Origin of the sequence: Nocardia sp. NPDC004068, from assembly GCF_042874315.1 — a bacterium.
Taxonomy (GTDB): domain Bacteria; phylum Actinomycetota; class Actinomycetes; order Mycobacteriales; family Mycobacteriaceae; genus Nocardia.
Genome location: NZ_JBIAMW010000003.1, coordinates 343,368 through 458,710 on the forward strand (window position 1 = coordinate 343,368; position 115,343 = coordinate 458,710).

Sequence of the window (115,343 nt, forward strand, 5' to 3'; positions counted from 1 at the left end):
CTCCGCCGCCGACCCTGATCGCGGCGCGGCCGCAGCGCTCCCCGTGGCCTCGGACGTGGACGGTGGGATACCCGCTCGATCCGCGGCCGCGGGCTGGGGTCGGGGCCCGGGGTTCTCGGGTGATGTCATCGGGTCGGCCCTCCCTGGGGAAGGACGATGTCCCAGGCCTCGCGGCGGCAGCGACGGTCCACGTAGGCGACCAGGCGGGTGGTGGAGTCGACCAGTTCGGCGAAGGTGGCCAGGGTCAGGACGACGGTGACGGTCAGGGTGATCATCGCCCAGCGGTGGGTGCCGGAGAAGTCGGAGAGGAACAGGGGGATGCCGAGCAGCGGGACCACCAGCACCGCCAGCAGGCCGCGGTGGTAGAGCCAGATGCCCGCGAGCTGCCATTCGCCCCCGGCGGCAAGGACTTTCGCGCGGGTCGCGGCGATTCGGTACGGGGCGTTCTCGGCGAACAGGACGGGCACCGTCGTGCAGCGGGTCGCGCGCAGGCGGCCCAGCCACACCACCGCGGGCAGCAGGGTGATGAGCAGCGGCGCGCCCAGCAGGAGCACGCCGACACCGGTCAGGGTGTATCCGGCCTGGAAGCTCAACAGGGGCCGGACGCGAGAGGTGAACTCCCGCAGTGCCGCCCGCCAGCCGAGCGCGCCCCCGGTGATCCGGGCCCACGCCACCGGCGTCGCCACCCCGCGCACGTAGAACCGCAGCAGCAAGACGCACACGGCGGTGGAAAGGATTGCCGCCCAAGCGGTTCCGGCGTCGGAACCGGCCGTGGCCGCCGAACCCGCCGCGGTGATCGCCACGACCGCGCCCACCGCCCCCGCGAGGACCGGCGCGATCAGCCCCGCGAACACCCGGATATCGGCCTGGATCACCGCGAACGGCAGGTCCAGCAGTTCCCGCGAGCCGAGCGGGCGGATGGGCACGGCCTCCCCGGCCGGCGCCGACGACAGCCCGGCCCGACCCGGAGCGGCTGGACACACGGGGCCGAGTCTATCCGCCGGAACGCCGGTTTCAGCGGTCGAGCAGGCGCGCCACGACGGCCCGGTAGCGGTCGGGGGGAATCGCCGGCAGGCCGAGCAGGGCGCGCAGGTAAACGCCGTCGCCGACCAGGCGGATGAGGTCGGCCCGCACCGGATCGTCCAGTTCGTCGGTGAGCCCGTCGTTCCAGGAGGACATGACCTCGGTCAGGGCGCCGCGCACCTCGTCGTCCTCGTCGTCCTGCGGGCCCTCGACCGTGCGCATGGCCGCGACCATCGAACGGTAGAGCGCGAGTTCGAGGGCGTCGGAGTCGTTGTCGAGGTCGGGAGTCTGGAGATACCACTCGGCGACCGAACGGCCCTGGGCGCGGGCCTGCGCGAGCTGTTCGGCGGTGCGGTCGCCGAGGCGGCGCACCAGCCCGGCGAGCAGGGCGTCCTTGCTCTTGAAGTGGTAGAGCAGCCCGCCCTTGGAGATCCCGGCGGTGGCCGCCACGTTCTCCAGGGTCACCTGGGACATGCCGCGCTCCACCAGCAGCGTCTCGAGCGCGTCGAGGATCCGGTCACGGGTCGTGGTCACGGGAATCACTGTACCGTCCGGACGGTTATCCTGTTACTGTACCGTCTGGACGGTAAAACTACGGAAAGTCGAGGAAGTCATGAACACCGCTCGCGCCCTCCCGAACCGGGCCACCGCCCGTACCTGGGCGGGCCTCGGCGTGCTGGTGCTCGCGCTGCTGCTCATCTCCGTGGACGCGACCGTGCTGGATATCGCGGTCCCGGCCATCAGCGCCGAACTCGCGCCCACGACGCCGCAGCTGCTGTGGATCATCGACGTCTACTCGTTCGTGCTCGCCGGTCTGCTGGTGACCATGGGCGCGCTGGGCGATCGCATCGGCCGCCGGAAACTGCTGTTGCTCGGCGCCGCCGGATTCGGTCTGGCCTCGGCGGTGGCGGCCTGGTCGGTGTCGCCGGAGATGCTGATCGCCGCACGCGTCCTCCAGGGCGTCGCGGGCGCCACCCTCATGCCCGCCACGCTCGGCTTGATCCGGGCCATGTTCACCGATCCGCGGCAGCGCACGATCGCGATCGCGGTGTGGAGCGCGATGGCCGGTGGTGGCGCCGCGCTGGGTCCGCTGCTCGGCGGCTGGCTGCTCGAGCACTTCTGGTGGGGTTCGGTGTTCCTGATCAACCTGCCGGTGATGCTCGTGCTCGTCGTGCTCGGCCCGGTGCTGGTGCCGGAGTCGCGCGACCCGAATCCGGGCCGCCTCGACTGGGTCAGCGCCGGACTGTCGATGCTGGCGCTGGTGCCGGTGGTGTACGCGGTCAAGGAGACCGCCGCCCACGGCCCGGACGCGGTGACGCTGAGTATCGCCGCGGTCGGTGTGGTCGCCGGGGTGCTGTTCGTGCGGCGGCAGCGGACGCTGGCCGATCCGATGCTGGATCTGAACCTGTTCGCGCTGCCGCGGTTCCGCACGGCGGTGCTGACCAATCTGCTGTCGGTGTTCGCGCTGGCCGGGGTGCTGTTCTTCGGTTCGCAGTATCTCCAGCTGGTGCTGGGGCGTTCGCCGCTCGGCGCGGGGGTGCTGCTGCTGCCCGGAATGCTGGCGAGCATGGTCGCCGCGCTGGTGTCGGCGTGGCTGGTGCGGCGGTGGCGGCCGACCCGGGTGCTCGGCGCGGCCCTCGCGGTGGCGGCGGTCGGCGCGGCGCTGTTCGTCACGCTGAGCGCCGGGCCGGACGCCGGGGTGCTGTGGTTCGTCACCGGCTTCGTGCTGGTGGGCACGGGCGTCGGTGTCGCCCTGACGGTTTCGGCGGATCTCGTGGTGGGTTCCGCGCCCGCCGAACGGGCCGGGGCCGCGGCCGCGGTCTCCGAGACCGCCTACGAGGCCGGTGTCGCGCTGGGCGTGGCCGTGCTCGGCAGCGTCGTCATGGCCGTGTTCCGGCACGGCCTGGACGTGGGCGGACTGCCCGAAGCGCGGTGGGCCGCCGCCCGCGAATCCCTCGGCGGCGCGGTCGAAACCGCCCACACCCTGCCCGAACACCTGGCGACGACCCTGCTGACCTCGGCCCGGGAGGCGTTCGTCTCCGGCGTGCACATCGCGGCCCTGATCACCGCCGCGATCCTGCTCATCGCCGGAATCGCCGCCGCCCGCTCGGATCGGTCGAAAGACCGTGCGGCCGAGGACGATTCGGGCCGCCCGAGTGTCAGCGCAGGCGGCGGCAGTCGAGTAGGAGGAACAGCGGCCGGGTGAAGTTCCGGTCCCACCAGGGATCGGAGCGCCGCTGTTCCGGCGTCGGACGGGGTTCGCGCAGGCCGGTGATCGCGAACCCCGCGTCCGTGACCATGCCGACGTAGGTTTCGAGGGAGTAGAAGGTCTGATGGGAGGGGCACGGTGAGACGCGCCCCGCCACCGTGAACCGCTGCTCGACCGTGCGCACGCCGAAGTAGGCGTCGAGCGGGAGATCGGTGTCGGTGTTCCGTTCGGCGCGGGCGCGGTAGAAGCAGGGGTGCATGCCGAGCAGCAGCAGACGGCCGTTCGGCGACAGCACCCGGTGGAATTCGTGAAATCGGCGTTCCGGCTGGGCGATTCCGTTCGGGAGCCGATTGGCCACCACCAGATCGACGGATCCGTCGGGAAGCGGCAGATCCGCGACATCGGCGTGCAGGAATGTCGAACGCGCCGCGTCCACCTCCGGATGCGCGCGGGCGGCCGCGATGAATTCGGCGCAGGTGTCCACGCCGTACACGTGCCCGGCCCCGCGGCGGATCAACTCCCGCGCGAAAGCGCCCTCGCCGCAACCGGCGTCGAGTACGCGCAGGTCCGCGGCGGAACCGATGGCCTCGAGCAGGGCCGGATCGGTGAGTTCGGTCTGGAACGGGTCGAGGCGTTCGCGGACGATCTCGATCCAGAATTCGGCATTGCGCGCGTAGGCCGCGGTGACCTGTTCATCGCCCAGCATGCGGCCAGGGTAGATGCTTCACGTGAAACATCCTGGGAAGCAATCCGATTCGCCGGTGGCGCGGATCACTCCGGGCGCTGGAGTTCGCGGCCGGGCACGTCCACGTCGACCACCTGGGCGGTGACCGGGCGGGCCGCGGCGGACGGCCGGGGTTCGTCGGATTCGACGGTGACCTTGCGGGTGCGGCGCAGCGTGAAGGTGATCTCCTCGGTCTCCTCGAACGCGTGCCGGACCGTGCGCAACGGATGGGTCGCGGTGTCGAGGGCGTTGGCGACGAACGAGGGGACCAAGGGCCGGATCCAGCGCGCGGCGGTATCGGTGAACGGCACCGTGCCGATCACCGGAAGTTCCAGGCCGCCACCGGTTTTCGCGGGTATTGCGGGCAGGTTGTCGTGGTCGGACGCGGGCACGGGGCCGTCCTTTCGATCCTCGCTGATGCCTATCTCGAGATTGCCGACGGCGGCGACGACCCGTCTGCGCTGCTGTTCGCGCTCGATGAGCGCGTCGGCGTCGGCGGCCAGCCGGGCGGAGGCCAATTCCTGTTCGGCGCGCAGGTTCTCGGTCTCGGCGTGCACCTCGGCGCGTTTCACCGCGACGGCCGCGGCCGCCTCCTGTTCGGCCCGCTCGGTGACCGTGCGCGCGGCCACCCGGCGATCGAACGAGGTCTCCCCGCGCCACCAGCGCAGCAGCAGCGGCAGCAGGGCCAGCAGCACGCCGGTGATCAGCAGCGCGAGCCGCAGCAGCAGCGCGCCGCCGTGGCCGAGGGTGTAGTCGTGCGCGGCCAGCCAGCGGGCGCCCAGGCCGCGGTCGCCGGTGCGCGTCGCGGCGTCGCGGGCGTCGTCGAGCGCGTGCTGTCGTTCGGTGACGGCCTCGTCCAGCGGCTGGATCCGGTCGCGCGCGGCGGTGAGTCGCGTGCGCGCGTCGTCGAGCATGGCGTTGTCGGCGCTGGTCTCGGGGCCGGTGCCGGGCACGCCGGTGATCTTGGTCTGCGGGCATTCCGGGGTCGGGTTGTATTCGCAGCGCGCGATGACGAGCGCCTGTTCGACCTCGCCCTGGGCCTGGGCGATCGTCCGGTCCAGCGCGGCCCGGTCGGCGCGGGCCTGGTCGAGCCGGGTGTGCGCGGTGACCACGGCGGGCGCGGAATCGGCGTCGCGCCTTGCCCTTTCGTCGAGGGCCCGGTCCACGGTGCCGCCGAGCAGGACGGTGCCCGCGAGTTCGGCGACGATCGCCCCCGCCAGCGCGGCGACCGCCACCCGGGCCAGCAGATCCAGCCGCCGCCGCGCGCGCGATTCCATCCGGCCCGACAGCGAGGCCGTCGCGAGCGCACGGGAGAGCGCGCCGAACACGAGCGCCGCGAGCAGCGCCGCCACCGCGACGACCGCGAACGGCCACCGCGCGCTCGCGCCCGCGAGCGCCACCACCACGGCCGAGACCACGGCGAACAGCGCCACCAGCGCACCGCCGACGGCGTAACCGGCGCGTTCGTGCCGGTCGTCGACCCCGGGTCCGGCTCCGCCGAGCCAGGTGAGGAGGCCCGTCATGGGGTTTCACATCCTCTGTGTCACGGTCGTTTTCGCAAGCCGGGTCCCAGGGTGACAGGGGAATCCGCGTTCCACCGAGCGCCGCGGGGCGGTTGTGGTCAGGCTCACAGATCAACAGTTCCTATCCTCGGGAGAAGGGGAACGGCGAACAGGAGGGGCGCGGATGCGTGCGTACGGGTGGATGCTGGTGGGCGCGTTGATCTTCGGTGCGAGCGCGGGCGCGGGGGTTCCGGCGTCGCCCGCGCACGCCGAGCCGGTGGCCGAGCGGCCGCTGGACCGACTGGTCGACCTGACCCTCGAACGCCTCGAGACCGCGGACGCGGTCGCGGCGGCCAAGTGGGTGGCCGCGCACGGCGGCGACCCCGGGATCGATGATCCCGCCCGGGAGGCCGAGGTCTACGACGCCATGGCCCGCGCCGGGGCGGGCCTGCGCCTCGACGCCGAGCGGGTGCGTCGGGTGTTCGGCGGGCAGATCGAGGCCAACAAGCTGGTACAACGCGGACTCGTCACCCGGTGGCGGGTCGATCCGGCCGCGGCGCCCACGGCGGCACCGGAGTTGAGCGCGGTGCGGCCGGTCATCGATCGGGTCAATGGGGAACTGCTGGCGCAGCTGGCCGAGCACCGCGCCGATCTGGCCGGGCCGGACTGTGTGGAACGCCTGTCCACCAGCGTGTTTCCCGCGCTGACCGGTGGGCGGGCCGACGCGCTGCACCAGGCCGCGCTGGTCCGGGCGAGCGCGGCCCTGTGTGCCCCTATGTGATGTGACATATTGCACAACATTTGTTTGCTGCTCGTGTGCTGAAGGTCACGAACCAAAAGCAGGCCGTACGGTCGGAACATTGGTGTGGCTTGTCCGGTCCGTATCCGGAATGTCTCGCCCGGGTGTCCGGGAAGTTAGCCGTCCGACAATGCGGTTTGTCCGGCATCCGTGCGGGGAATCCTGCTGCGGTGCAGGTGAGAGGTGTTCCGGAACTCACGGCCCGGTTTCGGACGCGATACCGCGCGGGCGACGGGTGTAGTGGCGAATGTGACTCAGAGATCCGCTTCGCCTGCTTTACACTGGACAACGCGCAGGTAGTGGAGGACCGATGAAGACGTGCAGCTAGACGCCCTAATTAGCGCAACCTAAGTTGGTTGCGCTCAGGTCCTGACTTATCGTTTGCTCTTGGTGCCGGGCACGAAATGCCCGGTTACACCGCCCGATTCGGCCACGAGCCAGTGGCACACAGCCCGACGGGCGATACCGGCGCGGCGTACAAGGAACCGCGAGGATCCGCAAACGCCGAGCACCCGACGAAGACATCCGAAGCGGGTGGACAACTGGAGAGGTGACTGCACGGAAGACCATCAGCGCCGCTGGTCTCCAATACGTCCGGGCGCAGTCTAGACGGAGGCGTTCGACGAAGGCCGCATTCTTCGAAGGCCTGATTTTTTTGAAGGCAGAGGGCATGACGCAACTTCCTGGCCACAGGTCCCCCACCGGCGGTGCCGGCTATGGGCACGCACCTCGAGGTCTCTACGACCCAGCCAACGAGCACGACGCCTGTGGCGTCGCGTTCGTGGTCGACATGCACGGCCGTCGCAGCCGCGACATCGTCGACAAGGCTATTACGGCGTTGCTGAATCTGGAGCACCGCGGTGCGGCCGGCGCAGAGCCCAACTCGGGTGACGGCGCGGGCATCCTCATCCAGGTTCCGGACAAGTTCTTCCGGGCGGTCGTCGACTTCGAGCTGCCGCCCGAGGGCTCCTACGCCACGGGCATCGCCTTCCTGCCGCAGGCCCGCCGGGAGGCGGCCCGCGCCGCGTACCACGTCGAGAAGATCGTCCGCGAAGAGGGCCTCGAGGTGCTCGGCTGGCGCGACGTGCCGATCGACGAGTCCTCGCTGGGCGCGCTCTCGCGCGACGCCATGCCGACCTTCCGGCAGATCTTCCTGGCCTCCCCGCAGGGGTCGGCCGAGCGGCTCACCGGCATGGACCTCGAGCGGCGGGTCTACGTCGTGCGCAAGCGGGTCGAGCACGAGCTCGGCAAGCTGGGCGCGGGCGAGGGCACGGTCGGCCGCGAGACCGTCTACTTCCCGAGCCTGTCCGGGCAGACCTTCGTCTACAAGGGCATGTTCACCACGCCGCAGCTGCGCGCGTTCTACCTGGACCTCCAGGACGATCGGGTGGAGTCGGCGCTGGGCATCGTGCATTCGCGCTTCTCCACCAACACCTTCCCGTCCTGGCCGCTGGCCCATCCGTTCCGCCGCGTCGCGCACAACGGTGAGATCAACACCGTCACCGGCAACGAGAACTGGATGCGGGCGCGCGAGGCGCTGCTGAACTCCGACGTGTTCGGCACCGACAGCGCGGGCAACAACCGGCTGGAGAAGATCTTCCCGGTCTGCACCCCGGGTGCCTCGGACACCGCGCGCTTCGACGAGGTGCTGGAACTGCTGCACCTGGGCGGGCGCAGCCTGCCGCACGCCGTGCTGATGATGATCCCCGAGGCCTGGGAGCGGGCCGAGTCGATGGATCCGGCGCAGCGCGCGTTCTACCGCTACCACTCCTTCCTGATGGAACCGTGGGACGGCCCGGCCTCGGTGTGCTTCTCCGACGGCACGGTCGTCGGCGCGGTGCTCGACCGCAACGGCCTGCGTCCCTCGCGCATCTGGGTCACCGACGACGGTCTGGTCGTGATGGCCTCCGAGGTCGGCGTGCTCGACATCGATCCGGCCAAGGTCGTGAAGAAGGCCCGGTTGCAGCCCGGCCGCATGTTCCTGGTCGACACCTCGCAGGGCCGGATCGTCGGCGACGACGAGATCAAGACGCAGCTGGCCACGGAGTTCCCGTACCAGGAGTGGTTGGACAACGGGCCCACCAAGCTGGGCGACCTGCCCGACCGCCCGCACGTGCACATGGCCCACGACCGGGTGAAGATCCGGCAGCAGATCTTCGGGTACACCACCGAGGAACTGAGCCTGCTCATCTCGCCGATGGCCCTCACCGGCGGTGAGGCGCTGGGCTCGATGGGCACCGACACCCCGATCGCGGTGCTCTCGGCGCGGCCGCGGCTGCTGTTCGACTACTTCTCACAGCTGTTCGCGCAGGTCACCAATCCGCCGCTGGACGCCATCCGCGAGGAGGTCGTCACCAGCCTGCGCAGCATGATCGGCCCGGAGGCCGACCTGCTGCACCCGACGCCGGAGTCGTGTCGGCAGATCACGCTGACCCAGCCGATCCTGGACAACGACGAGCTGGCCAAGCTCGTCCACATCAACGACGACGGCTCGCATCCGGGCCTGCGCTCGGTGGTCGTGCACGGCCTGTACCCGGTCAAGAAGGGCGGCAAGGGGCTGCGCAAGGCCCTCGACGCCATCAACGAGCAGGTCTCCGCCGCGATCGACGGCGGCGCGCGGATCATCATCCTGTCCGACCGCGAGTCGAACGAGAAGCTGGCCCCGATCCCGTCGCTGCTGCTGACCTCCTCGGTGCATCACCACCTGGTCCGCGAGCGCACCCGCACCAAGGTGGGCCTGGTCGTGGAGGCCGGGGACGCCCGCGAGGTGCACCACATGGCCATGCTGGTCGGCTTCGGCGCGGCCGCGATCAACCCGTACATGGCCTTCGAGTCGATCGAGGACATGCTCGAGCGCGGCGCGCTGAGGATGCCGGGCAGCACCGGCGATCTGGCCGCCGACTTCCGCAAGGCGGTCGCCAACTACAACAAGGCGGCCGGTAAGGGCGTGCTCAAGGTGATGTCCAAGATGGGCATCTCCACCATCGCCTCCTACCGCGGCGCGCAGCTGTTCCAGGTCGTGGGCCTGTCGCAGGAGCTGTGCGATCGGTACTTCACGGGCCTGACCTCGCCGCTGGACGGCATCGGCCTCGACGACATCGCCGCCGAGGTCGCCGCGCGGCACCGGCTGGCGTTCCTGGAGAACCACAACGAGCGCGCGCACCGCGAACTCGAGGTGGGCGGCGAGTACCAGTGGCGGCGCGAGGGCGAGTACCACCTGTTCAACCCGGACACGGTGTTCAAGCTCCAGCACGCCACCCGCACGGGCCAGTACAAGATCTTCAAGGAGTACACCCGCCTGGTCGACGACCAGTCCGAGCGGCTGGCCTCGCTGCGCGGGCTGTTCAAGTTCAAATCCCATGGGCGGCACGCGATTCCGATCGACGAGGTGGAGCCCGCCAGCGAGATCGTGAAGCGGTTCTCCACCGGCGCGATGAGCTACGGCTCGATCTCCGCCGAGGCGCACGAGACCCTCGCGATCGCGATGAACCGGCTCGGCGGCCGCTCGAATTCCGGTGAGGGCGGCGAACATCCGGCCCGCTTCGAGGTCGAGGAGAACGGCGACTGGCGGCGCAGCGCGATCAAGCAGGTGGCCTCCGGCCGCTTCGGCGTGACCGCGCACTACCTGACCAACTGCACCGACATCCAGATCAAGATGGCCCAGGGCGCGAAACCCGGTGAGGGCGGCCAGCTTCCGGCCCACAAGGTGTACCCGTGGGTGGCCGAGGTGCGGCACTCGACGCCGGGCGTCGGCCTGATCTCGCCGCCGCCGCATCACGACATCTACTCGATCGAGGATCTGGCCCAGCTGATCCACGACCTGAAGAACGCGAATCCGCAGGCGCGCATTCACGTCAAGCTGGTCGCGGAGCCCGGCGTGGGCACGGTCGCGGCCGGTGTGTCGAAGGCGCACGCGGACGTGGTGCTGATCTCCGGCCACGACGGCGGCACCGGCGCCTCGCCGCTGACCTCGCTCAAGCACGCGGGCGGCCCGTGGGAGCTCGGCCTGGCCGAGACCCAGCAGACCCTGCTGCTCAACGGCCTGCGCGACCGGATCGTGGTGCAGGTGGACGGTCAGATGAAGACCGGCCGCGACGTCATGATCGCCGCGCTGCTCGGCGCGGAGGAGTACGGTTTCGCGACCGCGCCGCTGGTGGTCTCGGGCTGCATCATGATGCGGGTCTGCCACCTCGACACCTGCCCGGTGGGTGTGGCCACGCAGAATCCCGTGCTGCGGCAACGGTTCACGGGTAAGCCGGAGTTCGTCGAGAACTTCATGCTGTTCATCGCCGAGGAGGTGCGCGAGCTGCTGGCCTCGCTGGGCCTGCGCTCGCTCGACGAGGCGATCGGCCGGGTGGATCTGCTCGACACCACCCAGGCCAAGGAGCACTGGAAGGCCGCCAAGCTGGACCTGTCGCCGATCCTCGACGATGTCGAGACGGCGTTCATGTACCAGGACCGCCGCCGCACCAAGAGCCAGGACCACGGGCTGGACAAGGCGCTGGACAAGCAGCTCATCGCCCAGGCCGCGGACGCGCTCGAGCGCGGCAAGCCGGTGAAGCTGGAAACCAAGATCACCAACGTGAACCGGACCGTGGGCACCATGCTCGGCCACGAGGTGACCAAGCTCTACGGCGGCGCGGGCCTGCCCGACGACACCATCGACATCACCTTCACCGGTTCGGCGGGCAACAGCTTCGGCGCGTTCGTCCCGGCGGGCATCACGCTGCGGGTGTTCGGTGACGCCAACGACTATGTGGGCAAGGGTCTTTCGGGCGGTCGCCTGATCGTGCGGCCCTCGCTGAACGCGCCCGCCGAGTTCACCGCCGAGGAGAACATCATCGCGGGCAACGTGATCCTGTTCGGCGCCACCAACGGTCAGGCGTTCATCCGGGGTGTGGTCGGCGAGCGCTTCGCCGTGCGCAACTCGGGCGCGACCGCGGTGGTCGAGGGCGTGGGCGACCACGGCTGCGAGTACATGACCGGCGGCCGGGTGGTGATCCTGGGCGAGACCGGGCGCAACTTCGGCGCGGGCATGTCGGGCGGCATCGCCTACATCTACGACCCGAACGGCGTGTTCGGGTCCCGGATCTCGGCCGAGCAGGCCGACGCCGTCGAGCCGCTGTCCGGTGACGACTTCACCTGGCTGCGCGACATCGTGGCCCAGCACCGCGACGAGACGGGTTCGGTTGTCGCCGAACGGATCCTGAGCGACTGGTCGCAGCAGGTCAACCACTTCGTGAAGGTCATGCCGCGCGATTACAAGAAGGTTTTGCTCGCCATCTCCGAGGCTGAGAAGGCGGGCCGGGATGTGGACGAGGCGATCATGGAGGCCGCACGTGGCTGACCCGCAGGGATTTTTGAAGCACACCAGCCGCGAACTGCCGGCGCGGCGGCCGGTGCCGCTGCGCCTGATGGACTGGAAAGAGGTCTACGAGGAGGGTTTCTCGCACGACACCCTCCGCACCCAGGCCAGCCGCTGCATGGACTGCGGAATCCCGTTCTGCCACAACGGTTGTCCGCTGGGGAACCTGATCCCCGAGTGGAACGACCTGGTGTACAAGGACCGCTGGCGCGAGGGCATCGACCGGCTGCACGCGACCAACAACTTCCCGGAGTTCACCGGGCGGCTGTGCCCGGCGCCGTGCGAGGCGTCCTGCGTGCTGGGGATCAACCAGGATCCGGTGACCATCAAGCAGGTCGAGGTCGAGATCATCGAGAACGCCTTCGACGAGGGCTGGGTGGTCCCGGTCTATCCGACGCGGCTGACCGGGAAGAAGGTCGCCGTGGTGGGTTCGGGTCCGGCCGGTCTGGCCGCGGCCCAGCAGCTCACCCGGGCGGGGCACACGGTCACGGTGTTCGAGCGCGACGACCGCATCGGCGGTCTGCTGCGCTACGGCATCCCCGAGTTCAAGATGGAGAAGCGCTTCATCGACCGCCGGATCGCGCAGATGGAGGCCGAGGGCACCATCTTCAAGACCGGCGTGAACGTGGGCGTGGACATCACGGCCGCGGAGCTGCGCGAGCGGTTCCACGCCGTGGTGCTGGCCGGTGGTTCCACCATCGCCCGCGATCTGCCGGTGCCCGGCCGTGACCTCGACGGCGTGCACCAGGCGATGGAGTACCTGCCGCTGTCCAACCGGGTGCAGCTCGGCGATCCGATCACCGACGAGAACGGCCTGCCGCCGATCAACGCGCGCGGCAAGAAGGTCGTCATCATCGGCGGCGGCGACACCGGCGCGGACTGCCTGGGCACCGCGCACCGCCAGGGCGCGGCCAGCGTGCACCAGTTCGAGATCATGCCGCGCCCGCCGGAGGCGCGCGCCGACTCCACCCCGTGGCCGACCTACCCGCTCATGTACCGGGTGTCCTCGGCGCACGAGGAGGGCGGCGAGCGGGTGTACTCGGTCAACACCGAGCGCTTCGTCGGGGAGGACGGCAAGGTCACCGCGTTGCAGGCGCACGAGGTGACGATGGTCAACGGCCGCTTCGAGAAGGTCGAGGGCACCGACTTCACCCTCGAGGCCGATCTGGTGCTGCTCGCCATGGGCTTCACCGGACCGCAGAAGAACGGCCTGCTCGAGGATCTCGGCGTGGGCTACGACCAGCGCGGAAACGTCAAGCGCGACAACGATTGGCAGACCACCGTGCCCGGCGTCTTCGTCGCCGGTGACATGGGCCGCGGTCAGTCCCTCATCGTGTGGGCCATCGCCGAGGGCCGGTCCGCGGCCGCGGCGGCGGACCGCTACCTCGAGGGGGACAGCGCGCTGCCGACGCCGATCGCGCCGACCACGGTCGCCCAGCGCTGATCGCCGATCGATCCCGGGGCGCTCACGATCCTTCCGATCGTGAGCGCCCCTTTTCGGTGCCGCCACAACGAAAATCGGACTTTCTCGCGGCGTCGAATGGCCTCGCGGGCAAGGGGCCTTTATTCTGAGCTCCGGTGTTGCGCCGCCGTGGGGTCGGTGTGTGCTCGGGTCGATGGTGACAGCCGGGGTTCGCCGCGGGTTTACCGAACCGCAAGACGGCCGCTTCACCATGTCAGCTGAAACGACGGGGTGCCCTGTTGCCCGGGGCGGGCTTGGACTGGAGCGGTATGCGGTTGAGGAAGTTTGTCGCGGCTGCGGGTTCGGCCGCGGCGGTGTTGTCCGGATTGGTGTTCGGAACCGGTGCCGCGGCGGCGGATCCCGGCTGCCCCGGCCTGTACGTCGTCGCGATCCCCGGCACCTGGGAGACCGGCGATCATCGGCCGGAGGACATGGTCGGGCACGGCATGCTGGGTGGCGTCACCCGCGGCCTGCCGGGCAATACCGAGGTCGACTACGTCAGCTACGCGGCGACCGCCTTCCCCTGGGAGGGCGATGTCTACGGCGCCTCGAAGAAGCAGGCCATGGACAACGGCCGCGGCCTGATCCAGGCGATGGCCTCCCGGTGCGGCGCGACGCGTTACGCGATCGTGGGCTACAGCCAGGGCGCGGACGCGGCCGGTGATCTGGCCGCCGAGATCGGCACCGGGCTCAGCGTCGTGCCGCCGGACCGGGTCGCGGGCGTGGGCCTGATCTCCGACCCGCGCCGGTCGCCGACCGACGTCCAGGTCGGTCCGGTGGTCGGCGGCGCGGGCGCGGGCGGACCGCGGCCGGGCGGCTTCGGCTTCCTCAGCGACCGGGTGCGCACGATCTGCGCCGAGGGCGACCTGTACTGCTCGACCGCCGACCAGGACTACGTCACCCGCTTCGCGGGCTTCCTGGCCCAGGCGTCCGGCGCGACCCCGGCCAACCTGTGGCGCTACCAGCTCGAGGCCGGCTCCATCATCGGCGACCTGATGTCCAACGGCGGCGTCGCGACGCTCGGCGCCCAGCTCACCGACGACGCCAACCAGGCGCGGGTCAAGCAGCTGGAGCAGTTCTACGGCACCGGCACGCACACCTCGTACGGCAACTACTCCGTCGGCGGCGGCCAGACCGCCATCACCTGGATGCACAACTGGATCGCCGGAATGGCATGAGAGTTCCGTTCGCACGGACGAATTCGCGACGGGCCGCTCCCTCGGGAGCGGCCCGTTTCGCGTTTCCTACAGCGCGGAGCCGGTGGGCGGCAGCTGCGGGGCGGGCGCGGGCGCGTTGTCGTCCGGGCCCGGCCGGTCGCGATCGCGGTCGCCGCGGTGATCGTCGCGGTCGTGGTTCCAGTCGTGGTGGTCCCCGGGCCCGCCGTGGTCGTCGCGGTCCAGCGCGATCGAGCTCGCCGGGGCGTCGGTGGTCGCGGCCATCGCCGGTACCGCCACGGCGGACAGGGGAACCAGGGCCAGGGCTCCGACGGCGACGACGCGGGTGGCCAGCTTGCGGGAACGAATCGACTTGGTGCGCAATGGATTGCCTTTCTCTCGACCGTGAACCGCTCGGTCAGCGCCTCACTGCCCTCCATCGAAGCGGCCGACGCTGGGACGGGGATGCAAGCGGCCTGGCAATCGGCTGGGACGCGCCCAACCCCGTACAGCACAAGGCCGCTCCCTCGAAAGAGGAAGCGGCCCTTGCCGATTCGGTCTCAGCCCGCGGAACCGGTGGGCGGCAGCGGGCGATCGGGACCGTGGTGATGGTGATGGTGGTGGTGCTCACCGTCACCGCGGTGCGGTCCGCCCGGGTGCGGCCCCGGGGGGAACGGCGGCTGCCAGGGGCCGTCGATCTGGGTGGCGTCCGGGGTGGCGTCGGCCAGGGCGGGTCCGGCCACGGCGGCCAGCGGCAGCGCCACCAGCGCCGCCGCGACGGCGACCCGCGCCGCGATGCGCGAATTCTTCTTCACAGAGAGCACGGAAATTGCCTTTCGTCCGAGAACGTGAGCCGAACCGACACCGGCTCACGGGGACTCATCGAACGACGCGGCGCTGAGACGGGGGTGCGACGAGCCTCATAATCGGCTGGGAATCTCAGTGCCCGCCTTGACACGCGGCCAGATTGCGCGGGAGCAGGTCCCAGACGTGCCCGTTCTCGTTGATCGTGGCGGCCGTGCGGGCGCCGGTGCGCGAGTAGAGCACCCGGGTGATCGAGCAGTAGTCGATCGGGAAGGTGAGCGGGCGGGCCAAGCCGAGCACGTCCTGCATCAGCACGTTGATCACCCCGCCGTGCGCGAAGACGACCACGGTGTCGGAAGGCGCCGCCGCCGAGACGGTTTCGCCGATTCCGGCCAGCACCCGGCGCACGAACGCCGGGCCGTCGATCTGTTCGGGCAGCTGCCCGGCCTTGATGCGGCGGTAGGTCGCGCGGAACTCCTCGATCAGTTCGGCGGGCGGCGCGCTCGCGTCGGCGGGCACGGCGCCGCCCGCCCAGCCGCGCGCGGCCTCGATGGGCACGTAGGCGGGCAGTTCCCGGTCGTATTCGGCCAGGCCGTCGTGCACCTCGACCGGCAGGCCGAGTTTGTCGGCGGTCGGGGCGGCCGTCTCGCGGGCGCGGCGCTGCGGACTGCTCACCACGCGGGTGATGCGGTGCTCGCCGACCTCGAGCCGGGCCAGCACGGCCGGGACGCGCGCGGCCTGTTCGACGCCGAGTGCGGTGAGGCCGGGATCGGCGGGGCCGTCGGCGGAGCGGGCCCCCTCGGGCTGGGCGTGACGCACGAGTACCAACTGCACGTCTCCACTCTGCCGTACGCGCGGGCCGCCGATGAATTCGCCCGGCCGGCCGCGTCTGGATAGGTGAGCACGCCGGAAATCGGTTGATCCACCGAATTTTCGACCGGTAGCGTGCGGCGACTCGATCGGCGGAGGTGCGTTGTGGAGAAATCGACCAAGGGCAGATGGGCGGCGTTGTATCTGCTGTGCGGCGGGGCGCTGATGATCGTGCTGGACGCGACCATCGTCAATGTCGCGCTGCCCGCGATCGAGCACGATCTGGGTTTCACCCAGGCCGGATTGGCGTGGGTGGTGAACGCGTATCTGATCGCGTTCGGCGGACTGCTGTTGCTGGTCGGTCGGCTCGGCGATCTGATCGGGCGCCGGCGGATGTTCCTGGCCGGGCTGATCGTGTTCACCGCGGCGTCGGCGCTGTGCGGGGTCGCGCAGAGCCAGGCCATGCTGATCGGGGCGCGGTTCCTACAGGGCGCGGGCGGGGCCATGACGATCGCGGTGGTGCTGGGCATGATCGTGTCGCTGTTCCCCGAACCGCGCGAACAGGCCAAGGCGATCGGCGTGTACGCGTTCGTCGCGTCGGCGGGCGGCGCGGTCGGCCTGCTGGCCGGTGGCGTGCTGACCGAGGTGAACTGGCATTTGATCTTCGCGATCAACATCCCGATCGGGATCGCGATCGGGGTGGCCGCCCTGCGGGTGCTCGACGACGATCGCGGGCTGGGCCTGCGCGAGGGCACCGACGTGCTGGGCGCGATCCTGATCACGGCCGCGCTCATGCTGGGCGTCTACACGATCGTCAAGCCCGCCGCCGAGCTGGGCTGGACCGCGGGCCGCACGCTGCTGCTGGGCGCGGCGGCGCTGGCGTTGCTCGCCGCGTTCATCGGCTGGGAGGCGTGGACGAGACATCCGCTGATGCCGCTGCGCATCTTCGGATCGCGAAACGTGTCCGGCGCCAACCTGATCCAGGTGTTGGTGGTGGCGGGCATGTTCGGGGTGTTCTTCCTGGGCACGCTGTACATGGAGAAGGTGCTGGCGTTCTCGCCGATGCGGGTCGGGCTGGGCTTCCTGCCGGTGACCGTGCTCATGGGCACGCTGTCGGTGCGCTACTCCGAACGGCTGATCATGCGGTTCGGACCGCGGGCCACGCTGACCCCCGGGCTGGTGCTCATCCTGAGCGGGCTGCTGCTGTTCACCCGCGCGCCCGTCGACGGGAACTACTGGCTGCACGTCTTCCCGGTGATGGTGCTGTTCGGCGTCGGCGCGGGCCTGGCGTTCCCGGCCCTGATGAATCTCGCCATGGCGGGCGTGGCGCCCGCCGACGCGGGCATGGCCTCCGGCCTGGCCAACACCACCATGCAGGTCGGCGGCGCGGTCGGCCTGGCCGTGCTGGCCACCCTGTCCGGCAGCCGCGCCAAGGATCTCGCCGCCGCCGGGGCCACCCAGGCCGAGGCGCTGACCGGCGGTTTCCACATCGCCTTCGCGGTCGGCGCGGGTTCGGTGGTGGCGGCGCTGGCGGTGGCCGTGCTGGTGCTGCGGTCGCGGCCCGCGAACGATCCGGACGCCGAACTGGACGAGCTGGCCGAGGAGATCCGGCCGGTGCACGTGCTCTAGGTCAGCGCGGTTTCACCAACGGGAAGGGCAGGGTTTCGCGGATGCTGCGGCCGGTGATGAGCATGACGACCCGGTCCACGCCCATACCCAGCCCGCCCGTGGGGGGCATGGCGAATTCGAGGGATTGCAGGAAGTCCTCGTCGAGTTCCATGGCCTCCGGGTCGCCGCCCGCGGCGAGCAGGGACTGTTCGGTGAGGCGCTGGCGTTGCTCGACCGGATTGGTGAGTTCGCTGTAGGCGGTGCCCAATTCGACGCCCCAGGCGACCAGATCCCAGCGTTCGGCCACGCCCGGCACGGCGCGGTGGGCCCGGGTGAGGGGGGAGACCGAGGTGGGGAAGTCGATGTAGAAGGTGGGCGCCTCGGTGCGGGCCTCGACCAGATGCTCGTACATCTCGAGCACGATCTGGCCCGCGTCCCAATTGAATTGGTGCGGGACGCCCGCCTTGTCGCACAGCACCCGCAGCCGCTCGATATCGGTCTCGGGTGTGACCGTCTCGCCGAGCGCCTCGGAGATCGCGCCGTGCACGGTCTTCACCGGCCACTCGCCGGAGATGTCGACCTCCACCGGGACGCCCCGCTCGTCGGGGCGGATGGCGACGCAGCGGCCGTTGGCGGCGACCGCCGCCTCCTGGATCAGCTGGCGGCAGGCGTGCATCATCCGCTCGTAATCGCTGTGCGCCTCATAGGCTTCCAGGATCGTGAACTCCGGATTGTGGCTGAAGTCCACACCCTCGTTGCGGAACACCCGGCCCAGTTCGAACACCTTCTCCATGCCGCCCACGCACAGCCGCTTCAGATACAGCTCGGGCGCGATGCGCAGATACAGGTCCAGATCGTAGGCGTTGATGTGGGTGGTGAAGGGGGTCGCGTTGGCGCCGCCGTGCACCCGTTGCAGCACCGGCGTCTCGACCTCGAGGAAACCCCAGCCGCTCAACGTGTCCCGCAGCGAGCGCACCACCGCGCTGCGCTTGGCGAGGATCTCGCGGGCCTCGGGATTGATCGTCATGTCGACGTAGCGCTGCCGCACCCGGGCCTCCGGATCGGCCAGGCCGCGCCACTTGTCCGGCAGCGGGTGCAGGCATTTGCCGATCATCCGCCAGTCCTGGGCCAGCAGCGACAGCTCGCCGCGGCGGCTGTGCCCGATCCGGCCGCTCACCTCGATCAGATCGCCGAGGTCGAAGAACTCGTCGAAGGCCGCGATCCGCTCGGCGCCGACCCGGCCGCGGTCGATCATCAACTGGATGTCGCCGGACCAGTCCCGCAGCACCGCGAAGATCACCCCGCCGTAGTCGCGAATCCGCAACAGCCGCCCGCAGACTCGCACGGTCGTGCCCAGGGGCGAACGCCGCGCGGCGGCCACGGTGTGGGTCGGGGGATAGGCGACCGGGTAGGCGTCCACCCCGGCCGCGGTGAGGCGCTCGAGTTTGTCCATCCGCACCCGCACCTGTTCGGGGCGGCGCGGCCGGGCCGCGTCCAGCTCCTCCTCCGGCGGTTCGGGCGGGCTGCCGTCGGCGTGCAGGCCGGTCAGGGTCGCCGGGACGGCCGAATGAATGCCGGTGTGCGCCAAGGCGTCCGGCTGTTTGCCGAAGCGCGGCAGGAATCCCTCGGCGAGCGCGCTGGCCGTCGCCACCCGGACCAGCTGGCGGCGATCCTCGAAGATGAAGAACCGCGGCACCCACTGCGGCTGGTATTTCACGTTCGACCGGTACAGCGCCTCGAGCTGCCACCAGCGCGAGAAGAACATCAGGACGCTGCGCCACAGCCGCAGCACCGGACCCGCCCCGATCCGGCTGCCCTCCTCGAACACCGAACGGAACACCGCGAAGTTCAGCGAGACCCGGGTGATCCCGTACTGGTCGGAGGTGAGCGCCAGCTGCGAGATCATCAACTCCATGATCCCGTTGGGGCCCTTGGGATCTCGTCGCATCAGATCCAGCGACACCCCGGTCCGGCCCCACGGCACCAACGACAGCATGCCCAGCACGCGCTCGCCCTCGACCGCCTCGACCAGCAGGCAGTCCCCGTCCAGCGGATCGCCCAACCGGCCCAAGGCCATCGAGAAGCCGCGTTCGGTCTCGGTGTCGCGCCAGGCGTCGGCGCGCTCGATGACCTGGGCCATCTCCTCGGCGGTGAGCTCGCTGTGGCGGCGGATCCGCACGGTCACACCCTGTTTGCGCAGCCGGTTGGCGGCCTGGCGGACCTGTTTCATCTCCGGGCCCGCCAGCGAGAACGCGCGGGTCTCCAGGATCGCCTCGTCGCCCAGTCGCAGCGCCGACAGCCCGGCCCGGCGGTAGGCCGTCGCGCCGATCTCGCTGGCGCCCATCACCGCCGGGGCCCAGCCGTACTGGTCGGCCAGCCGCAGCCAGGCGTCGATGGCCTGCGGCCACGCCTGGGTGGGGCCGATCGGGTCGCCGGAGGCCAGGCACACGCCGAGTTCGACGCGGTAGGTGACCGCGGCCTTGCCGTTGGGCGCGAACACCACCGCCTTGTCGCGGCGGGTGGCGAAGTAGCCGAGCGAGTCCTCGACGTCGGCGCGTTCGAGCAGGCCGCGCAGCGCCGATTCGTCCAGGCCGGTCAGCGCGTTGGAGGCGCGCTGCGACCGGAACAGCACCATCGCCGCGGTCAGCAGCGCCACCGCGCCGAGCAGGCCGAGCAGCAGGTTCACCGGATGCGGCGGGCGGCCGTCGAAGTTGTCGGTGCCGAACAGGATCGCCGGGATCACCCGGGCCGCCGCCCACAGCGGGCGCTGCGGACCGCGCGGCAGCGTGCCGGGGAACAGTTCGACCAGCCCCCAGCCCAGCAGCCAGCCCACGGCCAGGCCGCCGACCAGCACGCCCAGCGCCTTCCACAGCGCGCCCGGCCGGACCTGGGTGTAGAACTCCGGCCACGCGGCGATCAGCAGCACGATCACCGCGACGTGCACGATCAGCGCGACCATCGAGTTCGGGTCGTGGTCGGTGCTCACGTCCAGGGCGTTGGCCACCGCGAACATCGCCAGATAGACCACGAGCAGCCACCAGGCGATCCGCTTGCGGGTCGCGATCGCGCCCGCGAGCAGTCCGACCATGAGGGCGGTGACCAGGCTGGTGTCGGGTGCGTCGAAGTAATAGTTGTCGATGTAGCGCCGCGGCACCGCGGTGATGTAGCGCAGCCCCGGCGAGATGCTCCACAGCGCGCACAGCACCGAGAACACGCCCAGCACGAGGCCCACCAGATGCGGCACGTCGCTCAGGCGGCCGTGGCCGCGGTGGGGCACTTCCGGGGAAGTCATCCGACCAGTGTGCGGCCCGCCGCGGCCCGAGTGTGGCACGTCGGCGGGTGAGTCCGCGGGGGTGGCGTGCGCCCCGCGGACGGTGGAAGTAAAGATGTACCCCATGTCGGATCCAGTCGATGTGCCGATCGATGACGATGTCATTCGGCTCGGTCAGTTCTTGAAGCTGGCCAACCTCATCGAATCCGGTTCGGAGGCCAAGACTGTTATCGCCGCCGGCCTGGTTCGCGTGAACGACGAGGTCGAACTGCGGCGCGGTCGGCAGTTGCACGGTGGGGACGTGGTGGCCCTGGCGGGCCATCGCGTCCGGGTCGTCAGCGCCGGGTGATCATTCGGCGCGGACGACGATGCCGTCGTGATCGCTGTAGAGCATCTCGCCCGGGACGAAGGTCACGCCGCCGAACTCGACCGGCACATCGCGTTCCCCGGACCCGGTCTGGGTGCTCTTGCGCGGGTTGGTGCCCAGCGCCTTGAGGCCGATATCGAGCGTGCGCAGGATCGCCGAATCGCGGACCGCGCCGTGCACGATCACGCCCGCCCAGCCGTTGTCCACCCCGCGTCCGGCGATGACGTCGCCGACGAGCGCGGTGTGCACGCTGCCGCCGCCGTCGACGACCAGCACCCGGCCCTCGCCCGGTTCGCCGAGCGTCTGTTTGACCAGGAGGTTGTCCTGGAAACAGCGGATGGTGACGATCCGGCCCGCGAACGCCGCGCGGCCGCCGAATTGCGTGAACTGGATGTCGCAGCTGCGAATTCCGGGGCCGATCTCGTCGGCGAGGTCGGCCGTGGCAACGGTGTCTGCTGAATCGGTCACGTCAGCCAGCTTGCCATGCGGCGAATCGGATCACGCTGTGACCGCCAGTGTCGCCGCCAGGCCGAACACCACCGCCATCGCCACCACCTCGCCGACCGCCCGGCGCAGCGACGATTCGGCGGTGAGCCGGTGGTCGGCCGCGCGCGGCACCCAGGTGCGCCGCCACCACCAGCCGAGCAGCAGCAGCGCGAGCACGAGCGCGGACTTGGCGAGCAGGATCCGGCCGTACCCGGTGTCGACCAGCGGGGTGAGGCCGCGCACGCGGACCAGGCCGTTGCACACCCCGGTGACCGCGACCGTCGCGGCGGCGGGCAGCGCCCACGCCGAGTAGCGGGGCAGCACCGCCGCCCACTCGCCGCGGGTGCGCACCACCAGGGTCAGCGCCACCAGCAGCCCGAACCAGGCGGCCGCCGCCAGCGCGTGCAGCGCGCCCAGCACCGAACCGAGCGGCTGCTGCGACATGTGCCCGGTGATCGGCCGCAGCACCAGCGCGACGGCCGCGAAGACCACCACCGGATCGGCGGACGCGCGCTCGGGCCGCCGGTACGCCAGCGCGGCGTAACCGGTGACCACGAGCGTGCCGACCCCGATCGCGATGCCGATCTGCCCGCCGCTGACCCGGGTCAGGTAGGTGCCGAAGTCGGCCGCCCGCAGCTCGGTGACGCGCACGCCCACCACCTGAGCGGCCTCGTAGGCGAGCACCACGAATTCGGTCGCGGCCCACAGCCCGCCGAGCGCGGCGAGCGGCCGCCAGGGCGGGGTCAGCCGGTCGTGCAGCCGCGGCAGCGCGGCCAGCCCGAGCACCACCGCGCCCGCGCAGTCGGCCAGCGCCCGCACCGGCGCCTCGGCCTGCACCGGGTCCGGGACGGCCAGGGCCCAGGCGATCGCCACGCCCAACAGGGCGGCCGGGACGACCAGCAGCAGGGTGGACCGCGGGGCGGTCGGGCTGCCGCCGGTCGCCGCCCGGTTCACGACCGTCCGCGTCCTTTCCGGCCGCCGAGCAGGGCCACGGCCAGTCCGCCCGCGAACAGCACCACCGCGCCGAGGATGAACACCCAGACCGGCACACCGCCCGAACCGCCGTCCCCGCCGGAGTCGGCCGCGCCCGCCTTGGGACCCGGCGTGCCGTGCCCGGCGGTGGTGAGGGTGAAGGTGCGGGTGCCGCTGACCGGATGACCGTCCGCGGAGGTCACCCGGTAGGCGATGGTGTACTTGCCCGCCGGGCCGAGATCGCCGACCGCGACGCTGACCGTCGGGCCGTCGATGGTGGGTTGTCCCTTGTCCCAACGGTTTCCGTCGGGGCCGACGACGGTCAGCGACGGGAACTCGGTCTGGAGGTTCTCGTTGAAGGTGACGCTGGCGCGGGCCGGGCCGGTGTCGATCGACGCGTTCTCGGCCGGATCGCTGGCCACCGGCGTGGAGTGCGCGGCGGCCGGACCGGCCGCCGCCACCGCCAGGCCGCCCGCGAGCAGCGCCGCGCACAGCCCGGCGAGCAACCGGCGCGTCACGAGCGCCGGGCCCGGATCAGGCTGCCCAGACCCAGCGCCGCGCCGAGCGCGCCGAGGACCAGGCCGACGCCGCCGAGCCAGCGGGCGGTGTCGTCGTTACCGCTGTCGTCGTGCGCGGCTTCGGGTTCGGTGGCGGCCGAATCGTGGTGGTGCTCGCCGCCCTTCGCCGCCGCGAGGGTGAGGGTGGGCGCGGGATGTTCGGGTTCGGCCTGGCCCTCGGTCATCGGCTGATCCCAGGCGACCACCTTGCCGTCGCTGTAGGTCTGGGTGGCGGGCAGGCGCACGGTGTCCTGCTTGGGCAGCGGCCCGACCGACAGCGCGAACCGCTGGAACTGCCCGGGGGCCACGCCCGGGTTGCCCGGATCCGCGGTCCAGGTGACGGCCGTGACCTCGTTCTTGTCGTTCTTATCGATCTTGGCCGACCAGCCGGGCATGGGTTCGGTGCGGGCCGAGGACACGCCGGGCAGCTGGACCGACAGTTTGGTGGTGGCGGCCGTCTCCGATTCGGTCGGCACCCGGAAGGTGACGACGGCATAGCCGCCCTGGGCCGCGCCCGGGGCATCGGCGGTGACATGGGCCGCGGCGGTGCCGGCGGCCAGCACGGCCAGGGTCGCGGTGGTGCCCGCGGTCATGAGGGCACGCGAAAATACGCTGTACATAAGGGGTTTCGCCTTCTGTTCGGGTGAGAGGTGGATCGAGAACTCACACCCGGACCGGCGGTCCCCGCGAGCCGAGGGCACCGCTGCCCGCGCGGCCGCGGGCAGGTGTCGGATCGGTGGGCAGGCATGCCGCGTCGCGCGCGGGCACGAGGGCGCCCGGTCGTTCGACGGCGGCCCGGAACGCCTGGGCCACCAGGGCGTACAGCCGTTCGGCCAGCACGATCAGCAGGGCACAGCCGAGGGTGGCGAGCGCGTGGGCGCCGATCATCGCGGCCCCGGGCAGCGCCTGCCCACCGAAAGTCGTTGCCGCCGAATCGGATCCGTGCTCGTGTGCCAGTCCGGTCAACGCCTCGTGCCCGGCGAGCTGCCCGGCCGCCAGGGCGCCGAGCAGCTTCAGCCGCCCGCCGGGGCCCGCGACCGACCGCACCTGCCCGGCCAGTGCCCCGATGCCCGCTGCGGCCGCCAGCAACAGGCCCACCCCCGCCGAACTGGGCACGCCCCCGCCTCCGGCACCGTGCGCGGCCACGGCCAAGCCCGCGACCATCGCCCCCACCACCTGCCCCCGCAGGGCGGCGAGCCCGGCGATCGGCCCGGATGCCCGGCCGCGCGCCGAAACGCCCCCGCCGAGCGGCGCCGCGACCGGGTCGCGGCGGGCCGGGGCGGGGGCGGGTGGCATGGGTCGGGTCAGCGGACGCCGAGGCGGGCGAGGAGGTCGGCCTCGATGCCGGACAGTTCGCTCGAGATGGAGGTGTGCACGGCGCGGCGACGCTGGGCGGGCATCTGCTCGGCGGTGCGCACCGCGGCGGCCAGGCTGTCGAGGCGGTCGCGGGTGGCGGCGGTGAACTTCTTCAGTTCCGCGTCGCCGCCCTGGCGGTTCTCGAGTTCGGCGAGGGTGGCCTCGGTGTTGGCGATGCGGGCCTGCAACCGGCCGCCGTGACCGGCGAAGTCGCCGAGCTGGTCGATGCCGATGCCCAGCCGCTGCGCGCGGCGGGTGTCGAGCTGCCCGCGCACGAAGGTGGCGGCCCGGTAGGCCAGCGGGGCGAGCACGGGAACCAGGACGCGGGCCACGCCCAGGTACTTCTTGACCTGGCCGGCGCTGATCAGCTCCCGATCGGCGCGCTCGGCCGCCTTGAGCGCGGCCTTCTCCTCGGCCTTGAGGGTGGCGACCTGCTGCTTGGCCACCTCACGCTGATTGCGCGCCTCGGCGCGGTCGCGCTTGCGCTCGTTGCGCGCGCTGAGCTTGGCCTCCAGCTTCGCCTTGTGCTTGAGGGCTTTCGCCTCGGCTTTGCGGTCCGGGCGCCGCTTGCGCTTGGTGAACAACCCCATCGAAGGCCTCCGTCATGCTGTTGTGTACCCACGAGCCACACGGTTTGCGCCAACCTTAACGGTTCGTCCCGACGCGCCGCGAGGCACGTTCGGTGGGCTCGGATCACCATGTGGTTGGCGAGCTTGTCGGGGGTCCGCGCCATACTGCAGAGGTGTATTCGGGCAGTGGCGACCGGAGCGGTCGCGAGCGGGACGGTGGCGGAGACGAGCGGCGGGCGGTCGCGGTCTCCACGGCCGCAACGCCCGAGCCGGATCCGGCCGGGCGCGCGCAGGGCCCCGGAATCGCCTCTCCCACAGGCGAATTCGAGCCGGTGGCCTATGTCGACGCGCGGGCGCTGATCGGCTGCCGACATCGGCTGCATCTCGAGGCCACCCATCCCGAGGTGCTCACCGGCGTGTCCGAGGACGCGGGCGTCAAACAGCGCCGGGAGGCCGCAGCCGCGCATCGCGAGCGGGTGCGCGCGACGCTCGTGGCCCACGACCCCGACGCGTGGGTGATCATCGACCCCACCCGCCCGGCCGCCGAACGGGCCGCCGCCACGCTGCGCGCGTGCGAGGCCGGGGCGCAACGGGTCTGGGGCGCGCTGCTGCCGCAGGAGCCCGACACCGGGCGCCGCGGCGGCGCGGAGATCCTGCTGCGCGACGCCGACCGCGGCGGCTACATCCCGATCATCGTGGTCAACCACAAGGTCACCGATCCGCGGCAGCCCGATCCGGCCGACTTCCACCCGCTCACCTCGCCGCTGCACGAGTGGCGTCCGCGCCCGGACCGGGGCGTGCGCGTGCGCACCCAGCCGCGCGACCAGCAGCGCCTCGCCCACCTCTACCGCATGTTGCAGCGGCACGGCCTGGCCAGCCCGGCGCTGGTCGGCGGGGCGATCGGCTTCCACTTCGACCGCGTCCTGGTGCACGATCTCGCCCCGCTGCTCGACGACTACGACCGCCGCTACGCCGACCGCATCGCCGTGGTCCGGGGCGAACTGCCGACCGTGCCGTCCAAGGTGCCCGAATGCCGTCAGTGCCCGTGGTGGTCGCGGCAGGCCACACCCGAGACGCCCAGCTGTGAGCGCTGGCTGATCGAGCATCGCGACGTCAGCCTGGTCGCCCCGGGGTCGCGGGCGGAGCTGCTGCGCCGCCACGGCGTGGAGACCGTGGAGGAACTCGCGGGCTGGACCGGCGACGAACCCGACGACTGGCAGTACGAGCCGTTCGCCGAGACGGTGGTGACCGCGCGGGCCTGGATCTCGGGCGCGCCGCTGGTCCGCCGGGTGGACCGGGTGTGGGTGCGGCGCGCCGACGTGGAGGTCGACGTCGATCTGGAGAGCTTCCAGGAGTTCGGCGCCTACCTGTGGGGCACGCTGCTCGACGGCGTCTACCGCCCGTTCGTCACCTGGGATCCGCTGCCCACCCCCGACGAGGCGCGCTCGTTCGCCGAGTTCTGGCGCTGGCTCATGGGTGTGCGCGCCGAGGCCGCCGCGGCCGGGAAAACCTTTGCGGCGTACTGCTATTCGCGCACCGCCGAGGACAAGTGGCTGTACGAGTCGGCGCGCCGCTTCGCCGGGATGCCGGGCGTGCCGACCGAGGCCGAGATCCGCGAGTTCGTCGACGGGCCGCAGTGGGTGGACATGTTCCAGGCCGTCTCCGAACAGTTCATCTGCCCCGGCGGCAAGGGGCTGAAGAAGATCGCCCCGGTGGCCGGGTTCGCCTGGCGCGATCCCGAGGCGGGCGGCGAGGCGTCGATGAGCTGGTACCGCCACGCGGTCGGCTACGACGGCGAGATCGACCCCGGCCAGCGCGTGCGGCTGCTGGAATACAACGAGGACGACGTGCGCGCGACCAAGGCGTTGCGCGAGTGGATGTACCCCGCCGAGCCCGGCGCGCGCGGCGCGGACACCGAGGTGCCGGGTATGGCGGACTTCCGCGGCCCGGATTTCGTAATATCTGGACGTGACTGAGCACGTCGAACACCTCGAGTTTCAGGCCGAGACCCATCAGCTCCTGGAACTGATGATCCACTCGGTCTATTCGAACAAGGACATCTTCCTGCGCGAGTTGATCTCGAACGCCTCCGATGCGCTGGACAAACTACGACTGGAGTCGTTCCGGGACAAGGACCTCGACGTCGACACCTCCGATCTGCACATCGAGCTGGAGGTCGACAAGGACGCCCGGATCGTCACCGTGCGCGACAACGGCATCGGCATGGCCCGCGAGGAGGTCGTGGACCTCATCGGCACGCTGGCCAAATCCGGCACCGCGCAGCTGCGCAAGCAGCTGACCGAGGCCAGATCCGACGCCGCCGCCGAGGAGCTGATCGGCCAGTTCGGCATCGGCTTCTACTCGACGTTCATGGTGGGGGACAAGGTCACGCTGACCACCCGCAAGGCGGGCGAGACCACCGGCACCCGCTGGGAGTCCACCGCGGGCAGCGCGACCTACACCATCGAGACCGTCGAGGACGCCCCGCAGGGCACGTCGGTGTCGGTGCACCTCAAGCCCGCCGACGAGGAGGATCACCTCTTCGACTACACCCAGGAGTGGAAGCTCCGCGAGATCGTCAAGAAGTACTCCGACTTCATCGCCTGGCCCATCCGCATGCCGGTGGAGCGCACGATCACCGAGGGCGAGGGCGAGGACAAGCAGGAGAAGACGATCCTCGAGGAGCAGACCCTCAACTCGCAGAAGGCGCTGTGGACGCGCCCGCGCGGTGAGGTCTCCGACGAGGAGTACAAGGAGTTCTACAAGCACATCGGCCACGCCTGGGACGATCCGCTCGAGATCATCCAGCTCAAGGCCGAGGGCACCTTCGAATACCAGGCGCTGCTGTTCATCCCCACGCACGCGCCCTTCGACCTGTTCATGCGCGAGCACAAGCGCGGCGTGCAGCTGTACGTGCGGCGGGTGTTCATCATGGACAACTGCGAGGAACTCATGCCCGAGTACCTGCGCTTCGTCAAGGGCGTGGTGGACGCGCAGGACCTCTCGCTCAATGTCTCGCGCGAGATCCTCCAGCAGGACCGGCAGATCCAGATGATCCGCAAGCGGCTGGTGCGCAAGGTGCTCTCGACGGTCAAGGATCTGCAGGCCGCCGAGGACAAGTCCAAGTACGAGACGTTCTGGAACGAGTTCGGCCGCGTCCTCAAGGAGGGTCTGCTGTCGGACTTCGACAACCGCGAGACCATCCTGCAGGTGTCCTCGTTCGCGTCGACCCATGCCGCGGACAAGCCCACCACGCTGGCCGAATACGTCGAGCGGATGCGCGACGGCCAGGACAAGATCTACTACATGACCGGCGAGTCCCGGCAGCAGATCGAGAACTCGCCGCATCTCGAGGCGTTCCGGGCCAAGGATCTGGAGGTGCTGATCCTCACCGATCCGGTCGACGAGATGTGGGTCGGCTCGGTGCCGGAGTTCGACGGCAAGCAGTTCCAGTCCATCGCCAAGGGCGAGGTCGACCTGGAGTCCGAGGACGAGAAGAAGGCGTCCGAGCAGCTGCGCGAGCAGCAGAACAAGGACTTCGGCGAGGTGCTGAAGTGGCTGGAGACCACGCTGTCCGACAGCGTCAAGGAGGTGCGGTTGAGTTCTCGGCTGACCACCTCCCCGGCGTGCGTGGTCGGCGACGTGTTCGACTTCACGCCGCAGCTGGAGCGGATGTACCGAGCCTCGGGTCAGGCGGTGCCGCAGACCAAGCGCATCCTCGAGCTCAATCCGGACCACGCGCTGGTGACCGGCCTGCGCGACGCCTACGCCGCGAACAAGGAGGCCGCCGAGGCGGGCACCGCCGAGGACCTGCGCGCGACGGCCGAATTGCTGTACGGCACGGCCATTCTCGCCGAGGGCGGGGAGCTGAAGGATCCGGCGCACTTCGCCAGGATCCTGACCGACCGGCTGACCGCGACTGTGAGATAAGTCTCCAACAAGGCCCCCCGGGGGAACTCTCCCGGGGGGCTTACGTTAGACATGTCGGGTCGCAATTTTCAGCATGTTCGTGTTACCACTCGGGCTCGCGCGGAACATTGTGCGGGCGTCGGTTTCTCCTTGCGAGGCAAGTTGCAAGTCGCCGTCTGATGCGACCCGGTCCCACGACCGTGGGGTCGAAGTAACAACTCGTCAGGAGACGACAAATGGTTCAGGGAACCGTCAAGTGGTTCAACTCGGAAAAGGGCTACGGCTTCATCGCGCATGAGGGCGGCCCCGACGTGTTCGTGCACTACTCGGAGATCGAGGGCTCGGGCTACCGCGGTCTGGAAGAGGGCCAGCAGGTCAGCTTCGAGATCACCCAGGGCAAGAAGGGCCCGCAGGCCTCCAGCGTCCGCGGCCTCTGATCGGTCGAAATCCGAAGGCCCGCACCGGTTCGGTGCGGGCCTTCGGCCTGTTTTCGGGACCGTCAGCGCGGGGCCATGCGCAGCGCGCCGTCCATGCGGATGGTCTCGCCGTTGAGGTAGTCGTGCCCGACGATGTACTCCGCGAGCTGGGCGTACTCGTCCGGGCGGCCGAGGCGCGACGGGAACGGGACGCCCGCCTCGAGGCCCTTGCGGTACTCCTCGGTGACGCCCGCGAGCATCGGGGTGTCGATGATGCCGGGGGCGATGGTGTTGACGCGGATGCCGAACTGGGCCAGGTCGCGCGCGGCGGGGATGGTCATGCCCGCGACGCCGCCCTTGGAGGCCGAGTAGGCGATCTGGCCGATCTGGCCCTCGAACGCGGCCACCGACGCGGTGTTGATCACCACGCCGCGCTGGCCGTACTCGTCGACCGGTTCGGTCTTGGCGATCGCGTCCGCGGCCAGCCGCATGACGTTGAACGTGCCCAGCAGGTTCACGGTGATGACCGTCCGGAACAGTTCGAGGTCGTGCGGCCCGTTCTTGGACAGGATGCGGCCCGCCCAGCCCACGCCCGCGCAGTTGACCACGATGCGCGGCGGCACGCCGGACTCGACGACCTTCGCGACCGCGGCGGCCACCTCGTCGTTGCTGGTCACGTCGGTGGGGATCAGGGTGACCCCGGCGGGCACGTTGTCACCCGCCCGCTCGATCGACTGCTCCAGGTCCAGACCGAACACGGTCGCGCCCTGGTCGGCGAAGCGCTTGGCGGTCGCGGCGCCCAGACCCGACGCGGCGCCGGTGATGATTGCGGCGGAGCCCGAAATCTCCACGGTGTATGGTCCTCTCGTTCGTGACGGCCCTTCGCTGGCCTTCCGTCAACAGGCACCCTAACCGGCGTTCCGGGCAGATCGGCCGGGGGAGGGGCGGTTCGGCGAGAATGGAGCGACGTCCATCGAATCCCTCGATCGCAACGCACACGGAGTCGCCCATGCCGGAGCCGGCCCTCACCGTCCGCCAACTGCCCCGCGGCCGTCACGGCCTGCCCCGCGAGACCGTGGTGCGGTCCCAGCGCGAACGCATCCTCACCGCCATGGCCGAGGTGATGGCCGAACACGGCTATGTGAAGACCTCGGTGGCGATGATCATCAAACGGGCCCGGGTCTCGCGGGAGACCTTCTACGAGCAGTTCCGGTCCAAGGAGGACTGTTTCCAGGCCGCCTACGAGCGCGCGGTGGAACTGCTCATCGCGCGGATCGAACAGGCCACCGCGGATTCCGGAGTGGGTATCGCGCGGCTCGACGGCATCCTGGACGCCTATTTCGAGGGCCTGGCCGTCGAACCCGCCTACGCGCGGCTGTATCTGGTGGAGGTGTACGCGGCGGGCCCGGAGGCGATCGCCCGGCGCATGGTGTTGCAGGAGTCGTTCGCGGGCCTGCTGTGGGAGGCGCTCGGCGCGACCACCGAGGATCAGCGCTTCGCGTGTCAGACCCTGGTCGCGGCGATCAGCGCGCTGGTCACCGCCCGGATCTCCGCCGACGATCCGGCGGGCCTGCGGGCGTTGCGCGAGCCGCTGGTGGCTATGGTCCGTCGCGGTGGGAATCTGTACGGCTCGCTCGCCTGAGCCTCAGCGCGGCGTCTCGACCGGTTCGGGCGTGTCGGCCGTCCGGCCGCGCAGCGCGAACAGGATGAGCGCGGCGGCGATCGGGGCGAGCGCTGCCAGTCCCATCTCGGTCGCGCGGCCGATGTCGAGGACCGACAGCAGGGTGGCCGCGCCGATGTAGAGGAACAGCAGCCCGGAGCCGACGGCGATGGCCCGCTCGGGAATGTGCTTGCCCACGGTGATCCCCACCGCGATGGCCAGCCCGCCCGCGGCGACCATGCCCAGCACCGAGCCCAGCCACACCGCCAGCCAGCCGCGCTGGGAGGCCAGCGCGATGGTGGCGAACATGGTCCGGTCGCCCAGTTCGGCGAGCAGGAAGGCCGAGATCACCACGAACAGCGCGCGGCCCGCACCCGGCGCGGCGGGCTCGGCGGGGGTCTCGTCCGCGTCCCGCGGGGCGCGCGCCTCGCGCAGCGTCCAGCCGCCGACGCCGAGCAGGATGAGCGCGGTGACGATCGCGATGAGGTGGGTGGGCAGCGCCGCGCCCAGGAAGTGGCCGACCGCGACGGCGATCAGATTGACCGCGACGCTCGCGATCGCGATGCCGGACAACACGATCCACCAGCGGTGCCGCAGCGCGAAGGTCAGGGCCATGAGCTGCGATTTGTCGCCCAGTTCGGCGACGAACAGCACGCCGAAACCCAGCAGGATCGTGGCGATCATGAAAAACGGCTCCCAGTCCTCGGCCCGCTGGCCGAAGACGGTAGCCTCCGGCCGACGATGCACCCGAAACGATCGGTTGAATCTGTCCTCGGCCGAAGGTCTCGCCCACCGGAACATCGCCGGTTCGTGGGGCCGGACCCGGATACCGGATCAGTATGTCGACACCCACGATTGGGGGCTACTCCCCTTCGCTCAGCGACCACCCTACCGCGCGGAATCGGACATCGCAACGACCCCATCGTCGAAATCGCAATGGGCGCAATAAGTTTGGGCTCCCACGGCGAAGACTTCGGGTACCCTCACTACCGCGTCGGGGAGCCCGTCACGCGGCGAGCAGCATGGCCAGCACCGCGGTGTCGGGATCGCTGATCGGATCCACCCCCACCCGGCTGACCATCGAGGTCACCGTGCCGTCCACCTCGGCCTCCACCCAGGCCGCGCGGTGCGCGAGACCCAGATGCGGCACCCCCGGCAGCAGCACGCAGCCCGAGGCCGCGCCCACGCATTCGGGCAGCGTCGGCCGGGTCTCCGAGGGCGGATGCAGCATCATCAGCGCGGGCGGCACATGTTCGGCGAACCGGCCGGGTTCCAGCGCCTCCTCGCCGAGCACCGGACCCTCGGCCACCACCAGGCCGACCGTGCCGGGCAGCGGTTCGTCGGGCAGTTCCTCGCGCGCGCCGAACACCGTGGTCGTGGACAGCAGACCCGGCAGGCTGGCCACCCGCACGGCCAGGGCGAGCAACTGGGCCCATTCCTTGGTGGTGTCGGGCCAGCGGCCGGAGATGACGAATCCGCGTAAGGTGCCGCGCGCCTGGAAGGGGGTGACGCCGACGTTTTCGTTGCTGCGCATTGTGCCTCCCACGAGCCAGAGCTGTGCTCCGAGTACCCGAGAATGACGCAAACAATGTCTGGCACACAAGTACCAGAGAGTGCCAATCCCCAGGTAACAGCCCTGAAACACGCAACAGGCCCGCGAACCACCCGGGTTCGCGGGCCTACCGACCGAGGGGAGGCTCAGCCGAAGACGAGACCCTTGCCCTGCGAGACGGCGCGGCCGAAGCGCTCCTGCACGTCGGCCCAGTTGACCACGTTCCAGAACGCCTTGACGTAGTCCGCCTTGACGTTCTTGTACTGCAGGTAGAACGCGTGCTCCCACATGTCGACCTGCAACAGCGGGATGATGCCCAGCGGCACGTTGGCCTGCTGGTCGTAGAGCTGGAAGGTCAGCAGCTTCTGACCCAGGGTGTCGTAGCCCAGCACGGCCCAGCCCGAGCCCTGCAGGCCGTTGGCGGCCGCGGTGAACTGCGCGCGGAACTTGTCGAACGAGCCGAACTGATCGTCGATCGCGGCGGCCAGCTCGCCGGTCGGCTTGTCGCCGCCGTTGGGGGACAGGTTCTTCCACCAGATCGAGTGGTTGACGTGTCCGCCCAGGTGGAAGGCCAGGTTCTTCTCGTGCAGGAAGATCGCGCCGTGATCGCCGGACTCGCGGGCCGCCTCGAGCTTCTCGAGCGCGGTGTTGGCCCCGGCGACGTAGGCGGCGTGGTGCTTGGAGTGGTGGAGCTCGTTGATCTGCCCGGAGATGTGCGGCTCCAGGGCGCCGTAGTCGTAATCCAGATCTGGCAGCGTGTACTCAGCCACGATGTCCCTTCCTCATGATGTCGGCCGTGTGCGCCCGAGTCGCCGAGCGCACCCAACCATCATTCGTACACCCGCTCGTTTGCAACCGGGTTGCATGCCCCCGGATTCCAACATCCGGCGAATTCCCCGCGTCGGAAGGATCGACCGCCCCTACATGGGCGGGGCCACATCGGGCAGCATCGTGCGCGGATCGCACGAGTCGTGCGCCTTCCACCAGCGCTTTCCGCCCGCGACGAAGTCGGCCGCGGCGATCGGGCGGCCGTCGGCGGTCTCGATCTCGAGGTTCTCGAACCAGACCCGAACGTCGAGTTCGCGCGGATCGACGCCCTCCTGCTGGGAGAACTCCAGGACGTGCGCGGCGGGCCGATCGCTCAGCGCGGTGTCGAAGCTGAGCAGTTCGCGCCACAGCGACCAGCTGCTGTCGTCGACGTCGATGAAGTCCCAGCCGTGCAGCGCGCTGCCGCCGAAGCTCGCGATGGCCTCGCCCAGCCCCTCGAGGGTGAGCGGGAAGACCTTCGGCTCGATGTCGTCCCAGTTCTGCATGCGCAGCGAGGCGGCCACCCGGCTCACCCCGGTCAGCGTGAGGTGTATGTGCCGGTCGTCGAGCTGCCCGCCCTGCCCGTCCGTGGGCAGCGTGAGCACCTCGAGTTCCAGGCGAATGCGCGCGGCCGCCGGATCGGCCGTCACGCCGAGGCATGTGGCCTCGGCCAGCGCCGTGTTCAGGCCCGTCGTATCCAATGTGGCTGTCGTATCCATCGCGTCCACCGACCCCCTGCTCGCGTCCATGCCTCTCAGGCTACCCATCGGCCCTGCAAGACCCCGGGATTTCGGTTTCTCGGCAAGGTTTGTCGGCTTTTTCGGATCGGGGTGGAACCGGAGGCGGCCCACCCGCGTCCAAGTAGATGTCGGGGCCTCGCGGTCTCGCGTCCGGCCGGCGGCGATCGCTCCGGGATGAGGAGGGGAGTCTCGGATCGATCGCCGTCCGGCCTTCGGCCCCGATCGCCCCGTGATTCGCGGATGACCGATCGGTCCGTGTTGCCCGGCCTGTGGATCAGGTTGTGGATTATGTGGATAACTGGGCTGGGCATATGCACAGGTCGGGGCCATAACCGGCATGTGATATGCGAATCGCGCCCGAAACAGACCGTAGGTCGGTCAGGGAACTGCCCGCCCGCCCGGCGCCCGTGGCAGGATCGAAACCGTGACGAGCCCCGAATTTCCGTCGGTGCCGGTGACGGAGGTGCCTTCGGCGGCGCTGCTGCTCGACGTCCGCGAGGACGACGAGTGGCGGCTCGGCCACGCTCCCGGCGCGGTGCACATCCCCATGGCCGACATCCCGGCCCGCGCCGACGAGCTGGACTACGACCGCGAGGTCTACGTGGTGTGCCGCCAGGGCGGCCGCTCCCCCCAGGTCGCGCAGTACCTGGCCCGCATCGGCTACGACGTGGTCCAGGTGACCGGCGGGATGGTGGCCTGGCAGAAGGCGGGCCTGCCGCTGACCGCCGAGGGCGACCACGAGGCCGAGATCTACTGAGCGGGATCGAGTCGATGGAACGCGGAGGTGCCAGGTGAGCACGGTCGTTCAGCCCTGCGCCCGCTGCGGCGCCCGGTGGACGGTGCGCGGCGCGCCCATGCACTGGTGCCCGCGCTGCCGGGGCGTCCTGCTGTCCCCGGCCCCGGTCGACGCGCCCCCCGAGCGCCGCAACTACCGCTGGGTGGCCCGGGTGCCCGGCCGCCGCCCGCGCGAGGGGCGGGCCGCGCGCCCGGCCGCCCGCGCGGCGACGGGCACCCCGCGCTACGCCGAGATGCCGCGCTGGGGGCTGCGCGACGTGCCGCGCCCGGCGCCGGCGGGGCCGCGAAACCCGTTGGCGCGCTTCACCGATCGACTCCCCGGACTGCTGACCGCGACCGCGGTGCTGTTCGGCGTGGCCGCCCTCGCCGAACTGGGCCGCTACGTCATCGTGTTGCGCAATCAGAGCAAGCTCATCCCTCCCGCGCTGCTGTTCTTCTCCGACGCGACGGTGTACCTGTCGGCCGGGCTGGCAGCGCTGTGCGCGCTGGGCGGCGCGGTGGGCGCGGCGGGCTGGCTGGTCCGGGCCCGCGCGGCGGCCTACGGGCAAGCGGGCCGGGCGGATCCGCGCTCGGTGCGAACGCTGTTGTGCGGCAGCCTGATTCCGGTGGTGAATCTGCTCTGGCCGGGGGTGTTCCTGACCGAACTGGTGCGCCGGCTCGGCGGGGACGCCCGGGTGCTGCGCGCGGTGCGGATCTGGTGGGGGGTGTGGATCCTCAACGGCGCGATGGTGTTCGCCGCGCTCTGCTTCCGGTTCGCCGATTCGCTGCAGGCCCAGGCCGACGGTGTGATCTTCACCTGCTACACCGATCTGGTCGCGGCCGTGGTCGCGGTGCTCACGCTCGGGGTGGTCCGGCTGTGCGAGGGCCGTGACCTGCGCGGCCGGGTGCGGGCGCCGAAGCGGTGGTTGCCCGCCACGGGTCCGGTGGAACCCGTGATCGAACCCGTGCACCCGGTGGGCGAGTCCGCCGAGCGCGCAGCCGATTCCGCCGTCGGGAATGATGTCGGGACGGAACCGGCGTCCGCGCCGAGCGCCGAGCGGCAGCAGGAGGAGGTCATGGCGAAGTGAGCCGGGATAGTCGCGCGCCGTTCGTGGTCGCGCACCGAGGCGCGTCGGGAACGCGTCCGGAACACACACTGGCCGCCTACGAACTGGCGTTGGAGGAGGGTGCCGACGGCGTCGAATGCGATGTCCGGCTGACCCGGGACGGCCATCTGGTGTGCGTGCACGACCGCACGGTGGACCGGACCTCCTCGGGCACCGGCCTGGTCAGCGAGATGTCGCTGGAGGAGTTGCGGCAGTTGGACTTCGGCGTCGACGGCGCGCCCGCCGCGGTGCTCACGCTCAGCGAGCTGATCTCGCTGGTGCTCGATTGGCGCAGCCGCCCGACCAAACTGTTCATCGAGACCAAACATCCCGTGCGCTACGGCGCGCTGGTGGAGGCGAAGGTGCTGGCGGAGTTGCAGCGCTTCGGCATCGCGACCCCCGCCTCGGCCGATCACGCCCGCGCGGTGGTGATGTCGTTCGCGGCGACCGCGGTGTGGCGGATCCGCCGGGCCGCGCCGATGCTGCCGACTGTGCTGCTCGGCGAGTCGTCGCGGTACCTCGGCGGCAGCGCGGCCACCACGGTGGGCGCCACCGCGGTCGGTCCGTCGGTGAAGACGCTGCGCGAACATCCCGATCTGGTGGACAAGGCCGCCGCCGCGGGCCGGGCCACCTACTGCTGGACCGTGGACGATCCCGAGGACGTCAAGCTGTGCGCGGATCTCGGGGTCAGCTGGGTCGCCACCAACCATCCCGGCCGCACCAAGGCGGTGCTGGCGAGCGCGTGAATCCGCCTGGCGCGCCCCTGCGTTCGCGGGCCGGGGCGACACTGTAGGTTCTGCGTTCGTGGGTAAGTCGAAGCGAAATACGCCCAAGCCCGACAGCAACCGGGCCCAGCGGCTGGCCGCGCGCCGCGCCGCGCACGAGGAGTCGGCGCGGGCGGTCACCCGGCCGTTCGCCGGATTGGCCGCCGAATGCGATCTGGTCGCGCTGCGCGAGTTCGTCCCGTCGGCGACCGCGACGCTGAAACTCGCCGCGGGCGCGCAGCGGCCGGTCACGCTGGCGACCGTGCTGCCCGGCGCGGTGGCCGCACTGGTGCGCGCGGGCGAGGAGCCGATCGGATTCGTCGCGGCGCAAACGCAATTCGCCTCCGACGATCCGGCCGCCGATCTGGCGGCGGCCATCCGCTGGACGCAGACCGCGGAGCCCGGCGAATCCCTGTCGGCCGCAACGGCTTCCGCGACGTCGGGGGAGGGGGCGGTGGCGCTCGGCGAGGTGATCGACGCGGGCGCGGGCCTGGATCTGACCGTGCACCAGAACTTCGACTGGTGGGTGCCGGCGGACGTGCAGCCCGATCCGCAGGTGGCCGCCACCATCGAACAGGCCAACCGGGCCATCATGCCCTCGGCGCGGCTGGAACTGGGCGGCGACGCGATCGGCGCGGCCTGGTGGGTCGACGCCGGGGAGCGCGCGCATCTGCGCTGGGTGCGGCCCGAGGACGAGGACGCGCTCATGCTGGCGCTGGCGCGCGTGCACGCCGCGGGCGGCCTGCATCTGGGCGAGGGCTCCCGGTTCGCGGGTTCGTTCCGCACGCACGGTCTGCTGGTCCCGGTGTTCGATCTGGACCGCGAGCGGCACGCCACCGAATGGACCACGCCCGCAACGGAATTCGGCGCACGGCTGGCCGCGGCCCTGGCCTCGGACGCCCCGCTGACCGCCGACGAACGCCGCTCCCGCGACGGCCTGCGGTCCCGGCAGATCACCCTGCGCTGAGCCGGTCGGTACACCCACCGCGACCCCGGCCCGCTCACTTGGTGAGCAGATCCTCCGGGACGGGCCGGTCCGCGGCCAGCGCCTCGAAGAACTTGCCCGCCTTGGCCTTGTCCCAGAGCAGCACATTGCCGCTGCCGGAGACGTCCTGGAATCCGGCCACCGGCACGGTCGTGGCGACGGTGTCGGCGTGCAGCGCCCAGCCCAGCCGGGCCAGATCCCAGATGTGGTCGCCGTTGTCGACCTGGAGGGAGGCGGCCAGGCCCTTGGCGAGGGGCCAGAGCGTGAACGGGTTGGCCAGGGTGCCCGCGCTGGTCGCCTTCTTCAGCAGGGCCGACAGGAACAATCGCTGATTGTTCATCCGGTCCAGGTCCGCGCGCGGGGTGGCGCGGGTGCGAACGAAACCGAGCGCCTGCGGTCCGCTCAGATGCTGGCAGCCCGCGGGCAGATTGATGCCGGCCAGCGGATCGTCGATCGCCTCGGGCAGGCACATATCGATGCCGCCCAGCGCGTCCACCATTCCGGCGAAGCCGCCGAACCCGATCTTGGCGAAGTGATCGATGTGCAGGCCGGTCGCCGTCTCCACGGTCTGCACCAGCAGTTTCGGGCCGCCGACGGAGAAGGCGGCGTTGAGCTTGTCGCGGCCGACGCCCGGGATCGGGACATACGAGTCGCGGGGCAGGCTGACGATCGTGGTGGGCCCCGACTTCGCGATGTGCACGAGCATCATCGTGTCGCTGCGCTCGCCGCCCGCGTCGGATTGATCGCCCGTCGAGAGTTCGGCCTCCTGATCCGCGCTCAGACCCACCCGGCTGTCGGATCCGGTCAGCAGCCAGTTCGTTCCGGCGGTCTGCCCGACCCGGCCCGAGTAGTCGGCGAGGACGGGGATGCGGTCGAGCGAGCGGTCCAGATAGATCACCGCGCCGACCGGCAGGGCGATGAGGATCACCAGGATCACCAACAGCCAACGCCCCCAAAGGCGTTTGCGGCGACGCGGGGGACGCTGCTCGGCCGGGGCCCGGCCGGATCCGCCGCGCGGACCGCGCGGGGGAACGTCGCCCCGGCGCGGGGGCGGCGGGGGATCCTCGCGATAGGGGACCGGGCGCTGGGTGGGCGCGTGGGTGGGCGGACCGGACCGCGCGCGGGGCGGCGGCAGCGGCCGGGCCGGGGGCGCCTGCGACCAGGCCAGCGGTCCGTCGGCCGGGCCGTCGCGCCGCATCACCTGGGTGGGTTCGATCCGGTCCGGTCCGTCGCCCGGGGGGCGCTGCGGGGGCGGTGGGCGGCGCGGTCCGGGGCCGTGCGGCGGCGGCACCCGGCGCGTCCGCGGGTACTGCCGGGGGTCGTCGCCGTTCATCATCGTGATGCTACTGTCCGGAACGCGTTCGGGTTCATCTCGTTTCGACAGCGGTCACGGCAGCCACGACACGTGCCCGTGCAACACGGTGTAGCCGAGGTAGGCGACGGTATCGATGGCGGCGTGCGCGAGCACCAGCGGCCACAGCCGGGTGGTCCGCTGCCAGTACCCGCCGAAGATCACGCCCATCACCAGATTCCCCAGTCCGCCGCCCAGGCCCTGGTAGAGGTGATAACTGCCGCGCAGCACCGCCGAGGCGAGCAGTGATCGACGCTCCGACCAGCCCAGGGCCCGCAGCCGGGTGAGCAGGTAGGCCACCACGAGGATCTCCTCGGCCACCGCGTTCGCCACGGCCGCGAGAATCAAGGCGGGTAGACGCCACCAGTGGTCGCCGAGCGAACTCGGCACGATGGTCACGCTCAGCCCGAGCGCGTGCGCGATCAGGTACAGCCCCAGCCCCGGCAGCCCGATGAGCGCGGCCAGCGCGAGCCCGGGAAGCACGTCCCCGCGCAGCCGAATTCGGGCCAACCCGATCAGCCGCGGCCCGAAACCGCTGCGCCACAACAGGTACAGGCCCAGCGCGCCCCAGCCCAGCAGGCGCAGCACGGACAGCAGCTGATACAGCAGGTCGATGGTCGATCGCGTGGCCCGCGAGGGATTGAGCGCCACGGTCTGCCCACCCACCCCGCCGGGCGCGAGCGCGCTCTCCACCAGCGACAGCAGCGCGCTGGCGCCGCTGAGCCCGAAGGTGACGACCAGGACGACCGCGAGTTCGAGCCGGATCGCCGTGCGTTCGCGTCCGGTCGCCGGGGCGGGCCAGGGCGGCGCGGATTCGGCGGGGGAGATCATGCCGCCAATCTAGGTGGCGGCGCTCAACTTCGGCGCAGGCCGTGCAGGAACGGGCACCCCGCGAGGATGCGCACCGCGCGGCTGAGCGACTGCACGTCGTCGACCGGGCCCTCGAAGGGCAACCGGACGTCGTGATCCCCGCCGTCGCCCTCCACCCGCAGTGTCACCCCGTAGCGATCGATGGCGAGCGGGCGAATCGTGCCGCCGCGCAGGCGAACCGGCAGATGCCGGGCGAGATCGGCGATGACGTCCGCGTGATCGGCGTCCATATGCCGCAGCCACGCCGATTCCAGCTCCCAGAACGGATCCGGGCGCGCCTCCCGCAATTCGCGCCGGCACACCGAGGCCGCCCCGCCGGAATCGGCGACCACCGCCGAATCGAGCACCAGCCGCAGCAGGACGGTGGTGTGCCCGACGTCGAGCAGGGCCGGATGCGGATGCTCCGCGGCCACCTCGGTCGCCAGCGCCCGCTGTGCGTGCTCGGGCACCGCGTACAGGCGCCCGCGCAGCCAGACCAGCGCGCGGACGGGTTCGCGCAGGGCCAGCGGGGCGTGATCGGTCAGCTCCAGGACGGCGGGCGAACCGAATTCGGTGGCGGCCGCGCGCGTCGCGGGGGAGGCGGCCGCGACCGTCAGCACGGCGTCACCGCACGCCCGCAGGTGATGCATGGCGGTGGGAACCGGATCGGTACCTGGCAGGGCGAGCATCGCCTGATCCGCGTGGGCGCAGGCGCTGCGCACCCGCTCGGCGGTCGACGGCGCGACGATCGTGGACGGGCGGCGCATGCATACCTCCGAGAAACAACCGATCCGGTCTAATTAGGTAAACCTAAGCTAACCCGGGTGTCCCGGTCGCGCAAGCATTCCGATCGCTACGGTGGAAACCGTGCCGCACGACTCCGCCCCGGTCCCGCTCACGCTGGGCATGCCGCCAAGCCAGCCCGCCGACCTCGTCGCCGGGCTGGTGCGACCCGTGTCGGCGGATCCGGGCGTGCCCGTGCTGGACGCCGCGGCCCCCGACGCCGAGATCGCCGCCTTCCTCGCCCGCATCGCGCACGCCGACACCGGTTTCGTGGCCCGCGCCGACTCGGGCGAGCGGGCCTTGGCGGTCGTCGCGGCCACCGTGGCGGCGCTGTGCGGGGAGGATATCCGCGCCGCGCTGACCGGCCCGGACCTCGACTTCCTGCGCTCGCTGCACCCGGAGGCGAGGGCCGCGACCCGGACCGTCCTGCTGGCCGTGGAGACCGGCGAACCCCAGGCCGTGGCCGCCGGACTGGCCGTGCTGGCGACCGCGGGGCCCCGGCAAACCCCCGGCCTACCGCCGACCGACCAGTAATGTCGTATCCGTGCCGCGTATCGCCTATTTCGGGCCGTCGGGAACCTTCACCGAGATGGCCCTCGCCCGACTCGAGTCCGCCGACGTCTTCGACGGTCCGGTGGACCGCATCGCCGCGCCCAGCCAGGGCGAGGCGCTCGAACTGATCCGCACCGGCGCGGCCGACGGCGCGGTGGTGCCGATCGAGAGTTCGATCGAGGGTTCCATCTCGGCGACCCTGGACGCGCTGGCGGTCGGGCCCCGCCTGCAGATCGTCGCCGAGACCGAACTGGACGTGGCCTTCACCATCGTCGGGCGGCCGGGCGTCGAACTCGCCGAGGTGGAGACCGTCGCGGCCTATCCCGTCGCGGCCGCGCAGGTGCGAATGTGGTTGGCGCGCAAGCTGCCTCGCGCCCGGCTGCACACCTCCGCGTCCAATGCCGCCGCCGCCGAGGACGTGGCCGCCGGGCTCGCCGACGCGGCCGTGTCCACCACGCTGGCCGGGCAGCGGCTCGGGCTGGACGTGCTGGCCACCGGCGTGGCCGACCACGATCAGGCGATCACGCGCTTCGTGCTGGTCACCCGGCCCCGCCCGGCGCCGCCGCGCACCGGGGCCGACCGCACCTCGCTGGTGATCCTGGAACTGACCAACGAACCCGGTTCGCTCATGCGCGCGTTCGCCGAATTCGCCGCGCGCGGAGTCGATCTCACCCGCATCGAATCGCGGCCCACGCGCACCGGCATGGGTACCTATCGGTTCTACCTGGACTGCGTCGGCCACATCGACGACCCCGCGGTCGCCGAGGCCCTCAAGGCGCTGCACCGCACCGCGGGCCGCATCCGTTATCTGGGCTCCTGGCCCGCGAGCTCACCGAGTGGTTCCGCGCCGCCGCCGGACGCACCGGCCGCGGCGTGGCTGAACGATCTGAAGAAGGGGGTGGCCGACCTGTGAGCAGCCTGATCCTGGTCCGGCACGGCGAGACCGAGGGCAACGTCGCGAAGCTCCTCGACACCCGGGTGCCGGGCCTGCCGCTCACCGAACGCGGTGTGGCGCAAGCGAAGTCGTTCGCGGCCAATCTGGCCGAACCGCCGCGCCGGCTGTTCAGCTCGGCGGCCCTGCGGGCCTGGCAGACCGCGGCCCACATCGAGGCGGTCACCGGGGTGCCCGCGCAGGTGCTCGACGGCGTGTACGAGGTGCAGGCGGGTGACCTCGAGGGCCTGAGTTCCGAGGCGGCGCATCAGCGGTTCCAGCGGATCTACCGGGCCTGGCATCTGGGCGAGCTGGACGTGCGGGTGCCCGGCGGCGAATCCGGGCAGGAGGTGCTCGACCGGTACCTCCCGGTGCTCGAGGAGCTGCGCGACACCTATCTGCGCGACGGCGAGGCGGGGGACATCCTGCTGGTCAGCCACGGCGCCGCCATGCGGCTGGCCGCGCGCGTGCTGAGCGGGGTGGCCCCGCCGTTCACGACCAACAACCACCTCGACAACACCGAGACGATCGAACTCGCGCCGCGCGCCGACGGCGGCTGGGACTGCCTGCGCTGGGGGAGCTACACCCCGCCGTTCGCCTACCAGGTCGAGCCCACCGCCGACGATCCGATGGGCTGACCGGTCAGGCCGGGCCCGGATCCGGCTTGAAATCCGCGCGCAGCGGGAGCTTCTCGATGAGGTCTTTCAACGCCGTCCGCAGCCGGGCCGTGGTGCCGCTGGCGATCGAGGTCCACAGCACGTCGTCCTCGGAGCGGGTGGTGACGGCGAGGAAGCGGCCGTGGCGGGTGTTGTAGACCGAGACCATGCCGTCGGCCAGATCGCGGGTGCCGTCGCCGTAGACGACGCCCACCACCGAGGCGTGCGAATGGATCTCGACCATCGCCGAGGCCAGCACCTGCGCGTCCCGGGCGGGCTTGCCCACCTTCGCGAGGCGTTCGGCGGTGGCCGCCGCGTCCCCGGCGTCGGCGAAGATCGGCTTGAGCTCCTCGGTGAGGGCGTTCATCCCGCTCAGTTCGAGCGGTTCGCCCGCGCCGAGGGCGGCCATGACCGTGCCGGGCAGATCGTGCCCGGCCTCGTCGACGACGTAGGAGTCCGGCCCGCGCAGGACGACGACCTCGAGGTCGTCGCCCTTGGCGAGACAGAAGCGGTTCACCCGGTCGGCGATGTACCAGCGCAGCGCCACCACCCAGTGCGGGCGGTACAGCGCCCGCAGCCGGTCCGCGAGCTCGCGGTGCACCTCGCCGTCCACCAGAAGCCCACGCGCCGTGAGGGATTCGGCCGCGGCCGCCATCGCCGCGTCGTGGTCCGCGACATTGTCGTAGCGGCCCATCGCGTCGAGCACGACCGGCACCTCATCGATGCCGAGCGTCTCGAGCAGGAACTGCATCTCGTCGAGGGCCAGCGGCACCGCCTCGAGCATGGACGGGCCGCGGCCCGCACCGAGGACCGTCAACTCAGCGATCTCCGCCGATGACCCCGGGCGCGATGACCCGGCCGTCGGCGAAGTGCTCGCCGCGCAGGTAGTCGTTGCCCCTGTGCTCGCCGTCCTCCTCCTCGTCCTCGCGGACCTGGTGGCCGAGCAGCGGATTGCCGCCGGTCGCGGTCGAGCGCGCGGGCGCCGGGCCGCCGACCTGCACCGTCGGCGCCTCGGGCGCGGCGGTGGCCGCGGCCGCGTTGCCGCCGCCGAGCACATTGCCCGCGCCCCAGCCCTCGGGCAGTTTGAGCGTGCCCGCGCCGTTGCCGATGCCGACCGCGCCGCCGAAGGAGACCGCCCGGGTCGCCACCGCGGCCCCGCCGACCGCACCCGCGCCCACACCCGCCATCATCGGCGTCACACCGGTCGAGGCGGGCGCCGCGGCGCTGGTGGCGGCGGCGATCGCGCTGGAGGCGGCGTGCCCGGCGGTCGTCACGCCGGTGCTGGCCACCGAACCGGCGACCTGCGCGGCCTGGGTCGCCGCGCTCGCGACGCCCGGATTGGTCAGGAACGCCTGCGCGGCTGCGGCGGCCGCCTGCACCGGATCGCCGGATCCGTCGGCGAAGGCGGCGTCGCCGTTCTGGCTCGCCTCGGCGTTGCCCGCGCCGTTGGCGATGGCCGGGGGCATGGCGAACTGATTGGGCGTGGTGACCACGGCGGTGGTGGCGGCCTCGTAGGTCTCCATCACCAGCGCGGCGCGCAGATCGAGCGCGGCCTTGGCCGCCTCGGCGAGTTCGGCGCTGCCGTCCAGATCGCCGCCGTGCGCGTGCGCGGCCACGCGGGCCGCGTCCACGGCCGCGATCTCGGGCAGGCTGGGCATGGCCAGCGAGGCCACGGTGTAGGCGGTGGCGTTGGCCGCGGCCTTGGCGCCCATCGCGGCGGCGAGCACGCCCTGCTGTTCGGCCCAGCCGGTGAAGCCGGTGAGCCGGGCCAGCGCGGCGATGCCGTTGACGCCCTGCATGCCCACGCCGAGTTCGGCCATCACGCGCGCGACGGTCGCGGTCGCGTCCACCCAGGCGGCGGTCAGCGCGCCCCACGCGGTCGCGGCGGCCGAGATCGGCACCGCGTGCGCCCCGGCGTTGAGCGAGATCGAGTTGGCCTCGGCCATGCGGGGCAGCCAGAACACCCCGGTGATTCCTGCGGTCACGATGTTCCCCTTTACAGAACCGCGGCGACGCCGGAGGCGTTCCCGAGATCGTCGGCGATGAACTGGGCCAGCTGCTGCCGCAACGTCATCGCGGCGTGGTGCAGTTCGAGGATGCCCTGGGCCACCGCTCGGTCGTGGCTGAGCGCGGCGTCGTTGAAGTGGCCGGCCGCCAGGAACGACACCTCCTCGGCGCCCGACGGCACGACATGGGTCGCCGGACCGCTGAGCCCCGCGACGGCGGCCAGTCGTTCGGCCAGTAGATCGAGTTCCGCCGCGGCCGCGAGGACGACCGCCGGCTCCAATTTCACGAGGCCAACCATTACCCGAACTCCTTCTAGTGGCGGCTGAAGCTCTGTCGGGCCGACATACGCCTGCCCGTCGGTGGAACCACGAGAATTCCCCCTACGAGTTCTTGGACGCGACGACCCCGGCCCCGGTTCCCTCGCGCCCACACCTACTTTCGGCTCGACCCACTCCGCGGGTCAAGATTAGCCCCATCCCAGCTCATGCAGGCGGTGTTCGTCAATGCCGAAATAGTGTCCCACTTCGTGGATCACAGTGATCGCGACCTCCTCGACCACCTCCTCGGCGCTGTCGCACACGTCGAGGATCGCGTCGCGGTAGATCGTGACCGTGTCGGGAAGCGCTCCGCCGTAATGGCTGTCGATTCGCTCGGTGAGCGCGATGCCGTGATAAAGGCCGAGCAGCCCCGGATTCTCGGGGTTGCGGGCCTCGATCAACACCACGACGTTGTCGATCGCGCGGGCGAGTTCCGGCGGGATCAGGTCCAGCGCGTCGGCGACCAACTCCTCGAACCGGTCCTCCGACATCCGCACGGCCACAGCGACTACCGCGGCTGGGGGACCGGGGCGGGGGCCGCGCCGGGTAGGGGGGCGGGGGTGGAGCGGCCGGAGCTCGGCGGCGGCACCGGCGCCTGACCGTCGATCATGATGTCGCCCTTGGCCGATCCGGTGATGGTCGAGAAACCCTGCTGGGAACCCTTGCCCACCAGGCAGTTCAGCTTGTGGCTGCCGACCAGCCAGCTGCGCGCGTCGAGGTTGTCCCAGAAGATGGTCAGCGTCTTGTTGATCAGGGCGTCCTGCCCGCCGAGATAGTCGCCCGCCACGCGCGCGCACTCGTCCTGCATGAACTTGTCCTGATCGTCGTTGCCGGGCGGCCCGCCGGTGAAGTGCGCGCCCAGGTCGACCACCGACATGACCTCGTAGGCATGGGGTTTCGCGCAGTCCACCGGTTCGTTGGTGGGCAGGCTCTGATTGATGCCGATGCAGGTGCCCGGTTCGAACACGCGCGACTGATCGCTGTCGCGGACCCGGCCGACGGTCTGCTGGGTCGGATTCCCGGTCGCGCTCACCAGTTGCAGGCCGCAGCGGATCGTCCGATCGCCGTTGCGCCAGCCGGGTTCGCCGGGATTGATCATGCCGATCACGTAGCGTCCGCGCGGATCGAAGCGGCCGCCGAGATAGGCCGCGGCGGCGGGGGCGCAGTGCTCGTCGCGCAGCTCGCCGAAGCGCAGCGTGTCGGGAAACCGTGAGCCCGGCCCGAATTCGCGGCCGGGGTAGGCGCTCAGGTCGATGTCCGCGGTGACCTCGAACAGGTGCTTGTCCGCGCAGTTGACCTTGGTCAGGTCGACCGTCTTGGGATTGCTCCAGGTGAGGCAGTCGCCCGAGCGCGCGGTGCCGAAGGCGGTATTGGCCCGGCCGGGCGGCGGCGGGCCGCCCGGATCGTGTGCCTCCAACCCGTGCTTGCTGCGGAAACCGGAGATGGACAAGGTCACCAGCGCCGCGACCACCGCGCCGATGGCGATGGCCAGCAGACCCCAGCGCAGCTTGTGCGCGGGCAGATGGATCCGCCCCGACGTACGTCGGCGGGACGTCGCGGCTCCGGGACCGGTCCGCGGCGCGGCGCCGGGTGCGGGCTCCTGGGACGGCACATCGTGGGAGGACATCGGGGTCCATGATGGCAGCGCGCGGTCACCCCCGCCACGATCGGATCCCGTTCGGCGCGCGCCGTGTCCGGGTAATAGGCTGGCTGCTCGTGATCGACCTGCGATTCCTGCGCGAGAACCCGGACGTCGTACGCGCCTCCCAGCGCGCCCGCGGCGAGGACCCGGCGCTGGTGGACGCCCTGCTCGCGGCGGACGCGGCGCGCCGGGCCGCCGTGGCGACCGCCGACAACCTGCGCGCCGAGCAGAAGGCGCTGGGCAAGAAGGTCGGCAAGGCGTCCCCGGAGGAACGGCCCGCGCTGCTCGCGCACGGTCAGGAACTCTCGGCGAAGGTCAAGGAGGCCGAGGCCGCCGAGTCGGCCGCCGACGCGGACCTCGAGGCGGCCCATCGCGCCATCTCCAACGTCGTGCAGGAGGGCGCGCCCGCGGGCGGCGAGGACGATTACGTCGTGCTCGAAACCGTCGGCGCGCCAACGGAATTCGACTTCGAGCCGAAGGACCACCTGGAACTCGGCGAGGCGCTGGGCCTGGTCGACATGGAACGCGGGGCCAAGGTCTCGGGCTCCCGGTTCTACTTCCTCACCGGTTACGGCGCGCTGCTGCAACTGGGGCTGCTGCAACTGGCCGCGCAGCGGGCCGTCGCCAACGGATTCACCATGGTCATCCCGCCGGTGCTGGTGCGGCCGGAGATCATGGCGGGCACCGGGTTCCTGGGCCAGCACGCCGCCGAGATCTATCACCTGGAGGAGGACGACCTGTACCTGGTCGGCACCTCCGAGGTGCCGATGGCCGGGTACCACTCCGACGAGATCCTCGATCTGAGCGCCGGACCCAAGCGCTACGCGGGCTGGTCGTCGTGCTTCCGCCGCGAGGCGGGCAGCTACGGCAAGGACACCCGCGGCATCATCCGGGTGCACCAGTTCGACAAGGTCGAGATGTTCGTGTTCTGCCGCCCCGAGGACGCCGACGCCGAACATCGACGCCTGCTGGGCTGGGAGAAGGACATGCTGGCCGCGATCGAGGTGCCGTACCGGGTCATCGATACCGCCGCCGGGGACCTCGGCTCCTCGGCCGCGCGCAAATTCGACTGCGAGGCCTGGGTGCCCAGCCAGGGCACCTACCGCGAGCTGACCTCCACCTCGAACTGCACCACCTTCCAGGCCCGGCGGCTGTCCGTGCGCTACCGCGACGACAAGGGCAAACCGCAGATCGCGGCCACCCTCAACGGCACGCTGGCCACTACGCGCTGGCTGGTGGCGCTGTGGGAGAACCACCAGCGCGCCGACGGTTCGGTGCGGGTTCCGGCCGCGCTCGTCCCGTTCGTGGGCCGCGAGGTGCTCGAACCCCTGCGGTAGCGGGGCGTTCGCGCGCGACTTTGCCCGGCGATTCCCCCGGATGTGACTACTGCTCAGGTCAGTTGGCTCTAGGCTATGCACCGTGCGAGGAATCGGGTCGCGCGGCGATACCCGCACGCGAGTGCGGGCCGCATCGGCGCTGGCGACGGCAATGGTCATGGCGCGAACCACCGGCGCGTTCTATGTCATGGGTGGCGTGCTGGGCCTGCTCATCACCGCGATCGCCCCCGGCTCGGACGGTAACCGGCCGTTGGTGGGCGCCGCGGCGGCGACCGCGCTGTTGCTCGGCGTCAGCCTGCTGATCTGGGGTCCGCGGCTGCCGCATTCGATCCACCACGGGTATGTGGCGGTGGCGACCGTGCTGGTGACCATCGCCGTGCACTGGTTCCCCAACACCGTCGGGGCGATCAGCCTGGCGGCGTTCTACGTGTTCATCGCCTGCGACGCCGCGATCTTCTTCGCCTGGCAGTGGGTCGCGGCGCATGTGGCGTTCGCGGTGCTGCTGTGCCTGTGGGTGGTGCCCTCGCGCGAATTGCCGTGGTGGTCGGGCATGATCCCGGCCGGGGTCACGGTGGGGGTGGGCATCGTGGTCGGCATCCTCACCCGGATGGCCTCCGACGCCGATATCGATGTGCTGACCGGTCTGCTGAACAGACGCGGATTCGATCGCGCGCTCAACGGCGCCATCGGGCACGCCGGGCGCACCGGGCAGGGGCTGGCGCTGGTGCTGGTCGACCTGGACCGCTTCCAGAAGATCAACGACCACCTCGGGCATCGGGCGGGCGACGCGGTACTGCAACGGGTCGCCGACACCTGGTCGAAACTGCTCGCCCCCGAACAGCGGCTGGCCCGCTACGGCGGCGACGCGTTCGCGCTGCTGCTGCCCAACACCACCGAACAGGCCGCGATCCTGCTGACCGAGCAGCTGCGCGCCGCGGTGACCACGGGCTGTTCGGCGGGCGTGACCTCCTGGCAGCCGGGCGAATCCGCCTCGCTGCTGGTCAGCCGCGCCGACGTCGGGCTGTACCGGGCCAAGCAGGCCGGGCGCAACCGGACTGTTTTGGAATCCTCGCGGCAGCTGCCGCTGGCGGTGGAACTGCGCGAGGCCATCGACACCGGCGCCCTGGACGTGCACTACCAGCCGATCGTGAGCCTGACCGAGGGCGGCACCAAGGCGGTCGGCGTCGAGGCGCTGCTGCGCTGGTCGTCCAACGCCCAACCGGACGTGACCACCGAGGGCCTGATCCGGGTGGCCGAGGAGTACGACCTCATCGCCGATCTGGACGAGCTGGTGCTGCGCCGCGCCTGCGCCGACGCCGCCCGGCTACAGGAGACCTTCGCCCAGCTCGATCTGACCCTGAACGTCAATGTCAGCGGTCTCGAACTGGCCGAAACCGATTACGCCGACCGGGTTTCCGGCATCCTCACCGACACCGGTTGGCCCGCCGCGCAATTGGTGCTCGAGGTCACCGAGAGCGAACTGGCCGCCGAATCCCAGACCGCCATCGGCAATCTGCACAAGCTGCGCGAGCGCGGCGTGCGGATCGCCATCGACGATTTCGGCACCGGCTACTCCTCGCTGAGCAGGCTGGCCACCATCCCGAGCGACATCCTCAAGGTCGACCAGTCCTTCGTCGCCGCGATCCGCTCCGATTCCCCCGCGCCGCCGCTGCTGGGCGTCATCGCGGCGCTGAGCAAATCGCTGGATCTCCAGGTCATCGCCGAGGGTGTGGAGACCGAGTACCAGGCGGCCGTGCTCACCGAACTCGGTTTCGCGCTCGCCCAGGGCTATCACTACAGCGACTCGCACCCCGTCTCGGAGCTGATCAGCGATCTCAACGAGCCGCGCGGGCTGGTCGGCGCGGGCGTGCCGGAGGGCGATTTCGCGGCCAACGGCTGGATCCCGGTGGAACATCCCGGCCGGAATTGATCTTGCGGGCACAATGGGTGCCATGTCGTCACTCGAGGTCGCCGTCGTGGGCTACGGCCTGGCCGGATCGGTCTTCCACGCGCCGCTGATCGCCGCCGAGCCGCGCCTGCGGGTCGCGGCCGTGGTGACGTCCTCGCCGGAGCGCGCCGAACAGGCCCGCCGCGAGCATCCCGGGGTGCGCGTCGTGTCCACCGCCGACGAGTTGTTCGCCGATCCTTCCGGCATCGATCTCGCCGTGATCGCCACGCCCAACCGCACGCACTCTGCGCTGGCCCGGCAGGCCCTGGCCGCTGGTCTGCCGGTGGTGGTCGACAAACCGTTTGCGCTGACCGCGGCCGAGGGCGAGGAGCTGATCGCGGCGGCCGAGGCGGCGGGCCGGATGCTCACGGTCTTCCAGAATCGCCGCTGGGACAGCGACTTCCGCACCCTGCGCCGCCTGATCGACGACGGGAGCCTCGGCGCGGTGCGCCGCTTCGAATCCCGCTTCGAGCGCTGGCGGCCGGTGAGCAAGGGCGGCTGGCGCGAGGTCGGCGCGGCCGAGGAGGGCGCGGGCATCCTCTACGACCTGGGCAGCCACCTGGTCGATCAGGCCCTGCACCTGTTCGGTCCGGTGACCGAGGTGTACTGCGAACTGGACGCCCGCCGCGCCGAGGTGCGCGCCGACGACGACGCCTTCGTCGCCCTCACCCATGCCTCCGGCGTCCGCTCGCATCTGTGGATGAGCGCCGTCGCCCCGCAACTGGGCCCGCGCTTCCGCGTGCTCGGCTCCGAAAGCGGTTACGTCGCATACGGTCTCGACCCCCAGGAGGACGCGCTGCGCGCGGGCCGCCGCCCCGGCGACGGAACACCCTGGGGCACGGTCGAACCCGAGCACTGGGGTCTGCTCGGTGTGGACGGCGACACCCGCCGCGTGCCGAGCGAACCGGGCGACTACCCCGCCTTCTACGCGGGCGTGGCCGCCGCCCTGCTCGACGGCGCGCCCGTCCCGGTCGATCCGCGCGACGCGGTGGCGGCCCTGCGCGTCCTGGAACGAGCGCGTGCGGCGGCGCGCCCGGCCTGATTACAGCTTGCGGGCCCGCAGTTCGTGGCCCTTGGAGGTCTTGCAGCGGCCGCTCTCCAGATCCCACTGCCAGCCGTGCAGATTGCAGGTGAGCGTAGTGCCTTCCACCACACCGAATTTCGACAGGTCGGCCTTGAGGTGCGGGCAGCGCCGCTGCACCTCCCAGCCCGCGAGTTCGGTGGACGCGGAATCGTCGTGCGCCTCGGAGAACCAGCCGTCGGCGTAGGCGATGCGCTCGTCGGTGAGGCATTTGAAGAACGTGTAGAGGAACTCGTTGTAGCCGCCGATGCGCCACGCCTGGAAGCGGGTGGACAGGAAAATGGTGTTCACCCAATCGGGTTCGCGATCGCGCAACACCGTGCGCACCAGATCCGGATGGATGCGGAAGCCGTAGCGGTAGCGCCCCTCGCCGTCGATCGGCCCGCGCACGACCCGCTTGGGGAAGTCCAGCACCACGGTCTCCTCGCCGAGCACCAGCCCGACCGGATAGCCGATGCCGTCGCAGATCAGATCGCTCTGCGCCATGATCGGCTCGAAGAGTTCCTTCAGCTGGGGCAGCAGCGGCTCGTCTCCCGTTGCCCAGGTGGCCTTCTCGGCCGCGAGCACCGGGGCCAGTCGCTGGGCCATGGCCTCGATGTAGGCGTCCTTGTCGCTCCAGATCTCGGCCGGATCGAACGGGTGGCTCAGGGTCAGCTCGCGCCCGCGCACGTCGGCGACCGAGCCGGGGATCATCAGCACCCCGCCCTCGTGGCCGTGCGCGCGCATCTCGTCGAGGAACACCATCTGATCGGGGAAGATGTTGCCGGTCTCGGCCCCGTCGCCGGTGTCGTTGAGGTAGCGCAGCTCGTCGTCCAGGAAGACCGGCGGCCCGGCCGAGGGCACCACCCAGGTGGCCCCGACCTGATCGATGTAGCTGCGCGCGCGGTCCATCCCGCGCTGGCGCTTCTGCTTGCCGAAATTGGCCTTGGTGCGGGCGGGGATGTCGTAGACCATCGGGTACCAGATGGCCCCCGAGTACTGGAGCAGGTGGATGTCGATGTGGCCGAACGACTCCCGCAGCGCGTCCATGTCGACCGGCCGGGCGTCGTTCATGTTGAAACACACCGTCTCGCCGTCGGAGACCACCAGACCGGAGTCGCCGATCGGGCCGTCCGCGGGCGCGCGCAGCGCGATGATCATGATGTCGAGACCGTCGGCGAGCGTGTGCTTCACCGAGTCCTCGGTTTCGAAGAACTTGTGGAAGCCGAGCTTCTCGAGCTCACGCCGCAGATCCGGCACCGGGAAGTCCGGCAGCAGCACCGTGGCGTCCTTGTTCACATGCTCGAGCAGGTTCCTCGCGTCGAAGTGGTCGCGGTGCAGATGCGAGACGTAGAGGTAGTCGACCGCGCCCAGCGCGTCCCAGTCCAGGCCGGTGTTGTCCGGGAACGGGAACCACGAGCCGAAGTACGCCGGGTTCACCCAGGGATCGCAGAGGATCGTCCCCGCCGCGGTGCGGATGTGGAATCCGGCGTGTCCGACGCTGGTGATCTGCACGTGAGATGTCCCTCCTGAACCGATGTCGGCCACCCAGGGTAGCGGCTAGGCCGAGACGTCGCCGATGCAGTAGCCCTGCTCACTCGACTTCAGCGTGAAGGTCCGCTCGCGCTGGGCGCCGGTGGCGGGCGTGACCGGAACCGAGACCGTGGTGTAGTCCCCGCCCAGCGCCTGCGAGGTGAGCCCGTCGTCGACGAAGGACTTCACCGTGCCCAATTTGGCGGGGGCGCTCGCCAGCGGCGCGGCCGTCGCGCGACCACTGCCCGTGGGATCCCAGCTCGTGGTCGCCGAGCACACCAGCGGATGGGCCGGTTCGGTATCGGCCGGGTCCAGCGGTTTGCCGCTCAGCCGGGACAGGTACCGCCGCACCGTGTGGCGGGCCTCGGCGTCGTCGAAAACCGGTGCGCCCGTGGGGATCACGCGCGGGCAGGCGTATCCGGTGGCGATATCGGCGCGCTGCGCGACCACGCTGACGCCCGCGCGCGGGTTCTTCCACACGATCGCCGTGCCGTCGTCCACGCCCGGGCGGCTCAGCGCCTCGAGAATGCTCTCCTGGTCGGCGTACATGGTTTCCACATTGCGCGGGGCGACGGTCCAGCAGCGCCGCACCAGCGTCTGCGTCGGAACCTGTTGCAGGTCCATGGCCCAGCGGGTGAGCGCGTCGGCGGCCGCGGGGTCGGGGCTGGTCAGCGCGACGGTGACCGCGACCTCGCCCGGCGCGGCGGTGACCGGCACCGGCGGCGGAACCGGTTGGGCGGTGGCGCTTTCCCGCGTCGTGGTCGCCGGCGCCGACTCGGTCCAGTCGGTGCCCTCGATGCCGACCCGCGAATCACAACCCGCCAGCAGGCAGGCGGCCGACAGCGCGATCGCGCCGACGATGAATGGGGGGCGTTCCACGACGGCGAACCTCTTTCCTACGCGGTACTCGGTACCTGATGCGGCAGCGACTACGCTAGCGGAATTGTGGAACCCGTCTACCGGACGATCATCGGCCTGGCACGCACCGTCTTCTTCGTGCAGGGCCTGAAATTCGACGTCAAGGGGGATGAGAACATCCCCGCCGAGGGTGGCGCGGTCATCGCCATCAACCACACCGGGTACATGGACTTCACCTACGCCGGGCTGCCCGCGCGCACCCCGAAGCGCTACATCCGGTTCATGGCGAAGAAGGAGGTCTTCGACGACCGGATCAGCGGCCCGATCATGCGGGCGCTGAAGCACATTCCGGTGGACCGGTCGGCGGGCGCGGATTCCTACAAAGCGGCCGTGGACTATCTGCGCCGCGGCGAACTGGTCGGGGTCTACCCGGAGGCCACCATCAGCCGCAGCTTCGAGATCAAGGACTTCAAATCCGGCGCGGCCCGGATGGCGATCGAGGCGGGCGTGCCGATCATCCCCATGGTGATCTGGGGCGCGCAGCGGGTGTGGACCAAGGGTCATCCGAAACGGCTGGGCCGCACCAACACCCCGATCTCCATCGCGGTCGGCGAACCGATCCAGCCCCCGGCGGTGACCGGCGACGACATCGCCGGCCCGGCCGCGGAGCTGACCGCCCGGCTCCGCGAGGTGATGCAAGGGCTGCTGGCAGAATTGCAGCGGGATTACGTTCACGAACCCGGCGCGTACTGGGTTCCGGCCCGGCTCGGCGGCAGCGCTCCCACGCTGGAGGAGGCGAACGCGCTCGACGCCGCCGAGGTCGCGGAACGCGCGGCCAAACGCGCCGCGGCCCCGGGCGAACAAGGGTAGGCACGAGAGGTCGGGAAAACGATGGCGCGGGAACTGGTCTTCGACGTCCTGACCGGATTGGTCCGCACGATCTTCCGGGCGCAGGGCCTGCGGTTCGACATCGAAGGGCAGCACCATGTCCCGCGCACCGGCGGGGCCGTGCTCGCGGTCAATCACACGGCCTATCTGGACTTCATGGAAGTCGGTCTGGTGGGCCGCAATTCGGGCCGCAACGTCCGCTACATGATGAAGGCCGAACTCGAGCACGGCATCGTCGGCTGGCTCATGAAGCAGTGCAAGGCGATCGGCGTGGATCGCACCGCGGGCGCGGAGTCCTATCAGCGCGCGGTGACGGCGTTGCGGGACGGGGAGATCGTGGTGGTGTATCCGGAGGCCACCATCAGCCGCAGCTTCGAGCTCAAGGAGTTCAAATCCGGCGCGGCGCGCATGGCGCTCGAGGCGGATGTGCCGATCGTGCCCATGGTGATCTGGGGCGCGCAGCGCGTCTGGACCAAGGACATCCCCAAACAGCTGGGCCGCCACCGCTTTCCGATCCACATCCGGATCGGCGAACCCGTCCCGCCGCACGGCTCGCCCGACGAGCTCACCGCGGAACTGCGCGCGCGCATGTCCGCGCTCCTCGACCTCGCCCAGCGCGACTACGAGATGCCCGCGGGCGCGCGCTGGGTGCCCGCCCGCCTCGGCGGCACCGCGCCGACCCCGGAGCAGGCGGCGGTCATCGAGCGGGAGGAGCTGGCCCGCCGGGCCGCCCGGCGCGCGGCGAAGCGGACGCGCGGCTGACCCCTACCGCGAACGGGCGACGAAGGCCGCAGGCGTCGGCCCTGCTCCCCGGGCGCGGGCTCGAACCCGCGCCGGCCGCCCGCTCCGGCTCCCCGGAAGAAACTGCTGGTCAGACGTCCGTTTGCCGACACGCCGACCGGCGCGCCCGCGCGACGGGCCGACACACCTCGATTCCTGCGTATCGCGCCCGGACTCGATACCGTTCGGAACCGTGACGCGTTACGCGATGCCCGCGGAATCGGCCCCGCACGCCCGCACCTGGCTGGCCTGGCCCGCCAAGGGGTCGGTGTGGGCGGAGCTGCTCGCGCCCGCGCGCGCCGACGTGGCCCGGCTGGCGCGGACGATCGCGGAACGCGAGCCGGTCACGGTGCTGGCGCGCCGCGAGCATGTGGCCGAGGCCGCGCGGGACTGCGGTCCGGACGTGGAGGTCGTGGCCGCGCCGTTGGACGATGTGTGGATCCGCGACACCGGCCCGGTGTTCGTCACCGCCGAGGACGGCTCCCAGGTCGGCATCGACCTCAACTTCAACGGGTGGGGTCAGAAGGCCGAGTACCACATGGACGCCAAGGTGGCGCGAAAGGTGTTGGAGATCGCGGGAATCGAGCGGGTGCTCGCCCCGATCGTGGCCGAGGGCGGCGCGCTCGAGGTGGACGGGGCCGGAACCATGCTGGCCACGGAGAGTTCGCTGATCAACCCGAATCGCAATCCCGGTCTCTCGCACGAGGACATCGAGCGGGCGGTGGCCGAACTGCTGGGCATCGTCGAGGTGGTCTGGTTGCAGGGCGTCGCCGACGAGGACGTGACCGACTGCCACGTCGACGCGGTCGCGCGGTTCGCCCGGCCCGGGGTGATCCTGCTGGACTGGCCGGTGCACCCGGATCCGCTCGACGTGTTCGCCCGCGCCGCCTACCGGGCCCGCACCCGCCTGGCCGAGGCCACCGACGCGAGCGGGCGCGGCTTCGAGATCGTCGAACTGCCGCAACCGGATCGGGCCGATCTGCCCGGGACGCGCGGCCCGGAGTTCCTGTACTCCTATGCCAACTTCTACGTCGGCAACGGCGCGGTCTACCTGCACGCCTTCGGCGATCGGCGCAGCGACGACCGGGCCGCGGGCATCGTCGGCGATCTGTTCCCGGGCCGCGAGGTGGTGCCGGTGGCCTTCGACGCGGTGGCCGAGGGCGGGGGCGGCATCCACAGCGCGACCCAGCAGCAGCCTCAGCTCGGATCCGAACCGCGGATCGCGGCGAACCACACCGCCGCCGCCACGAAAACCGAGGTGGCGCAGACGAACTCGACTACTCCCCGGTCGGACAGATAGACCCAGAACAGACCCGCCAACGGCGCGACCACCGCGGATTGCGCGTCCAGCACCAGCCGCCGCACCGGTCTCACGGCCCGCGCCGCGTGCGCCGCGCCGTCGGGATCGGGTCGCGTCGGGTTGTCGATCAACCGTCCCGGCGGCTCCGAATCCCGCGGCGCGCCGGCGGGATACACCCGCCGACCCGCCACCCGCACCGCCGAGCCCGACCGCTCGATCGCGGACTCGGGCAGCGTGACCAGGAACGGCTCGAAATACACCGGCAGCCAGCGGGTCTCGTCGCCCGCGGTGATCTCCAGCCAGGACCGGCTGAGCAGCCGATGCTGCTGGCGCACCCGTTTGCCGCGCGCCGATCCCGGTATCCCCGGCCGCCCGAACGCGACCGCGAGCCGGAAACCCGTGTACCCCAACACGATCAGCGCCACGGTCGCCAGCAGGCTCGCCCGCTCCACATCGCCGAACGGCGCCCAGGCGAGGCAGATCGCCAGGACGCCGCTCGTCGTCAGCACCGGATAGGCCAGGGGATGGCCCGCACCGGGGGTCACTTCAGGAAGCCCACCTTGGTCCAGTCCAGGGTGGCCAGCCCGCGCGCGCCGTAGTTCGCCAGGCCCGCGCGCACCGCGACGATGCCCGGGGACTGCAACAGCGGCGCGGAATGGCCCTCCTCCCAGACCTTCTTGTCGACCTGGTTGGCCAGTTCGACGGCCTTGGTGGCGTCCAGTTCGGAGACGGTCCGCTCGATGAGGTCGTTCAGTTCGGGGGAGCCGATGCGGCCGTAGTTGCCCTGCATATCGTTCGGGTCGTAGCCCCAGATCTGGTACAGGCTGCCCAGCGGGAACGGGTCGCCGACCCAGGACCATTGCGCCACATCGAAATTGCCCGGCTGGATGACATCGCGGAAGTAGCCCTGACCGGGTTTGGTCTCGATGTTCAGCTTCACCCCGATGCGGGCCAGATTCTGCTGCATGATCTGCGCCATCTGCACCCAGACGTCCTGGTTGTACATGATGTCGCGGATCTCCAGCTTGCGGCCGTCCTTCTCGCGCACGTCGCCGTTGAGTTTCCAACCGAGCGCGTCGAGTTCGCGGGCGGCGGCGTCGGGGTCGTAGGGCAGGCTGTTGTCCTGGTAGCCGGTCTGGCCCTCGAGGTAGACGTGGTTGTTCAGCGGCTTCGGATCGGCGACCAGACCGTTCTGGATGGCGGTCGCGATGCCCTGGCGGTCGATGCCCTTGATGATCGCCACGCGCAGCTTGGGATCGGCGAGGATGGATCCGGGCGCGCCGTTGAAGGTCAGATGCGACCACTGGGTGGCGGGGGTGCGGCGGATCGCCACGTCCGGAATGCTCTGGGCGGTCTTGAGTTCGTCGCGGTTGGCGATGCCGACGGCGTCGATCTCGTTGTTCTGCAAGGCCGGAAGGTCGGCCTCGGAGGACAGGATACTGAAGGTGATGGTGTCCAGTTTCGGTGTCGCGCCCCACCACTTCGGATCCCGGCCGAGCACGATCCGGCCCTGCCCACGATCGGTGGACTGCACCCGGAACGGTCCGGCCGTCAGGGTGATCGCGTCGACCTGACTCTTGTTGAACGCCTCGGCGGACGCGGTGACCGACTTCGGGTACAGGTAGCCGTTCCCCGCGAACTGGCCCTTCCACTCCGCGAAGTGCTTGGCGAAGGTGATGACCGCCTGCTTGTCGTCCACACCGCGCTCGACCTTCGAAACCCGGTCGAAGCCTTGGCTGTTCGCGATCAGGTACGTCTTGTCGCGCCCGCTCAGCGCCTCGGCCTGGGAGCGGATGTCCTCCCAGGTGATCGGCGTGCCGTCGGACCACGTCGCCTTGGGATTGATGGTGTAGGTGACCTGCTGGGGATCGGTGCCGGTCAGTTCCACGTTGGTGAAATAGTCCGTGTTGACCGTGGCATTGCCCGCGGCGTCGATCCGGAACGCCTGCGGCATCATCGGTCGTTCCACGGCGGCGATCTCGTTGTCGTTGCCGTCGACGGTCAGCGTGTTCCAGTTGACCGGATAGGCCGAGATCGACAGCCGCAGATTGCCGCCGTCGCGCAGATCGGCCACATCGTGCGGATTGATGTCGTTGGTCGTCCCGATGGCGGCGGTGCCGCTGCCGCCGCTGTCCGAACCGGAACAGCCGGACAGGATCAGACCCAGCGTGACCGCCGGGACGGCGGCTCGGATGGCTATCGAACGTATCCGCATGGATCGCTCCTTCCGTCGGGAGGGGACTTACTTCGTGAAGCCGATCTTGGTGTAGTCGTAGGACGCCAATCCGGGCGCCCCGGAATTCGCGAGGTCCGAGCGCACGCCCCAGTCGCCGGGATCCTGGGTCAGGGGCAGGGAGAACCCCTCGTCGAAGATCGCCCGGTCCGCCTCGTTCGCGAGCTCGATCGCCTTGGCGGGGTCGAGTTCGGACAGGGTCCGATCGATCAGATCGTTGAGTTCGGGGGAGCCGATGCGGCCGAAGTTACCCTGCTCGTCGTCGGGGTGATAGGCGTAGATCTGCGGCAGGCCGCTCAACGGGAAAGCGTCGCCCTGCCACTGGAACTGGGCCAGATCGAAATCGCCGGGGATGAACACGTCGGAGAAGATGTTCTGCCCGGGCCGGGCGTCGATGGTCAGCTCGATCCCGACGCGGGCCAGATTCTGCTGGATCAGCTGGGCGACCTTGACCCAGATGTCGTTGTTGTACATGACATCCCGGATGACCAGCTTGCGGCCGTCCTTGAACCGCCGATCGCCCTGCCGCGTCCAGCCCAGCGCGTCGAGTTCGCGGGCGGCGGCGTCCGGATCGAATACCGGGGCGTTGTCCCGGTAGCCGTCCTGGCCGCGCACGTAGACGTGGTTGTTCAGCGGCTTCGGCTCGTCCTCCAGGCCGTTGAGCACCGCGTTCGCGATGGCCTGCCGGTCGATCGCCTTCGAAACGGCCACGCGCAGGCGCGGATCCGCGAGGATGGACCCGGGCGCGCCGTTGAAGGTCAGATGCCGCCACAGATTCGCCGGCGTGCGCCGGATGGCGAAGCCGGGGGTGCCGCGCACGGTCGCCACATCAGACAGCGAGAACAGCTGCGCCGCGTCGAGTTCCTTGTTCTGTAGGGCCGCGGGCCAGGCGCCCTGATCGAGCACGCTGATCGTGATCGTGTCGAGTTTGGGCGGATCGCCCCACCATCTGGGATTGCGGCCCAACACGATTCGGCCCTGGGTGCGGTCGGTGGACTGCACCGTGAACGGTCCGGCCGTCTGCGCGATGTGGTCGACCAGGCCGTGATTGAACGTCTCCGGATCGCCGGTGACCGATTTCGGGTAGAGCATGGAGTTCCCGGCGAACTGCCCCCGCCACTCCGCGTAGTCCTGCCGGAACGTGAGGATCGCCTGCCGGTCGTCGACGCCGCGCTCCACCTTCTCGACCCGGTCGAAGCCGACCGTGGAGCCGATCAGGTAGCGCTTGTCGGTCCCGCTCAGCGCGTGCGCCTGCGCGGCCAGATCCTCCCAGGTGATCGGCGTGCCGTCGCTCCACACCGCCTTCGGATTGATGGTGTAGGTGACCTGCTGGGGGTCGGTGTTGGTCAGCGCGACATCGGTGAAGTAGTTCGGGTCCACCGCGGTGTGCCCGGCCGCGTCGACGGTGAACGCGCGCGGCATCATCGCCCAGACGATGCGGGCGATCTCGAGGTTGTTGCCGTCGTTGGACAGCGTGTTCCAGTTCGGCGGGAACTCGGTGGTGGCCAGCCGCAGATTGCCGCCGTCGCGAATCGCCTCGCGCGGTCGGGCGTTCACGTCGCTGCCGGTGCCGAGCGCGTTCGGCCCGCCCGCGGGTTCGCCGCCGGAGGAACAGCCGCCCGCACCCAGCGCCACGGCCAGCAGCAGGGCGGCCGCGGCCGGTGCGGCGCGACGGATCCTCACGGTCTTCTCCTAACGTGCGACGACCGGGACGGGGACCGCGTCGATGAGGGCGCGGGTGTACTCGTGCCGGGGATCGGCGAAAATCCGTTCCGCCGGGCCGGATTCGACGATCTTGCCGCGATACATCACGGCGATGTCGTGGGCCAGGTTCCGCACCACCGAGAGATCGTGCGAGACGAACAGATACGACAGCCCGCGCGCGGCCTGCAACTCGCGCAACAGGTTCAGCACGCCCGCCTGGATGGACACGTCCAGCGAGGACACCGGTTCGTCGAGGACGAGCAGTTCCGGATCCAGCGCGAGCGCGCGGGCGATGTTGATGCGCTGCTTCTGCCCGCCGGAGAAGTCGGCCGGATAGCGGTCGGCGTGTTCGGCGCGCAGGCCCACCTGCCGCAGCAGTTCCGGCACCCGGCGGCGGATCTCCTCGCGCGGGCGGCCGTCCACCCGCAGTGGTTCGGCCAGCGCGTCGAAGATCGGCAGGCGCGGATCCAGCGAACCCGACGGGTCCTGGAAGACGATCTGCAACTTGCGCCGGATCTCGCGGCGGCGGCCCTTGGTCAGCGTCGCCACATCGCTGCCCAGCACCTCGATGGTCCCGGCCTGCGGCGCGACCAGATCCATGATCTGGGTCAGCGTGGTCGACTTGCCCGAACCGGACTCGCCGACCAGCGCCAGGGTCCGCCCGGCCCGCAGCTCGAGGTCGATGCCGTCGACCGCGCGCACCTCGCCGGTGCGGCGGCGGAACACCACGCCCGAGGTGAGCGGGAAGGTCTTGGTCAGCCCCGAAACCCGCAGCACCACACGGTCTTCCGGGGCCGCGACGGATTCGGGCGCGGCCACCTCGCGCCGATAGGCGGCGAACAGGTCCGTGGTGCCGACCTCGCTGGTGCGGATGCACGCCGCGCGATGGCCGGGCGCGGTGTCCTGCAACGGCGGTTCCGCGGCGCGGCAGTCGTCGATCGACACCGGGCAGCGGGGCGCGAACGGGCACCCCGGCGGCAGCGCGTGCATGGCGGGCGGCGCCCCGGCGATCGGGATGAGCGGGGCGCGGGCCGGGCCGTCGATGCGCGGGATGGACCCGAGCAGCCCGACCGTGTACGGCATCCGGGGCTGGTTGAAAAGTTCCGCGGCCGCGGCGGTTTCGACGATCCGCCCGGCGTACATGACCGCGACCCGATCGGCGAGCGTGGCGGCGATGCCCATGTCGTGGGTGATCATCACCACGCCCGCGCCGGTGATGTCGCGGGCCTTGCGCAGCAGGCCGAGGATCTGCTTCTGCACGGTGACGTCCAGCGCGGTGGTCGGCTCGTCGCAGATGATCAGCTCGGGGTCGTTGGCGATGGCCATCGCGATCACCACGCGCTGGCGCATCCCCCCGGAGAACTCGTGCGGAAACGCCTTGGCGCGCAACGCCGGATCGGGGATGCCGACCAGATCCAGCAGTTCCACCGCGCGGGCCGCGGCCTGTTCGGCGCTCATCGTCCCGTGCGCGCGCAGCGCTTCCGCGATCTGATCGCCGATCCGGTACACCGGGGTCAGCGCCGAGAGCGGATCCTGGAACACCATGCTGATCCGGCTGCCGCGCCAGCGGGACAGCTGCCGGTCGCCCATGCCCAGCAACTCCTTGCCGCGCAGGCGGATCGAGCCGCGCACCCGGGCCTGTTCGGGCAGCAGGCCCATCACCGCGAGCGAGGACACCGACTTGCCGGAGCCGGATTCGCCGACGATGGCCAGCACCTCGCCGTCGCCCACCGAGTAGTTCACCCCGCGCACCGCGTCGATGCGGCCCTCCTCGGAGGGGAACGACACGTGCAGATCGGCGACCTCGAGCAGCGGCGCGGTCGTGGGACGCCGGGTCGTCTCGCTCGCCTCGCTGTGCTCGCTCACGCGTCCTCCCCGTTCTGCTTCGACCGCCGCGACCGGGCCCGCCGCGAACTCGGGTCGAAGGCGTCGCGCAGGCCGTCGCCGACCAGGTTGGCGCACAACACCGTCAGCACCAGCAGCCCACCGGCGAACAGGAACAACCACGGATAGGTCAGCGCGGATTTGGTGCCCGCGGCGATGAGCGTGCCCAGCGACACGTCCGGCGGCTGCACGCCGAAGCCGAGGAAGCTCAGCCCGGTCTCGGAGATGATCGCCGCGCCGACCGCGAGGGTGGTGTCGATGATCAGGATCGAGGCGATGTTGGGGATGATGTGGGTGGTGATGATCGTCCAGGTGGACGCGCCCATATACCGTGCGGCGCGGACGAATTCGCGGTCGCGCAGGCTCAGCGTCAGACCGCGCACCAGCCGCGCGCTGATCATCCAGCTGAACACCGCCAGCAGCACGATCAGCAGCAGGATCGAACCGCTGCCCTTGGTGCGCGGGGCGAAGATGGCCACGATGATGAAGCTGGGGACCACCAGCAGCAGATCCACCACCCACATGACGACCCGATCGGTCCAGCCGCCGAGCAGGCCCGCCACCGAACCGGCCAGGGCGGCGATGACGCTGGTGCAGATCGCCACGCTGAACCCGATCACCAGCGACTTCTGCAATCCGCGCAGGGTCTGCGCCAGCACGTCCTGCCCGATCTGATTGGTGCCGAACGGATGTTTCCCGCTGGGCGGTTTCAGCAGCGCGGTGTAGTCCAGCTGCTGATAGTCGTAGGGCAGCAGCGGCGGCAGCGCGAAGCTCAGGATCAGCATGAGCAGCAACACGATCAGGCTCACCACCGCGGGCTTGTTGCGAAGGAAGCGGCGCCACACCAGTTTCCGGCGGCCGGCCGCGACCGGCTCCGGCGCGCCCTGCGCGATGATCTCGGCCTCGCTCATGACACCCGCACCCGCGGATCGAGCAGCGCGTACACGATGTCGGACAGCAGGCCGCTGATCAGGATCACCAGGCCGGTGAACGCGGTCACCGTCGCCACCACGTAGAGGTCCTGGGCGTTGATGCCGTCCACCAGCCATTCGCCGACGCCGTGCCAGCCGAAGATCTTCTCGGTGAAGGCGGCGCCGGTGATGAGTCCGCCGAAGCTGTAGGCGAACAGCGTGGCCATCGGGATCAGCGCGGTGCGCAGACCGTGTTTGTAGAGCGCGCGGCCGCGGGTGAGGCCCTTGGCGCGGGCGGTGCGGATGAAATCGCTCTGGAGGACGTCGAGCATGGCGTTGCGCTGATATCGGCTGTAGGAGGCCATGGCGAAGAGGGCCAGGCCGAGGGTGGGGATCACCATGTGCTGGGCGCGGTCGACGATCTGGTTCCACAGCCCGTGCACCGCGTTGGCCGAGGTCTCCCCGGTGTAGAGGAAGATCTGCTGTCCGGTGGCCGAATTGATCTCCAGCGCACCGTATTTCAGCACGGTGGCGAGCAGGAACACCGGGGTGCTCAGGATCAGCAGCGAGACGATCGTGGTGAAGTAGTCGCTGAACCGGTACTGCCGGATCGCGCCCGCCGCGCCGATCAGCACGCCCAGCACGGTGCCCACGACCGAGCCGACGATCAGCAGCCGCAAACTCACCCCGACCCGGCGGCCCAGTTCCGCACTCACCGGCTGCCCCGCGAGCGTCTGCCCGAAGTCGCCGTGCGGCATGCCCGAGACCCAGGTCAGGTAGCGCCGCGGAATCGGTTCGTCCAGATGCAGTTCCGCGGCCTTGGCGTCGATCACCGATTGCGGGGGGCGCGGATTGCGTTGCTGGAGGCTGTCCAGGGGCCGAAAGGTCAACGACGCCAGGCTGAACGTCAGGAACGTCGCCAGCACCAGCAGCACGACATAGTTCAGCGCACGTCGTAGCAGAAAGCCGGTCATCGGTCCCCTCGCGTCGGTTACTAGCCCCTGATCATAGGGACAGTCGGGCTCCTGGGCGTGTCATGCGGCCATCGTTTCCAGGGACAGGGACCATGTCGTGCGGTCATCATTTCCGGCAGGATGGAATGGGTGACTCGTCTGCACCTGTCGAAACCGAAGATGGTGGCCACCGACGTCGACGGCACGCTGATCGACGAACGAGAGATCGTGACCCCGCGCACGCGGGCCGCGGTGGCCGCGCTGGTCGCCGACGGGGTGCCGTTCGTCCTCGCCACCGGTCGGCCGCCGCGCTGGATCGCGCCCGTGGTCGACGGCCTCGGCCACGCGCCGCTCAGCGTCTGCGGCAACGGCGCGGTCGTCTACGACAGCGCCGCCGACCGCATCCTGCACAGCACCACCCTCGACGTGGAGAGCCTGGCCTGGATCGCGGATCTGGCCGAACGGCTGCTGCCGGGCTGCGGGCTGGCCGCCGAACGCGTCGGCGCCACCGCGCACGACGCCGCGACACCGCAGTTCGTGAGTTCGCCCGAATACGAACACGCGTGGCTCAATCCCGACGACACCCGGGTGGCCCGGCGCGAGGTGGTCGCCGCCCCGGCCATCAAGATGCTCATCCGGCTGCGCGGCGCGACCAGCGGCGATATGCGCGCGGCGCTGGAACCGCAGCTGCGCGGGCGGGCCGACATCACGTATTCGACCGACAACGGCCTGATCGAGGTGTCCGCGCCGGGCATCACCAAGGCGGCCGGCCTGACCCTGGTCGCCGAGCGGCTCGGCATCGAACCCGCGGCCGTGGTCGCGTTCGGGGACATGCCCAACGACGTGCCGATGCTGCGCATGGCCGGACACGGCGTGGCGATGGCCAACGCGCACGCCGAGGCCCGGGCCGCCGCCGACGAGATCACCGCCTCCAACTCCGCCGACGGCGTGGCCCGGGTCCTCGAACGCTGGTGGGCGGCCTGAGCTACGGCCCGGACGTCAGCACCGTGGACACCGCGCCCGTGGCCGCGTCGAGAATCAGTGCGCCGTACTGGAATTCGGCTCGCAGGCCCTCGGGCACCGGATATGCCGCACGGGTCGGCAGGCCCAGCACGCCGTTCTCCGCGCCGAGCTGGACGAAGCGTTCCAGGATGCGGCCGAGCACCTCGGTCACGGTCCCGTCGGGCGTGGCGTAGACGTAGCCGTTGGCGAATCGCACGTATTGGCCGCCGTCGCGGGTCGCGATCGGCTCGGACGTCGCCGCGCCCAGGGGACCGTTCGGACCGCCCTGTGCCGCATAGTGTTTCGCGATCACATTGCGGTCGAGCAGGTCGAGGATGCGGGTGGTGAGCGCGGCCGCGGCGGCGGCGTCGGAGCGATCCTGTTGCGGCGGTGCGGTTTTCGCGGTCCGGGCGTCGACGCGTACGTCGTTGGTCGGCGGCGGGCCCGCCGCGGCGGCGGCCAGATCGCGGATGCGGTCCATCAGCGCGTAGGCCGCGTCGCCGGGGCAGGTCGTGCTGCCCACGTCGCGGTGCGCGAACACGATCGGCAGATCCACCGCCGCGCCCTGGGGGTACGGGGTGTACTCGGTGCCCTCGGAGTACATGGTGGTGTGGCCCTTGGGATCCAGGCCGCCCACCCGGGCCCGCCAGCCGATGAACTTCCCGACCGCGTCGAGGGCCGCGTCGGTGGGCGGTTCGGTCTGGAAGTCGCCCATGATGGCCACGCCCGCGGTGTTCTCGTTGAAGCCGCCCGCGTGCGCGCCCTGCACCGGGCGGTCCAGGCCGCCGAAGCGGCCCTCGAACACCTGCCCGTACTTGTCGACCAGCGCGTTGTAGCCGATATCGCACCAGCCCAGCGTCTTCGCGTGATACGCGTAGATGGCCCGCACGATGCCCGCGGACTCCTCGGGGCTGTAGTCGTTGCGGCCCGCGGTGTGGTGCACGGTGATGCCGCCGAGGAAGTCGTCGTAGGTCGGATCCTCGCAGCGCAGCGATTCGTCCGCGCCCCACTGCGCGCGGCTGATCACCTTCGGGCCGCCGCCGGGCAGCGGGGCGGCCACCGCGGTCAGATCGCGGTCCACGGCGGCGCGGCCCGGATCGATCAGGACCGCGGCCAGATCCTCGGCGGCCAGCTGGGCCGGATCGTCGGTGCGGGGGGCCGGGACGGCGGCCGGGCGGGCGACCATCACCTGTACGGCCTTGGTCTCGCCCACGAAGATCGGTTCGGTGCCGGTCTTCGCGGCGCTCGCGTGGTCGTCGCCGCGGGTCTCGACGGGTTCGGTGTCGAACCAGGGACCCCAGCCGCCGTCCGCCTTGCCCGCGCGGACCAGGGCCCGGGTGCCCGCGAGCCGTTTCGCGGTGAGCGCGACCATGCTGAACGGGGTGTCGCGGCGCAGTTCCTTGATCTCCGGCGGGGGCGCGGCGGGCGCGTCGGGGGTGTTGCGCGCGGCGACGAAGGCGGGCCCGCCGGGCGCGGATCCGGCGGGGGCCGCGGGCAGTTCGGGCGTGGGCACGACGGCGTCGGGAGCGGAGGCCAGGGCCACCTCGGACAGTTGCGTGGCGATCGCGGTGGAGTTGCTGTCGGTGGCCGATCGGAACTCCGGTGGGTCCGGCAGGATGAGCGTCGCCAGCGGCGCGGCCACGGCAAGGGTCGTGACGACCGGGAGTAGGAACGAGCGTTTCGGTCTGCGGTACGGCACGAGCATCTCCCATTCGGTTGAACCGGGCGACCGTCAGCGGTGATGCATGGTTGATTCCTGACGAGTCAACGGTCACACTAGTCTCAATCGTCACAAAGCTAAAGCTTTGGTCGAGGCTGAGGCTATGGGTAGCTGAAATGTAACTTTTCGATAGCCGTTTCGCGGGGAGGACATGCCGTCCCGCGCTGTTCCGGGGAGTCCGCATGGCACCATCGACCGCACTACGGGAGGGCCGACTACGCCGGAGCCGTCGTCGTCGCGCCCGCGTCGCGATCGGGCTGGGCGCGGTCGCGCTGACCGGCGGCGTCCTCGCCGTCACCTGGTGCGCCCGGCCCGCCGATCCGGGCTATCGCCCGCTCGCGGGCAACGGGCACGGCCGGGGCATGAGCCAGTTCGGCGCGCTGGACCGGGCCGCCGCGGGCGACGACGCGCGGACCATCCTGCTGGCCTACTACCCGGGCGCCACCCTGGCCACGATCGCGCCCACCACCGTGCGCGTGCGGCTGACCGGCTACGACGACGAGCCGCTGGACGTGTACTCCGACAGCGGGCTCGAGGTCGCGGGCCGCCGGGTGGTGCCCGGGCAGGCCGCCCACCTCACGCCCACCCCCGACGGCGGCGCCCACGTCACCGTGACGCTGGGCTGCGCGGGCGACCAGGTGTGGGAGGGCGATACCGACGACCCCTGGGCGTACCCGATCGATCCGGGCGCGGACCGGCCCGCGGCCGAACACCTGAAGGTCTGCGACGGCGCGACCTTCCGCGGCGCGCTCGGCGTGGCGCTCGAGAACGGCGCGCCCCGCACGATCGACGAACTCGACACCGAGGACTACCTGCTCGGCGTCGTCCCGGCCGAGATGCAGGCCAACTGGGCCGACCGCGGCGGGGCCGAGGCGCTGCGCGCCCAGGCGATCGCCGCCCGCTCCTACGCCCTGGCCGAACACCGCTATCCCTACGCCCAGACCTGCGACACCACCGACTGCCAGCGATACCCCGGCACCGAGAAGGAGGACCCGCGCGCCGCCGAGGCCGTCCACGCCACGGCCGGGCAGGTCCTGTTGCGCGACGGGCACATCCTGCGCACCGAGTACTCCGCGGCCCCCGGCGGCGGCCAGCCCATCGATATCGGCACCCTCGACATCGGCCCGGCCCCCGCCGAACTCGCCCCGCCCGCCCCCGCCCCGCAGCCCGACCCCGCCCAGCCGCCCGTGTCCGCGCGCACGGCCCGCCCGCCCACCGACTCACCGATCGACGTGAAGTACGCCCAGACCGGCGGCCCCACCGGCCCTCTCGGCGACCCGCTCGGCCCGGAGACCTCGCTCCCCGGCCGAATCGGCACCTTCCGCCTCTTCCGCGGCGGCGTCATCATCGCCACCCCCGAACTCGGCCCCCGCGTGGTCGATCTCGCCACCCTCCTGCGCATGGCCCCGAACGCGGTCCCCATCGCCACCCCGCCTCACCCGACCCCGGACCCGCCCCCCGCGAATCCATCTCGCCCGGCCTCGGATTCGACCCCCGCGAATCCATCTCGCCCGGCCTCGGATTCGGCCCCCGCGAATCCATCTCACCCCGCCTCGGATTCGGCTCCCGCGAACCCGCCTCGCCCGGCCTCCGACTCGACCCCCGCGAACCCGCCTCGCGCGGCCTCGGATTCGGCCCCCGTGAATCCGTCTCGCCCGGCTTCGGATTCGGTGCCCGCGAATCCGCCTCGAGTGGCCTCGGATTCGGTGCCCGCGAATCCGCCTCGCCCAGGCCCGGAGTCGGCACCCGCCGAGCCGCCTCATCCGGCGTCGGATTCGGCCCCCGCCGCCGCTCCACCTCGCCCGGCCCCGGACGCCGGGGCCGCTGTCACCCCGCCGGTGCGGTGAGGCGGCGGGGGAGTCCGCTACTCGCCCCGGACGGCGGCGCGTCTTCGGATACGCTGGGCACCCGTGACCGTCGCATCCCCCTTCGATCTCGTCGTCGTCGGCTCCGGCTTCTTCGGGCTGACCATCGCAGAACGCACCGCCACCCTGCTCGGCAAGCGGGTCCTGGTCATCGAGCGCCGCCACCATCTGGGCGGCAACGCGTATTCGGAGGCGGATCCCGAAACCGGTATCGAGGTGCACAAATACGGGGCGCACCTGTTCCACACGTCGAACAAGCGGGTCTGGGACTACGTCAACCAGTTCACCGAGTTCACCGGGTACCAGCACCGCGTGTTCGCGATGCACAAGGGACAGGCCTACCAGTTCCCCATGGGCCTCGGCCTGATCTCGCAGTTCTTCGGCCGCTACTTCACCCCGGACGAGGCGCGCGCGCTCATCGCCGAGCAGTCCGCGGAGATCGAGACCAAGGACGCGGCCAACCTCGAGGAGAAGGCCGTCTCGCTGGTGGGCCGCCCGCTGTACGAGGCGTTCATCCGGGACTACACCGCCAAACAGTGGCAGACCGATCCGAAGGAACTGCCCGCCGGGATCATCACCCGCCTGCCGGTCCGCTACACCTTCGACAACCGCTACTTCAACGACACCTACGAGGGCCTGCCCCGCGAGGGCTACACCGCGTGGCTGTCGAAGATGGCCGAATCCGAGCGCATCGAGGTCCGGCTGAACACCGACTGGTTCGAGGTGCGCGACGAGATCCGCGCTCAGAACCCGGACGCCCCGGTGATCTACACCGGCCCGCTGGACCGCTACTTCGACTACGCCGAGGGCGAATTGGGTTGGCGCACCATAGATTTCGAGACCGAGGTGCTGCCCACCGGTGACTTCCAGGGCACCTCGGTGATGAACTACAACGACGCGGACGTGCCCTACACCCGCATCATCGAACCCCGGCACTTCCACCCCGAACGCGACTGGTACCCGAACGACAAGACGGTCATCCAGCGCGAGTACTCGCGTTCGGCCCAGACCGGCGACGAGCCCTACTATCCGATCAACACCCCGGAGGACCGCGCCAAACTGCTGGCCTACCGCGAACGCGCCAAGGCCGAGACCACCTCGGCGAAGGTGCTGTTCGGCGGCCGCCTGGGCACCTACAAGTATCTCGACATGCACATGGCCATCGGCAGCGCGCTGAGCATGTTCGACAACGTGCTCCGCCCGCATCTGGAATCCGGTGCGCCGCTGGTCGATCGGGACGACAACGAATGACGACGGCGACCTTGGAAGAGACGACGATCGAAACCCGCGCGAAATCCCTGCTGCAACGGATCATCCTGCCCCGCCCGGGCGAACCCCTGGACGTGCGCACCCTCTATCTGGAGGAGTCGCCGACCAACGCCCGCCGCGCGCACGCCACCTCCCGCACCTCGCTGTCCATCGGCGCGGAGTCGGAGGTCTCGTTCTGCACCTACTTCAACGCGGTGCCCGCCTCGTACTGGCGGCGCTGGACCATCCTGACCTCGGTCGTGCTGCGGCTCGAGCTGACCGGGCACGGCCGGGTGGACGTGTACCGGTCCAAGGCCGACGGATCGCGAATCCACGTGCGCGGCAACGAGTTCACCGACGGTGAGGTGAGCTTCGAGGTCGACCTGGCCCCGTTCGAGGACGGCGGCTGGATCTGGTTCGACATCACCACCGACACCGCGGTCGAACTGCGCGGCGGCGGATGGTACGCGCCGATCGAGGCGCCCGGGGAGGGCAGCATCGCGGTCGGCATGCCGACCTTCAACCGCCCCACCGATTGCGTGAAAACCCTTGCGGCCCTGGGCTCGGACCCGTTGGTGCTGGAGAAGATCAAGGCCGTGATCATCCCCGATCAGGGCAACCGCAAGGCCCGCGACGAACCCGGGTTCGCCGAGGCGGCGGCCGTGCTCGGCGACCGGCTGGCCATCCACGACCAGCCCAATCTCGGCGGCTCCGGCGGTTACAGCCGGGTCATGTACGAGGCGCTGAAGACCACCGACGCGCAGTACATCGTCTACATGGACGACGACATCGAGATCGAGCCGGACTGCATCCTGCGCGCGCTGGCCTTTGCGCGGTTCAGCCGCACGCCCACCCTCGTCGGCGGACAGATGCTCAATCTCCAGGAGCGGTCGCATCTGCACACCATGGGCGAGGTCGTCGACCGCGGCATCTGGATGTGGACCGCCGCGCCGAACGTCGAATACGACCACGACTTCTCCAAATACCCGCTGCGCGACCGGGACAACTCCAAACTGCTGCACCGGCGCATCGACGTCGACTTCAACGGCTGGTGGACCTGCGTCATCCCGCGCGCGGTCGCCGAGGAGATCGGCCAGCCGCTGCCGCTGTTCCTCAAGTGGGACGACGTCGAATACGGTCTGCGCGCCAAGGAAGCCGGCTATCCGACCGTCACCCTGCCGGGCGCGGCCGTGTGGCACATGGCCTGGAGCGACAAGGACGACGCCATCGACTGGCAGGCGTACTTCCACCTGCGCAACCGGCTCGTGGTCGCGGCCCTGCATCTGCCCAACGACGGCCGCCCGATGGTCGTGAACACGATCAAGGCGACGCTGAAACACCTGCTCTGCCTGGAGTATTCGACGGTCGCCATCCAGAACCAGGCGATCCGCGACTTCCTCGCGGGCCCGGAACGGCTGTTCGCGCTGCTGCCGACCGCGCTGGGTTCGGTCGCCGCCATGCGCAAGGACTTCCCCGACGCGGTGATCGTGCCGTCCTCGACCGAACTGCCGCTGCCCAGCGGCGCCGACGTGGGCGCGGTCGGCGAACCGGCCAATCCGATCGCGAAGGTCGTCCGGCTGGCCAAGGGCGTGGCGCACAACCTGCGCCCGGCCAAGACCGAACACCACGAGCGCCCGCAGCTCAACGTGCCCACGCTCGACGCGCGCTGGTTCCTGCTGTCCCAGGTCGACGGCGTCACGGTGACGACGGCCGACGGCCGCGGCGTGGTGTACCGCAAACGCGATCCGCGCCAGGCGTTGGCGTTGTTCAAGGAAGCCCTGCGGTTGCGCCGGGAACTGGCCGCCAGGTTCGGCGAGGTCCGCGCGCAGTATCGTGCCGCACATCCGTATCTGACCAGCACTGCCGCCTGGGAGAATGCCTTCGGCATCCACCCGGCGTCCGGAAGCGAGGGGAAATGACCGCCACCGCAGCGGAATCCGCCGACGCCCCGCGGTTGCGCGTGGTGCCGGAACCCGCGGCGCCCGCGCCCGCGGAGGTCAAGATCATCAACGCGGTGCAGGGCACGCTCGGGCGCGATCCGCGAATCGTCAAGGCGGCGCGCGGTTTGTCGCACTTCGGCGAGCACGCGCTGGGCTGGCTCGCGATCGGCGCGGCGGGCGCGGTGGTCGACAAGTCCCGTCGACGGCAATGGGCCGGGGTCGCCGTGGGCGCGTTCGGCGCGCACGCGGCATCGGTCGTCATCAAGCGCGTCGTCCGCCGACCCCGCCCGAACGATCCGTCGGTGCAGGTCAACGTGTCGACGCCGAGCAAGTTGAGCTTCCCGTCCTCGCACGCCACCTCCACGACGGCAGCGGCGGTGTTGCTCGGCAGGCTGACCGGGCTACCCTTGCCTGCGGTGCTCGTGCCGCCCATGCTGCTCTCTCGGGTCGTTCTCGGGGTGCACTACCCCTCCGACGTGCTCGCCGGATCGGCGCTGGGCGCCGCGTCCGCAGCCGCGGTGCTAGCCGCCGAGAAGAGATTCACCAGTGACCGCACAGGAAAGAACCCTCGTTGATATGAGTGAAGAGCCGACCAGCGTCGACCTGGACGAGGCTGTCATCAAGGGTCCGCCGAAGACTCTGGTCGGCGGCCTGGTCAAGGCCGTGCGCCCCCGCCAATGGGTGAAGAACGTCCTGGTGCTGGCCGCACCGCTGGCGGCGGGCAAGATCCCGGGCACCGACACCTACGCGATCGCGGACCTGAGCCGCGACCTGCACATCGGCATCGCGTTCGTGGTGTTCTGCATGGCGGCCTCGGGCATCTACCTCGTCAACGACGCGCTCGACGTCGAGGCCGACCGGGCGCATCCCACCAAGCGGTTCCGGCCGATCGCCGCGGGCGTGGTCCCGGTGAATCTGGCCTATTCGCTGTCGGTGGTGCTGCTCATCGGTTCGATCCTGATCTCGTTCGTGGCCGCGTGGCAGCTGGCGGCGGTGATGGCGGTCTACATCGGCATCCAGCTGGCCTACTGCTTCGGGCTCAAGCATCAGGCCGTGCTCGACATCTGTATCGTGTCCTCGGGTTTCCTGTTGCGCGCGGTGGCGGGCGGCGCGGCCGCCAATATCCATCTGTCGCAATGGTTCCTGTTGATCATGGCCTTCGGCTCGCTGTTCATGGCCGCGGGCAAGCGCTACGCGGAGTTGAAGATCGCGCTCGACACCGGCGCGAAGATCCGTAAGTCGTTGCAGTACTACACGCCCACCTATCTGCGGTTCATCTGGACCCTGTCGGCCACCGCGGTGGTCGTGTTCTACGGGCTGTGGGCGTTCGAAACCGATCACAAGAACAATCAGTGGTTCGCGATCTCGATGATTCCGTTCACGGTCGCGATCCTGCGTTACGCGGTCGACGTCGACGGCGGCGAGGCCGGTGAACCCGAAGAGATCGCGCTGGGGGACCGCATCCTGCAGCTCCTGGCCATAGCCTGGATCGGAGCGGTAGGTGTCGCTGTCTACCTCACCTGACGAGATGGTGGTAGCGGGTAACAAGCACGAGGACGCCCCCACGACGGCCCTACCGGTCGGCGCCGCGCTGCGCCGGGCCCTGGCCGAGCGGCGGCCCTCGCTGCTGTCCCGCGCCACCTTCGTCGGTGGGGTGACCCTGACCGTGGTGCTGTTCGGCATCGGCTCGTGGCAGCGGCGGTGGATCGCCGACGACGGGCTGATCGTGCTGCGCACGGTGCGAAACCTGTTGGCGGGCAATGGCCCCGTCTTCAACGCGGGCGAGCGGGTGGAGACCAACACCAGCGCGGCGTGGACCTACGTCATCTGGTTCTTCGGCTGGCTCACCCACGCCCGGCTCGAATACGTGAGTCTGGCCGTGGCGCTGGCACTCTCGCTGCTGGCGATCGTGTTCGCCATGCTCGGCTCGGCGCGGCTGTGGGGTGGGGCGCGCGCCGGACGGCTGCTGGTGCCCGCGGGCGCGCTGGTCTACATCGCGGTGCCCCCGGCCCGCGACTACGCCACCTCCGGACTGGAGAACTGCCTGGTCATCTTCTGGCTGGGCGTGCTGTGGTGGGGTTTGATCCGCTGGAGCCAGGCCGAGAAGGTCCGGCTGCCAGGGCTTTTCGGGCTGGTGTTCTGGGCCGGGCTGTGCTGGGTGATCCGGCCGGAGATGACCATCCTCGGCGGACTGGCCCTGCTGCTGATCTTCTGCGCGCCGATGCCGCGAACCCGCTTGGCGCCCCTCGTGATTCGCGCCCTGATCGTCGTCGTCGCCGGGCTGGTTCCGGTCGGCTATCAGATCTGGCGGATGGGCTACTACGGGCTGCCCTATCCGAACACCGCCGTCGCCAAGGAGGCGGGCGGCGCGAAATGGGCGCAGGGCTTCACGTATCTGTGGGATCTGGTGGGGCCGTACTACCTGTGGGTGCCGCTGTTGTTGCTCGTGGTCGCGACCGCGGTCCTGCTGCGGGCCGGGCGCGAGCGCGACGCGGTGAGTGAGCCGGGGGAGCGCCCCCGGTGGTGGTCGCGCCGGGATCGGCTGCGGTCCCCGGCGGCCGTGGTGACCCTGCTGCTCGTCGGCGGGGTGCTGCTGGTGGCGTTCAATCTGCGGGTCGGCGGCGACTTCATGCACGGGCGGATGTTGCTGCCGCAGTTGTTCATCCTGCTGCTGCCGGTGTCGGTGCTGCCCATCCGGCTGCCCGCCCGCGGCGCGTCCCGGCGGCAGGCGCTGCTGGTGGCCGTGCCGCTCGCGGCCTGGGTGATCGCGGTGGGCTGGGCGCTGGTCGCGGCGAACACCACCGCGACCAACGCCGGTTCCTCGATCAGCGCGTCCGGCATCGTCGACGAGCGGGTCTACTACGTGCTCAACAGCGGGCACGATCATCCGGTTCTGGCCGAGGACTATCTGGACTATCCGCGGATGCGGGCCATGGTCCGCGATATCGCGCAGACCCCCGACGGCGGCCTGCTGCTGAACTCGCCGTCGTTCATGATGTGGTACGTCGCCCCGCCGCCGCTGCCGATACCCGACGGGGGGGCCGGGCATACGGTCTACTTCCTGAATCTGGGCATGACGAGTATGAACGTCCCGTTGAGTGTCAGGGTGATCGATCAAGAGGGCTTGGCATATCCGCTGGCCGCGCACACCGACCGGCTCGCCGACGGCCGCATCGGGCACGACAAGAACCTCTACCCCGACTGGGTGCTCGTGGACACCGGCATGGTCGACCGGCATCCGTGGATGCCGTGGTTCCTGGACGAGAAATGGGTCACACAGGCCCGGACCGCACTGAGCTGCCCGGAGACGCAGGATCTGCTGGCCTCCTCGCGGGCGCCGCTGACGCGGGACCGCTTCCGCCATAATGTGATCCAGTCCCTGCACTTCGCCAAGTACCGTATCGACCGGGTGCCGAAATACGAGATCCAGCGGTGTCACCTGGTCGATCCGACCGCCCCGGTGGCTCCGAATTAGTGGTGCTAGCTCGAGTTTTTCGCCACTTTGTCTCGGTTTGGTAACGCCGCGCCGGAGTGGACACGATAAGCTCCGGTGAGTACGTCCGTCGGGGGCGCGTGTCGGCATGCTGCGCATGCGGGTATGTGGTGCATGTGGATACGCCACGGGGCGATCGAATCTGCAATTGACGCGGCCGACCCCGGCCGCACAAGGGAAAGGCCGAACAGAATATGCGAGGCGTGACTGTGCGAGGGGCGCAGACCAGACGTCGGGCCGGCTGGCTGAAGCGGTCGGTGCTCGGAATGGCGGTGGCGACGCTGGTGCCCTTCGGAGCCTCCGTCGCCGCGACGGGCACCGCATCGGCGGCATTCGACCCGTCGGGCACCGACTTCTGGGTGGACTCCCCGGTCATGGGCCCGATCAAGTCGCGGATCTTCCGCGCCGCGGACGGCAACACCGACCGGGTCGTCTACGTGCTCGACGGCATGCGGGCCACCGAGGACATCAGTGGCTGGGAGCACGAGACCAATGTCGCCGCCGGTCTGGCCGCGGCCAATATCAACGTGGTGATGCCGGTCGGCGGGCAGTCCAGCTTCTACGCCAACTGGAACGCGGCGAGCTCGTTCTTCGGCCTGCCGCCGCTCACCGGCTCGTCCTCGGGTTCGGCCTCCGGTTCGGGCGCCACCCAGGTGCTGGCCGCGGGTCCCGGTAAGAGCTACCGCTACGACTGGGAGACGTTCCTGACCAGCGACCTGCGCAACGCGTTGCAGTCGCGGCTCGGGTTCAACCCCCACCGCAACGGCGTGTTCGGCCTGTCCATGGGCGGCAGCGCCGCGCTGACGCTGGCGGCCTACCACCCCGACCAGTTCAGCTACGCGGGTTCCTACTCCGGTTACCTGAACGTCTCCGCGCCCGGTATGCGCGAGGCGCTGCGCATCGCCATGATCGACGCGGGCGGCTACAACATCGACTCGATGGCGCCGCCGTGGGGTCCGAACTGGCTGCGCATGGACCCGTTCGTCTTCGCCCCGCGCCTGCGCGACAACGGCACCCGGCTGTGGATCTCCGCCGGTAGCGGTCTCCCCGGCCCGACCGACGGCCCCAACTTCAACACCCTGAACGCGATGGGCCTCGAGGCCCTGGCCCTGGCCAACACCCGCGCCTTCCAGGTCCGGATGGCCACCCTGGGCGCCAACAACGTCACCTACGACTTCCCCAACGTCGGCGTGCACAACTGGCGCTACTGGGAGAGCGAGGTCTACCGCATGCTCCCGGACCTGTCCGCCAACATCGGCTGACCGGGAGCTCCCTCTCTCGCGCCCAGTCCGCGGCCCCAGGGCCGCGGACTGGGCTTTCTCATCTGCACCCCACGTCCAAGATCACTTTTCGGTTTTATTCCGCGCCGCCTCCCGGCGAACCAACCGGTCATCCGCAATACTTCAGCGGAAGCAGTAACCCGCGGTACAGCCAGGCAGTACATCATTCGGTTCTCCCGGATCGAGCGACTGGTCGTGCGAGGTCCACCCGGTCGCCGTGCGAAAGGTCGTGAGCGATGCGAGGTGCGCGGAACAAGCCCCGTCGGCAAGGTGCGTGGGTGCGGCGGATCGTCCTGGCGACGGCGGTGCTGCTCGCCCTGCCGGTCGCGGTCGGCGCGGTTCCCGCGCGGGCGGCGTTCAACCCCGCGGCCTTCGACTTCTGGGTCGACTCCCCGGTCATGGGCCCGATCAAGACCCGCGTCCTGCGCGCCGCCGACGGCAACACCGATCGTGTCGCGTACGTCCTCGACGGCATGCGGGCCACCGAGGACATCAGCGGCTGGGAGCACGAGACGAATGTGGCCGAGGTGCTGGCCTCGTGGAACATCAACGCGGTCATGCCGATCGGCGGCCAGTCCAGCTTCTACGCCGACTGGAACGCCCCCAGTTCCTATTTCGGCGTCAGCTCGCCCGGCTTCGGATCGGTCACGGGATCCGGTGCGACGGAGACGTTCCTGGCCGGACCGGGCAAGAGTTACCGCTACGACTGGGAGACCTTCCTGACCGTCCAACTGCGCGACGCGTTGCGCGATCGGCTCGGCTTCCGCGCCGACCGCAACGGCGTATTCGGGCTGTCGATGGGCGGTAGCGCGGCGTTGACGCTGGCGGCCTATCACCCCGATCAATTCAGCTTCGCGGGTTCGTTCTCGGGTTATCTCAATATCTCCGCCCCCGGTATGCGCGAGGCCATTCGGGTCGCGATGATCGATGCCGGTGGCTACAACGTGGATTCGATGGCGCCGCCGTGGGGTCCGGCCTGGTTGCGCATGGACCCGTTCGTTTTCGCGCCCCGGTTGATTGCCAACGGCACCCGATTGTGGATCGCCGCGGGCAGCGGCGTGCCCTCGCCGGAGGATCTGGCGCTGCCCCCGCTCGCCGCGGCCGACCATATCGTGCGGGGCGCGCCCCTGGAGACGTTGGCGCTGGCCAATACCCGTTCCTTCCAGGTGCGCATGCTCAGCCTCGGTGCGCAGAACGTGGTCTACTCGTTCCCGGACGTGGGCGTGCACGACTGGTTCAACTGGCAGGCCGAGGCGTATCGGATGATTCCGGATATGTCGGCGAATATCGGCTGATTCGGGCGGTTTCGGGTACCGGTCGTGTATTCGCGTGCATTCCTTCGCATTTCGGGCATCGAGTGTGTTCGGTATTTCCGGAAATTCGGGATGCGTTGGCACGAGCGACATATCGAACCGGGGCGCGCCAAATGGTGTGCGGGACAATAGCTGTGACCCGGACCCCGAGGGCCGGACTCGCGGCCGGTTCGGGGCGTCCGCACGCCCTCGGCGGCGGTCACGCGGAGTCGGGCGGGAGATTCCGGGTTCGCGCGACATCACTGCCGGAACGCGATAGGGTCACCGCACGATTACGGGAGGTGCACGGGCGGATTTCGGTCACAAGGATCAACCCATCTTGCTAACGATTGGACCGTCGCATATCGTCCAGCGAGCGCAAGTGTGACCAGTTCGTAGACGCGCCGTCGCTCACATCGGAAGGTCGGGATCCGAGGTGGGCGCCAGCTACAACAGCAGACTTACAGCAGCAGAAAGTGAGCAGTATCAATGCGTTTCGGCAGGTCCGCCGCGCCGGAGGGAGTCCAGTCAGGACGGCGAAATGCACAGCTCGGTTGGCGCGCACGGCTTCTGGCGGTGGGGGCGGCCGCTCTGGCCCTCCCGATCGCGGCGGGGATGGCGACACCGACGGTCGCGCTGGCCGCTCCGGTCGGCGCCCCGGTGCATCGCAGCCCGGCAGGCGGCTACGACGAGCTGATGGTGCCCTCCTCCATGGGCCCGGTGAAGGTTCAGGTCCAGTGGGCCCGTAACGGCGGTAACGCCGCCGTGCTGCTGCTCGACGGTCTGCGCGCCCGCGACGACCGCAACGCGTGGTCGTTCGAGACCAACGCGCAGGGCATGTTCGGCAACGACGACGTCACCCTGGTCATGCCGGTGGGCGGTCAGTCCAGCTGGTACGCCGACTGGCAGGCCCCCAGCAACACCAACGGCCAGAAGTTCACCTACAAGTGGGAGACGTTCCTCACCAAGGAACTGCCCGACTTCCTGTCCAACTACGGCGTCTCGCCCACCAACTACGCGGTGGCGGGCCTGTCGATGAGCGGTCCGGCCGCGCTGCGGCTGGCGGCGTTCCACCGGGATCAGTTCAAGTACGCGGCCTCGTTCTCGGGCCCGCTGAACTGGAACGCCCCCGGCATGCGCGAGGCGATCCGCGTGATGATGCTCGACGCGGGCCGGTTCAACGTCGACTCGATGGCCGCGCCGTGGAGCCCGCAGTGGCTGCGCTCGGATCCGATGGTCTTCGCGCCGCAGCTGCGCAACCTGCCGATGTTCATCTCCTCGGCCAACGGCCTGCCCGGCCAGTACGATCACCCGAACTCCCCGGTGGGCGTGTTCAACACCGCCAATGCCATGGGCATCGAGGCGATCTCGTTCATCAGCACCAAGTCGTTCCAGTCGCGGCTCGCGTCGCTGGGCATCCCCGCCCAGTACGACTACCCGTCGGCCGGTACGCACTCCTGGAAGTACTGGGAGGACGAGCTGGGCAAGGCTCGTCCGGGCATGCTCGCGGCGCTGAACGCGGGCTGATAGCCACAATCCGGTCGAAAGGCACTGTCCCACGCGGGGCAGTGCCTTTTCGTTATCTTCCCGCTACCGCGCGCCTTACCCTCTTGACCCCGCTCCGCGCGGTACAAACCTCTTGTGCCTGGTGAGTTATCGAAGAGAGCGGAGAACCCGCGCCGCGGGCGATTTGCTGGCAGGAGGCTGGCCGCGATCGCGGCGGCGATCGTATTGCCATGGGCGGCAGGGCTTTCCGCCCCCGCGACCGCGCAGCCGGTGGTCCGGCCCGTCGCGGTCGCGGGGGCGACCGTGCAGCGGGCGGTCTGGCTGACCGATCGCCGGGTCTCGCTGTGGATCGACTCGCCGAGCATGGCGGGCGCGCCGATCCAGGTGCAGCTGCTGCTGGCCCGGGACTGGAATCTGCGCCCCGACGCGCGGTTTCCGGTGATGTTCATGCTCGACGGCCTGCGCGCCCAGGACGACGAGAGCGGCTGGACCAAGGACGCCGGGGCCGGCGACTTCTACGCCGACAAGAACGTCACCGTGGTGCTGCCGATCGGCGGCCAGTCCAGCTTCTACTCCGACTGGGTGCAGCCGGACAACGGCAAGAACTACAAGTGGGAGACCTTCCTCACCAAGGAGCTGCCCCCGCTGCTGGAGAGCCAGTGGCGGGCCACGGATGTGCGTGGCGTGACCGGCCTTTCGATGGGCGGGACGGCCGCGATGTTCCTGGCCGGGCGCAATCCGGGCTGGGTGCGCTACGCCGCCTCGTATTCGGGGATGCTGACCACCACCACGCTCGGGATGCCGCAGGCCATCATGTTCGCCATGCGCGACGCGGGCGGGTTCGACGCCGACGCCATGTGGGGTCCGCCGACGAGTCCGGAGTGGGAGGCGCACGACCCCTACGCGCTGGCCGACAAGTTGAAGGGGGTGAGCCTGTACGTGTCGGCGGGCAGCGGTACCACGGGCACCCACGACCGGCCCTCCGACATCCCGGGCGTCAGCACCAACTACGCCGGGATGGGCCTCGAGATCCTCGCCCGGCTCACCAGTCAGAACTTCGTGGACAAGCTGAACAAGCTGTCGATCCCGGTGACCGTGAACTTCCGTCCGTCCGGGACGCATTCGTGGCCGTACTGGGATTTCGAGATGCGTCAGGCGTGGCCGCAGGCCGCGGGCGCGCTCGGGGTCGAGGCGGACGCGCCGCCGTGTCACGCGGGCGGGGCGATCGACGCTGTGGCCCAGGGCAATTCGTGGCTGGGTCCGTGCGTCACCGACGAGTACCCGGTGGCGGGCGGGGTCGCCCAGGACTTCCACGGCGGGCGGGTGCTGTGGTCGGCGGGCACGGGCGCGCATCCGGTGGGCGGCATGATCGGCGGCGCCTTCACCGCGGCGACCGGCGCGGTGGGCCTGCCCACCGACGACGAGCACGGCCTGCCCGACGGGCGCGGGCGCTATCAGACCTTCCAGGACGGTTCGGTGTACTTCACGCCGCAGACGGGCGCGCAGGTGGTCCGGGGCGCGATCCTCGCGGCCTGGGGGCGGGAGGGGTACGAGCGCGGGCCCGGCGGTTACCCGACCGGGCCGGAGCAGCGCACCCCGCAGCGCGACGGCGTGGTCCAGGGCTTCGAGAACGGGCCGATCTACTTCAGCGCCACCACGGGCGCGCATCGGGTGCAGGGGATGATCCTCGGCAAGTACGCGCAACTGGGGTTCGAGAACAGTCAACTCGGCTTCCCGGTGGAGGACGAACTGCCCCTGCGCGACGGCGGTAGTTACTCCCGATTCGAGGGCGGCAACATCTATTTCAGCCCCCTGTCCGGCGCCTGGGCCGTGCGCGCCGGCCCGATCATGGACGCCTGGGCCCAGCAGGGCTACGAGAACGGCCGCCTCGGCTATCCGATCAGCGACGAGTTCGCCGTCCCCGGCGGCGTCCAGCAGAACTTCCAGACCGGCTTCGTCGTGATCACCGACGGCAGGCCCGAGATCCACGGCCTGTGAGAGCCGTTGTGAGAGGTATCTGAGGTTTTCGGTCGCCGTGCCCCCGATACGGGGGTAACGGCTAGCCTGGACGCGACCGCTGACCCCTTGTGAACAGATCGAGGATACGAATACATGCTTCGGACCCGTGGAAAGGTGACCGGTGCGCTCGTGGCGTTCGCGGCCGCCGGTTTGCTCGCCGCCTGCGGAAACAACGACTCGACGGCGTCGAGCACGCCCACGCTGAAGACCTCGACCGCCGCCGCCCCGACCACCACGCTGCCCTCGGTGGTGATCCCCCCGAGCGACGCGCCCAGCTCGGAGCAGGCCCCGCCGACGAGTTCGGCGCTGGAGCGGCCCGAGCCGGTCACGCCCTCGCCCGGACCCACCGAGACCGGACCGGTGTCGAGTAAGGATCAGGCGTTCCTGGACGAGCTGCGCAAGCGCGGCGTCAGCCCGGCCAGCCCGGACATCGCGCTCACCGCGGCCAACTATGTGTGCCAGGGCAAGGCGGGCGGCGCGTCGGATCAGGAGATCGCGACCTACGTCAACGCCATGGCCGGTTCCGATCCCGGCTTCGACCCGCAGAAGATGACGGTCGAGCAGGCGGGCCGGATCTACATGGACGCGGCCAACGCGACCTACTGCAACAAGTGACCTACCAACCGACGGGACGTCCGGGCGGCGGTCACCGTCGCCGCCCGGGTTGCCTGCTGCTGCTCGGCGTCCTCGCCGCGGTCGTGGTCCTGGTGCTGCTGCTGTGGTATCTGCTGGCCGGGCTGCTGCATCTGCCCAAGCCCAAGCCGCCGGAACCGCGTCCACCCGCCACCCAGCCCGCGAGCTGCCCGGACGTGCTGATGGTGGCCGTCCCGGGCACCTGGGAGTCGGCCAGCGGGGACGACCCCTACCACCCGAGCGCCAATCCGAACTCGCTGATGCTGGGCGTCACCAACCCGGTGCGCGCGCGGTTCCCCGAGGGCCGCCTCGAGGTCTGGACCGTCCCCTACGTCGCGCAGTTCTCCAATCCGATCGCGATCCCGCCGGACGGCCAGCAGTCCTACAACAACAGCCGCTCCGAGGGCACCCGCAAGGCGACCGACAAGCTGGCCGCGACCGCGAAGGACTGCCCGCTGACCAGCTATGTGATCGCCGGTTTCTCCCAGGGCGCGGTCATCGCCGGGGATGTCGCGGCGCAGATCGGCGCGGGCAAGGGTCCGGTCGCCGCGGACAAGGTGCTGGGCGTGACCCTGATCGCCGACGGCCGCCGCGACAGCGGGCCGGGTCAGGCGACGGTGATCGGCGCGAATCCACCGGGCGTCGGGGCCGAGGTGGCCCTGCGCGGGCTGACCGTCCCGGGCATCACCATGACCGGACCCCGGCCCGAGGGCTTCGGCGCGCTCGCCGACCGCACCTTCACCATGTGCGCGCCGGGCGATCTGATCTGCGACGCTCCCCGGCAGGCGCTCAATCCGGTCAACATCATTCCGAGCCTGACCACCCTGGTCCGCTCGGTCGGCAGCCCGGTGCACGCGCTCTACGCCTCGTACCAGGTGGACGACAGCGGCACCACCGCACCCGGGTGGACCGCGGACTGGGCCATCGGATTGATCGACAAGGCTCCCCATCCCGCACATTCGTGATCCCGCACATTCATGATTCGAAGGGACCACGCGGTTTCTTCCATAGGCTGTAAAGTGCTGCGATGATCGCGACGCCGGAGCCGGTCCCCCCGGGGCCGGACCGGCGTCGCAGCGATTTTCCGCACGTCCAGGAGCAGGAGTCCATGTCACAGGCCGCCGCACCCGCGCCGGGTACGCCACCGCGGCCGATCCGCCGGGCGGCGGGACGGGACGTCCGGGTCCTGGGCGTCAAGGGGACCATCGAGAAAGTGCGACTGATCAAGGAGGCGGCCGGTGATCGTTTTGCCGACATCGAGCTGAACCGGACCGGCGACGACATTCCGACCTCGCCCCCTGTGGCGATCGGCACATTCGAGGAGATCGCGGAGCCCGTCCGTAACGTGCGCGCGCCGACCTCGATGTCCTATGGCGGAGTGTTTCCGATCAGATGGATGCGTTCGCGCCGGTCATCCCGATATCGCGGGAGGGACAGCCGCAGGATGTGTTCGCCGCGCTCCGGAGACCGCTCCTGGGCCTGCTCTGTAACATGTCCCTGGTTTGAGTACATCTAGCCGATAGGCGGTCACCGCGCAGACCGCCGAAAAAGCTGCAGGCATGCTCTTGCACCACAGAGCGCCCGCGGGCGATAGCGAGTCGGGGCCTCACAGGTAACAGCGGCCATGACGCCGTGCTGCGTGTGCCTCGGAGGAGAAGGAATGACGGACGAGACTTTCGACGACTACCTGGACGAAACCGGGAACATCAGAATTCCCGAGGGCCGGACCCTGGTCGATTACGTCGAGAAGCACACTCGCAACGACGCGAACACCCTCGCGTACCGCTACATCGATTACTCCCGGGAGCGCGACGGGGAGTACCAGGACCTGACCTGGAAGGAATTCGGCGTCCGGCTGCGCGCGGTGGCCGCTCGCCTGCAACAGGTGACCAAGCCGGGGGACCGGGTGGCGATTCTCGCGCCCCAGGGCCTCGACTACGTGATCTCGTTCTTCGCCGCGATCTACGCGGGCACCATCGCGGTGCCGCTGTTCGATCCGGACGAGCCGGGCCACACCGACCGCCTGCACGCCGTGCTCGGCGACTGCGAGCCCTCGGCCATTCTCACGGCGAGCTCCTCCGCCGCGGGCGTGCGCCAGTTCTTCCGGCCGCTCCCGGCCGCCCAGCGCCCCCGCATCATCGCCGTCGACGCGGTGCCCGACACCCTCGGCGAATCCTGGGTGCGCCCGGAGATCAACGTCGACGACATCGCGTATCTGCAGTACACCTCCGGCTCGACCCGTACCCCCGCCGGTGTGGAGATCACCCACCGCGCGGTCGGCACCAACCTGCTGCAGATGGTGCACGCGATCAACCTGGACTGGAACTCGCGCGGCGTGACCTGGCTGCCGCTGTTCCACGACATGGGCCTGCTGTGCGTGATCCTGCCCGCGATCGGCGGCAAGTACATCACCATCATGTCCCCGAGCGCGTTCGTGCGCCGCCCGTCGCGCTGGATCAAGGAGCTGGCCGCGGTCTCCGACGGCGCCGGAACCTTCGCCGCCGCACCGAATTTCGCGTTCGAGCACGCCGCCGCCCGCGGTCTGCCGCGCAACGGCGAGACGCTGGACCTGTCCAATGTCATCGGCCTGATCAACGGCTCCGAACCGGTCACCACCTCGTCGATGAAGAAGTTCAACGAGGCGTTCGCCCCCTACGGCCTGCCCAAGACGGCCATCAAGCCCTGCTACGGCATGGCCGAGGCCACGCTGTTCGTCTCGGCCACCCGGCACGAGGACGAGGCCAAGGTCATCTACGTCGACCGCGACGAGCTCAACGCCGGTCGCATCGTCAAGGTGGACCAGGGCGCGCCGAACTCCATCGCCCAGGTCAGCTGCGGGTACGTCGCGCTGTCGCAGTGGGCGGCGATCGTCGACCCCGACACCGTCGACAATCCCGACGGCGCGCGCGAGCTGCCCGAGGGCCAGGTCGGCGAGATCTGGTTGCACGGCAACAACATCGGGCAGGGCTACTGGGGTCGCGAGGAGGAGACCCGCAAGACCTTCAAGAACCGCCTCACCCAGCGCCTGTCCGAGGGCAGCAAGGCCGCGGGCACCGAGCCCGACGCCATCTGGATGCGCACCGGCGACTACGGCGTCTACATCGACGGCGAGCTCTACATCACCGGCCGCGTGAAGGATCTGGTGATCGTCGACGGCCGCAACCACTACCCGCAGGACCTCGAGTACTCCGCGCAGGAGGCCAGTAAGCTGCTGCGTCCCGGCTTCGTCGCGGCGTTCTCGGTGCCCGCGAATCAGCTCCCGGCCGAGGTGTTCGCCCAGGACAGCCATTCCGGGCTGAGCTTCGATCCCGACGATTCCTCCGAGCAGCTGGTCATCGTCGCCGAGCGCGGTCCCGGCGCGCACAAGGCCGATCCGGTCCCGATCGCCGACGCCGTGCGCGCGGCCATTGCGCAGCGGCACGGCGTGACCGTGCGCGATGTGCTGCTCGTGCCCGCCGGTTCCATCCCCCGCACCTCCAGCGGCAAGATCGCCCGCCGCGCCTGCAAGGCCGCGTATCTGGAAGGCACGCTGCGCGGTGGTCATCAGCAGCAGGCGTTCCCGGACGCGCCGGACGAAGAGTGAGCGCGGGAGACACCGGCCGCCGATCCCCGTCGCTCCACCCCCACCCCCAGGTAGCTTGAGGAATTGATGGCTGACAACGAGGGCACCCAGACGACCGAGACCGCCGCCGACGCAGTGGAGGCGGTCGCCGACAAACCGGGCACCGATATGTCGGTGGCCGACCTGCGTGAGTGGTTGCGCCGCTGGGTCGCCGAGGCGACCGGCCAGCCCATCGATCAGATCACCGTGGACCGGCCGATGGAGGAGTTCGGCCTGGCCTCGCGCGATGCCCTCGCCCTCGGCGGCGACATCGAGGACCTCACCGGCGTGATGCTCAACGCCACGATCGTCTACCAGCATCCGACGATCGCGTCGCTGGCCGAGCGCATCATCAACGGCGAGCCCGAGGTCGCCGAGGAGGCGGTGGACGAGGCGTTCTACACCGCGGGCTATCAGCCGGGGCAGGCGCACGACATCGCGATCGTGGGGCTGGCCACCCGGCTGCCCGGGGCGGGGGACACCCCCGAATCCACCTGGGAGTTCCTGATCAATCGCGGCGACGCCATCCGCGAACGGCCCGAGGGCCGCTGGTCGGAGTTCACCGCCGAACCCGAACTGGCCGAGGTGATCGCGCAAGCCAACACCCGCGGTGGCTACCTCGACCAGGAGGTGGTGAAGGGTTTCGACGCGGAGTTCTTCGCCATGTCGCCGATCGAGGTCGAGCGGGTCGATCCGCAGCAGCGGCTCATGATGGAGCTGACCTGGGAAGCGTTGGAGCACGCCAGGATTCCGGCCAACGAGCTCAAGGGCAAGCCGGTGGGGGTGTACATCGGGTCGTCGGGTAACGACTTCATGTTCCTGGCCGCGATGTCGGCTGGGGCGCAAGCGGATTCGGACACCCCCGCGTCGGCGTCGGCCTACGGCATCATGGGCAGCGTCTCGTCCATCATCCCCAACCGCGTCTCCTACTTCTTCGACTTCCGCGGCCCGTCGGTCTCGGTGGACACCGCGTGCTCGTCCACGCTGGTCGCCGTGCACGAGGCGGTGCAGGCGCTGCGCGGCGGCAATGCCGATCTCGCCCTCGCGGGCGGGGTGAACATGTTGATCGCGCCGTTCGCCACCCTCGGCTTCGACGCCAATGGCGCGGTCGCCAAGGACGGCCACATCAAGGCGTTCTCCGCCGACGCCGACGGTATGGTCCGCTCCGAGGGCGGCGGCCTGGTGGTGCTCAAGCGCCTGGCCGACGCCGAACGCGACGGCGATCGAATCCTGGCCGTCATCAAGGGTTCCGCGGTCAACAACGACGGCCGGTCCAACGGCCTGCTCGCGCCGAATCCCGACGCGCAGGCCGAGGTGCTGCGCCGCGCCTACCGGGACGCCGGAATCGCCCCCGGCAGTGTGGATTACATCGAGGCGCACGGCACCGGCACCCTGCTGGGCGACCCCATCGAGGCGGACGCGCTCGGTCGCGTGGTCGGTCGCGGACGCCCCGCGGACCGGCCCGCGCTGCTGGGGTCGGCCAAGTCCAACTTCGGTCACCTGGAGTCCGGCGCGGGCGCGGCCAGCCTGGCCAAGGTGATCATGTCGTTGCAGCACAACGTCATTCCGCCGAGCGTCAACTACACGGGCCCCAACCCCTACATCCCGTGGGACCAGGCGCACCTGAAGGTCGTCGACGAACCCACCGAATTCCCCCGCTACAGCGGCACCGCCACCATCGGCGTCTCCGGGTTCGGCTTCGGCGGTACCAACGCCCATTTGGTCATCCAGGAGTACAAGCCCGCCCCCGTCGCCCCCGAGGTCCCCGAAACGGCCACGGAGGCAACCGATCTCGACAACGAGACCACCGACGTCGTCGCCGACGCCGAGGCGATCCTGGTGGCGGAGGCCCCCGAACCCGAATGGACCGCCGAGCGCACCGATCCGCTCCCGGTGATCCTCCCGGTCTCCGCCTACCTGCCCTCGCGCCGCCGCCGCGCCGCCGCCGATCTGGCCGACTGGCTGGAATCCGAAGCGGGACAAGCGGTCTCGCTCCAGGACGTCGCCCGCTCGCTGGCCAAGCGCAATCACGGCCGCTCCCGGGGCGCGGTGCTGGCCACCACCCGCGAGGAGGCGATCACCGGCCTGCGCGCGCTCGCCGCCGGGAAGCCCGGCCAGGGCGTGTTCACCGCCGACGCGCCCGCCGTGCGCGGACCCATGTGGGTGTTCGGCGGGTTCGGCTCGCATCACCGCAAGATGGGCAAGAAGCTCTACCTGGAGAACTCGATCTTCGCCCGCACCGTCGACGAGGTCGACGAGCTGGTGCAGGACGAGGCCGGGTACTCGGTCAAGGAGATGATCCTCGACGACGCCCAGGACTGGGATGTCGGCACCTCGCAGGTCGGCGTGTTCACCATCCAGGTCGGCCTCGCCGCGCTGCTGCGCGCGCACGGCGCGGAACCCGAAGCGGTGGTGGGGCATTCGCAGGGCGAGGCCGCGGCCTCCTACGTCTGCGGCGGCATGAACCTCGAGGACGCCGTGCGCGTCATCTGCGCCCGCTCCCGCCTGATGGGCGAGGGCGAGGCGATGATCACCGACGACGAGGTCCGCAATATGGCGCTGGTGGAGTACAGCGCCGAGGACATCGAGAAGGTCATCGCCGACTACCCCGATCTCGAGGTCGCGGTGTACGCCGCGCCGACCAACACCGTCATCGGCGGCCCGCCGGATCAGGTGCAGGCCGTGGTCGCCCGCGCCGAGGCCGAGGGCAAATTCGCCCGCGTGCTACAGACCCGCGGCGCGGGGCACACCTCCCAGATGGACCCGCTGCTGGGCGAATTGGCCGCCGAACTCGCGGGCATCGAGCCGGGCCGCCCGACCGTCGACCTGTACTCGACGGTGCACAAGTCCGCGATCTACCGCGCGGGCTCGGATCCGGTGCACGATGTGGACTACTGGGTGGCGAACATGCGCCGCCCGGTGAACTTCACCTACGCCATCCAGGCCGCGGTGGACAACGGCATCACCACCTACCTGGAGATCGCCCCGCATTCGGTGGCGCTGATGCAGGTGCTGGGCACCACCTTCGCGGCCGGTGTGCACAATGCCGCGCTGATCCCCACGCTCAAGCGCAAGGAGGACGACTCCGCCAATATCGTCTCGGCGCTGGCGCAGCTCTACGTGCAGGGTCATCCGGTGGATCTGTCCTCGCTGCTGCCCGCGGGCGACTACGCCGACGTGCCGCGTACGGCGTTCCTGCGCAAGGAGTACTGGCCCACGGTGAGCGTGGCCGCGGGTTCCGGCACCGGCCGGGTGCCCGGCGCGCATGTGGCGCTGCCCGACGGCCGCCACGCCTGGGAGGTCGCGGCCACCGCCGTCACCGATCCGGCCGCGTTGGTCCGTGCCGCCGCGACGCAGGTGCTGGCCGATGTCACCGTCGGCGCGTCCATCATCCACGCCCCCGTTCCGGCCGCGGGCACCCTGACCACCACCCTCACCCCGCATCCGGGCGGCGCGTCGGTCCAGGTGCACGCCAAGGAGGGTGCCGGTTTCCGGCTGCTGTTCGACGCGGTGATCACCTCGGGCGCGCCGCTGCCGGAGTCCGCGCCGAGCACGCCCGCCCCGGCGACCACCCCGGTCGCCGAACCGGCGGTCGTCGAATCCTTCGGTGAGCGTTGGGATCCCGCGAGCGGTCAGACCGTCGAGGACCGCCTCGCCACCATCGTCGCCGAATCCATGGGCTATGCCGTGGAGGACCTCCCGATGGAGATCCCCCTCATGGAACTGGGCCTGGACTCGCTCATGGCCATGCGCATCAAGAACCGCGTGGAATACGAGTTCGACATCCCGCAATTGCAGGTCCAGGCCGTGCGCGACGCCAGCCTGCACGAGGTCGCCAAGGTGCTGCGCTACGCCATCGAGCACCGCGACGAGATCCGCGCGATGGCGGAGAAGCAAGCGGCCGAGGGCGGTTCGCTGACCGTGGACGACGACTTCGTGGCCGCCGCGCGCGCCGCGATGGAGGCGGGCGAGGATCCGGCCGCCGCGGTGCGGGCGCAGGCCGAACAGGCCGCGCAGGCCGAGCCCGAACCCGTTGCCGCCGAACCGGATTCGGTCGAGGGCGACAACGTCCCGCCGCGCGACGCCGCCGAACGGCTGACCTTCGGCACCTGGGCGATGGTGACCGGAAAGTCCGCGGGCGGCATCTTCACCCCCCTGCCGAGCCTCGACGAGGACACCGCCCGCAAGCTGGCCGAGCGGCTGTCCGAACGCGTCGGCGCGACGATCGATGTGGCGGCGGTGCGCGACCGCCGGACCATCGAGCAGCTGTCGAATGTCGTGCGCGAACATCAGGACTCCGGCGGCGACGTCGACGGTTTCGTGCGCACCCTGCGCCCGCGCGCCGAGGGCTCGAATGCCGTGCCGGTCTTCGTGTTCCATCCCTCCGGCGGCAACACCCTGGTCTACGAGCCGCTGCTGCGCCGCCTGCCCGCCGACACCCCGATGTACGGCTTCGAGCGGGTGGAGGGCTCGATCGAGGAGCGGGCGCGGCAATACGTTCCCGAGATCCGCAAGCTCCAGCCCGAGGGGCCGTATGTGCTGTACGGGTGGTCGCTGGGCGCGGTCTTCGCGCTTCAGGTCGCCCAGATCATGCGCTCCGAGGGCTCGGATGTGCGCTTGGTGGGCCTGATCGACCTGGCCTTGCCGACCCAGCTCGAGGACAACAGCCCCGACGAGCGGTTGCAGCGGGTGAAGCGGTACCAGGACTTCGCGAAGAAGACCTACAACATCCCCGGCGAACTGGACGATGAGCAGCTCGCGGAACTGGCGGCCGCCAGCGACGAGGACCAGTTCCAGATCGTCCTGGAGCTGATCAAGTTCTCGGGCGCGCAGATCCCCGGCGGCGTGCTCGAACATCAGCGCACGTCGTGGATCGAGGGCCGGGAACTGCAGAAGGTGCATCCCACCCGATACGACGGGGAGACCGTGCTCTACCTGGCAGACCGGTATCACGACGGGATCATCGAACTCGAGCCGCGCTACGCCGACCGCCGCCCCAACGGCGGCTGGGACGAATTCATCCCCAATTTGGAGGTCGTGCGCATCCCGGGCGATCATCTCCAGATCGTCGACGAGCCGCGCATCGCCACCATCGGTGCCGACCTCACCCGCAAGCTCGCGGACATCGGGAAGGGAGACAAGTGAGTACGACCGCCGAGAAACTCGCCGACCTGCGTAAGAAGCATGAGCTCGCGCAGGAACCGGCGGGGGAAGCGGGGGTGGCCAAGCGGGTCCGCAAGGGCATCCCCTCGGCCCGCGAGCGGATCAACATGTTGCTGGATCCCGGCACCTTCGTGGAAATCGGTGCGCTCGTGCGCAATCCGGGCGACAAGAACGCCCTCTACGGCGACGGCGTGGTGACCGGGCACGGCATGGTCGACGGCCGCCCGGTCGCCGTGTTCTCCCACGACCAGACCGTCTACGGCGGTTCGGTGGGGGAGATGTTCGGCCGGAAGGTGGCCGCGGTCATGGACTTCGCGGCCAAGGTCGGCTGCCCGGTGGTCGGCATCAACGACTCCGGCGGCGCGCGCGTGCAGGAGGCGGTGACCTCGCTGGCCTGGTACGCCCAGATGGGCCGCCGGCAGGAGCCGCTGTCGGGGCTGGTGCCGCAGGTGTCGATGATCCTGGGCAGCTGCGCGGGCGGCGCGGTGTACGCGCCGATCAACACCGACGTCGTGGTCGCCACCGAAGAGGCGTACATGTTCGTCACCGGGCCCAAGGTGATCCGCGAGGTCACCGGCGAGGACGTCTCGCTCGAGGAGCTCGGCGGCGCGCACAGCCAGGCCGAGTACGGCAACATCCATCACGTCGCCAAGGATGAGCAGGCGGCGTTCGACTGGGTCCGCCACTACCTGAGCTATCTGCCGTCGAGCTGCCAGGAACTGCCGCCGATCGTGAATCCGGGGATGGAACCCGAGATCACCGACAGCGACCTCGAACTCAACGGCATCGTGCCCGACTCCGACAACGCCGCCTACGACATGCACGAGATCCTGCTGCGGATCTTCGACGACGGCGATTTCCACGAGATCGGCGCGCAGGCCGGGCTCAATGTCATCACCGGCTTCGCGCGGGTGGACGGGCGCAGCGTCGGCGTGGTCGCCAATCAGCCGATGGTCTACGCGGGCGCGCTGGACGCGCGGGCCTCCGACAAGGCCGCGCACTTCGTGCGGATGTGCGACGCGTTCGAGATCCCGCTGGTGTTCGTCGTCGACACGCCCGGCTTCCTGCCCGGCGTGGAACAGGAGAAGATCGGCGTCATCAAGCGCGGCGGCCGCTTCCTGTTCTCCTTCGTGGAGGCGACCGTGCCCAAGGTGACGGTGGTGATCCGCAAGTCCTACGGCGGCGGCTACGCCGTGATGGGCTCCAAACAGCTGGGCGCGGACGTCAACCTGGCGTGGCCGACCGCGCGCATCGCGGTGATGGGCGCGGAGAGCGCGGTGAGCCTGATCGGGCGCAAGCAGATCGAGGCCGCGCCCGAGGAGCAGCGCGACGCGATCCGCAAGCAGATGATCGACTTCTACAACACGACGGTCGCCACCCCCTGGGTCGCCGCCGAGCGCGGCTACATCGACGCCGTCATCGATCCCGCGACCACGCGGCTCGAGATCCGCAAGGCCCTGCATCTGCTGCGCGACAAGAAGATCTACCGCAATCCGCGCAAGCATCATCTGCTGCCGCTGTAGCGGCGACGGCGGCCGATCGCCGGGCGCGTGTCTTTCGCGGATTCGCCCGGCCGACCGGTCGCCGTGTGAGAGCCTTCAGCTATGGGTAGCTCACCGAAGGCCGTACTAGAGGGCGGGCCCGCCGACCTGCCGCAACGGATCGTGCCGATCACCCCGCCGGGCATCGAACTGCGCGTGCGGTTCAACGGCGGGTACGAGCGCTTCAGAGTGACCCCGCGGTGGCAGGAAACCCCGGAGGGTTCCCTGCCCGTCTACGAGTGGTGTGCCCGCGTCGAGCACTGATCAGAACACCCGCATCCGACCCGGCGTCCAGAATCCCGAACGGGTGGTGGTACCGGTCTCCACCCGGGCGGGCCGGGCGTCGGTGTAGTACCGGTCGTAGCGTTCCAGCGAACCCCAGTCGCGCGCCCAGTCGTCCTTCAGATAGGTCGGGACGGTCGTCGCCCCGGCCAGCATGTTGGCGAAGCCGAGCGGGCCGCCGAACTCCTCGGCCTGCCAGGTGTCGGTGGAGCTGACCGCCAGCGGCCGGTCCGGCTTGATGCGGTAGCCGGGCATGGTCGCCACGCCGTCGCGGTGCAGGAACGGCTGCTGGCACGGGAATTGCAGGCCGACCGCCCAGTCCTCGAGCACCTGCTGCTTCGAGCCCAGGAAGTCGTTGAGCGACACCAGTTTCGGCACCCGCGGCGGAGTGAAGGCCAGCCACTGGTCGCCGATGAGCACATTGCGGTTGGCGACGATGCGGACCGCGTCGGCGTCGGGCGACAGCTCCGCGAGCGGCACCCGCAGATTGCGCCACGAGGGGGCCGGGCCGATATCGCGCGGCACGTACTTGCCCTCGGCGGTCACGCTCCCGTCGGGCTGCCGCTTGCCGTACTCCAGTTGCAGATCCTGGCCGTACTGCATGGCCCCGGTCTGGTCGAAGGACAGGATGCGCCCGGCGGCCGAGATCACCACCAGCGGCGCGTCGTCCGACCGCGCGGGCAGTCCGTACCAGCTCGAGGTGAGGTGCGCGGGCTGCTGGATGCCCTGCTGATAGCTGCCCAGGATCGGGGTGGTCTTCGGATTCAGCCCGAACGGCAGCGCCACGGTGCTGCCGTTGACCCCGGCCTCGGCGATGGTGCCGCCGCCGGTGCCCGCGTTCTGGCCCTCGGCGAAGTTGGCGCCCACCGACTGGTTGGAGGTGTTGCCGGTGCCCGGCTTCACCTCGACCGAATCGGCCTTCAGATCGGTCGGCACGCCGTTGGGGTCGAAGCCGGTCGGGTCCGCGCCCGCGAGCGGGTCGTCGTTCTTCGGCGGATTCGCCGGGTCGATGATCGGGGTCAACCGGCCCGCGTTCGGATCCGCCTCCACCAGAACGTCATTGGCGAGTCCGCACGAATTGCCGCCCAGCGCATCGAAATTCGAGCGGGCCAGCGAGTACGCCGGGTACTGGGTGGCCGCGCCCTTCACCAGCGACAGCACCTCGAAGGCCACCATGAGCGCGGCGATCACGGTCAGCGGGATGGCCGCGAACCGGCGAATCCGCCTGCCGCGCGCGGTCTTCGGGCTCGCGGGCGGTTTCGTGTAGTCCTCGCGCAGCGCCTGCCAGGCGACCAGCGCCAGCGCCAGGCCGAACAGGATGAGCACGATCGTGTTGGACTGCCGGCCGTGCAGCGAGACGGTCTTGTCGAACCACGGCACGCCGTAGCTGGACACGTACCAGTAGCCGTTGATGCCGGAGAACGTCAGCGCCAGCACGAACAGCAGCGCGGCGAGGAAGACCGTGCGGTTCTTGCGCGATCGCAACGCCGTCGCCGACACCGCCACGGCCGTCACCGCGGCCAGCGAACCCGCCACGCCCGCGTAGGCGCCGAAGTGGTGGGTCCACTTCGTCGGGTTGAACATCATGAAGAAGATCGTCCCGAACACCACGCCGATGAGCCGCCACGCCGGACCGCTGGAGATGCCCGGCACCCGGCGCCGCCGCAGCAGCACCAGCGCGGTGGTCACCAGGCACAGGATCATCACCAGGAAGGCGAACCGGCGCGACACCGAACCGTCCACGGTCTGCACGAACAGGTAGTAGTACCGCAGATAGTCCTCGTACCAGGCCAGATTGGGCCCGGTCACCTGCCGGACGCGATTGGCCTCCTGGATCCCGGCGAAGGTCTGATCGGTGTAGACGGCGGTGAGCACCAGGAATCCCGCGGCGGCGATGGGCGCCAGCAGCGGGAGCGACGAGCCCCACATCGTCGCGAAGAAGCCGCTGCGCGCCTGCGCCGCGGCCGCCCGATGGCGGCGCACCACGATCCGCACCAGCGGCCGGATCCCGGCGAGCAGCGCGGCCACGCACATCAATCCGGTCGGCGCGGCGGCCAGGGTGAACGCCGCCACCAGCACCGCCACCGCCGCGGGCAGCAGTCGCCCGGTGGCGATGGCCCGTTCGATGGACACCCAGGTCAGCAGCGCACCCAGCGCCACGATCGGCTCCGAGCGCAGGCCGTTGTCGTAGGGCAGCCAGAACGCCAGGAACACCAGCCCGCCGGTCCACAACGCCACGTTCGAGTTCCGCACGCCGCGCCCGAGCCGGGGCACCACCTCGCGGCTGATCACCAGCCAGCACAGGATCGCGCACAGCGTGGCGGGGATCCGCACCCAGAAGCTCGCGGTGGAGACCTGCGCGAACAGCTGGATCACGTAGTAGTACCAGCCGAAGGGCGCCTCCGGCACGCCGTACCAGCGGAAGTAGTTGGCCAGATAGCCCGCGTGCGGCGCGACCCGGACCATGGACAGGATGTAGCCGTCGTCGGAGGTGTTGGCGCCCACGAAGTGCCACAGCAGCAGCGTGCCGATCACCGCGCCGTCGGCCCAGGTCGGCTTCAGCCAGTGCGCGGGCAGGACGCGCCGGTGGCCGCGGCCGTCGCTGGTGTCGAGCCGGGCCAGCGCGCCGAGCGCGAGCAGCGTGCACAGCACCGCGACGATCATCGCGGTGAGCTTGATCCAGGTCGGTGTCGAGGTGAAGCGGGTGTCGACGGTCATGTGGAACGACAGCCCGGCCGGGGCGGGGCCCTTCAGATCGGAGAAGACGCCGACCACCTGCGGCCGCAGGTCACCGTTGAGGGTGCCCTCGACCCCGATGCCCTCGAACGCGGCGTGCGTGCGCTGGATGTCGGAGGCGATGGTGATCGCGGTGCAGTCGCCGATCTGCGACCGCTTCGCCGACGCCACGATGGCGTTGCGGTCCATGACGTCCACCGAATCCGGGGTGATCCGGACGAACAGGCCCTCCAGCGCGGCCCGATCCCCCTGCGGCGGCGCGGTGTTGAGCACGATGCCCTGCGGCAGCTGCGCGACGAGCGAGCACGGGATGGACGCGGACAGGTCGATGGGGACCTGCGCCATCAGCGGCGCCTCGACGTTGCCGATCGTCCCGCCCTGCGGCCAGTTCACCTCGGCCGTGGTCTGCTGGACCGGCAGGAACGGCGTCGCGAGCGCGCACAGCGCACCCAGCAGACCCGCGACCAGCGCGATCAGGCGGGCGGTTCGGAAATCCCGCGGTGTCGCCGGGCTGGCGGCGGCCCTCGGTTCGGTCAAGACAACGGTTGCGGCGTCGGGCACGGTTGGTGATGTTATCTGCCCGTCCTGTGAGTGACCGCCTTCACTGGGCACCTCGACGCCGCATCCTGTTACCGGGCCTTGATGGGACCGTCCTGCGCCCAGCCCCAGCGGTTCTCGACGCGCACGCCGACGGTGGCCGGGGCGGTGCCGGACACGTACGGGGTGAACCGTTCCAGCGAACCCCAGTCCCGGCCCCAGTCGTCGTTCAGATACGCGGGCACGGTCCGGGCGGAGAGCAGCAGGCCGGTCCAGCCGAGCGGGCCGCCGCCGATGTCGTCCTGCCAGGCGTTGGAGGCGTCGGAGCCGACCCGGTCGGGCAGGATGCGCCAGGCCGGGACCTCGGCGACCCCGTCCTTGTGATCGAACGGCCGCTGACACGGGAAGGCCAGGCCGACGTGCCAGTCCTCGAGCACGGGGGCGTCGCGCCCGACCACCGAATCCAGCGTGGCCAGCCGGGGTACGCGCGGCGGGGTGACCGCGAGCCACTGCTTCGGGGTGAGATCGGCGGCGACGGCCACGATGCGAACGGCGTTGGCGTCGGCGGGGATTCGATCCAGCGGCACCCGCATGTTCCGCCACGACGGGCCGCCGCCGATGTCCAGCGGCACGAACGAGCCCAGTGCCCGCTCGGTGCCGTCGTCGTCGCGGTGCGCGAATTCGACGCGCAGATCCTGACCGTAGGTGACCACCCCGTCCTTGTTCACCGATTTGATCCGCCCCGCCGCGGTCACCACGAGCAGTTTGCGCGCGGCGTCGGCGCGGGCCGCGGCCAGATCCAGGCGGTACCACTGGGAGGTGAGGTGGGCCTGTCGCTTGTCCTTGGTGACGTAGCTGCCCAGCACCGGGGTGCGGGCCGGATCCAGGCCGAACGGCAGCGCGACCGTGCTGCCGTTGACGCCGGGCCGGTCCACGGTGCCGCCGCCGGTGCCCGCCTGGGTGGTGTTGGTGGTCTTGTTCTCCGATTTGCTGTCGATGGAATTGGCGCCGCCGCTGACGGTCTCCTCGGCGTCGGCGGTGAGGTCGCTCGCCACCCCGTCGGGGGTGAAGCCGACATTCTCGGCGGCCAGGCCGTCGGCGTCGGAGCCGGTGTAGGGGTGCAGCAGCGAATCGGCGGTATCGGTCTCGACCAGCACGTCGTCGGCCAGCCCGCACGAATCACCGCCCAGCGCACGGATATTCGATTTCGCGATCGAGTACGCCGGGTACTGGGTGAGCGCGGCCTTGCCCAGCGACGCCACCTCGAACAGCACCATGACCGCGGCCGCGACGGTCAGCGGCTCGACGGCGAACCGGTCGAACCGCCTGCGCCCCTCGGCCTTTCGATACGGTTCGCGGTAGTAGCGCCAAGCCGCGAACAGCAGGCACAGCACGGCCAGCCCGAGGAACAGCGTGGACAGGCCCTTCCCGGCGATCACCGGCGCCTTGTCCCACCACGGCACCCCGTAACTGGACACGTACCACCAGCCGTTGGACCCGGTGAAGGTGATCGCGAGCAGGAAGAACACCGCCGCCGCGAACAGCGACCGGTTGTAGGGCGCGCGAATCCCGTTGACGCCCACCGCGATCGCGGTCAGCGCGGCCAGCGATCCGGCCAGCCCCGCGTACACGCCGAAGTGGTGGGTCCACTTGGTGGGCGTGAACATCATCAGCAGCAGCGACATGAACACGATGCCGAGAATCCGCGCCGAGGGCCCGCGCGAGGTGCCCGGCACCCGCCCGCCCTTGCGCAACATGACCAGCACGCACACGCCCAGGCACAGCAACATGCCCAGAATGCCGAACCGCCGCGCCAGCGAGCCGTCCGGCGACAGCATCAGCAGCGAATCCCAGCGCGTGCGTTCGTCGAACCACGCCACGTTCGGGCCCACGAGGGTGCGCACCCGCGTCGCCTCCAGCACCGAGGCGAGCGTCTGATCGGCGAAAACGACCACCAGGACCAGGGTTCCGGCCGCGATCCCGGGCGCCAGCGCCGCGCCGTACCGCGGGATCGCCGACCCCCGGCCGAGCCGGGCGCGAGCGATGATGTGCCGCAACACCGGTCGCGATCCGGCGATCAGGGCCGCGAGGCAGATCAGCCCCGTCGGCCCGGCCGCGAGCGAGAAGGCGGCGATCAGCACGCCGAGCGCGGCGGGCAGCAGTCGCCCGGTGGCGATCGAGCGTTCGACGGCACACCAGGTGAGCAGCGCGCCGAGCGCGATCAGCGGTTCCGGGCGCAGCCCGTTGTCGTAGGGCAGCCACGCGACCAGGAACACCAGCCCGGCCGTCCACCGCGCGACGGCGTCGCGGCGCACCCGGGAACCCAAGCGCGGCAACACCTCCCGGCTGATCACCAGCCAGCACGCCACCCCGGCCAGCAGCGCGGGCAGCCGCATCCACGGGCTCGAGTCGCTGACCCGGGTCATCCACGCCAGCACCTCGTACGGCCAGCCGAACGGCGCCTCCGCCACCCCGAACCAGCGGTAGTAGTTCGACATGTAGCCCGAATGCCGCGACGCCCGAGCCATGTTCAGGATGTAGCCGTCGTCGGAGGTGTTCGCGCCGATCACATGCCACAGCAGCAGCGTGCCCAGCACCACCGCGTCGGTGAGGGTGAACCGCCACCAGTGCGCGGGCAGGAACCGCCGCGCCCGGCGGCCGTCGGCGGTGTCGACGAAATGCAGGCAGCACAGCGCGATCAGGGTGAACAGCACCGCGCCGACGATCGCGGCGAGTTTGAGCCACGACGGACTCGACGAGAATCGCGAGTCGATGTCCGCGTGCAGCCCCGCGTCGCCCAGGCGCGCCCGATCCAGATCGGTGAACACGCCGACGATCTGGGGCCGCACATCCCCGCCCACGGTCGAGGTGAACGGGGTGCCGTCGCGGCGCTGCACGCCGGTCAGCTCCGCGGTCGTGGCCGTCGCGGTGGACACCACCGACAACCGGTCGCAGCCGCCGACCTCGCTGAGCGACGCGGACACCAGCGGAATGTCGCGCAGCAGCACCGACAGCGTCCGGTCCGCGCCCGGATCGCCGGTCACCTTGGCCACCAACCCCTTCGAGGTCGCGTTCGGCGCGGTGGGGGCGACGGTCGCGACGACCGTGCCGGACGGCAGATCGCGGAAGGCGGCGCACGGCACCGACGCCCGCAGTTCCAGCGGAACGTAGGAGACCAGCGGCGCGTCCACGTTCACCGCTCCCGGCTGCGGCCAGTCCAGGCTCGCCCGGTCCTGCCGCACCGGCAGCAGGGGCGTCAGCACCGCCAGCAGGATGCCGAGCACCCCGGACACGAGGGCTATCAGGCGGACACGGGCCATCCGGGCAGAGTCAGCGCGCACGATCGACGATGCTAGCTACCGCCCGCGCACATCCCAGACCCACATGCCGTCGTCGTAGCGACCCGGGAACAACAGCTGATCGAGCGTCGCGTGCAGCACGTCGCCCTGCGGCGTGGGCGGCAGCACCACCACATCGGCCCGCCAGTACCGCAGATCCTCCCGGGCCTGCGCGCGCACCCGCTCGTCGATCGCGGGAATCCGACCGCTCTGCTGCGCCTGCATGAGCAGTGCGGCGGTCGGCCGGTCGTCGGGTCCGTAGCGGCCCTTCTTGTCCGCGGTCGGGCCCACGAAATAGCCTCCGGCGAGCGGGAATCGGAATCCGCCGTCGATCTGCCACCGCAACGGCCAGGCGTCGAGCCGGGTCGGCGGCGGCGCGATCACGACCGAACCGTTGTCGACGTACTCGTCGACGGTCCCGTCGGTGAAGAACGAGGGCGTCGCCGCGCGGTGCACCACCGGCAGCACCGTCGGGGTCAGCGGGACCAGTGCGAGCGCGAGCGCCGCGAACCAGGTCAGCGGCCGCCAATCCGTCAGCGCCACTTGCCAATAGCCGAGGGCGCGGGTGGTGGCGACGGCCAGGATCGCGGCGATCGCCGGAATCGCCGCCATCACGAAGCGGGTCTCGAGGACCGTGTTCAGCAGCGGCAGGTGTTCGATCCACTTCCAGGGCAGGCTGATTCCGGTCGGCCGCTTGCCGATGACGGCCTGCGCGCCCAGCGACAGCACGCCGAACGCCACGATCACCACCGCGGCCGCCCGCACCACCCGGTCGCGCCACAGCAGCACGGCCGTCACCGCGACCAGGCCCAGCAGCGGCCAGCCGAAGTAGGCGTTCTGCTCGGTCGGATTGATCGCCACGTTCTGGCCGGGCGCGAACACCCCGCCCAGCGATTCGGACGGGAACTGCGTCAACGCCTTCAGATCGTTGCCCATCGGGCCGTGGTCGATCGAGCGGTAGCTCTGCGGCCCGAAGAACTGCCACCACAGCGGAATCACGGTGAGCGCCACCGTGATCAGCGCGGCCCCCGCGACGGTCGGGGCGAGCCCGCGCAGCACCCGCCACCCGTCGCGCGGCCGGTGCAGGTAGTACACGACCGCGAACAGACCGAACGCCAGCGCGAAGATCAGCAGCGGTTCCTCGCCGAGCGCGATCTGGAACGCCACGAGCAGCCCGAGCAGCCCGGCCTCGCGCGCCCGCCGCCCGAGCGTGGCGGATTCGCCGTCGAGCACCCGGCGGGCCATCCGGATCAGCAGCCCGGCGATGACCGGAAGCGCGGCCAGCACCACGAAATTCGGGTGCGCGCTCGCGTGCGAGATCATGGCCGGGGCGAAGCCGCAGAACAGTCCGCCCACGGCCGCTCCCGCCCGGGAGGCGACGAGTTCGCGGGAGAACAGCCAGTACCAGGCGTAGGCGGTTCCGGCCAGGCCCAGGGTGAGCACGAGCACGAACGTCACCGTCGGCCCGAACAGCAGGGTGACCGGGGTGAGCGGCACCCCGACGCCGAACGAGGCCGTGTTCGCCATCATGTTCACGCCGTCGGGGAAGTTCTGGAGATTCGTGCCGAGCGGATTGTTCAGATGGGCCACCGCGTGCGCGGTCTCGGCGAAGAACCACTCCCACATGGTCTGGTCCTGGCCGCTCTTGATGAGATAGCCGTGGTCGGTGTCGCGCCACTGGCCCGACAGCACCAGGACGGCCAGGGCCGTGTAGGCGGCGGCGACGGCGAGGTCGGGGACCGACGGTCTGCGAAACCGTCTGCGGCGCACCGGGGGAGTGGCCGCGCGCTCCGGCACCGCGGTGCCGATTCGTCCCGTCTCGATCCGATCCGCTTCCTGCCCCACAACCACAGGTGCAACTCCTCTTGCCGACGATCAGCGGCCCAGGCTACCTGCCGAGGCTGGGAGCCGCCGCCCGGGAAGCGGAGTTATCCACAAGAAAAGGCCCGATTCCACAGTGTTATGCACAGGTTCGATCGGCTGTGCACAAGGACACTCAGGCGCGGACCACGAGGGTGAACGGGCCGATGTCGGTGGTTCGGAAGTGGGGATCGTCGAACAGCGCCTTCGGGAAGGCCACCGTGTAGCGGCGCACATTCGGATCGTTCGGGTAGACGTCCTCCGACAGCCGCAGCGTGTACTCGTCCCCGCTGCGCCGGAACACGAACGCGTCGGGCGCCCGCCACGGGCAGTGGTTCAGCGCGTCGATCAGTTCCGCGGGGGTCTTCAGTTCGCTCCACCGTTTGATCGCCGCGGCTCGGCCCGCGAAATCGGCGAGCGGGTTGGCGTAGTGCGAGGTGAGCGCCTGGAAGCCGTAGTACGGGTAGTAACTGAGGAAACTGGTGTCCGCGGTGAGCACGACGGTCTCGTCGCGGGGGCGTCCGGTCTGTGTCCGCAGGGCCTCGTCGATCGCGCGGTAGTGCGTGACCGCCGAGGGCGCGCGCTTGTCCGCGCGGACGCCGTCGCCGTCGGTATCGGTGTAGGCGGTGGTGATCTCGGTGGCCAGCACGGCCGGGATGTCCTGGGTGAACGCCAGCGCGCCCAGGACCGCCACGGCCGCGGCCGCCGCCCGCAGCCGGGCCGGTTCGCCGACGGCCTGATACAGCGCGCGCGCCCCCTCGGCGAAGCCGAAGGTTCCGGCGGCGGCCAGCAGCACCTGGAGAATCGGCTCGAGCCGGAACGCGAGCAGGGTCGTCCCGCCCGCGGTGACCGCCATCGAGCCCAGCGACCACAGGTAGATCGCCGCCACCGACACGGCCAGCGCCTGCGCCCGCCGCGAACTCGCCACCCGCAGCACCAGCCAGATCGTGCCCAGCAGGCACAGCGCCCCCAGCAGCGGATGGGTGAAGTCGAACATCGGGAACGCCAGGCGCGCACCGGATTCCGGCAGATAGTGCAGGGCGGTCCCGCCACTCGGCCGCGGGCCCGAGGCCATCCGCAGCAGATACGGACCCCAGGTGATCAGCGTGAGCGCGCCCGCGATCGCGCCGATCACGATGAGCCGCACCAGGATCGGCCACAGCAGCCGCCACGGCCCCGGCGCGTCCTCGGCGGGCCGCCGATGGATCGCGTCGGATCGCCGCTGCCACAGCAGCGCGCACCAGGCCACCACCGCCATCACGCCCACGGTGAAGGCCGCGACCGCGAAGAACAGGGTGTAGAACATCCCCGACACGCCGACGAACACCCCGGCCCCCACGACCGCGCCCCATCCGCGCGCGGTCGCCGTCCCGGTCCGCTCGCCCGCACCCCATTCGGCGGGCCGGTACAGCGCGCCCCAGGCCAGCACCATGCTCGGCGCGAACAGCACCACCAGCACCGCGCTGTACGCCTCCGGCGACGCGAACGCCACCATCACCGCGGTCGTCGCCGCCCCCACCGCGACGGCCAGGTCCGGCCGAATCAGCTTGGACCACAACACCGTCGCGAGCACCGCCGCCACCGCCAGCGACACGATCGCGTACGGCTTGAACGCCGCCCACCCCGCCAGCCCGAGCAGATTCGCCACCCGCCCGCCGATCCAGAACCACCCCGCCGGATAGAACGGCGGCAGATCCGCGTAGGTCATATCCCGCGGCGCGGCGGTATCGGTCAGCCGGGTCAGATACTCGGTCCGGAACTCCTGATCCACCGAGATCCCGAGCAGATACAACTTCGTCGCCGCCAACGGCATCCCCAACGTCACCGTGACGAACCCCGAAACCCCCACCCACGCAAGCCCTTTCGCCCACCACCCCCACCCCCGCACCCGCGCCACCACAATCGCCCCCACCACGAACCCCGCGGCCCCCACCTGCCCGACGGTCGTCAACGCCCGCGTCACATTCGACGACCCGAACGCAGGCCACTGCACGGTTGAAAACGCGTAAAGCCCCACCACCCCCACGACAACGGCCACCCCCACCGCGACCACAGCCTCCCCCAAGCCATCCCCCACCTGCCGCAGAAATGCCCGCACACCGCCTCCGCTTTCCCTCTCGCCCGGTTAAGCCGTGCGCCAGCCTAACCACCCTCCCCGGCGCCCTGGCGGGCACCGGGCAGGGACAAGAAAGAAAGCCCAGTCGGGCGGCCCCGCCCCCGTGTTCCTCGGGTCGGCGGCCCCGCCCCCCTTGTTCCTCGGGTCGGCGCCCCCAGGCGCCGACCCGAGGACTCAAATAGGCAACCGCCGAAAAACAGGCCGCGGGATATGCCGCAACACCATCATCACCCACCGGAAAGTCCCGGGTGCCCAGACGATCTCGCGACCACGATCGGAGGCCGCCACCGCCAGCGCCGCGACCTCCTCCTTGTCCACCGTCAGCGCGTTCTCCTGCACATGCGCCGACAGTTTGGTGCGGACTTGGCCCGGGCGGATGACCGTGACGCGGGGGCCGAAGGGGGCGAGGGCCTCGCCGAGGCCGAGGTAGAAGCCGTCCAGGCCCGCCTTGGTGGAGCCGTAGACGAAGTTGAAGCGGCGGACGCGTTCGCCCGCGACCGAGGACATGGCCAGGATGCGGCCGTAGCCCTGGGCCTTCATCTTCTCGCCGAGCAGCACGCCGACCGAGACGGCGGCGGTGTAGTTGATCCCGGCCATCAGCACGGCCTTGCGCTGGTTCTGCCAGAACTCCTCGCCGTCGCCGTCGATGCCGAAGGCCACGATCGCGACGTCGATATCGCCCTCGGCCCAGGCCGCCTCGATCACCTTGGGGTGGTCGTCGGTCTCGAGCGCGTCGAAGTCGAGCAGCTCGACCTTGCTGGCCCCGGCGGCCTCGACGCGCGCGACCGATTCCGCGCGCAGCGGGTCGTCGGGCAACGCCGCGAGGACGACCCGGGCCGGGCCCTTCTTCAGGTACTCGGCCACGATCGCGAGACCGATCTCCGAGGTGCCACCCAGGAGCAGAATCGATTGCGGATTTCCGACCGCGTTGATCACTAGTGCAGCTCCAGCCTTCTCGCCATATCGGACATGAAAACGCCTGTGGGATCGATGTTCCGGCGGACCTTGATCCACTCGTCGATCCGGGGATACATCTGATGGAAGGTCTCCGCGGTGGTGCGCGAATCCTTCCCGGTGTACAGCCGACCGCCGAATTCCAGTACCCGCCGGTCCAATTCGGTCACGAACTCGTTGAGCCCCGCCTTGATCGGGAAGTCCACGCAGATGTTCCAGCCCGGCATCGGAAAGCTCAGCGGCGCTTGGTTTCCCGGCCCGAACAGCTTGAACACGTTGAGGAACGAATAGAACCCCGACGCCTGGATATCGCGGATGATGCTCTTGAACTCCTCCACGGCCTCCGGCGGCACCACGAACTGGTACTGCAGGAACCCGTTGGAACCGTACCCGCGATTCCACTCACCCAGCATGTCCAGCGGATGATAGAACTGCGTCAGATTCTGCACCTTGCCGCGATAGGTGCCCGACTTGCGGTACCAGAGTTCACCGATCGGGGTGAAGGTGTACTTGTTGGCCAGCCCGTTCGGGAACACGTCCGGCAGCGTGAAGAACGTCTTGCCGTTGAACCGCAGCGGATCGGCCCGCAACTTCTTCGGCAGCTCATCCAGTTTCGCCAGATTGCCGCGAGAGATGGCCGCCCGCCCCAGTTTCGGCTCGGGGCTGATCGCGTCGAACCACGCCGAGCTGTACTCGTACCGGTCCTCCGACCCGTCGCTGTGGAAGGCGATGGTCTCGTCCAGGGTCGCGGTGACGTCGCCGTCGGCGATGAAGTACGCCGTCTCGGTCGGCGTCATCTCGATGGTCGCGCGCAGGATGATGCCGGTCAGCCCGCAGCCGCCGACGGTGGCCCAGAACAGTTTCGCGTTGCGCTTGGGGGTGATGTGGTGGACAGTGCCGTCCGCGGTGAGCAGATCCATCGAGCGCACGTGATTGCCGAAACTGCCCGCGCTGTGATGGTTCTTGCCGTGGATGTCGGAGCCGATGGCCCCGCCGACGGTCACCTGCCGGGTGCCGGGCAGCACCGGAACCCACAGCCCGAACGGCAGCGCGGCCTTCATCAGCTGGTCCAGGTTGACGCCCGCGTCCACGTCCACCAGGCGGGTGTCGCGGTCGATGCGGTGAATGTTGTTCAGCGCGGTCATATCGACGACGAGTCCGCCCGCGTTCTGCGCGTTGTCGCCGTAGGAGCGGCCGAGTCCGCGCGCGATGATCCCGCGCCGCAGGTGCGGCGGCTTGGACTCGTTGTCCTCGGCCACCATCCGAACGGCCTGCGCGATCACCTCCGGATCGCTGGTGGCGAGCACTTCGGCGGAGGTTGGTGCGGTGCGACCCCAGCCGGTCAGCCTGCGGGTGCGCGTCGGCAATTCGGGCACGGCGTCGCTCGCCGTGTCGGCAGAACCCGCGGCGGTGGAGGTCTGAGCTTTCGTGGACATCGGCATAGAGGCTACAGGTATGACAGACCATTGGTCCGTTTGTCGTGACCGCCCCGGCGGTTAGGCTCGTGGCCGTGACCGCGGAACCCCAGCTGCCCCTGCCGCCCGAACTGCCCCTGGTCGACGAGCCCGGCGGCACGGCGGTCGATCTGAAGACGCAGATCGTCCGGTTCGTCCTGTCCGGCGGCTTCTCCGCGATCATCGACTTCGGCCTCTACATGCTGTTGCTCGAGGCTGCCGGACTGCCGGTCGCGGTGGCCAAGTCGATCAGCTTCATCGCGGGCACGACCACGGCGTATCTCATCAACCGGCGCTGGACCTTCCGGGCCGAACCCAGTCGCGCGCGCTTCCTCGCGGTCGTCGCGCTCTACGCGGTCACCTTCGCCGTCCAGGTGGGCATCAACCAGATCCTGTTCTACGCGCTGGCCGACGAATGGTGGCGCAAGCCGCTGGCGTTCGTCGTCGCCCAGGGCACCGCGACCGTGATCAACTTCATCGTGCAGCGCGCGGTGATCTTCAAGATCCGCTGACCCCCACCGCCGATTCGGCCTTCGCGCCGAAGAAGTCACCCCCCTTGGCGCGCACGTTGTCGGTGCCCCACATCCGGTCCTCCCGGCTCGCGGGCGCCAGGCGCGGAATGTGCTTGCGGCAGTGGATGTACGCCTCCTCGACGTCGACGACCACCCAGCGTTCGGCGATCCGGCCGCGTTCGTGCGGCGGCAGGTCGGGCACGCAGTGCCGCAGCACGGCGTCGTCGACGATGCGCGCGGCGCCGTTGATGTGCAGGCCGATCAGCTCCTCGACGAAGTCCAGCACCAGGATCGCCACATGCGGATTCTCCAGAATGTTGCCCAGACTGGCCATTACGCCGTTGCCGCGGTACTCCGGATAGGCGAGGGTGCGCTCGTCGAGGACGTGCAGGAAGCCGGGTCGGCCCGCGCGGAAGCTCGCGTCGCATTCCCCGCGCCGATCGGCGGTGGCGATGAAGGCCATGTCCATCCTCCGCACGAATTCGATCATCCGGGGATTCAGCCGGTCGAGCACCTGGTCGGCGTAGAAGCGTTCGGCGCGCTCGCGGGTGCCGAGCCGGTCCTGGAGTTCGCGCTCGCCGTCGCTGCCGTACCGCCCACCGGACATGCCGCATCCCCTCGAGATTCGAAAGACGGCACCTGGCGACCTCGGCGCCGAGCGTTTGCCGAACCGATGCTAATGCCCCCGGCCCGGCCACGGGCGAGTTCGCTTGGAACCGCCCGATTTTCGTGGAACCCGACCGGTCGGATCAGGCGGGGGACAGCGTGACCGGCACCCCGTTGAAGACCGCGTTGCCCGACGGCACGTCGACCAGCGAATCATCGGTCAGCACATTGGCGTTCACCCCGGCGTGCGCGCGGGCCACCGACTGCGTGCTGTCGCCGTGCCCCCAGCCGTGCGGGAGGCTGACCACGCCCGGCATGATCTCGTCGGTCGGCTCGAGCGGCACGGTGAGACTGCCCGCCGCCGATTTGATCACCGCGTGGTCGTCGAGGCCGAGGCGGGACACGTCGTCGGGGTGGATGTGCAGGGTGCAGGTGTTGGACCCGCCGACCAGCGTCGAGACATTGTGCAGCCAGCTGTTGTTCGAGCGCAGCTGCCGCCGCCCGATCAGCACGACCTCCGGGGCGGCCTCGTCGAGTTTGGCGCGCAATCGCTCGACGTCGGCGAGCAGTTGCGGCGGGGCGAGTTCCACCCTCTTCGAGGCTGTGAGCAGGATCTCGGGCAGCCGCGGTCGCAGCGGGCCGAGGTCGATGCCGTGCGGATTGTCCAGCAGCGCTCGCAGATTCAGCGTGCCGCCGCGCCATTCGCCGTAGGGGCCGAGTTTGAGCATCATGTCGATGCGCTGTTCGGTGGTGTCGGCGCCCTGGAGTTCGTCGCGCCGGTCCAGCATGCCCGCCTTGTGCAGGGTGCCCGCGATGATCAACTCGTCGACGGTCGCCACGGGATCGCGACCGGGTTCGGGCGATTGACCCGAGATGGCCAGCGCCAGCCGCGCCAGGATGTGCGGTTCGGAGGGCCGGTCGCCGAGCGGCAGCAGCGGGCGGGAGTACCGGGTGTAGTCGCGCACCGCGAACGCCAGCAGCGCGAAATCGTAGTGCGGGGCCTGGAAGGTGCGCGGCGGCGGCAGGATGACATCGGCGTGCCGGGTGGTCTCGTTGAGGTACCGATCGACGCTGACCATGAACTCGAGCCGGTCCAGCGCCGCCGCCAGCCGCGCCCCGCTCGGCGCGGACAGCACCGGATTGCCCGCGACGGTGATCAGCGCGCGCACCTGCCCCGCGCCGGGTGTGATGATCTCGTCGGCCAGCGTCGCGACCGGGAATTCGCCCATGGCCTCGGGCAATTCGCGCACCCGGCTGGTCCAGCGGCCGGTGCGGAACGGGCGGGTGCGCACGATGCCGAGCGCGGCCGGGGTGGCGAACATGGCCCCGCCGGGCCGGTCCAGATTGCCGGTGAGCACGTTGAGCACGTCGACCAGCCACTGGGTCAGCGTGCCGAATTCGGCCGTGCACGTGCCGATCCGCGCGTAGACCGCCGCGGTCGGCGCGGCCGCGAGTTCGCGGGCCAGTCGCACGACGGTCTCGGCCGGGACGCCGGTGCGCGCGGCCACCACCTCCGGGGTGAACGGTTCGGCGGCGGCGCGGACCTCGTCGATGCCCGCGGCGTCGACGCGCACGTCGGTCAGTTCCTCCGCGAACAGCGTGCGGACGATGCCGAACAGCAGGTAGGCGTCGCTGCCCGGGCGGACGAACACGTGCTCGTCGGCGATTTTGGCGGTGCGGGTACGCCGGGGATCGACCACGACCAACCGGCCGCCCCGCTGCCGCAGCGCCTTCAACCGGCCCGGGAAATCCGGTGCGGTGCACAGTGATCCGTTGGATTCGAGCGGGTTGGCGCCCAGCATGAGCAGATAATCGGTGCGGTCGAGATCGGGCACCGGCACGGTCAGCGGATCGCCGAACATCAGCCCCGAGGCCACCTGCTTGGGCATCTGGTCCGCGGTACTGGCCGAGTACAGATTGCGCGTGCTCAGCGCCCGGATCAGCGCGGGCAGGTACATGCTCCCGGCGATGGTGTGCGCGTTGGGGTTTCCCACGTACAGCGCCGCCGCCTGCCGCCCGTGCTCGGCCAGCAGCGCCGGAATCCGCTCCGCGATCAGGTCGAACGCCTCGTCCCACGAGGCGGTCCGCCACTCCCCGGTCCCGCGATCGCGAATCATCGGCTCGCTCAACCGATCCGGATCCTCGTCCAACCGCCCGAGACTGGCCCCCTTGGGACAGATGAACCCCCTACTGAACGGATCCTCCCGATCCCCCCGCACCCCCACCACCCGATCCCCCGAGTCGACCGTCACCTCCAACCCGCACACCGCCTCACACAACGGGCAGGTCCGCAACAACTTCCGATTTCCCTCGGTGACGCTCGTCATACCCCCATCATCACCGGCCCGGCGGCCCAGGGAAACAGATCCGGGCAAAAAGTAACCGCCGGACATAGGGGCCCTCGCCTCGACCCCGGTCCCGTCCCCGGCTCAGCCCTCCGCCCCCGCCCGGCCCTCCGGCCCCCTCATGTTCCTCGTCTTCCGGCCCCCAGGCCGGAAGACGAGGACCCCCACAACAACGAACCGCGAGGGCGCATGGCCCTCGCGGTTCAGGTAAGTCGGTGTCAGCTGGCGAGCCGGACGCCCTGCGGCTTGCGGCCGGAGGCGGCGGCCCGGACGGCCGCGGCGACCGCGACCACCGGCGGAACCCAGCGGGCCTCGCTCGGGGCGACGCCCCAGCAGGCGGAGCCCGCCGAGAGCTGGGTGGGGGGCAACGGGATGCCGTCGCCGTCGGTGTACACGGTGATGCCCGCCTCGCGCAGCGCCTCGATGGCCATCGCGGCCTTCGCGGTGCCGGTCACCAGGTGGATCTCGCGCCGCTCGGCACCCGGGACCTCGATCACCGGACCGGAGAGGTTGTTCGCCCGCAGGAAGCGCCGGACGGTGGCGGCGAGTTCGCCGGTTACCTCGATGCCCGCCACATTCTCGTCGGTGATGAGGCAGATGCCGTTGGCCGTTTCGGCGACCGTCCAGCCGCGCTGGATGTAGTCCTGCGCGGCGGCGGCCATCGTCGCCGCCGGGACGGAAGTCGGAAACGTCGTACGCACTGTCTTCTCCATTCCCCGCATCAGATCAGGTCCTGCTTCGGTGTTCATGGGACTAATCGGGCCGTGACATCCGTGGTGTTACAGCTTCACGAAACTTTCTTGCCCGACGTCATCTGTGTCACAAGATCATCGGACTGATCCGGATTCGCTATCGAACCATCCGTTGTTCTCGTTCGGGGACAACGATCGTCGCCATACCTGCGAGGCAATTGCGTTGTCCCTGAGTGTTTCCCGTGAGCCCGTACGGGCACGCCGGAAATCACGAGCGTTGCCGCGAGCAAGTATCTCGGAGAGGATCGGGGCATGAGCGACGAGCCCGTCGGCGCCGAGCCCGACGCGGACGATTACGAGGTGGAACCGCACTGGATCGCCTGGCGGGAGTCGGCGACCAGGCGCCTGGCCCGGCACGTCGGCGAGACGGACGAGGACGGCCCGGCCGAACCGTTCCGCGGCCCGGGCGCGTTCGCGGCCTGGGCGGCGTCGGCCGCGCGCGGCCTGTTCGACCTCCAGTTCCGCCGACAGGCCACCCGGACCCTGCTGCCGCTGGCCTATCTGCTGGGCCTGGCCTTCGCCGTGGGCGTCCCGATCGTGCTGACCGTGCTGCTGTGGCGGTACTCGCTGGTGCTGGGGCTCGGGTTCGCGATCGTGGTGGCCCTCCCGCTCGGCCTGACCATCGCGGCGTCGGTGCGCCTGGCGCTCGAGTTCCTGGTGAACGCCTCCCGGCTGGCGAGCCGGGTCGAGCACATCAACGCCCTCGCCGACGATCTGTTCCAGGTGTTGTCCGATGTCGCCGAACCGGTCAACCAGCTCTCCGAGGACGTGCGCGCCGTCCAGTTCTGGCGATTCCGCAGGCGACCGCCCCGCAAGTGAACGAAAACCCTTATTCCGGAAGATGTCACACGGCGTTATGCCCGATCCTCCCGCATTGTGTTGTGCAACAATCCTTTCGCGTATCTCTTGGAACGAATTCGGATACGCCGGAAGGGTTTTGCCGTTCGGCGAGCGGTGACAGCGAGTACGATCGGCGGACGGAACTCAGGGGGATACATGGTTCTACCGCAGGGGATCACCGGGTCCACGATGCCGCGGCGGCAATTGGGCCGCAGACTTCGTGACCTCCGTAATCGTGCCCGCATGACCACCCGGGTCGCCGCCCAGCGCCTGGAATGGTCGGAGGCCAAGATCTGGCGCATCGAGACCGGCCAGACCTCGCTGCGCGGGCTGGACGTCGAGGCGATGTGCAAGGTCTACGGCGCGCCCGACGACCTCGTCGCCCCGCTCACCGCACTGGCCCGGGAGACCAAGGCCCGCGGCTGGTGGACCGAGTACGGCGATGTCATCGCCGAGGGCTTCGAGGTCTACATCGGGCTGGAGGAGGCCGCCTACCGGCTGTCGACCTACGAGAACGAGCTGGTGCCCGGCCTGTTGCAGACCGAGGACTACACCCGCGCCATGCTCGCCGCCGCGCGGCCGGACATGTCGTCGGTCGAGACGGACCGCCGCGTCGCGGTGCGGGCGGCCCGGCAGGCGCTGCTCACCCGCGACACCGATCCGGTGCGGCTGCGCGCGCTGCTCACCGAGACCGTGCTGCGTCGCCGCGTCGGCGGACCCGAGGTGATCAAGGGCCAGCTCGAGCATCTGCGGCGGATGTGCGATCGCCCCAATGTCGAAATCCGTTCGGTGCCCGACGATTCCGGCTACCACGAGGGCATGGACACCGGTCGGTTCGTCCTGCTCGAATTCGATTCCGGCACGGGCGAACTGGCCGAACCCCCGGTCGTCTACGTCGAAACCTTCACCGGCTCGGCCTATTTCGACAAGGACGCCGAGATCGACCGCTACCGCGCGGCGCTGGCGAGCATCGAGGCCGTCGCGGTCGACGCCCGCGACCCGATCGAGGCGACCCTGGCCGCGCTCTGAGTTCCGATCAGCGCAGGGTCTGTTCGAGCACCTCGCGGTGCGTCGGGGCGGCGTCGGCGTGCGCCGCGCGGCCCTTGTCGGTGAGGCAGACGAAGATCGAGCGCCGATCGTCGGTGCACATGCTGCGGCTGACCAGCCCCTCGCGCTCGAGCCGGGCGACCGCGCGGGACAGCGCGCTCTGGCTCAGATGGCTCTCGGCGGCCAGTTCGCTCATGCGATAGGTCTCGCACGCGGCGTCCACCAGGCGGTCCAGCGTCTCGAACTCGCTGAGCCCGATGCGATGACGCCGCTGCAATTCCTTCTCGAGCGCACAGGTGACATTGGCGTGCCTGGCCATGAGATCGCGCCACTCGCGGACCAGTCCGGTCGGCGCCACCCGCTGCTCGATCGCGGGCCGGTCGACGGACGCTGTCGACGGCTTGGACATGCGGCCATCCTAGTGCCCCGGACAGGACCATGCAACCGCATTAAATGTTTGCGCATTTAATGCACACGCATGTAATGTTCCGGATCGTGACTTCCACGGCAACACTTCAGGCCCACCCGGCCGACACTCGGTGGTCGGCCCGGCTCTGGGGCCTGTTGATCACCCTGTGCATCGTTCTGTTCCTCGACGGCCTCGACGTGTCGATGGTCGGCGTCGCGCTCCCGTCCATCGGCACCGAGCTGGGCCTGAACACCTCGACCCTGCAATGGCTGGTCAGCGGCTACGTTCTCGGTTACGGCGGGCTGCTGCTGCTCGGCGGGCGCACGGCCGATCTGCTCGGCCGCCGCAAGGTCTTCCTGATCGCGCTGGCGATCTTCGCCGTCGCCTCGCTGGCGGGCGGGCTGGTCAGCTCCGGGCCGCTGCTGATCCTCACCCGGTTCGTCAAGGGCCTGGCCGCGGCGTTCACCGCGCCCACCGGCCTGTCCATCATCACCACCAACTTCGCCGAGGGCCCGGCCCGCAACAAGGCGTTGTCCATCTACACCGTGTTCGGCGCGGGCGGCTACTCCATGGGCCTGGTGTTCGGGGGGCTCATGACCGGTCTCGGCTGGCGCTGGACCTTCCTGCTGCCGGTGCCGATCGCGCTCGCGGCGCTGGTGGCGGCCGCGCTGCTCGTGCCGCGCGATCGGCCCGCCGAGGAGGGCGGGCACGACCTGCTGGGCGCGCTGTTCTCCACCGCGGCCATGCTGCTGCTGGTCTACACCGTGGTCTCCGCGCCGACGGCGGGCTGGGGTTCGGCCCGGACCGTGGGTTCGTTCGCGGCGGTGGCGGTGCTGTTCGCGGCCTTCCTCGCGGTCGAGCGGCGGGTGCGGCATCCGCTGATCCGGCTCGGCATCCTGCGCAAGGCGTCGCTGGTGCGGGCGAGCCTGGTCATCGTCGCCGTCGCCGGGTCCTACTTCAGCTGGCAGTTCATCGTGACCCTGTACCTCCAGGACACGCTGGGCTGGTCCCCGCTGAAGCTGGCCATGGCCCTGCTGCCGGTGGGTCTGCTGGTGGCGCTGTCGTCGGTGTTCTCCGACAAGCTGGTCGACCGGTTCGGCACCGGCCCGATCATCGCGGTCACCATGGTCGTGATGAGCGTCGGCTACCTGCTGTTCCTGCGGCTGAACACCGAGCCGTCCTACCTCACGATCATCCTGCCCGCGGTGCTGTTGATCGGCATCGGCTGGATCGGCTTCCCCGCCATCAACATTCAGGCCACGAACGGCATCGATGACGACGAGCAGGGGCTGGCGGCCGGTGTGCTGCAAACGTCCATGCAGGTCGGCGCCGCGATCGTGCTGGCGATCAACACCGCGATCGTCACCTCCGGCGGCGTGGGCGACGGTTCACCGGCGGCGATCCTCGACGGCTACCGCCCGGGCCTGCTGTTCGCGGGTGTGGTCGCCATCCTCGGCGCGCTCGTGGCCCTGACCCACTTCCTGCCCAAGCGCCGGTCCGCCGAGCCGGTGGGCGACACCGAGCCGGAGCCGGAACTGGCCGCGGCCTGACCGACCGCGCGAAAGCCGCGGCGCGCGAAGCGAATTCGCCGCCGCGGCTTTCGGCATATCTCACCCGGCCGCGCGCAGGCCCGGCGCGGCGGCGTCCTTGGCCGAGCGCACGAACCGCAACGGCCGCCCGTCCCGCCCGACCGTCGGCCACTCGATCCCGATCTCCGGATCGAAAGCGTCGATGTCGTGGTCGAATTCGGGGCTGTACTCCAGCGAGCACAGATAGGTCACCGTCGAATCGTCGGCGAGCGAGAGCAACGCGTGCCCGAGCCCCTCGGACAGGAAGACCGAGCGCCGATCGATATCGTCGATGAGCACGCTGTCCCACCGCCCGAAGGTCGGCGATCCGGGCCGCAGATCCACCACCACGTCCACGAACGCCCCGCGCGTGCAGGTCACGTATTTGGCCTGGCCGGGCGGATCCTCGGTGTAGTGGATGCCGCGCAGCACGCCCGCCGCCGAGGTGGAGGTGTTGACCTGCAACAGGTCGAAGGGCCGCCCGACCGCCTTCTCGAACTCCGAGGCCTTGAACGTCTCGGCGAAGATGCCGCGCTCGTCCCCGCGCAGGACCGGGGTGAACTCCCACGCCCCCGGCACCGCCAGCTCTCGAATCCGCATGCTCACCAATCCCGTCCGCGCTCCAGCAGGCCCAGCAGATAACTCCCGTACCCGGACCGCACCAGCGGTTCGGCCAGGCGGCACAGCTGCTCGTCGTCGATGAATCCCATGCGCCAGGCCACCTCCTCGGGCACCCCGATCTTCAGGCCCTGCCGCTCCTCGATCGTCCGCACGTAATTGGCGGCGTCCAGCAGCGAGTCGAAGGTGCCGGTGTCGAGCCAGGCGGTACCGCGCGCGAGCACCTCCACCTGCAACCGCCCCTGCTCGAGGTAGGTCCGGTTGATATCGGTGATCTCGTATTCCCCGCGCGCGGACGGTCGCAAACCGCGGGCGATCTCCACGACGTCGTTGTCGTAGAAGTACAGCCCCGGGATGGCGTAGTTGGAGCGCGGCAGTTTCGGCTTCTCCTCGATGGAAACCGCGCGGCCCCGGTCGAATTCGATCACGCCGTAGGCGCTGGGGTCCGACACCCAGTACGCGAACACCGCGCCGCCGTCGAGGCCGTGGAACCGGTGCAGCCGGGTGCCGAGTCCGGGACCGTGGAAGATGTTGTCGCCCAGCACGAGCGCGACCGAATCGGATCCGATGTGGTCGGCGCCGAGCACGAAGGCGCGGGCCAGCCCGTCGGGTTCCGGCTGCACCACATAACTGATGCTCACCCCGTATTGCGAACCGTCGCCGAGCAATCGGCCGAACGCGTCGGCGTCCTCCGGCGTGGTGATCACCAGGATGTCCCGGATGTCGGCCAGCATGAGGGTCGAGAGCGGGTAGTACACCATCGGCTTGTCGTACACCGGCACAAGCTGTTTGCTCACCCCGCGCGTGATCGGATGCAGGCGGGACCCGGTGCCACCGG

93 protein-coding genes and 1 pseudogene (1 of these 94 only partly in view) are annotated in these 115,343 nt (G+C 70.2%); 46 read left to right on the forward strand and 48 right to left on the reverse strand.

The features are described from left to right. Positions 1 to 125: 125 nt before the first annotated feature. Both ACFYTQ_RS09160 and ACFYTQ_RS09165 read right to left on the reverse strand, forming a co-directional pair. Positions 126 to 983 (reverse strand): hypothetical protein, encoded by an 858-nt coding sequence (locus tag ACFYTQ_RS09160; protein ID WP_387358545.1) that lies wholly within the window; start codon positions 981 to 983, stop codon positions 126 to 128. A 31-nt stretch (positions 984 to 1,014) separates the two neighbouring features. After that, positions 1,015 to 1,557 (reverse strand): TetR/AcrR family transcriptional regulator, encoded by a 543-nt coding sequence (locus ACFYTQ_RS09165; RefSeq protein WP_387358547.1) that lies wholly within the window; start codon positions 1,555 to 1,557, stop codon positions 1,015 to 1,017. Between the two features lie 79 nt (positions 1,558 to 1,636). Between ACFYTQ_RS09165 and ACFYTQ_RS09170 the strand changes: the two genes are divergently transcribed. Further along, positions 1,637 to 3,229 carry an MFS transporter gene (locus ACFYTQ_RS09170; protein WP_387358549.1) on the forward strand — a complete coding sequence of 531 codons (1,593 nt, stop codon included), beginning with the start codon at positions 1,637 to 1,639 and terminating at the stop codon, positions 3,227 to 3,229. Here the strand turns inward: ACFYTQ_RS09170 and ACFYTQ_RS09175 are convergent. After that, positions 3,183 to 3,938 carry a class I SAM-dependent methyltransferase gene (locus ACFYTQ_RS09175; protein ID WP_387358551.1) on the reverse strand — a complete coding sequence of 252 codons (756 nt, stop codon included), beginning with the start codon at positions 3,936 to 3,938 and terminating at the stop codon, positions 3,183 to 3,185. The two genes, ACFYTQ_RS09170 and ACFYTQ_RS09175, sit on opposite strands and share 47 nt — an antisense overlap. Positions 3,939 to 4,003: 65 nt before the next feature. Then, positions 4,004 to 5,479 carry a DUF4407 domain-containing protein gene (locus ACFYTQ_RS09180; protein WP_387358553.1) on the reverse strand — a complete coding sequence of 492 codons (1,476 nt, stop codon included), beginning with the start codon at positions 5,477 to 5,479 and terminating at the stop codon, positions 4,004 to 4,006. 163 nt (positions 5,480 to 5,642) lie between these two features. On the opposite strand from ACFYTQ_RS09180, the gene aroQ reads away from it, so the two are divergent. The 4 genes from aroQ to ACFYTQ_RS09200 all read left to right on the forward strand — a co-directional run bounded on the left by aroQ (position 5,643) and on the right by ACFYTQ_RS09200 (position 14,262). Further along, on the forward strand, positions 5,643 to 6,239 hold the full coding sequence (gene aroQ / locus ACFYTQ_RS09185; protein ID WP_387358555.1) for a gamma subclass chorismate mutase AroQ: 597 nt from the start codon (positions 5,643 to 5,645) through the stop codon (positions 6,237 to 6,239). Positions 6,240 to 6,927: 688 nt separating this feature from the next. Continuing rightward, complete coding sequence (gene gltB, locus ACFYTQ_RS09190) at positions 6,928 to 11,604, forward strand: glutamate synthase large subunit (RefSeq protein ID WP_387358557.1); 4,677 nt, start codon at positions 6,928 to 6,930, stop codon at positions 11,602 to 11,604. After that, the gene (locus ACFYTQ_RS09195; RefSeq protein WP_387358559.1) at positions 11,597 to 13,066 is read left to right on the forward strand and encodes a glutamate synthase subunit beta; all 1,470 of its coding nucleotides are present in this window, start codon (positions 11,597 to 11,599) and stop codon (positions 13,064 to 13,066) included. Before gltB ends, ACFYTQ_RS09195 begins: the two co-directional genes overlap by 8 nt. Before the next feature lie 287 nt (positions 13,067 to 13,353). Continuing rightward, on the forward strand, positions 13,354 to 14,262 hold the full coding sequence (locus ACFYTQ_RS09200) for a cutinase family protein (RefSeq protein ID WP_387358561.1): 909 nt from the start codon (positions 13,354 to 13,356) through the stop codon (positions 14,260 to 14,262). 66 nt (positions 14,263 to 14,328) lie between these two features. On the opposite strand, the gene ACFYTQ_RS09205 is transcribed toward ACFYTQ_RS09200, so the two are convergent. The 3 genes from ACFYTQ_RS09205 to ACFYTQ_RS09215 all read right to left on the reverse strand — a co-directional run bounded on the left by ACFYTQ_RS09205 (position 14,329) and on the right by ACFYTQ_RS09215 (position 15,876). Further along, complete coding sequence (locus ACFYTQ_RS09205) at positions 14,329 to 14,622, reverse strand: hypothetical protein (protein ID WP_387358563.1); 294 nt, start codon at positions 14,620 to 14,622, stop codon at positions 14,329 to 14,331. A 176-nt stretch (positions 14,623 to 14,798) separates the two neighbouring features. Further along, the gene (locus tag ACFYTQ_RS09210; protein ID WP_387358565.1) at positions 14,799 to 15,053 is read right to left on the reverse strand and encodes a hypothetical protein; all 255 of its coding nucleotides are present in this window, start codon (positions 15,051 to 15,053) and stop codon (positions 14,799 to 14,801) included. Between the two features lie 124 nt (positions 15,054 to 15,177). Next, a complete protein-coding gene (locus tag ACFYTQ_RS09215; RefSeq protein WP_387358567.1) occupies positions 15,178 to 15,876 on the reverse strand; it encodes a histidine phosphatase family protein in 699 nt (232 codons plus the stop codon). A 141-nt stretch (positions 15,877 to 16,017) separates the two neighbouring features. Between ACFYTQ_RS09215 and ACFYTQ_RS09220 the strand changes: the two genes are divergently transcribed. Further along, positions 16,018 to 17,481, forward strand: coding sequence for an MFS transporter (locus ACFYTQ_RS09220; RefSeq protein ID WP_387358569.1), 1,464 nt, complete (start codon positions 16,018 to 16,020; stop codon positions 17,479 to 17,481). A 1-nt stretch (position 17,482) separates the two neighbouring features. On the opposite strand, the gene lysX is transcribed toward ACFYTQ_RS09220, so the two are convergent. Further along, positions 17,483 to 20,857 carry a bifunctional lysylphosphatidylglycerol synthetase/lysine--tRNA ligase LysX gene (gene lysX / locus ACFYTQ_RS09225; protein WP_387358571.1) on the reverse strand — a complete coding sequence of 1,125 codons (3,375 nt, stop codon included), beginning with the start codon at positions 20,855 to 20,857 and terminating at the stop codon, positions 17,483 to 17,485. On the opposite strand from lysX, the gene ACFYTQ_RS09230 reads away from it, so the two are divergent. Then, on the forward strand, positions 20,856 to 21,080 hold the full coding sequence (locus ACFYTQ_RS09230) for an RNA-binding S4 domain-containing protein (RefSeq protein ID WP_387358573.1): 225 nt from the start codon (positions 20,856 to 20,858) through the stop codon (positions 21,078 to 21,080). The two genes, lysX and ACFYTQ_RS09230, sit on opposite strands and share 2 nt — an antisense overlap. Here ACFYTQ_RS09230 and rraA read toward each other — a convergent pair whose 3' ends face one another. The 6 genes from rraA to ACFYTQ_RS09260 are packed head-to-tail and all read right to left on the reverse strand — an operon-like array spanning position 21,081 to position 25,059. Continuing rightward, positions 21,081 to 21,566, reverse strand: coding sequence for a ribonuclease E activity regulator RraA (gene rraA, locus ACFYTQ_RS09235; RefSeq protein WP_387358575.1), 486 nt, complete (start codon positions 21,564 to 21,566; stop codon positions 21,081 to 21,083). A gap of 30 nt (positions 21,567 to 21,596) precedes the next feature. Further along, the gene (locus ACFYTQ_RS09240) at positions 21,597 to 22,538 is read right to left on the reverse strand and encodes a CopD family protein (protein WP_387358577.1); all 942 of its coding nucleotides are present in this window, start codon (positions 22,536 to 22,538) and stop codon (positions 21,597 to 21,599) included. Next, positions 22,535 to 23,074 (reverse strand): copper resistance protein CopC, encoded by a 540-nt coding sequence (locus tag ACFYTQ_RS09245; protein WP_387358579.1) that lies wholly within the window; start codon positions 23,072 to 23,074, stop codon positions 22,535 to 22,537. The genes ACFYTQ_RS09240 and ACFYTQ_RS09245 overlap by 4 nt, the downstream gene beginning before the upstream one ends. Beyond that, complete coding sequence (locus tag ACFYTQ_RS09250) at positions 23,071 to 23,733, reverse strand: YcnI family protein (protein WP_387358581.1); 663 nt, start codon at positions 23,731 to 23,733, stop codon at positions 23,071 to 23,073. Before ACFYTQ_RS09250 ends, ACFYTQ_RS09245 begins: the two co-directional genes overlap by 4 nt. Positions 23,734 to 23,776: 43 nt before the next feature. Continuing rightward, a complete protein-coding gene (locus ACFYTQ_RS09255) occupies positions 23,777 to 24,409 on the reverse strand; it encodes a hypothetical protein (RefSeq protein WP_387358583.1) in 633 nt (210 codons plus the stop codon). A gap of 8 nt (positions 24,410 to 24,417) precedes the next feature. After that, positions 24,418 to 25,059 carry a DUF6474 family protein gene (locus ACFYTQ_RS09260; protein ID WP_387358585.1) on the reverse strand — a complete coding sequence of 214 codons (642 nt, stop codon included), beginning with the start codon at positions 25,057 to 25,059 and terminating at the stop codon, positions 24,418 to 24,420. 281 nt (positions 25,060 to 25,340) lie between these two features. On the opposite strand from ACFYTQ_RS09260, the gene ACFYTQ_RS09265 reads away from it, so the two are divergent. The 3 genes from ACFYTQ_RS09265 (at position 25,341) to ACFYTQ_RS09275 (ending at position 29,384) form a co-directional block, all read left to right on the forward strand. Further along, the gene (locus tag ACFYTQ_RS09265) at positions 25,341 to 27,014 is read left to right on the forward strand and encodes a TM0106 family RecB-like putative nuclease (protein ID WP_387359193.1); all 1,674 of its coding nucleotides are present in this window, start codon (positions 25,341 to 25,343) and stop codon (positions 27,012 to 27,014) included. Then, positions 27,007 to 28,968 (forward strand): molecular chaperone HtpG, encoded by a 1,962-nt coding sequence (htpG, locus tag ACFYTQ_RS09270; protein WP_387358587.1) that lies wholly within the window; start codon positions 27,007 to 27,009, stop codon positions 28,966 to 28,968. The genes ACFYTQ_RS09265 and htpG overlap by 8 nt, the downstream gene beginning before the upstream one ends. A gap of 215 nt (positions 28,969 to 29,183) precedes the next feature. Then, a complete protein-coding gene (locus ACFYTQ_RS09275) occupies positions 29,184 to 29,384 on the forward strand; it encodes a cold-shock protein (RefSeq protein WP_387358589.1) in 201 nt (66 codons plus the stop codon). Positions 29,385 to 29,446: 62 nt separating this feature from the next. Here ACFYTQ_RS09275 and ACFYTQ_RS09280 read toward each other — a convergent pair whose 3' ends face one another. Continuing rightward, positions 29,447 to 30,214, reverse strand: coding sequence for an SDR family NAD(P)-dependent oxidoreductase (locus ACFYTQ_RS09280; protein WP_387358591.1), 768 nt, complete (start codon positions 30,212 to 30,214; stop codon positions 29,447 to 29,449). A gap of 158 nt (positions 30,215 to 30,372) precedes the next feature. Here ACFYTQ_RS09280 and ACFYTQ_RS09285 point away from each other — a divergent pair, with 158 nt between their 5' ends. Beyond that, a complete protein-coding gene (locus ACFYTQ_RS09285; RefSeq protein ID WP_387358593.1) occupies positions 30,373 to 31,005 on the forward strand; it encodes a TetR/AcrR family transcriptional regulator in 633 nt (210 codons plus the stop codon). Between the two features lie 3 nt (positions 31,006 to 31,008). On the opposite strand, the gene ACFYTQ_RS09290 is transcribed toward ACFYTQ_RS09285, so the two are convergent. The 4 genes from ACFYTQ_RS09290 to ACFYTQ_RS09305 all read right to left on the reverse strand — a co-directional run bounded on the left by ACFYTQ_RS09290 (position 31,009) and on the right by ACFYTQ_RS09305 (position 34,131). Then, positions 31,009 to 31,707 (reverse strand): TMEM165/GDT1 family protein, encoded by a 699-nt coding sequence (locus ACFYTQ_RS09290; RefSeq protein WP_387358595.1) that lies wholly within the window; start codon positions 31,705 to 31,707, stop codon positions 31,009 to 31,011. A gap of 322 nt (positions 31,708 to 32,029) precedes the next feature. Further along, positions 32,030 to 32,557 carry a peptidase gene (locus ACFYTQ_RS09295; protein ID WP_387358597.1) on the reverse strand — a complete coding sequence of 176 codons (528 nt, stop codon included), beginning with the start codon at positions 32,555 to 32,557 and terminating at the stop codon, positions 32,030 to 32,032. Positions 32,558 to 32,721: 164 nt separating this feature from the next. Continuing rightward, on the reverse strand, positions 32,722 to 33,345 hold the full coding sequence (locus ACFYTQ_RS09300; protein ID WP_387358599.1) for a superoxide dismutase: 624 nt from the start codon (positions 33,343 to 33,345) through the stop codon (positions 32,722 to 32,724). Between the two features lie 150 nt (positions 33,346 to 33,495). After that, positions 33,496 to 34,131, reverse strand: coding sequence for a hypothetical protein (locus ACFYTQ_RS09305; protein WP_387358601.1), 636 nt, complete (start codon positions 34,129 to 34,131; stop codon positions 33,496 to 33,498). A 415-nt stretch (positions 34,132 to 34,546) separates the two neighbouring features. Between ACFYTQ_RS09305 and ACFYTQ_RS09310 the strand changes: the two genes are divergently transcribed. From ACFYTQ_RS09310 to ACFYTQ_RS09325, 4 genes are read left to right on the forward strand one after another with little or no spacing between them, the layout of a single operon-like run. Further along, positions 34,547 to 34,879, forward strand: a complete 333-nt coding sequence (locus ACFYTQ_RS09310) for a rhodanese-like domain-containing protein (protein WP_387358602.1) — start codon at positions 34,547 to 34,549, stop codon at positions 34,877 to 34,879. Positions 34,880 to 34,913: 34 nt separating this feature from the next. Further along, entirely contained in the window at positions 34,914 to 35,984 is a 1,071-nt protein-coding gene (locus ACFYTQ_RS09315) for a DUF4328 domain-containing protein (RefSeq protein WP_387358604.1), read from the forward strand. After that, positions 35,981 to 36,748: a glycerophosphodiester phosphodiesterase gene (locus ACFYTQ_RS09320; protein ID WP_387358606.1), complete on the forward strand. Its 768-nt coding sequence runs from the start codon at positions 35,981 to 35,983 to the stop codon at positions 36,746 to 36,748. Before ACFYTQ_RS09315 ends, ACFYTQ_RS09320 begins: the two co-directional genes overlap by 4 nt. Positions 36,749 to 36,806: 58 nt before the next feature. Beyond that, on the forward strand, positions 36,807 to 37,733 hold the full coding sequence (locus ACFYTQ_RS09325; RefSeq protein ID WP_387358608.1) for a DUF5926 family protein: 927 nt from the start codon (positions 36,807 to 36,809) through the stop codon (positions 37,731 to 37,733). 34 nt (positions 37,734 to 37,767) lie between these two features. On the opposite strand, the gene ACFYTQ_RS09330 is transcribed toward ACFYTQ_RS09325, so the two are convergent. From ACFYTQ_RS09330 to ACFYTQ_RS09340, 3 genes are read right to left on the reverse strand one after another with little or no spacing between them, the layout of a single operon-like run. Next, positions 37,768 to 39,084, reverse strand: a complete 1,317-nt coding sequence (locus ACFYTQ_RS09330; protein ID WP_387358610.1) for an LCP family protein — start codon at positions 39,082 to 39,084, stop codon at positions 37,768 to 37,770. Positions 39,085 to 39,138: 54 nt separating this feature from the next. Beyond that, a complete protein-coding gene (locus tag ACFYTQ_RS09335) occupies positions 39,139 to 39,933 on the reverse strand; it encodes a CPBP family intramembrane glutamic endopeptidase (protein WP_387358612.1) in 795 nt (264 codons plus the stop codon). Positions 39,934 to 39,956: 23 nt separating this feature from the next. Next, the gene (locus tag ACFYTQ_RS09340; RefSeq protein ID WP_387358614.1) at positions 39,957 to 40,718 is read right to left on the reverse strand and encodes a DUF2470 domain-containing protein; all 762 of its coding nucleotides are present in this window, start codon (positions 40,716 to 40,718) and stop codon (positions 39,957 to 39,959) included. Between the two features lie 100 nt (positions 40,719 to 40,818). On the opposite strand from ACFYTQ_RS09340, the gene ACFYTQ_RS09345 reads away from it, so the two are divergent. The 3 genes from ACFYTQ_RS09345 to ACFYTQ_RS09355 are packed head-to-tail and all read left to right on the forward strand — an operon-like array spanning position 40,819 to position 42,855. Next, positions 40,819 to 41,268: a hypothetical protein gene (locus ACFYTQ_RS09345; RefSeq protein ID WP_387358616.1), complete on the forward strand. Its 450-nt coding sequence runs from the start codon at positions 40,819 to 40,821 to the stop codon at positions 41,266 to 41,268. A 10-nt stretch (positions 41,269 to 41,278) separates the two neighbouring features. Beyond that, the gene (pheA, locus tag ACFYTQ_RS09350; protein WP_387358618.1) at positions 41,279 to 42,199 is read left to right on the forward strand and encodes a prephenate dehydratase; all 921 of its coding nucleotides are present in this window, start codon (positions 41,279 to 41,281) and stop codon (positions 42,197 to 42,199) included. Beyond that, positions 42,196 to 42,855, forward strand: coding sequence for a histidine phosphatase family protein (locus ACFYTQ_RS09355; protein ID WP_387358620.1), 660 nt, complete (start codon positions 42,196 to 42,198; stop codon positions 42,853 to 42,855). Before pheA ends, ACFYTQ_RS09355 begins: the two co-directional genes overlap by 4 nt. A 4-nt stretch (positions 42,856 to 42,859) precedes the next feature. Here ACFYTQ_RS09355 and ACFYTQ_RS09360 read toward each other — a convergent pair whose 3' ends face one another. The 5 genes from ACFYTQ_RS09360 to ACFYTQ_RS09380 form a co-directional block, all read right to left on the reverse strand. Continuing rightward, complete coding sequence (locus ACFYTQ_RS09360) at positions 42,860 to 43,690, reverse strand: ESX secretion-associated protein EspG (RefSeq protein WP_387358622.1); 831 nt, start codon at positions 43,688 to 43,690, stop codon at positions 42,860 to 42,862. A 1-nt stretch (position 43,691) separates the two neighbouring features. Continuing rightward, on the reverse strand, positions 43,692 to 44,858 hold the full coding sequence (locus ACFYTQ_RS09365) for a PPE domain-containing protein (RefSeq protein ID WP_387358624.1): 1,167 nt from the start codon (positions 44,856 to 44,858) through the stop codon (positions 43,692 to 43,694). Between the two features lie 11 nt (positions 44,859 to 44,869). Next, on the reverse strand, positions 44,870 to 45,178 hold the full coding sequence (locus tag ACFYTQ_RS09370) for a PE domain-containing protein (RefSeq protein WP_387358626.1): 309 nt from the start codon (positions 45,176 to 45,178) through the stop codon (positions 44,870 to 44,872). 168 nt (positions 45,179 to 45,346) lie between these two features. Then, on the reverse strand, positions 45,347 to 45,700 hold the full coding sequence (locus ACFYTQ_RS09375; RefSeq protein WP_387358629.1) for a metallopeptidase family protein: 354 nt from the start codon (positions 45,698 to 45,700) through the stop codon (positions 45,347 to 45,349). A 5-nt stretch (positions 45,701 to 45,705) separates the two neighbouring features. Continuing rightward, positions 45,706 to 46,824 (reverse strand): septum formation family protein, encoded by a 1,119-nt coding sequence (locus ACFYTQ_RS09380; protein ID WP_387358631.1) that lies wholly within the window; start codon positions 46,822 to 46,824, stop codon positions 45,706 to 45,708. Between the two features lie 89 nt (positions 46,825 to 46,913). Here ACFYTQ_RS09380 and serS point away from each other — a divergent pair, with 89 nt between their 5' ends. The 3 genes from serS (at position 46,914) to ACFYTQ_RS09395 (ending at position 51,166) form a co-directional block, all read left to right on the forward strand. Next, on the forward strand, positions 46,914 to 48,176 hold the full coding sequence (gene serS / locus ACFYTQ_RS09385; RefSeq protein ID WP_387358633.1) for a serine--tRNA ligase: 1,263 nt from the start codon (positions 46,914 to 46,916) through the stop codon (positions 48,174 to 48,176). A gap of 82 nt (positions 48,177 to 48,258) precedes the next feature. Then, positions 48,259 to 50,106 carry a putative bifunctional diguanylate cyclase/phosphodiesterase gene (locus ACFYTQ_RS09390; RefSeq protein WP_387358635.1) on the forward strand — a complete coding sequence of 616 codons (1,848 nt, stop codon included), beginning with the start codon at positions 48,259 to 48,261 and terminating at the stop codon, positions 50,104 to 50,106. Positions 50,107 to 50,128: 22 nt separating this feature from the next. Continuing rightward, positions 50,129 to 51,166: a Gfo/Idh/MocA family oxidoreductase gene (locus tag ACFYTQ_RS09395; protein ID WP_387358637.1), complete on the forward strand. Its 1,038-nt coding sequence runs from the start codon at positions 50,129 to 50,131 to the stop codon at positions 51,164 to 51,166. Here the strand turns inward: ACFYTQ_RS09395 and ACFYTQ_RS09400 are convergent, their stop codons facing one another. Together ACFYTQ_RS09400 and ACFYTQ_RS09405 are read right to left on the reverse strand one after the other, a co-directional pair. After that, entirely contained in the window at positions 51,167 to 52,699 is a 1,533-nt protein-coding gene (locus ACFYTQ_RS09400; RefSeq protein ID WP_387358640.1) for a Rieske 2Fe-2S domain-containing protein, read from the reverse strand. Positions 52,700 to 52,744: 45 nt separating this feature from the next. Then, a complete protein-coding gene (locus ACFYTQ_RS09405) occupies positions 52,745 to 53,596 on the reverse strand; it encodes a hypothetical protein (protein ID WP_387358642.1) in 852 nt (283 codons plus the stop codon). A gap of 66 nt (positions 53,597 to 53,662) precedes the next feature. Here ACFYTQ_RS09405 and ACFYTQ_RS09410 point away from each other — a divergent pair, with 66 nt between their 5' ends. The 3 genes from ACFYTQ_RS09410 (at position 53,663) to ACFYTQ_RS09420 (ending at position 56,543) form a co-directional block, all read left to right on the forward strand. Further along, positions 53,663 to 54,445, forward strand: a complete 783-nt coding sequence (locus ACFYTQ_RS09410) for a lysophospholipid acyltransferase family protein (RefSeq protein ID WP_387358644.1) — start codon at positions 53,663 to 53,665, stop codon at positions 54,443 to 54,445. Positions 54,446 to 54,466: 21 nt separating this feature from the next. Then, entirely contained in the window at positions 54,467 to 55,225 is a 759-nt protein-coding gene (locus ACFYTQ_RS09415; RefSeq protein ID WP_387358646.1) for a lysophospholipid acyltransferase family protein, read from the forward strand. A gap of 211 nt (positions 55,226 to 55,436) precedes the next feature. Beyond that, a complete protein-coding gene (locus ACFYTQ_RS09420) occupies positions 55,437 to 56,543 on the forward strand; it encodes an agmatine deiminase family protein (RefSeq protein WP_387358648.1) in 1,107 nt (368 codons plus the stop codon). Here ACFYTQ_RS09420 and ACFYTQ_RS09425 read toward each other — a convergent pair. From ACFYTQ_RS09425 to ACFYTQ_RS09450, 6 genes are read right to left on the reverse strand one after another with little or no spacing between them, the layout of a single operon-like run. Next, positions 56,441 to 57,088: a hypothetical protein gene (locus ACFYTQ_RS09425; RefSeq protein WP_387358650.1), complete on the reverse strand. Its 648-nt coding sequence runs from the start codon at positions 57,086 to 57,088 to the stop codon at positions 56,441 to 56,443. The genes ACFYTQ_RS09420 and ACFYTQ_RS09425 overlap by 103 nt on opposite strands. Then, the gene (locus ACFYTQ_RS09430) at positions 57,085 to 58,758 is read right to left on the reverse strand and encodes an ABC transporter family substrate-binding protein (protein ID WP_387358652.1); all 1,674 of its coding nucleotides are present in this window, start codon (positions 58,756 to 58,758) and stop codon (positions 57,085 to 57,087) included. The genes ACFYTQ_RS09425 and ACFYTQ_RS09430 overlap by 4 nt, the downstream gene beginning before the upstream one ends. 27 nt (positions 58,759 to 58,785) lie before the next feature. Then, positions 58,786 to 60,459, reverse strand: a complete 1,674-nt coding sequence (locus tag ACFYTQ_RS09435) for an ABC transporter family substrate-binding protein (RefSeq protein ID WP_387358654.1) — start codon at positions 60,457 to 60,459, stop codon at positions 58,786 to 58,788. A 9-nt stretch (positions 60,460 to 60,468) separates the two neighbouring features. Further along, positions 60,469 to 62,346 (reverse strand): dipeptide ABC transporter ATP-binding protein, encoded by a 1,878-nt coding sequence (locus ACFYTQ_RS09440; protein ID WP_387358656.1) that lies wholly within the window; start codon positions 62,344 to 62,346, stop codon positions 60,469 to 60,471. Continuing rightward, on the reverse strand, positions 62,343 to 63,275 hold the full coding sequence (locus ACFYTQ_RS09445) for an ABC transporter permease (protein WP_387358658.1): 933 nt from the start codon (positions 63,273 to 63,275) through the stop codon (positions 62,343 to 62,345). Before ACFYTQ_RS09445 ends, ACFYTQ_RS09440 begins: the two co-directional genes overlap by 4 nt. Then, positions 63,272 to 64,249, reverse strand: a complete 978-nt coding sequence (locus tag ACFYTQ_RS09450) for an ABC transporter permease (protein WP_387358660.1) — start codon at positions 64,247 to 64,249, stop codon at positions 63,272 to 63,274. Before ACFYTQ_RS09450 ends, ACFYTQ_RS09445 begins: the two co-directional genes overlap by 4 nt. Positions 64,250 to 64,369: 120 nt before the next feature. On the opposite strand from ACFYTQ_RS09450, the gene ACFYTQ_RS09455 reads away from it, so the two are divergent. Beyond that, positions 64,370 to 65,212, forward strand: coding sequence for an HAD family hydrolase (locus tag ACFYTQ_RS09455; RefSeq protein WP_387358662.1), 843 nt, complete (start codon positions 64,370 to 64,372; stop codon positions 65,210 to 65,212). Position 65,213: 1 nt separating this feature from the next. On the opposite strand, the gene ACFYTQ_RS09460 is transcribed toward ACFYTQ_RS09455, so the two are convergent. After that, on the reverse strand, positions 65,214 to 66,935 hold the full coding sequence (locus tag ACFYTQ_RS09460) for an N-acetylmuramoyl-L-alanine amidase (protein WP_387358664.1): 1,722 nt from the start codon (positions 66,933 to 66,935) through the stop codon (positions 65,214 to 65,216). A gap of 197 nt (positions 66,936 to 67,132) precedes the next feature. On the opposite strand from ACFYTQ_RS09460, the gene ACFYTQ_RS09465 reads away from it, so the two are divergent. The 17 genes and pseudogenes from ACFYTQ_RS09465 (at position 67,133) to ACFYTQ_RS09545 (ending at position 92,795) form a co-directional block, all read left to right on the forward strand. Next, a complete protein-coding gene (locus tag ACFYTQ_RS09465) occupies positions 67,133 to 68,797 on the forward strand; it encodes a SpoIID/LytB domain-containing protein (protein ID WP_387358666.1) in 1,665 nt (554 codons plus the stop codon). Positions 68,798 to 68,860: 63 nt separating this feature from the next. Then, positions 68,861 to 70,066 carry a UDP-galactopyranose mutase gene (gene glf / locus ACFYTQ_RS09470; protein WP_387358668.1) on the forward strand — a complete coding sequence of 402 codons (1,206 nt, stop codon included), beginning with the start codon at positions 68,861 to 68,863 and terminating at the stop codon, positions 70,064 to 70,066. Beyond that, positions 70,063 to 71,982 carry a glycosyltransferase gene (locus tag ACFYTQ_RS09475; RefSeq protein WP_387358670.1) on the forward strand — a complete coding sequence of 640 codons (1,920 nt, stop codon included), beginning with the start codon at positions 70,063 to 70,065 and terminating at the stop codon, positions 71,980 to 71,982. Before glf ends, ACFYTQ_RS09475 begins: the two co-directional genes overlap by 4 nt. Continuing rightward, a complete protein-coding gene (locus ACFYTQ_RS09480) occupies positions 71,979 to 72,578 on the forward strand; it encodes a phosphatase PAP2 family protein (protein WP_387358672.1) in 600 nt (199 codons plus the stop codon). Before ACFYTQ_RS09475 ends, ACFYTQ_RS09480 begins: the two co-directional genes overlap by 4 nt. A 1-nt stretch (position 72,579) precedes the next feature. After that, positions 72,580 to 73,527 (forward strand): decaprenyl-phosphate phosphoribosyltransferase, encoded by a 948-nt coding sequence (locus ACFYTQ_RS09485; protein WP_387358674.1) that lies wholly within the window; start codon positions 72,580 to 72,582, stop codon positions 73,525 to 73,527. 4 nt (positions 73,528 to 73,531) lie between these two features. Next, a complete protein-coding gene (zomB, locus tag ACFYTQ_RS09490; protein WP_387358676.1) occupies positions 73,532 to 75,478 on the forward strand; it encodes a flagellar motor control protein ZomB in 1,947 nt (648 codons plus the stop codon). Positions 75,479 to 75,690: 212 nt separating this feature from the next. Then, positions 75,691 to 76,758 (forward strand): alpha/beta hydrolase, encoded by a 1,068-nt coding sequence (locus ACFYTQ_RS09495; RefSeq protein WP_387358678.1) that lies wholly within the window; start codon positions 75,691 to 75,693, stop codon positions 76,756 to 76,758. A gap of 254 nt (positions 76,759 to 77,012) precedes the next feature. Next, entirely contained in the window at positions 77,013 to 78,071 is a 1,059-nt protein-coding gene (locus ACFYTQ_RS09500) for an alpha/beta hydrolase (protein WP_387358680.1), read from the forward strand. Positions 78,072 to 78,683: 612 nt separating this feature from the next. Then, on the forward strand, positions 78,684 to 79,595 hold the full coding sequence (locus ACFYTQ_RS09505) for an alpha/beta hydrolase (protein ID WP_387358682.1): 912 nt from the start codon (positions 78,684 to 78,686) through the stop codon (positions 79,593 to 79,595). Between the two features lie 177 nt (positions 79,596 to 79,772). Next, positions 79,773 to 81,572: an alpha/beta hydrolase-fold protein gene (locus tag ACFYTQ_RS09510; protein WP_387359195.1), complete on the forward strand. Its 1,800-nt coding sequence runs from the start codon at positions 79,773 to 79,775 to the stop codon at positions 81,570 to 81,572. 114 nt (positions 81,573 to 81,686) lie between these two features. Next, entirely contained in the window at positions 81,687 to 82,208 is a 522-nt protein-coding gene (locus tag ACFYTQ_RS09515; RefSeq protein ID WP_387358684.1) for a DUF732 domain-containing protein, read from the forward strand. Then, positions 82,205 to 83,191, forward strand: coding sequence for a cutinase family protein (locus ACFYTQ_RS09520; RefSeq protein WP_387358686.1), 987 nt, complete (start codon positions 82,205 to 82,207; stop codon positions 83,189 to 83,191). The genes ACFYTQ_RS09515 and ACFYTQ_RS09520 overlap by 4 nt, the downstream gene beginning before the upstream one ends. Positions 83,192 to 83,427: 236 nt before the next feature. Continuing rightward, positions 83,428 to 83,732 (forward strand): annotated as a pseudogene (locus ACFYTQ_RS09525) (hypothetical protein); the annotation flags it as partial. Positions 83,733 to 83,886: 154 nt separating this feature from the next. Beyond that, positions 83,887 to 85,809, forward strand: a complete 1,923-nt coding sequence (fadD32, locus tag ACFYTQ_RS09530; RefSeq protein WP_387358688.1) for a long-chain-fatty-acid--AMP ligase FadD32 — start codon at positions 83,887 to 83,889, stop codon at positions 85,807 to 85,809. A gap of 66 nt (positions 85,810 to 85,875) precedes the next feature. Further along, a complete protein-coding gene (pks13, locus tag ACFYTQ_RS09535) occupies positions 85,876 to 90,972 on the forward strand; it encodes a polyketide synthase Pks13 (protein ID WP_387358690.1) in 5,097 nt (1,698 codons plus the stop codon). Beyond that, positions 90,969 to 92,513 (forward strand): acyl-CoA carboxylase subunit beta, encoded by a 1,545-nt coding sequence (locus tag ACFYTQ_RS09540; RefSeq protein ID WP_387358692.1) that lies wholly within the window; start codon positions 90,969 to 90,971, stop codon positions 92,511 to 92,513. Before pks13 ends, ACFYTQ_RS09540 begins: the two co-directional genes overlap by 4 nt. A gap of 81 nt (positions 92,514 to 92,594) precedes the next feature. Beyond that, positions 92,595 to 92,795 carry a DUF5988 family protein gene (locus ACFYTQ_RS09545; RefSeq protein WP_387358695.1) on the forward strand — a complete coding sequence of 67 codons (201 nt, stop codon included), beginning with the start codon at positions 92,595 to 92,597 and terminating at the stop codon, positions 92,793 to 92,795. On the opposite strand, the gene ACFYTQ_RS09550 is transcribed toward ACFYTQ_RS09545, so the two are convergent. From ACFYTQ_RS09550 to ACFYTQ_RS09575, 6 genes are all read right to left on the reverse strand, one after another. Then, entirely contained in the window at positions 92,796 to 96,110 is a 3,315-nt protein-coding gene (locus ACFYTQ_RS09550) for an arabinosyltransferase domain-containing protein (protein WP_387358697.1), read from the reverse strand. Between the two features lie 68 nt (positions 96,111 to 96,178). After that, positions 96,179 to 99,406 carry an arabinosyltransferase domain-containing protein gene (locus ACFYTQ_RS09555; RefSeq protein WP_387359197.1) on the reverse strand — a complete coding sequence of 1,076 codons (3,228 nt, stop codon included), beginning with the start codon at positions 99,404 to 99,406 and terminating at the stop codon, positions 96,179 to 96,181. A 36-nt stretch (positions 99,407 to 99,442) separates the two neighbouring features. Next, the gene (locus ACFYTQ_RS09560; RefSeq protein ID WP_387358699.1) at positions 99,443 to 101,275 is read right to left on the reverse strand and encodes a glycosyl transferase; all 1,833 of its coding nucleotides are present in this window, start codon (positions 101,273 to 101,275) and stop codon (positions 99,443 to 99,445) included. Between the two features lie 145 nt (positions 101,276 to 101,420). Next, a complete protein-coding gene (locus ACFYTQ_RS09565) occupies positions 101,421 to 103,382 on the reverse strand; it encodes an arabinofuranosyltransferase (protein ID WP_387358701.1) in 1,962 nt (653 codons plus the stop codon). 192 nt (positions 103,383 to 103,574) lie between these two features. Further along, a complete protein-coding gene (locus tag ACFYTQ_RS09570; RefSeq protein WP_387358703.1) occupies positions 103,575 to 104,336 on the reverse strand; it encodes a decaprenylphospho-beta-D-erythro-pentofuranosid-2-ulose 2-reductase in 762 nt (253 codons plus the stop codon). Further along, positions 104,336 to 105,790, reverse strand: coding sequence for an FAD-binding protein (locus ACFYTQ_RS09575; RefSeq protein ID WP_387358705.1), 1,455 nt, complete (start codon positions 105,788 to 105,790; stop codon positions 104,336 to 104,338). The genes ACFYTQ_RS09570 and ACFYTQ_RS09575 overlap by 1 nt, the downstream gene beginning before the upstream one ends. 74 nt (positions 105,791 to 105,864) lie before the next feature. On the opposite strand from ACFYTQ_RS09575, the gene ACFYTQ_RS09580 reads away from it, so the two are divergent. Then, the gene (locus ACFYTQ_RS09580) at positions 105,865 to 106,320 is read left to right on the forward strand and encodes a GtrA family protein (protein WP_387358707.1); all 456 of its coding nucleotides are present in this window, start codon (positions 105,865 to 105,867) and stop codon (positions 106,318 to 106,320) included. Here ACFYTQ_RS09580 and ACFYTQ_RS09585 read toward each other — a convergent pair. The 3 genes from ACFYTQ_RS09585 to ACFYTQ_RS09595 form a co-directional block, all read right to left on the reverse strand. After that, on the reverse strand, positions 106,307 to 106,927 hold the full coding sequence (locus ACFYTQ_RS09585) for a pyridoxamine 5'-phosphate oxidase family protein (protein WP_387358709.1): 621 nt from the start codon (positions 106,925 to 106,927) through the stop codon (positions 106,307 to 106,309). The two genes, ACFYTQ_RS09580 and ACFYTQ_RS09585, sit on opposite strands and share 14 nt — an antisense overlap. Before the next feature lie 142 nt (positions 106,928 to 107,069). After that, a complete protein-coding gene (locus ACFYTQ_RS09590) occupies positions 107,070 to 109,253 on the reverse strand; it encodes a molybdopterin-dependent oxidoreductase (RefSeq protein ID WP_387358711.1) in 2,184 nt (727 codons plus the stop codon). A 236-nt stretch (positions 109,254 to 109,489) separates the two neighbouring features. After that, entirely contained in the window at positions 109,490 to 109,984 is a 495-nt protein-coding gene (locus ACFYTQ_RS09595) for a hypothetical protein (protein WP_387358713.1), read from the reverse strand. Positions 109,985 to 110,275: 291 nt separating this feature from the next. On the opposite strand from ACFYTQ_RS09595, the gene ACFYTQ_RS09600 reads away from it, so the two are divergent. Next, positions 110,276 to 110,842 carry a DUF4282 domain-containing protein gene (locus ACFYTQ_RS09600; RefSeq protein ID WP_387358715.1) on the forward strand — a complete coding sequence of 189 codons (567 nt, stop codon included), beginning with the start codon at positions 110,276 to 110,278 and terminating at the stop codon, positions 110,840 to 110,842. A gap of 210 nt (positions 110,843 to 111,052) precedes the next feature. After that, complete coding sequence (locus ACFYTQ_RS09605) at positions 111,053 to 111,892, forward strand: helix-turn-helix domain-containing protein (protein ID WP_387359199.1); 840 nt, start codon at positions 111,053 to 111,055, stop codon at positions 111,890 to 111,892. A 7-nt stretch (positions 111,893 to 111,899) separates the two neighbouring features. On the opposite strand, the gene ACFYTQ_RS09610 is transcribed toward ACFYTQ_RS09605, so the two are convergent. After that, entirely contained in the window at positions 111,900 to 112,319 is a 420-nt protein-coding gene (locus ACFYTQ_RS09610; RefSeq protein WP_387358717.1) for a MarR family winged helix-turn-helix transcriptional regulator, read from the reverse strand. 86 nt (positions 112,320 to 112,405) lie between these two features. On the opposite strand from ACFYTQ_RS09610, the gene ACFYTQ_RS09615 reads away from it, so the two are divergent. Further along, positions 112,406 to 113,869: an MFS transporter gene (locus tag ACFYTQ_RS09615; RefSeq protein ID WP_387358719.1), complete on the forward strand. Its 1,464-nt coding sequence runs from the start codon at positions 112,406 to 112,408 to the stop codon at positions 113,867 to 113,869. A 60-nt stretch (positions 113,870 to 113,929) separates the two neighbouring features. Here the strand turns inward: ACFYTQ_RS09615 and ACFYTQ_RS09620 are convergent, their stop codons facing one another. Together ACFYTQ_RS09620 and rfbA are read right to left on the reverse strand one after the other, a co-directional pair. Further along, complete coding sequence (locus ACFYTQ_RS09620) at positions 113,930 to 114,487, reverse strand: dTDP-4-dehydrorhamnose 3,5-epimerase family protein (protein WP_387358721.1); 558 nt, start codon at positions 114,485 to 114,487, stop codon at positions 113,930 to 113,932. Between the two features lie 2 nt (positions 114,488 to 114,489). After that, positions 114,490 to 115,343 carry the 3' portion of a glucose-1-phosphate thymidylyltransferase RfbA gene (gene rfbA / locus ACFYTQ_RS09625; RefSeq protein WP_387358723.1) on the reverse strand. 19 nt of this gene lie beyond the right edge of the window, so 854 of the gene's 873 nt are visible here — the last part of the coding sequence; its start codon lies beyond the right edge, outside the window; the stop codon is at positions 114,490 to 114,492.

Coding starts and splice junctions, on each gene's coding strand:
- ACFYTQ_RS09170 (WP_387358549.1), top strand. CDS start 1,637: ATGAACACCGCTCGCGCCCTCCCGAACCGGGCCACCGCCCGTACCTGG.
- ACFYTQ_RS09175 (WP_387358551.1), bottom strand. CDS start 3,938: ATGCTGGGCGATGAACAGGTCACCGCGGCCTACGCGCGCAATGCCGAA.
- ACFYTQ_RS09180 (WP_387358553.1), bottom strand. CDS start 5,479: ATGACGGGCCTCCTCACCTGGCTCGGCGGAGCCGGACCCGGGGTCGAC.
- aroQ (WP_387358555.1), top strand. CDS start 5,643: ATGCGTGCGTACGGGTGGATGCTGGTGGGCGCGTTGATCTTCGGTGCG.
- gltB (WP_387358557.1), top strand. CDS start 6,928: ATGACGCAACTTCCTGGCCACAGGTCCCCCACCGGCGGTGCCGGCTAT.
- ACFYTQ_RS09200 (WP_387358561.1), top strand. CDS start 13,354: ATGCGGTTGAGGAAGTTTGTCGCGGCTGCGGGTTCGGCCGCGGCGGTG.
- ACFYTQ_RS09230 (WP_387358573.1), top strand. CDS start 20,856: ATGTCGGATCCAGTCGATGTGCCGATCGATGACGATGTCATTCGGCTC.
- lysX (WP_387358571.1), bottom strand. CDS start 20,857: ATGGGGTACATCTTTACTTCCACCGTCCGCGGGGCGCACGCCACCCCC.
- ACFYTQ_RS09250 (WP_387358581.1), bottom strand. CDS start 23,733: ATGTACAGCGTATTTTCGCGTGCCCTCATGACCGCGGGCACCACCGCG.
- ACFYTQ_RS09255 (WP_387358583.1), bottom strand. CDS start 24,409: ATGCCACCCGCCCCCGCCCCGGCCCGCCGCGACCCGGTCGCGGCGCCG.
- ACFYTQ_RS09260 (WP_387358585.1), bottom strand. CDS start 25,059: ATGGGGTTGTTCACCAAGCGCAAGCGGCGCCCGGACCGCAAAGCCGAG.
- ACFYTQ_RS09275 (WP_387358589.1), top strand. CDS start 29,184: ATGGTTCAGGGAACCGTCAAGTGGTTCAACTCGGAAAAGGGCTACGGC.
- ACFYTQ_RS09285 (WP_387358593.1), top strand. CDS start 30,373: ATGCCGGAGCCGGCCCTCACCGTCCGCCAACTGCCCCGCGGCCGTCAC.
- ACFYTQ_RS09290 (WP_387358595.1), bottom strand. CDS start 31,707: ATGATCGCCACGATCCTGCTGGGTTTCGGCGTGCTGTTCGTCGCCGAA.
- ACFYTQ_RS09295 (WP_387358597.1), bottom strand. CDS start 32,557: ATGCGCAGCAACGAAAACGTCGGCGTCACCCCCTTCCAGGCGCGCGGC.
- ACFYTQ_RS09305 (WP_387358601.1), bottom strand. CDS start 34,131: ATGGACGCGAGCAGGGGGTCGGTGGACGCGATGGATACGACAGCCACA.
- ACFYTQ_RS09330 (WP_387358610.1), bottom strand. CDS start 39,084: ATGAACGGCGACGACCCCCGGCAGTACCCGCGGACGCGCCGGGTGCCG.
- ACFYTQ_RS09335 (WP_387358612.1), bottom strand. CDS start 39,933: ATGATCTCCCCCGCCGAATCCGCGCCGCCCTGGCCCGCCCCGGCGACC.
- ACFYTQ_RS09340 (WP_387358614.1), bottom strand. CDS start 40,718: ATGCGCCGCCCGTCCACGATCGTCGCGCCGTCGACCGCCGAGCGGGTG.
- ACFYTQ_RS09370 (WP_387358626.1), bottom strand. CDS start 45,178: ATGGTTGGCCTCGTGAAATTGGAGCCGGCGGTCGTCCTCGCGGCCGCG.
- ACFYTQ_RS09380 (WP_387358631.1), bottom strand. CDS start 46,824: ATGTCCTCCCACGATGTGCCGTCCCAGGAGCCCGCACCCGGCGCCGCG.
- ACFYTQ_RS09395 (WP_387358637.1), top strand. CDS start 50,129: ATGTCGTCACTCGAGGTCGCCGTCGTGGGCTACGGCCTGGCCGGATCG.
- ACFYTQ_RS09415 (WP_387358646.1), top strand. CDS start 54,467: ATGGCGCGGGAACTGGTCTTCGACGTCCTGACCGGATTGGTCCGCACG.
- ACFYTQ_RS09430 (WP_387358652.1), bottom strand. CDS start 58,758: ATGCGGATACGTTCGATAGCCATCCGAGCCGCCGTCCCGGCGGTCACG.
- ACFYTQ_RS09445 (WP_387358658.1), bottom strand. CDS start 63,275: ATGAGCGAGGCCGAGATCATCGCGCAGGGCGCGCCGGAGCCGGTCGCG.
- ACFYTQ_RS09450 (WP_387358660.1), bottom strand. CDS start 64,249: ATGACCGGCTTTCTGCTACGACGTGCGCTGAACTATGTCGTGCTGCTG.
- ACFYTQ_RS09455 (WP_387358662.1), top strand. CDS start 64,370: ATGGAATGGGTGACTCGTCTGCACCTGTCGAAACCGAAGATGGTGGCC.
- ACFYTQ_RS09460 (WP_387358664.1), bottom strand. CDS start 66,935: ATGCTCGTGCCGTACCGCAGACCGAAACGCTCGTTCCTACTCCCGGTC.
- ACFYTQ_RS09465 (WP_387358666.1), top strand. CDS start 67,133: ATGGCACCATCGACCGCACTACGGGAGGGCCGACTACGCCGGAGCCGT.
- ACFYTQ_RS09475 (WP_387358670.1), top strand. CDS start 70,063: ATGACGACGGCGACCTTGGAAGAGACGACGATCGAAACCCGCGCGAAA.
- ACFYTQ_RS09480 (WP_387358672.1), top strand. CDS start 71,979: ATGACCGCCACCGCAGCGGAATCCGCCGACGCCCCGCGGTTGCGCGTG.
- ACFYTQ_RS09485 (WP_387358674.1), top strand. CDS start 72,580: ATGAGTGAAGAGCCGACCAGCGTCGACCTGGACGAGGCTGTCATCAAG.
- zomB (WP_387358676.1), top strand. CDS start 73,532: ATGGTGGTAGCGGGTAACAAGCACGAGGACGCCCCCACGACGGCCCTA.
- ACFYTQ_RS09495 (WP_387358678.1), top strand. CDS start 75,691: ATGCGAGGCGTGACTGTGCGAGGGGCGCAGACCAGACGTCGGGCCGGC.
- ACFYTQ_RS09500 (WP_387358680.1), top strand. CDS start 77,013: ATGCGAGGTGCGCGGAACAAGCCCCGTCGGCAAGGTGCGTGGGTGCGG.
- ACFYTQ_RS09505 (WP_387358682.1), top strand. CDS start 78,684: ATGGCGACACCGACGGTCGCGCTGGCCGCTCCGGTCGGCGCCCCGGTG.
- ACFYTQ_RS09515 (WP_387358684.1), top strand. CDS start 81,687: ATGCTTCGGACCCGTGGAAAGGTGACCGGTGCGCTCGTGGCGTTCGCG.
- fadD32 (WP_387358688.1), top strand. CDS start 83,887: ATGACGGACGAGACTTTCGACGACTACCTGGACGAAACCGGGAACATC.
- pks13 (WP_387358690.1), top strand. CDS start 85,876: ATGGCTGACAACGAGGGCACCCAGACGACCGAGACCGCCGCCGACGCA.
- ACFYTQ_RS09545 (WP_387358695.1), top strand. CDS start 92,595: ATGGGTAGCTCACCGAAGGCCGTACTAGAGGGCGGGCCCGCCGACCTG.
- ACFYTQ_RS09555 (WP_387359197.1), bottom strand. CDS start 99,406: ATGGCCCGTGTCCGCCTGATAGCCCTCGTGTCCGGGGTGCTCGGCATC.
- ACFYTQ_RS09575 (WP_387358705.1), bottom strand. CDS start 105,790: ATGTCCACGAAAGCTCAGACCTCCACCGCCGCGGGTTCTGCCGACACG.
- ACFYTQ_RS09585 (WP_387358709.1), bottom strand. CDS start 106,927: ATGTCCGGTGGGCGGTACGGCAGCGACGGCGAGCGCGAACTCCAGGAC.
- ACFYTQ_RS09590 (WP_387358711.1), bottom strand. CDS start 109,253: ATGACGAGCGTCACCGAGGGAAATCGGAAGTTGTTGCGGACCTGCCCG.
- ACFYTQ_RS09595 (WP_387358713.1), bottom strand. CDS start 109,984: ATGGAGAAGACAGTGCGTACGACGTTTCCGACTTCCGTCCCGGCGGCG.
- ACFYTQ_RS09600 (WP_387358715.1), top strand. CDS start 110,276: ATGAGCGACGAGCCCGTCGGCGCCGAGCCCGACGCGGACGATTACGAG.
- ACFYTQ_RS09605 (WP_387359199.1), top strand. CDS start 111,053: ATGCCGCGGCGGCAATTGGGCCGCAGACTTCGTGACCTCCGTAATCGT.
- ACFYTQ_RS09610 (WP_387358717.1), bottom strand. CDS start 112,319: ATGTCCAAGCCGTCGACAGCGTCCGTCGACCGGCCCGCGATCGAGCAG.
- ACFYTQ_RS09620 (WP_387358721.1), bottom strand. CDS start 114,487: ATGCGGATTCGAGAGCTGGCGGTGCCGGGGGCGTGGGAGTTCACCCCG.